This is a genomic window from Ralstonia flaminis, assembly GCF_958415495.1.
In the GTDB taxonomy this organism is placed as follows: domain Bacteria; phylum Pseudomonadota; class Gammaproteobacteria; order Burkholderiales; family Burkholderiaceae; genus Ralstonia; species Ralstonia flaminis.
The window spans coordinates 113,074-197,371 of the sequence record NZ_CATZLL010000013.1 but is presented as its reverse complement, the minus strand read 5'-3'; the positions used below and the strand labels follow the sequence as shown (position 1 = coordinate 197,371).

Here is an 84,298-nt window from a genome sequence, read left to right as displayed (position 1 = left end):
TTACCGATCACCCCCAAGAAGAACCGAACCCCGCACAAAGTGCACGCCCGTGCCGACATTTGAATGTGGCTGGGAGGGCGACACTTCAACCTCGGCTGGACAAAATTAGCGGGAACCAAGCACCAAAGTCTGGTTCCCACCACAAGGTCACGTCACACGCATTGAACGATGGAAAACCTTCACGCTTACCTTGACCCCATCCTCTGGGGAACCTTCAGTCATTTCGCGATCAGCCTGTGTACCGCGCTGCTGATTCTCTTCGGTGGCTGGTGGCTGTCAAAACTCATCGGCCGTTGGTTGAGCCGGATGATGAGCCGCCAAGCCAAGCTTGACGCCACGCTCACGCCAATCCTCTGTGACATCAGCGTCTGGGGTATCCGCATCCTTGCTGTCGTCGGGGCGCTGTCCCGGCTAGGTATTGAAACGGCAAGCATCATTGCTGTGCTGGGCGCAGCGGGTCTGGCCATTGGTTTGGCTTTGCAAGGCACGCTCCAGAACATTGCCGCGGGCATCATGCTGCTTGCGCTGCGTCCGTTTCGGGTGGATGACTACATCGAAGGCGGTGGTGGCCAGGTGGCCGGTACTGTGGAGGAAGTCGGCCTGTTCATGACGCGACTGGCCAAACCAGACGGCATTTGCGAGTACGTGCCAAACAGCGCGCTCTGGAGCAACTCGGTGCGCAATTACACGCGCAACCCGACTCGCCGGCTGGACCTGGAAACCGAGGTGTCGCTGCACGATGACATTACCGGCGCGATCGAGGCGCTCAAGGCGCTGGCCAGCAGCGAGCCGCTGGTGTTGCCGGATCCCGCCCCGATGGCAATGGTCATGCGCTTTGACGACAGCGTGGCGGTGCTGAACCTGCGGGTCTGGGCCAAGACCGAGCATTTCTGGGAAATGCGCTGGAAGCTGGCACAGCAAGTTCGTACGACGCTCAAGGACGCGCGCTGCACCCTGCCCGTCCGCATGCGCGAGCTACATATCGTGCATGACGCAACACAAGACGCCGGGAATACGCCCACCCGGCACGGCGGCGAGGCATTGGCGCAGCGATAAACCGCTGCGTTGCGGGAGTGCCCAGGGTGTGCGAGCGCGCAACACTTTTTCTGTGCATTCCCGACCGCATTGCCTAGACTCACTTTCCAAATACCCACCCTACGGTAACGCATCATGTGTCGCTGGCTGGCCTACTCTGGCAACCCTATTCAGATGGAGACGGTGCTGTTTCGACCGACCCATTCGCTGATCGACCAGAGCCTGCGGTCGCGTCTGGGGCATACCACTACCAATGGGGATGGCTTCGGCATTGGGTGGTATGGAAACCACTCCGAGGTGCCGTTTCGGTATCGGTGCCTGCACCCAGCCTGGAACGACACAAACCTGCGCGAAGCTGCTCGTGCTATCCGGTCGCCGTTGTTCGTGGCGCATGTTCGCGCCGCCACGGACACTCCCACGCAGGAAACCAACTGCCACCCGTTCCGATATGGTCGCTGGCTGTTTGCCCACAACGGGCTGATTCGCGAATACCCGACGCTGCGGCGTGACCTGATGATGGAGGTCGCGCCCGAGCTGTTTCGCTGGATCGAGGGGTCGACGGACTCCGAAGTCATGTTCTTCCTCGCGCTCACGTTTGGTCTGCAGCGAGAGCCACGCGGCGCGCTGGAACAGATGGTGGGACTGATTGAGCACGTTGGGCACCGGCATGGCGTGGAGCACCCAGTGAACATGACTGTCTGCGTGACCGACGGTGAGCAGATCATCGCGGCGCGCTACTCCAGCGAGCGGGATTCGCGATCCCTCTTCCACAGCACGTCGTTCCGGCATCTGCACGAGCTTTACCCGGACAACTCCCGGATTACAGATGCGGGCGATGATGCGGTACTTGTGCTGTCCGAACCTTTGATCGACTTGGCCGACGCCTGGGAGGAAATCCAGGAAGAGACGCTTGTCTTCGTCAAGGGTGGCGTTGTGGAGCACCACCGGTTCACCCCCCGACTGCCCGTATCGGAAGTGTCGGGCAAGCAACAATCCTCCTACGGGCTTGCCGCCGGCTGATCAGACGCCGCCGGCCTGCAATCTCTCCCTCCCCACTGAAACCTCCTGACAAAACGTTGTCAGGAGCCTTGCGTTACCCTCGCGCTCGCGACTCGTAACGTAAGTGAACCGATTCTTAAGAATCCGCTACAGTTTACGGCCCGAATTCTGATTGCCGACCGGCGCCAATCTGGCGAGCTGTGCCGGCACTCCTCACGTTTTCCAAGGAACACCCTCATGTCTTCCGGTGTCATTCGCCTGCGCGGAGCCCGTCAGCACAACCTCAAGAACCTCGATCTGGACCTGCGCACGGGCGAGATGACCGTGGTGACCGGCCCGTCCGGGTCAGGCAAGTCGAGTCTGGTGTTCGACACCCTCTATGCCGAGGGCCAGCGCCGCTACGTCGAGACGTTCAGCGCCTACGCCCGCCAGTTCCTGGACCGCATGGACCGCCCGCAGGTCGACCATGTGGAAGGCGTGCCGCCGGCCATCGCCATCGACCAGACCAATCCGGTGCGCAGCTCGCGCTCCACGGTCGGCACGATGACGGAGCTGAACGATCACCTCAAGCTGCTGTTTGCGCGCGCGGCCCAGTTGTTCGATCGCGATACCGCCCTGCCGGTGCGCCATGACACGCCAGAGACCATCTACAACGAACTGCTGGCACGCACGCGCGAGGCAGATCCGCGCCTGGTGGTGACCTTTCCGGTGGAACTGCCGGCCAATACGAGCGCGGAAGAAGTCGCGCAGTGGCTGTCTGTCAGCGGCTATACGCGTGTGCAGGCTGAACGCGTAAGCGGCGAGCGCAAGTTGCTCGACGTGGTGGCAGACCGTTTCCGCCTGCAGGGCACCGAACGTGCCCGCGCGCTGGAGGCCATTGAGTCGTCGCTCAAGCGCGGTGGCGGGCGCGTCAGCGTGTATGTGCTGCCCGCCGATGAGGCTGCGGAGCCCGAAATCTGGCGCTTTTCCACCGGCCTGCACTGCCCCGAGAGCGACCTGCGCTACGCTGACCCGCAACCCGCGCTGTTCTCGTTCAACTCGGCTTATGGCGCGTGCGATACGTGCCGTGGCTTTGGCCGCGTGATCGGCGTCGATCTGGGTCTGGTGATTCCGGACGAGCGCAAGACACTGCGTGAAGGCGCCATCAAGCCGATGCAGACTCCGGCCTGGAAGGAGTGCCAGGACGATCTGATGCGTTACTCGGCCGCCGCCGATATCCCGCGCGACACGCCGTGGGCGGAACTGACCGAAGCGCAACGCAACTGGGTTATCAACGGCGATCCGACGTTCAAGCGCGGTGGCTGGAACAAGCAGTGGTACGGCGTGCGCCGCTTCTTCGACTATCTGGAGTCGAAGGCGTACAAGATGCACATTCGCGTGCTGCTCTCCAAGTACCGTAGCTATACAACGTGCGAGACCTGCGGCGGCGCGCGCCTGAAAACCGAATCCATGCAATGGCGCCTCGGCAGCAAGGAAAACGCCGACGCCGTGCTGGCGCCTGAACACCGCTTCATGCCGCACGGCGTCGCGTGGAGCCGCGCCCAGCTTGAAGCCCTGCCCGGCCTGACGGTGCACGATGTGATGTTGCTGCCGATCGCGCGCATCCGCCGTTTCTTCGATGAACTGACGCTGCCCTCCGTGCTGCTCGATGATGCGCTCAAGCTGCTGCTGGATGAGGTGCGCACGCGCCTGGCCTATCTGTGCGACGTGGGGATCGGCTACCTGACGCTGGATCGTCAGAGCCGAACGCTTTCCGGCGGCGAGGTACAGCGGATCAACCTGACCACCGCGCTCGGCACGTCGCTCGTCAACACGCTATTCGTGCTTGACGAGCCGAGTATCGGTCTGCACCCGCGCGATCTGGATCGCATTGTTGAAGCCATGAAACGGCTGCGTGATGCAGGCAACACGCTGGTGGTGGTGGAGCACGATCCGTCCGTGATGCTGGCCGCCGATCGCCTGATCGACATGGGCCCCGGCCCTGGCGAGCGCGGCGGCACCATCGTCTTCGACGGCACACCGGCGGCGATCCGCAAGGCGGACACGCTTACCGGCGCTTACCTGTCCGGCCAGCGCCGCGTGGCCAATGCTACCGATTGGCAGGCACGACCCATCAATGGTGCGCCGCGTCTCGTGCTGGAAGGCGCGAGCCAGCACAACCTGCAAGACGTGACGATCGAAGTGCCGTTGCAACGCTTGGTGTGCGTGACGGGCGTATCCGGCTCCGGCAAGTCGACGCTGATTCAGGACGTGCTCCACCCTGCCCTGGCGCGGCATTTCGGCAAGGCAACGGAATCGCCTGGCGCGTTTCGCGCACTGCGCGGCGCCGATCAGATCAGCGATGTGGTCTTTGTTGACCAATCGCCCATCGGCAAGACCGCGCGCTCGAATCCGGCCAGCTACGTGGGTGCGTTTGATGAGATCCGCAAGCTGTTTGCCAAGGTGCCAATGGCACTGCAGCGCGGCTACACGGCCGGCACATTCAGCTTCAACTCCGGCGACGGACGTTGCCCGACCTGCGGTGGCTCAGGCTTCGAGCACGTCGAGATGCAGTTCCTCAGCGACATCTACCTGCGCTGCCCGGATTGCGACGGCACGCGCTATCGCGCGGAAATCCTCGAGGTGAAGCTTGAGCGCGGCGCGCACAAGCTGTCAGTGGCCGATGTGCTGGAGCTGACGGTGAGTGAAGCTGCCAGCGTATTTGCCAACGACGCCGATGTGCTGCGCGTGCTGCAGCCCATTGTCGACGTGGGGCTGGAATACGTAAAACTGGGCCAGCCGGTGCCGACGCTGTCCGGCGGTGAAGCCCAGCGCCTGAAACTGGCCGGTTTCCTGGCCGAAGCGGCTCAGGCTGCCCAGGCGGCAGCCCGCAAGCGCGTCAAGCAGGATGTGCCTGCCAACGCCGGCCGCCTGTTCATGTTCGACGAGCCGACCACTGGCCTGCACTTTGACGACATCGCCAAGTTGATGCGCGCGTTCGGCAAGCTGCTCGATGCCGGGCATTCGCTGATCGTGATCGAGCACAACCTGGACGTGATCCGCGCCGCCGATTGGATCATTGACCTCGGCCCCGAGGGCGGTGACGCGGGCGGCTTGCTGGTATGTGCGGGCACGACCGAGCAGGTGAAGGCCTGCGCCGCATCGCATACGGGTGCCGCGCTCAAGCTGTACGAGGCAAACATCGGACAGCCCCAAGCGGCGGACGATGGCTTGCCGCTGCAGAGCGCACTGGCTGCACGCCGCGCACAGCGCGCCGCCGTGGTGGAAGTCCAGGGTGAGAACGTGGTCCGCATCGTCAATGCACACGAGCACAACCTGAAGGCGATGAACGTCGACATCCCGCACGGCAAGTTCAACGTCGTCACGGGGGTGTCCGGTTCGGGCAAATCGACGCTGGCGTTCGACATCCTGTTCCACGAAGGGCAGCGTCGCTATCTCGAATCGCTCAACGCCTATGCGCGTTCGATCGTGCAACCGGCGGGCCGGCCGGAGGTGGATGCGGTGTATGGCATTCCGCCCACGGTGGCGATCGAGCAGCGCCTGTCGCGCGGCGGCCGCAAGAGCACGGTGGCCACGACCTCCGAGGTCTGGCACTTCCTGCGCTTGCTGTATGTGAAGCTGGGGGTACAGCACTGTATCCACGACGGCACGCCCGTGTCGGCGCAGAGCCCCGAGGCCATCTTTGCCCAGCTCATGCGCGACCACCGTGGCGAGCATATTGGGCTGCTCGCCCCGCTGGTGGTGAACCGCAAGGGTGTGTACACCGATCTCGCTAAATGGGCCAAGGCGCGCGGCTATACGCACCTGCGTGTTGATGGCGAATTCCTGACCGTTGATCCGTGGCCCCGCCTGGACCGCTTCCGCGAACACACGCTGGAGCTGCCGGTGGGCGACATCGTTGTCTCCCCGGAAAACGAAGCCGCGCTGCGCACGTTGATGGAGCAGGCGCTGGAGTACGGCAAGGGCATCATGCACGTGCTTGCGCCGCTCGATGGCTTGCAGAACGCCATGAGCAATGGCGGCACGGCACACGTGGGCAACGTAAAGGTGTTTTCCACCAAGCGTGCGTGCTCGACCTGCGGCACCAGCTACCCTGAGCTGGACCCGCGCATGTTCTCTTACAACAGCAAGCACGGATGGTGCCCGAGCTGCGTTGGCACCGGCCTGGCGCTCACGCGTGAGCAGCGTGCCGCATTTGACGACACGATACTCGGCGGCGATGACCGTGGCCGCGAGCAGACGCTGCCTTCGGAAGAAGTGGACCCGGATGGCATGACCGACCTGCCCTGCCCCGACTGCCACGGCACGCGCCTGAACCCGACGGCACGCGCGGTGACGTTCTCCGACAAGCCCATCGTTGACATTGCGCAATGGACCGTGAGCCAGACGCGCCGCTGGATCGAAGGGCTGGACCTCGCGGGCCGCGAAGCTGACATCGCGCGTGACGTGGTGGCCGAGATCCACAGCCGTCTGTCGTTCCTGGAAGAAGTCGGCCTGGGTTATCTGAGCCTGGACCGCGCCGCGCCCAGCCTGTCCGGCGGCGAGGCGCAGCGCATCCGGCTGGCAGCGCAGCTCGGCAGCAATCTGCAGGGCGTGTGCTACGTGCTGGACGAGCCGACCATCGGTCTGCATCCGCGTGACAACCAGATCCTGCTGGATGCCCTGCGCAAGCTGGGCGACAAGGGCAACACGCTGGTCGTGGTGGAACACGATGAAGACACCATCCGCCGCGCCGACCACATCATCGACATCGGCCCCGGTGCCGGTAAGCGTGGCGGCACGCTGGTGGCGCAAGGCGGGGTGCAGGATCTGGCGTCGCAGCCGGATTCGTTGACCGGCCGCTTCCTGGCCCAGCCGATTGAGCACCCGCTGCAGCCGCGCCGTGAAGTGACGGCGCCGCGCGCAGGCACGCAGGCCGTGCCCGAGCAATGGCTGACGGTGCACGGTGCCAAGCTGCACAACCTGCGCAATGTCACAGCCACGATGCCGCTGTCACGCCTGGTGGCGATTACGGGCGTATCCGGTTCGGGCAAATCGACACTGGCGCGCGACGTGCTCATGACCAACCTGCTGGATGCGGTGGGCCGTTCCGTGCTGTCTTCGCCTGCCACTCGGCGTGCGCGCAAGGCGGCGCAGGCTGAGGTGCCAGATGCCAAGGCACCGCGCAAGCTTGACGTCAAACACGACTGGCATGGCTGCGACGGCGTGACTGGCTGGGAAGCCATCGACCGCGTGCTGGAAGTCGACCAGACCCCGATCGGCAAGACCCCGCGCTCGTGCCCGGCCACCTACATCGGTGTGTGGGACACCATCCGCAAGCTCTTTGCCGACACGCTGGAAGCCCGTGCACGCGGCTATACCGCCTCACGCTTCTCGTTCAACACCGGCGATGGCCGCTGCCCTGCCTGCGAGGGCCAGGGCGTGCGCACCATCGCCATGAGCTTCCTGCCCGATGTGAAGGTGGCGTGCGACGTGTGCCACGGCCAGCGCTTCAACGCAGAAACGCTGGCCGTCACCTGGCGCGGCAAGAACATCGGCGATGTGCTGACCATGGAGATCGACGAGGCGGTGGAATTTTTCAGTGCGATGAACAGCATCGCCCACCCACTGCAGTTGATGAAGGACGTCGGCCTGGGTTACCTGACGCTCGGCCAGCCGTCGCCCACGCTGTCGGGCGGCGAGGCGCAGCGCATCAAGCTGGTCACCGAGCTGTCCAAGGTGCGCGACGACGTTACCCGTCGTGGCCAGAAGGCGCCGCACACACTGTACGTGCTGGACGAGCCCACCGTGGGCCTGCACATGGCCGACGTAGCCAAGCTGATCCGCGTGCTGCATCGCCTGGCGGATGGCGGCCATAGCGTGATCGTGATCGAGCACGACCTCGACGTGATTGCCGAGGCTGACTGGATTCTGGATCTTGGTCCCGAGGGCGGCGATGAAGGTGGCACCATCGTTGCCGCATGCGGGCCGGAGGCACTGGCGCAGGTCAAGGCCAGCCATACCGGGGCCGCGCTTGTGCCGGTGTTGGCGCGCGGGAAGCGGGTCGATCAGCGCAAGACGGGCGAGACGGTGTAACGCATGCGCATGACGGTCTCCGTGCAATGGAGGCCGTCAGCGCGGCGCCGTGTCCTGCGTTGCGCCGATCGCGCCGGTGGCGAGTGCCAGTGTAGCCGCGGCGGTACGCGCACCGCTGTAGCTGTCGACGTAGGTGTTCTTGGCCAGCAGCAACTGGTTCTGCGCCAGCAGTACGTCCGTGATCGCCCCAACGCCGTGGCGATACGCAGCCAGTGCGGCGTCGTACGTCGTCTGGGCCGCCGCCACCAGTGCCTGTGCGGCTTCATGCGAGGCGAGGCTGGTCTGCAGCGTGTTTTGTCCGGCAACGATCTGGCGCACGGCCTCCTGCGTCGTGCGCACGCGCTTGGCCGAGGTGCTTTCGGCATCGTTGCGCGCCTGTGCCAGCACGGCTGAACGCAAACCGCCGTCATACAGCGGAATGGTCACGCCCACGAACGCACCAACGCCATAGCGACTGCCATTGAGGTTGACCGTCGGTGCCTGCTGGCCAACCGGCGGGATGGCCGTGACAGCTGCGCGTCCAGCGTTGTACGACGTGGAAGCCGAGACAAACACCTTGGGCATGAACTCCGATTCCGCCGCCCGAATGCGCGACTGGCTCGCCTTTTCCGCCGCGTAGGCGCTCAGCACATCGGGGCGCCGGGCGATGGCATCCGCGACGATCTGGTCGACCGGCGTGCGCAACGCCGGGTTGAGCGTGCGGATTGGCAAGTCAGCAATCTTCGGCTTGGACAGTGGCGAGATGCCCACCGCAGAAAGCAACGCCAGATACCGGTCGCTCTCTGCCCCCTGCGCCTGCACTTGTGCCAGGTTGGCCTGCGCACGGTTCTGCGTGGCCTGCGCGACTTCGACCACCGTGCCGATTCCCTGCTTGTAGCGTGCCTTGGCGGCCACCAGAATCGCCTCGGCGTTGTTCAGCCCTTGCGCGGCCGTTGCGGCACGGGCGCGCGCCGCTTCATAGGCGTAGAACGCGACAGTCACGTCATAGATGACCTGCTGGTGCACCGCCGTGAAACCGATGTTGGCGGCAACTGAGAGTTGCTCGGCCGCATCCAGGCGCGCTGCGCGGCCACCAAAGTCGAACAATAGCCATTGCAGTGACAGCACCGACACCGTTCCATGCACCGTGGTATCGGTGCCAGCCGTGCCAAGCAGCGTCGACGATGAACCATGCCCTGTCTGATACCCGGCCATGGCCGTGGCGGAGAGATACGGCAGATAGGCGCTCTTTGCCATGCCTGCCACCAGCGCTGCATTGCGGGCATCGTTCCACGCAACGCGTGTCAACGGATTGTTCGATTCGGCAACGTCGATCAGCTCGGGCAGCGCATAGGCGTGCGTGGCGTCGAACGTGGCCGCCGGCGGGATCACAGCCGCCGCAGTATTGGCCGGCAATGTGTAGCCGCCCTTGACCTCGTTTGAGGGCGTGGGCAGTGCTGGCGCACCGGGGACGATCTCGCCGGTGTCTGTCGTACGCGGCTGCCATGGGCGGTCGGGGCGCTCGGGCGCCATGTCCAGTGCAGACGTCGCACACCCGGCTGTCACGGTAATGGCCAGGCTGAGGAAAACGGCCAACAGATCAGGCTGGCGCATGCGTCAGCAACTCCTTCGATACGGCATCAGGGGTCTCCCGCGCGATACTCGCCAGGCGCTCGTCAGCCAGCGCCAACAGCGCATCGCGCGTGGTATCGGGTGTGGTGATGGCTCCAGTGTCGATCGCAAACTCGCTGATACCGGCACGCTCAGCCACGCTGCGCAATCGTGCTTGCGAGGGCGCATCACCGGGGATGCGCTCGGCGATCAGGAACAACGGACCTTCGAGTGCGTCAAGCTCGACCAGCGCACGGCGGCGCTGTGCAATCCATTCCGGTGCGGGGCGCACCCAGGCGGGTTCGTAGCGGAGCAGCGCAACATTCGCTTCCAGCGCTCCGTGCTGTGACATGGCCTGCGCCGCCAGCGTCCGCCTTTGCCCGGCGCGTGCTGTACGCAGGACGGTCTCCCACTGGCGCAGCAGTGCCGCCAACGCTGCATCTGCCTGGCCGGCAATGCTCACCGGCCAGACCCGCGTGAACATGAGGTACACCACCACATTGCCCAGCAGGATGCCGATGATGCGGTCCCGCGCGATGGTCAGGTCGAACGCGGGCGCCGCACCCTGCAGTACACACAGCAGAAACGCGAAGGCAATTTGGAAACCCGCATACGCAATCCGCGGCGATCCCTGTGCCACCCATGCCGCCAGCCACATGCCCACAAACATCAGCACCATCAGTTCGTTAATGGACGTCATGGCCGGCAGCACCCAGACGATGGTCGCGATGCCCAGCGCCGCCCCGACCAGACAGCCGGTGATGCGCAGCGTCAGCTTCTCAACCGTCTCCGCAGCGCTGCTCAGCGATACCACGTAGCACGTGATGAAGCAGGTGTGGATGCCCGACCAGTCCAACTGCATGTACAGCAGGTAGCAGAACATCGCCGCGGCGGTGGTCTTCAGGGCATAGCGCAGGTGGGCTGGGTTGGTGCGTGCGTCTGGCAGTAAGAAGCCTCCACGTGCTTTTGGTGTTGCCGGTTCTGCGGCGGGCTCGCTGTCCACAACGGCAAAGCGGACGATGGCGGATTGCAGCTCCGTTACCACGGCGTTCGCCAGCGGCGGCAGCGTAACGCCAGCAGGCAGGGCCAGTTCGATGTCGACCGGATAGCCGCCCTGCTCAAGCATGTCCGCCATGGCCAGCAGTGTTTCGGCGACCGGTGCGGCAACCGATACAGGCAGGCGTGCCTGCGGTTCGCGCGCCGCCATATCCACCGCCATCAGGATGGCCGTGGTAGACGCCACCGCCTGATGCAGCGCCGCCAGGTCGGCCGCCGAGGTCGATCCCTCCACCTTCGACAGGCGCAACCACGTGGCAATCTGCTGGCTGCCTTCTCGCAGGCACGCAGTCAGCGCAGTACGGTCAGCGCCCGGTGCGCCCAGATGTTCGGCGGCCAGGCGCAAGCGCCGGGCCAGCGCCTGGCAAGCCAGCTTGCGTGGCGAGGGCCCCATCAGCAGGTTCACAACGATGACCACCCCAACCGGAATCGCCACCATCAGCCACGCATAGAGCAACGCCCGTGTCGCCAGTTCACCCACCGGCACGATCCCGAGTTCGTCCAGCGCATACCCGACAATCATTGCCAGGATGGCCCCGACCGGGCGGAGCTTGCTGGCCGAGGTCAAAAACAGCAAGCCCACCGACAGCACGACCATCCACACCACGCGCCACATCGGGTCATCGATACAAAACATGGCGATGACGATGATCAGCCCGAGCACCACCGTCACCAGCAGCAACATGGCGATCGAAAGCACGATGCTCGTCACTCGGTCGGGGCGGATCATGAAGAACACCACGTAGGCCGAGATGGCGGCAAAGGGCGTGCCGTACATGCTCGTAACCAGCGTCGTCAGCGCGCAGATCAGGGCGATGCGGGTGGTGGCCTCCAGCCTGCCGGGCGTGGACGCCAACAGCCGCAGCACCTCGCCGGGGCGAGGCCACGGCCCGCGTGCGATGTCACCGGCAGGCAGCGCCATGCTTGATCTCGACGATCGCGCTGGCGCCGACCCGCACCAGACTGTCAGCCGGCGCCTCCAGGCGGATGCGCACCGGGAAGCGCTGCGCCACCCGCACCCAGTTCACCGACGGCTGAACGATGGGCAACGTGCGCGGCAGGTTCACCCGATCCGCACCGGAGATGCCGGCGCCAATGCCGTCCACCTTGCCGTGGATGGCCTGGCCACGGTCGATCATGGAATACACCGTGGCGCAGTCGCCCACCTGGATGGCGGAAAGCGTTGTCTCACGGAAGTTGGCAACGGCAAACCACTCGCCCGAGTGGATGAGCGTGAAGATTGACTGGTTGGGGGCAACGGTCTCGCCTGCCAGCACGGACAGGCCGGTGACCCAGCCATCGTGCGGTGCGCGCACCACGGTATCTTCCAGCGCGTGCTGGGCACGGGCCAGCGCAGCCTCGCGGGCATGCAGCATGGCGATGGCATCCGCCTCGTCACCAATGGTTTGCGCGCTGGCGCGCTTCTGCTCGTTGGCCTGCTGCAGCGAAATGGCGGCGTCACGCTGTGCCACCTGCGCCTGGTCCAGTTGCTGGGTGGGCACGTATCCCTGGGCGGCCAGTGGGGCCAGCCGGTTGACGGTGCGTGAGGCCAGCTCGTAGTTGTAGGCGGCGCGGCTGCTCTGGTCAGACGCGATACTGGCTTTGGAGCGCTCGCCAATCAGCGATCGGCGCCGCGTGTCGAGCGAGGCCTGGGCCAGTTCCACGTCGGCCTGCGCCTGCGCGACGGTCAAGCGATACGGCACGGGATCGATTTCGAACAGCACGTCGCCCTTCTTGACGTGCTGGTTCTCGGTAACAGCCAGCTTGACGATACGACCACCCACCGGCGTGGCAACGTGCACAACATCGGCGTCGATGGTGGCGTCGTCGGTGGAGGGATAGCGCGAGGTGTGGATGTAGGCGTAAACCGCCACTGCCACGCCGATCAGGATGATGACCAGCGCGATCAGGTAGCCGCGCAGCGCGGGTTTGTGCAGGCCGGCCATTTTCATAGGAGGTGCCCCGAGCCGGACAGCCAGACGATGACGGCAATCATGACCCCGATCGCCACGCAGACTGAGAGCTGGAATGGTATCCAGCTTGCCCACCCGGTCATGACGAGCACCCGATGCGCAATCAGCGCACCCGCAGCGCCAATTACCCCGCTCAGCAGCCAGAGAGGAAAGTACGCACCAAAGATTGGATACGAAGGCGCACCATGCGCGGTGCAACCTTGAAGCGCCAACCCCAAGCCCGCCAGGGCAGGAGCCAGCAGGACGCGCGTCGTAATGGGCAGGTTTCGGCGTGGCATCGATGTCTCGGCGCCGCCCGCCAGCAAGGTGCTGACTGGCTCGACGAAGGATCAGGGCCAAGTCACTTTATCAGCACACCTTGCTCTTGACCAGTTGTAACAAACCGGCCGCTGCCTTCGGGCACGGGGCGATTCGCCCTATGTATTCAGTTGCGCGGCAGTTGGTGCGGCAATGGCGTTGGTGACGGGGGTGTCGTCCTTCAGATCGATGCCGCTTCGGCCAAGCGCCAGCGCGCCTTTGAGCAGAAAGACGAGTTTGTCCGCCGCTTGGTCATAGCCAAGCCCTGCCGGACGAACGTTCGAGATGCAGTTGCGCTCGGCATCCGTGCGGCCAAGACGCGGCGCATGCGTGAGGTAGATGCCCAGGCTGTCGGGCGAACTCAAGCCCGGCCGCTCGCCGATGAGCATGACCACCTGGCGCGCGCCCAGCAGTTCGCCAATTTCATCGCCCAACGCCACGCGGGATTGCTCCGCGATGACGACGGGGCCAATCGACCAGTCCGCCGGCAAGCGCTCGCGCACACTGCGCAGGAGCTGCACGCCGTGGCTCTGCGCTGCGAGTGCGGACAGACCGTCGGCAATCACGAAGACGGTATCGAACGGGTTGGCTGGTCGTGCCGCAGCAAGGCTTGCGCGGCTGGCGTCGCTCAGCCGTCGGCCAAGATCCGGCCGGCACAGATACTGGGCCCGGTCTGCGGCTGCGCTATGCACAGCCAGGCTGGCGAAGCCCGCTTGCGCAAGCAAGGCTGCCACGGCTGAACCGTCGAGCGGCTGGTGCACGGCATCGCGCGCTTGTGCGTGCGCCAGGCCGAAGGCGAGCACCGCGTCCGTGGTCTGGCTGTTGCCGACCCGGCCCAGTGCGATGCGCGCGTCGGTAAACGCCCGCAAGTGCGCCCAGGGATTGGATTGAACGAGATTGTGCGTCGGCATATCCGGGGGCTCGTGTGGCATTTACAGCGTGTGTGCCAACTGCAGCAACGGCTGGCGTGCAGTGGCGTCTTGCAGGCGGCCGGCCATATCGACAATGCCCATGCTTTGCAGCCAGGCCTCAAACTCCGGCGCCGGCCGCAAACCCAGCGTATCGCGCAGGTAAAGCGCGTCATGAAACGACGTGCTCTGGTAGTTCAGCATGATGTCGTCGGCGCCCGGCACCCCCATGATGAAATGAATGCCAGCCACGCCAAACAGCGTCAGCAGTGTGTCCATGTCGTCCTGGTCGGCTTCTGCATGGTTGGTATAGCAGACATCGCAGCCCATCGGCAGGCCCATCAGCTTGCCGCAAAAGTGGTCTTCCAGCCCGGCACGGATGATTTGCTTGCCGTCGTACAGGTACTCGGGCCCGATGAAGCCAACCACCGTATTGACCAACAGCGGCGAGAACGGCCGCGCAACCGCGTACGCACGTGCCTCCATGGTCTGCTGGTCGACGCCGTGGTGTGCGTTGGCCGACAGTGCGCTGCCCTGCCCGGTTTCGAAGTACATCACGTTGTTGCCGACGGTTCCACGCGCCAGGCTCTGCGCGGCGTCGTGCGCCTCCGCCAGCAGCGCCAGGCTGATGCCAAACCCCGCGTTGGCCTGTTCACTGCCCGCGATGGATTGGAACACCAGATCCACCGGTGCACTCTGCGCGATGGCTCGCACCGTATTGGTAACGTGGGTCAGCACGCAGGATTGCGTGGGGATGGCGTAACGCCCACGCAGCTCATCGATCAGTTGCAGCAACGAGACAATGGCACCCAGGTTATCGGTGGCCGGGTTGATACCGATGGTCGCATCGCCGCAGCCATAGAGCAGGCCATCGATGATGGACGCGGCAATGCCCTTTGGATCGTCCGTGGGGTGATTGGGTTGCAGCCGGACCGACAACCGGCCGGGCAAGCCGATGGTATTGCGAAAGCGCGTGACCACACGGCACTTGCGGGCGACGGCAATCAGATCCTGATTGCGCATCAGCTTGCTGACCGCCGCGGCCATCTCCGGCGTGACACCGGGCGCTACGTTTGCCAGGGCCGCACTGTCGGTCTCGTGCAGGAGCAGCCAGTTGCGGAATTCCCCAACCGTGAGTGACGCGATGGGTTTGAAGGCCTGTGCGTCGTGGCTGTCCAGAATCAAACGCGTGACCTCGTCGTCCTCATAAGGCACGAGCGCTTCATTGAGGAAAACCGACAGCGGCACGTCGGCTAGCGCCATGCGCGCGGCCATGCGTTCGGCCTCGCTGGTGGCGGCCAGGCCGGCAAGGTAATCACCCGAGCGCGCCGGGCTGGCCTTGGCCAGCAGCGTCTTCAGATCGTTGAACACATGGCGCTGTGTGCCGACTGCATGGGCAAAGTGCATGATGGGATACGTTAGCTACCGTTGGCGCCGATGGTCTTCACGCTGATCCAGCGGCTTTGCTTCACCTCGAATAGCGTGTAAGGCGGCTTGATCAGATCGCCATACGGATCGAAGACGATCTTGCCCGTCACACCGTTGATGTTGACCTTGGCCAGGCTCGCGGTAATGCGTTGACGATCCAGCGAATTGGCATCATGAACTGCCTTGAGCATCGCCAGCGCCGCGTCGTAGGCGAATGGTGCATACAACTCGACGTCTTGATTAAAGCGCGCCTTGTAACGCTTGGCAAAGTCCTGTGCCGCCGGCAACTGGTCAAGTGCCGGGCCGGGCTCCAGATCTTGCGTACCCTCCCCGTCGGGGCCGGCAATCTGCAGGAACGTATTGCTCTTGAGCGCGCCGGCGCCAAAGAGCAGCGTCTTCAGGCCAAGTTGGCGCATCTGTTTGACCAGCATCGCCCCCTGTGCGTCCAGACCACCGAAGAACAGCACATCGACATCCTTGCTCTTCATGCGTGTGAGGATGGCGCGAAAATCCACCGCCTTGTCGTTGGTGTACTCGCGCGCAACGATGTTGCCCTTGGCCTCTTTCACGCCCTTTTCAAAGGCATCGGACAAGCCCTGCCCAAAAGCGGTGCGGTCGTCGATGATGCCAATGCGGCGAGCCTTGAGCTGCTCGACTGCGTAATGTCCACCCACCACACCGCCGATACCGTCATGCCCCATGGTGCGGAACACGTTCTTGAAGCCCTGCCTGGTGAGTTCTGGGTTGGTTGACCCCGGGGTGATCATCGCCAGGCCGGCTTTCTGGTAGACCCCGGAAGCCGGGATGCTGCAACCGGAGTTGTAGTGCCCGATCACGCCCACCACGCCTTCGTCGTCCAGCTTCTGTGCGACTTGAACAGCGATACGTGGGTCGGACTGGTCGTCTTCGGCCACCAGCACGAACTTGACCGGTTTGCCGCCAATGGTTGGATGCCTGGCGTTCTCTTCATCAAGCGCGAGTTGCGCACCGTACTGCAGATCCTTGCCGACCCGCGCGGCGGGCCCGGTGAGCGGCCCCGCAAAGCCAATCTTGACAACATCAGGGTCGGCCGCCCGGACAGCCGGTACAAGACACATCTGGGCGGTCAGGGCACAAGCCAGCATGGTCAACCGGACTAACATCAAATTGCGGTGATTCATGGTGAGCACCTCTTCGTGGTTGCCGCTCTTGCCTGGAAAACCAACCTGATGCGCGGCGGATCATGGTCGTTCATGTTCAATGTCAAAAGCGCGTCGGCCGATATGGCGTCAGCTCAAGCGCTGACGGTCTTCCCGCAATCAGATCGGCGACGATACGCCCGCTGATGCCAGCCAGCGTCAGGCCCAAATGCTGGTGACCGAACGCATAGACCACATGCTTGCTGGCACGGGCATGGCCGAGCACAGGCAGGCCGTCGGGCAGCGTGGGGCGGAAACCCAGCCAACTGCTGTCTGGCTGCTGGAGATTGGGCAGCGCGCACCGGGAAGCCACGGTCAGCAGATTCAGCAGTGCGCGGTTGTGCTCTGGGCTGAAGCCACCAAGCTCAACCGTACCTGCCACACGGATGCCGTCCTGCATTGGCGTCATATAGAAGCCCCGCTCTGCCCAGCCCACCGGTCGGGAAATCAAATCCGCCGCACCGGAATAACGGATGTGATAGCCGCGCTCGGTATCGAGCGGCACCGCGTTGCCGCATTGCTTTGCAAACGTCGCGGATCGCGCACCCGCGGCCACTACGACGTGATCGAACTCGCGTACACCCTCGCCTTCCAGGTGCAGCGTGGCGCCGGCGGAGTTCGGGCTGATGGCCCTGACCGTCTGGCGCTCCAGCGTCAGCCCTTGTGGGGCAAGGTGCTCAAACAGTGCTTGCAGAAAGCCGCTTGGATTGGAGAAGTGCCAGCTTCCCGAGAACAGCACACCGCGCTCGAAGATTGGCGCGAGATTGGGCTCCAATTGGCGGATACCTGCGGTATCGAGCACGTCGAACGGCACACCCAGCGCGCGTCGCAGCGCCAGCGATGGCTCGGCTGCCTGGAACGAAGCCGCGCTCGAGTACAGATACAAGCACTCACGCGGCCGCACGAACTGCGCCAGCGCGGGCGCCGCGAGCAGCGGTTCATAACCGGCCTGTGCCTGCCCGAGCAGCGCCGCCAGGGCACGAACACTGTGCTCATAGCGCTGTGGCAGCGAGTTGCGCAGAAAGCGCGCCAGCCACGGTGCCAGCATTGGCAGATACCCCCAGCGCAGCCGCAACGGGCTATCGCTTGACAGCAGAAAGCGCGGCAGCGAACCAAACACCGAGGGGTTGTTGACCGGAATACAAGCGTATGGCGCAAACGTGCCGGCATTTCCGTATGAGGCGCCTTGCGCAACGCCGGTCGGGTCGAACAACGTCACGCGATGTCCGTCACGCATCAACCAGGCCGCGCTTGCCATGCCGATGAAGCCGGCGCCGATCACTGCCACGCGCTTCATTGCTGTACGCCTCCGAGCGCTGGCGAGGGGCGTGCCAAACGGTAGCCGGTGGCACAGTCCACCGCGGATGCACGCCGCCGCGCCAGCAACTGATAGGCAATCAGTGCGACCGCTAAGCTGGCAAGGCTCGCCATCAGCTGGGGCCGCAGCACCGGGTCTGCCCCCATCGCCACGAGTACGCCGACAATGGCCGCCACGACGGCATACGACAACCACGGGAACAGCCACATGCGCAGCGTCAAGCGGCCGGGGTCGGTGGCTTCCACTCGGCGCCGCAACACGATCTGCGACACGGCAATCGCCAGGTAGACAAACAGCATGATGGCGCCGGAAGCGTTCACCAGCGTCAGGAATACGCCCTGCGGCGAGGCGATGGCCGCAATGACGGCGGCATACCCCACCACACTGCTCAACAGGACGCCCAGGCGCGGCACCTTGTTTGCCGACAGTTTCATCAGTGCGCGAGGTGCGTCACCGCGTTCAGCCAGCCGGAACAGAATCCGCGACGATACATAGAGCCCCGAATTGAGTGCGGACAGCACGGCCACCAGCACTACCGCATTCATGATGTCCGCGGCGCCCGGCACATGCATGGTCTGCAGTGCCAGCACGAATGGAGACTCGCCCACCTTGATGCTGGCCCACGGCAGAACGCACGCAATGACGACCAGCGAGCCGACATAGAACGTGATCACTCGCAGGATCACCGTTCGTGTCATGGCGGCCACGCTCTTGCCAGGGTCATCGGATTCGGCTGCGGCTATGGTGGCGATTTCCGCGCCGCCCACGGCAAAGATTACGGTGGGAACGCCCGCGATGATCGCCATCGCGCCAAATGGCAGGAAACCCCGATCACCGGTCAGGTGTGCGGCGATTTGGTGCCCGGACGAATCGCCGAACAAATAGCCAACACCCACGCCAATGAACACGATGATGGCCGCCACCTTGATCGAGGCAAACCAATATTCAAACTCACCGTACGACTTGACCGACATCAGGTTCACGGCTGTCAGCGCGGTCAGCAAGGCCAGCCCGATCACCCACACCGGCAACGGAATCCATCGTTGCAGGATGGCGCCACCGGCCACTGCCTCCACGGCCACGACGATCACCCAGAAGTACCAATAGAGCCAACCGTTGGTGAACCCGGCCCAGTTGCCGAGGCCAAGCCGCGTGTATTCGGTAAACGAGCCAATGCCCGGATGGGCCAACGCCATTTCGCCAAGCATGCGCATGACGAATAGCACCACAATGCCGGCCAGCAGGTAGCTGAGAAAAGCGCCCGGCCCCATGGCGCTGATAGTGGCACTGCTGCCGACAAACAGGCCGGCGCCAATGATGCCGCCCAACGAAATCATGGTCACGTGACGTTGGCGCAGGGCTTTGCCGAGGTTCTGGTGCGAGGGGGTGGCGCGGCCCTGAGGCAGGGGGGATGCAAGGGGTGGTCTGGGCACAACTGTCTCCTTCTTGATCGACTTGCCGGTGGGCCGGCGTGCGAATAATGTTCACACAAAAAATATTTGTCATCAATCATATTGAGTTTGTGTGGACGTAGGTATTTTCACTGAGGAGACGATTGTGCGGCCCCTGCCACTGCACAACATGTGGCTGGGCAGACCGCGATGGCTTATCATCGCTTCCACGCCCGCGCTTATGGGCGCAGCATGGACTGCCGCGGCAGGTTTGTACGGAGATTTGAGACGCATGGAAACCGGCATTAGCCACACAAACGATCCACTAGACATCCAGACAAAAGGACCGTCGGGACGAAGTGCGCCCTATCTCGAAGTGTCACGAGGCTTGGAAGAGAAAATCCGTAGCGGTTTCTACCCGACTGGCAGCCGTCTGCCGCCGCAGCGTGATCTGGCCAATGAGCTTGGTATCAACGTGTCGACGGTGTCGCGCGCATATAAGGAGTTGCAGGCGCGCGGGCTGATCGTGGCCAGCAAGCGCCGCGGCTCGATTGTGACCGGCGGCGCCATGCCTAAGGTGGCCGCAGGTCTCGCGCCTCTTCTTCCTGGCGCGGCGCAGGACACCTCTGTCGGGCCCATCGACCTGACTGTCAATCGCCCCGCCACGGGTGAATTCGTTGCCCGACTGGCGCAGGCCATGGGCACCATCACGCGTGACTCACGCTTTGCGCAGACGCAGGAGTATCAGCCACCGCAAGGCCCGGACTGGGCACGCGCAGCCGGTGCGCAATGGATGGCGACCACTGGTTTTACGCCCTCGGTTGACAATATCGTGGTGACCAGTGGTGCGCAGCATGGCCTTTACGCTGTGCTCAGCAGTCTGATGGGCCACGACGGCGTGATCCTGTCGGATCAGCTCACCTACTACGGGCTCAAGGCGCTGGCGCCCGTGTTCCAGTTTGAAATCATCGGCATTCCCAGCGATGAGGAAGGACTGCTGCCCGGGCCGCTCGAAGAGGCTTGCCAGCGCTCGCGCGTCAAGGCGATCTTCACGGTCCCGAACCTGCAGAACCCCACCGTCGTCACGATGAGTCTGGCGCGACGCCTCGCGTTGGTTGAAATCGCACGGCGCCATCACGTGCCGATCATCGAAGACGATGTTTACGGCCCGTTGTTGCGCTCGCGCCTGCCGACCATCGCCAGCCTGTGCCCTGAACTCACGTTCCATGTCACCTCCACTTCGAAGGTGCTGGCGCCGGGTCTGCGAGTGGGTTACGTGCTGACGCCGCCAAACGGCGCCGCGTTGGCCGCCGAGGCCGTGCGCACCACGGCCTGGATGCCGGCACCGCTTTCCATGCTGATCGCCACGCGCTGGATTGAGGACGGTACTGCGCAGGCGATTCTGGACGCACAGCGCACCGAGTTGGCGGTGCGGCAGCAACTGGCGCAGGAACTGCTGCCCAAAGACCTGCTCAATAGCGATCCCGCCTGCATGTTTGTGTGGTTGCGGGTGCCTGAGCCTTGGCGCTCCGACGATTTTGCTGCCAATGCGCAGGCGCGCGGGGTCAACACCATGCCCGCGTCGGCTTTTGCCGTGGATCGAGCCACGACGGAGCACGGCGTGCGTATCAATCTGGCGTGCGCGGCCTCCCGTGAGCAACTGGTCAGGGCACTGAAAGTTCTTGCGCAAACGCTGCGAGATCGGCCCCGGGCCTTGTTTGGAACAATCTGACCTCGCTCCGGCCGGCGCTCCTTCTGATTTCTTTCGGTTTCCTGATGAAACCCGCCCAAAAAACCCTGCCTAGACAGGGTCTGCTCTAAAGAAGTGCGCTTTTCGGCCGTCACATTGTGAAGAAACAACCGTTTGCGCGCGCGCGTTCTCACTCATGGCGACGACCAGCACCTATATCCCACCGATCTCCATCCCGGGCATCGGCACGAACATCGACGTCAACAACCTGGTCACCAAGCTGATGCAGGCTGAAGGCAAGGGGATGACGGTTCACCAGAACCAGCAGAAGGTCTTCCAGACACAGCTTTCTGCGGTAGGTTCGCTCAAAAGCGCGCTGTCGACCTTCCAGACAGCGATGGCCAACCTGACCACTGCCGATACCTTCAGCGGCATGAAGGCCAGCGGGCACGACACGTCGATTCTGAGCGTCAACGTGGGTAGCACAGCACCGTCGGGCACCTACAACATCAAGGTGACGCAGCTTGCGCAAGCGCAGGTGCTGAGCGCGCAGGGCCAGGCGTCCAATAAGACACCCATCGGCAGCGGGACGCCCACCACGATCTCGTTCTCGTTCGGCACGGTGTCGGGCGGCACCTTCGCCAACGGCAAGTACACCGGCGCCACGTTTGCGCAAAACGGCAACCTGGCCGGCGGCTCCATCAAGATCGACGCCTCCAACAACACGCTATCGGGCATCCGAGACGCCATCAACTCGGCCAACCTGGGCGTGTCGGCAAGCATCATCAATGACGGCAGCGGCAACCCGTACCGTCTGGTGCTGACCTCCACTGCCGGAGGCGCCAATTCGGAGATGAAGATCTCGGTGTCGGGGGATTCGACACTGCAGTCGCTGCTGGCCCACGACCCGGCCGGCACGCAAAACATGACCGAAGTGGCCACGGGCCAGAACGCCTTGGCCAACGTCAACGGCATTGACGTGCAAAGCCCCACCAACACGCTCACGGATGTGGTGGATGGCACGTCGTTTACGCTATCCAAGACTGGCAACACGACCGTGACGGTCGGCAACGATGCAGGACAGGCCAGCCAGTCGGTGCTCAATTTCGTCAAGGCTTACAACGCACTGCGCATCCAGCTCAATTCGCTGACCAAGTTCGATACCGCCAACGCTGCCAACAATGGTCCGCTGGCCGGAGACGTCAGCACCAAGGCGCTCATCAATCAGGTGACGGACGTGCTGGGCCAAGGGATTGGCAATGGCGCGTTTCAATCGCTGGGCAGCATTGGCGTGACGATGGACAAGGAGGGCACGCTGTCGATCGACGACAGCAAACTCACGGCCGCCCTCAAGAAATCGCCCGCCCAGGTGGCAGCCCTGTTTGCCGGCACCGGTACGGCCACGGATTCAATGCTCAAGGTCTCGGCCTTTTCCAAGACCACGCAGGCCGGCAACTACGCCATCAACGTTACGCAACTGGCCACACAGGGCTCGCTTCAGGGCTCGGCACCGGCCAACACGACGATCCAGAGCGGGGTGAACGACAGCCTGTCTGTCACGCTCAGTGGTATCACCACCAACATCAAGGTGCCGGCCGGCAGCTACACGCCGCAGAGTCTGGCCGCCCAGGTGCAGAGCCAGATCAATGCATCCCCCGATCTGCAAAAGGCCAAGGTGGATGTCGCGATCACGGCCGATGCCAACGGCGTGCTGACCTTCACTGACCGGCAATACGGTTCGATGTCGACGGTGTCGGTGTCTGGCAATGGCGCGGCGTCGTTGCTGGGTGGCAGCCCCGCCGCCACGGCCGGGCGCGACGTGCAGGGCACCATCAATGGCGTGGCAGCCACCGGCTCCGGGCAGAACCTGTACGGCGCCAACGGCTCCGCAGCCGATGGCCTGGTCGTGCAGGTGATGGGCGGCGCGCTGGGGGATCGCGGCAGCGTGACAGTTCAGCGTGGATACGCCGCGCAGTTGCACACCGTATCGACCAATCTGCTGGCCGACAAAGGCATGGTGCAGAACGCCACCGATGCCATCAACAGCTCGCTCACTTCGCTGTCCAAGCAGATGACGCAGATGCAGCGCCAGTTGGACGCCAAGCAGGCGCTCTACTACGCGCAGTTCAACGCGCTATCGAAAGTCGTTGCCGGCATGACGAACACCAGCACTTACCTGACGCAGCAATTGGCGATGCTGCAGAAGCAGCGTACGGGCGGCTGACGCACCGACTAAGTAGTCCGTTGCGTGGTGCCCGCATGACCGATGCGGGCCAGCACCACTTTCAGCTCCGGCGGCGGCGTGAGCTGGGCGAGCAGCCATTGCACAGCGTCGGCCAGTTCGTCCCGGTTGTAGTCGGCGGCAAAGCTGTGCAGCGTTGCGCCGTGCAGGAACAGGCGCAGCGCCAGCAACTCAGGTTGCGGCGGGCCATTCGGGTCTTGCCCAAACAGTCGCTCAGGCACGGTCGCCAGCAGGGGCCCGACTGCCTGGGCCAACCGTTCGTCACCGCGCGACGCCATCCACACTTCCAGAATGGCCAGCGACGTATGCCGTTGGCGCCGCTGCACCAGCATGTGCAACATCAGGTGCATCCGCACACTGGCCGATAGCGGCCCCAGCGCCGCCAGTTGCGCCACTTCCCGCTCCAGCAGCGATGCCACCATCGCCGGCAGCAAGTCGTACCTCCCCTCTGGAAACTGATGTCGCAATGAGCCCCGGCTGATGCCGGCGAGCTCACACACCCGTGCCTCGCCGAAGGCTGCGTAGCCCTGCTCGATCAGCAATTGGGTGGCGGCGTCGATGAGTGCCTGCCGTGTGGCGGTGGTGCGTTCTGCTTGGGTGGCCATGGACGCAATTGTAAATAAGTCCGCCCGTGATACCGCTTATTGCGGGCAGCACACGGCATTTTTGTCACAAAACAAACATACAAGTTTGTTTATATCTTGCGCGCACCGGTGGACCGAGCCAAAGCGCCGGCGCGCCATACCCACAAGATAAGGACAATGTCGATGTTCAAGCTTCCCCGAGCGGGCTGGCTGGCGGCCTCATGCGCGGCCGTTGCCACCGCACTCCTCGTCGCGGCCTGCGGTACCGGCGATGGTGGCAACACCAGCACCACTGCCGCCGCTCCCGCGCCTACCCCGGCGGCGCCTGCCCCCAAGACCATCCAGTCGATCAAGCACGTGTTTGTGATCACGCTGGAAAACCAGAACTACGCGACCACGTTTGCCGCCAACTCCAAGGCGCCTTACCTCTCGCAAACGCTGGTGAGCCAGGGCGCGCACCTGCAGCAGTACTACGGCACCACGCACGTGAGCCTGGGAAACTACGTCGCCATGTTGAGCGGCCAGGCCGTCACGCCCGATACGCAGATGGACTGCCAGGTCTACAAAGACTTTGCCCTCTCCGGCATGGCTGACCACGGCCAGGCTATCGGCACGGGCTGCGTGTACCCTGCTTCCATCAAGACGCTGCCGGACCAGCTCAAGGCCGTGGGCCTGACCTGGAAGGGCTACATGGAAGACATGGGCAACGACCCCACGCGTGAGTCTGCCACCTGCGGTCACCCGACGCTGAACACGCAGGACAAGACCCAGTCTGCACAGGCCGCGACAGCTGGCGGCACGCCGGCTGACCAGTACGCCACGCGCCACAACCCGTTTGCGTACTTCCACTCGATCATCGACTCGCCGGACTGCGCAACCAACGTGGTCAACCTGAACGGCCTGGCGGCGGATCTGCAGTCGATCAACACCACCGCCAACTTCACTTTCATCACGCCCAACCTGTGCAACGACGGCCACGATTCGCCGTGCGTGACGGGTGCGCCGGGCGGGCTGGTGTCGGCCGATGCGTTCCTGCAGAAGTGGGTGCCGCTGATCATGGCGTCGCCGGCGTATCAGCAAGACGGCCTGCTCATCATCAACTTTGATGAGAGCGCCTATGCCTCGCAGGCGATGGATACGACCACCACGCCGCCAACGCTCACCATGACCTTCACCGGCCAGACCTGCTGCAACCAGCAACCGGGCCCGAACGTGACGTTCCCGATCACGCAGAGCTTCCCGGCATCGGTGTCGCACTACCCGTACAACATCAACCTGGTGACGCAGAGCCACGGTGGTGACCGCACGGGCGCGGTGCTGCTCTCGCCGTTCATCAAGCCGGGCACGGTATCGACCACGCAATACAACCACTACGCATTGCTCAAGACGCTGGAAGACATCTTTCAGGTGGGCGGCTACCTTGGCTATGCAAGCCAGGAAGGCCTGCAGTCGATGGGCAGCGATGTGTTCACCAACCTTAACTAACCTTTGATCTGCTGCGGCTTTGCCGCTAGGCAGATGTGGCCGCCCGGGTTCGCGCCCTGGCGGTTTGTCGTTTCCATGACTGCTTTCACTGCACCTTTAAGGCGCCTCGGCATGGTGGCTGGCGCCCTGCTCCTGGCCTTGCTGGCTGGTTGCCAACAGAAAGACGCCCCCTCCGCCAATATCGCGCAGACCGTCCGCATGCCGGATGCCGCCACGCTGGCGCAACTGGGCAAAGCGATGTTCTTCGATCCATCGCTGTCGGCCTCGGGCCGGCAATCTTGCGCAAGCTGCCACGACCCCGCCCACGGATACGGGCCGCCCAATGCATTGGCGGTGCAGCTTGGCGGGCCGAATCTGGACCGCCAGGGCAAGCGTGCCACGCCCAATCTGACCTACACGCTCAATCAGACGCCGATCTGGCACAAGGTGCAGGCGGCCAGCCTGACCGAGCGATTGACCGAAACCGATAGCCCGCCCACCGGCGGCCTAATGTGGGATGGCCGTTTCAACTCGCTGCGCGATCAGGCTGCTGGGCCGATGCTCGATCCGGACGAAATGGCCAACGAGAGCCGCGCAGCCGTGGTGGAAAAACTCAAACGCGCGCCCTATGCCGAGGCTTTCCGCGCGGCGTTCGGCACAAGCGCGTTCGACAACCCGGATCAAGCGTTTGACCACGCCATGCGCGCGCTGGAACGCTTTGAGCTGGACGACTCAAGCTTCCACCGCTACGACAGCAAGTTCGATGCGTACCTGGACGGCAAGGCAGCACTGAGCCCCGCCGAGCAGCGCGGTCTCCAACTCTTCGCCAGCCCCGACAAGGGCAACTGCGCGTCGTGCCACCTGATCGCCAAGGGCGCCGACGGCTCGCATCCCCTGCTGACCGACTATCAGTCCGCCGTGCTCGCCGTGCCGCGCAACCCGGAGATTGGCGTCAATGCTGATCCGCTCTACTACGACCTTGGCCTGTGCGGCCCGAAGCGGCAGGATCAGGCACACCAGACGGCGTACTGCGGCATGTTCAAGACACCAAGCCTGCGCAATACCGCCAAGCGCGGCGCGTGGTTCCACAACGGTCGGATGCACAGCCTGGAAGATGCGGTGCGCTTCTATGTGGAGCGCGACCTGAAGCCCGCGAAGTGGTACAGCCGCGATGCCGGCGGCAAGACCATCGCCTATGACGATCTGCCGCCCGCCCTGCGCGGCAACATCGACGATGTGAACCCGCCGTTCAACCGCCGTGCCGGAGACCAACCTGCGCTGAACGACCAAGAGATCCGCGACGTGGTGGCATTCCTGAAAACGCTGAACGATGGGTATCAGCCATGACTGCGACAGACTGAGGCCGGTCTAGCGGGGTATCGCCGTGCACATCAGGTCGGTTGATGTCACATTCGCCACGGCCAATCCGTCATCAGGGTGTCGTGTCGCCGTGGCGCGGCAAGCGAAGATGCGGCTGGCCTCAGGCATGTGGTTGGTCGCATTACATCAACCAACCTGATCCGCCTGTCCCGATGACCCTCTCCCTTGACGCCTCCTCCACGCCCGCGCGCCGGTGGTCAACCAGCCTGCGCATCGCCGCTGCCACGCTCGGCAGCCTGATCGCGCTTGCCGCAGGCGGCTGCGCCTGGCAGTACCAGCAGGAGGCCGCCGCCGCGCACACGGCCCCAGGCCAACGCGTGCAGATCGGTGACCGGCATCTGCATCTGTACTGCACCGGCCAGGGGGCACCAACGCTGGTGCTCGAAGCCGGCATGGCAGGCTGGTCACAGGATTGGGCCTGGGTTCAGGACGGCCTGGCAGCCGGCGGGCGTGTCTGCAGTTATGACCGTGCCGGCTATGGCTGGTCGGATGCGGCACCTGCACCGCGCCTCGGCATGCTGGCGGTTGACGATTTGCGGCGTGCCCTGCTTGCTGCGGGCGAAGCGCCTCCCTGGCTGCTGGCAGGTCACTCGATGGGCGGCCTGTTGGTCGGCATGCACGCGCGCGCCTACCCGGCAGATGTAGCCGGCCTGGCGTTTATCGACGCGGTTGGGCGCGACTATGCTGCGCAGTTCCCTCCCGATCGTTATGCCCGATTCCGGGCAGACCTCGGCCGCCTGCTTGCACTGAGCGATACGCTGGCGCCGCTGGGGGTGCTGCGATTGACCAACCAGCCGGCCTCGCTCATTGCCCAGCGCCTGCCGGACGCGCAGCGTGCCAGTGCGGTTGACTGGTCATTTTCGGCGCGCCACTACCGGACCCTGCGAGATGAGAATGCCGGCTTCGATGCCGTGTTGGAGCAGGCGCGTGCGCTGCCGCCCTTGCCCGCGGTACCGACCGTGGTGCTCAGCAGCGCGGTGATGCGCGACTTCCCGGCTGGCCTCGAGGACGAAACCATGCACGCCGCCTGGCAAGGCAATCAGCAGAGTATTGCGCGCGAGGCCGGTGTCTCGCCCGAGGTGCTGGCTGGCAGCGGCCACTACCTGCACGTCGATCAGCCTGACCGTGTGATAGCGTTGCTCTCGACCTGGCGCGAAACGGCGCGCCACCGATTGGAGACCACCCGATGAGCGGCTCCCAAGTCGATACCGAGCGTGCCGTGGCCGAACATCTGCGCATCTTCGAAGACCAGCGCCCACGCCTGCTGGCGTTGGCGTGGCGCATGCTTGGCGCGCGTAGCGAGGCGCAGGACCTGGTGCAAGCGCTCTGGTTGCAATGGCAAGACACACCCTTGGCCGGCCTGCATGAACCCGCAGCCTACCTGACCCGCATGGCTACCCATGCCTGTATCGATCAGCTACGAAGCGCGCAGCGCCAGCGCGAGCACTATGTCGGTGTATGGCTGCCCGAGCCCGTGCTCGAACAGACCGGCTTGGGGGCGGCGATTGAACATTGCGGTGCCGATCCGCTGGCCCACCTGTCCTATGCCGAGGATGTCTCCACGGCGTTCCTGCTTGCGCTTGAACGCCTGACACCGCTCGAGCGCGCCGCCTTCCTGCTACACGATGTGTTTGAGTTGCCTTTCGATGAGGTGGCCGCGCGCCTCGGGCGCGATACCGCGGCCTGCCGGCAGCTGGCTGCGCGGGCACGGGGGCATGTGCGGCGCGAATATGTACGTTGCGAGCTTGACCAGGCACAGGTCGATGCGCTGCTGCAGGCCTTTGAAACGTCGCTGCAGGCGGGCGACCCGGACGCGCTGGCGGCGCTGCTGTGCGACGAGGCCACCTTGATGAGCGATGGCGGAGGGCGTGTGGCCGCCATCCCACGTCCGGTGCGCGGCAATGGCGCAGTCGCCCGCGTACTGTGCGGACTGGTCGAGAGTTGGCGCCGCCGCGAGCCAGGGGGCCACTTGCGACGCGCGCGGATCAACGGCCAGCCCGGCTACTTGCTGCACGACACCAGCGGCCGGCTGGAGCTTGTCGCCACACTGCACTGGCAGGCGGATGGCCGCTTGGCCAGCATCCATCTGGTGCGCAATCCCGACAAGCTGGGCGCCAACCTGCACGCTTGAAAAAGGCGGGCTGGTGTGGTGTGGGGGGGGTAGCCCCCCGCTCAACCAGCGCTGTAATGCACGGCCAGCCAGACGGTCGGCCGGCCGGTATCGGTCCAGGCCACCCGGTGCCGGCAATGCGCAGGGAGATGTAGCCAGGTACCCGGCTGCAACAGACGCGGCGCCGTTTCACCCTCGATCTGCACCGCCGCGCCGCCCTCCATGAGCAGTACCCATTCTTCCTGGGCACTGTCGTACCAGAAGCCGGGCGGGCTGGCCTGCCCATTGGAGACGATGCGCTCGATCTTCAGCCCGGGACGCTCCAGCAATGCGGTGAAGACCTCTTCCGCAACACCGGTCGGGACATCGTCGAAGAGATTGCCCTGGACCATTTCCATCGCTCGCCCCCATGCGCGCCTGAAACGCGGTCGTTGCTCAATCGCTGCCGCCCGGTGCCAGTACCTCCCGTTGGCCGTTGCGGCCCATTGGCGAAACCAGCCCCGCGGCTTCCATCTGCTCGATGAGCCGCGCGGCGCGGTTGTAGCCGATGCGCAGCTGCCGCTGCACGGAAGAAATCGACGCACGGCGCGTGTTCAGCACAAAGGCCGCAGCTTCGTCGTAGAGCGGATCGGCTTCTGCATCTCCGCTCTCGCCGCCGAACAGGTCGCCACCGGCGGCGGCCTCGCCGGGGTCGCCGGCCAGGATGGCTTCGTCGTACTCGGGCTCGCCGAACTGCTTCCAGTGCTCGACCACGCGGTGCACCTCTTCGTCGGCAACAAACGCACCATGCACGCGCTGCGGGTACCCGGTGCCCGGAGGCAGGAACAGCATGTCGCCCTGACCAAGCAGGGATTCTGCGCCCATCTGGTCGAGAATCGTGCGCGAGTCGATCTTGGACGACACCTGAAACGCCACGCGCGTCGGGATGTTGGCCTTGATCAGGCCGGTGATGACGTCCACCGACGGTCGCTGCGTCGCCAGAATCAAATGGATGCCGGCCGCGCGTGCCTTTTGCGCCAGGCGGGCAATCAGCTCTTCGATCTTCTTGCCGGCCACCATCATCAGGTCGGCCAGCTCGTCGATCACCACCACGATCATCGGCAGCGTGGAAAGCGGTTCCGGCGCTTCGGGCGTCAGTGAGAAGGGGTTTGGCACCTTGCGGCCGGCCTGCTCTGCTGCGCGGATCTTCTGGTTGTAGCCGGCCAGATTGCGCACGCCCAGGGCGGACATCAGGCGGTAGCGCTTCTCCATTTCGCCCACGCACCAGTTGAGCGCGTGCGCGGCCTGCTTCATGTCGGTCACGACCGGCGCGAGCAGATGCGGAATGCCCTCGTAGACGGAGAGCTCCAGCATCTTCGGGTCGATCATGATCATGCGCACGTCGTCGGGCGTGGCCTTGTATAGCATCGACAGGATCATCGCGTTGACAGCCACCGACTTGCCCGAGCCCGTCGTGCCGGCCACCAGCAGGTGCGGCGCGCGTGCGAGGTCCGTCACCACCGGATTGCCGGTGATGTCCTTGCCCATGGCCAGCACGAGGTGCGAGGCGTGCGACTGGAAATCCGCCGCGTTCACGACTTCCGACAGGCGGATCATTTCGCGCTTGGCGTTTGGCAGCTCCAGGCCCATGCAGGTCTTGCCGGGGATGGTCTCGACCACACGGATGGAGGTCACGCCCAGGGCACGCGCCAGATCCTTCATCAACCCCACGACCTGGGCGCCGCGCACACCGATGGCGGGATCGACCTCGAAGCGGGTGATGACTGGGCCAGCCGAGGCGCCCACCACCGTCACGGGCACCTTGAACTCAGCCAGACGCTGGGTGATCAGATTGCTGGTCTCTTCAAGGTGCTCGGCCGGAACGGATTCAATGTTGACTGAAGCGGCCGTCAGCAGTGCGGCGCTCGGCAGACGGTAATCCACATGGCGCGGCACTGCGGGGGCCGGTGTCGGTGCGGGCACAGGAGCGGGCGTAGCCACCACAGCAGCCTGCGGCGCCGCGTGCGAGACCACGTTGCCCACCACAGCCGGCAGTACGATGCGCGGCTTAGTGGCCTGTGCTGTAACGGGCGACGGCTCCACCTCTTCCTCCACCTCTTCCAACAATGGCTCGGACACAGGGGCCTCAGGCATTGGCAACGCTTCGGCAACGGGCTCCGGTTGGGTGACTTCCGCTTCCGTTTCGGCTTCGGCCTCAGTTTCGACTGCGATTTGCGCCGGCTCTGGCACCGCGGCTGCGGGTGTGAGCAGGCCGCGCAACTCCGCCAACAATGCTTCTGCCTCCTGGCGCACCGCTTCCAGATCCACCGTCTGCACCTCGGGTGCCGCTTCCTGTGTCTCAACGGTCTCCGCTTCCGGATGTTCTGTCATGACCGTTTCGACAACAGGTTCATCGGTGGCCTTGGGAGGCTCGGGAAGTGTTTCCACCTGTGTGGAGACAGGCGCCGGTTGCACCGGCGGACGCAGCCCGAGTTGCGGCTGATGGAACGGGCTGCTGACGATCGTGGCGCGAGGCTTGGGACGTGCCGGTGCGGATGCGGGTGCCGACGCTGGAGAAGGCGTCGCTGCAGGTGCGGGTGTTGGGGCCGTTTTTGTGTCGGCAGCAGGATTGGCCGCCGCAGCCTTCTGTGCATCGAGCAGGGGCCAGATCTCTCCAGGCTGCGGCGGCGACGGGCGCGTGCGCGGTGGCGGTTGCCACGTCGGTTGGCGGCGGGCAGAAACGGCTTCGATGCCACGATGGCGCACCGTCGGCTGTGCAGGGCCTGCGGAGCCGGTCCAATGGGCTTGCGCGGCGCCGCCCAGGCCAAGTGCAGTCGGCTTCAGGCTCTCGTCACGCGGTTCATCGTGATCCGGGGCGGGCTCGTCGAGTGCGTCTTCCTGCACGGCACGGCTACGGTTGAACAGCTGCCGCCACGATCGTCCAAACACCATGGGTGCCACCCAGACCAGCACGCCGAGCATCAGCAGGAAGGCGCCAGTCCAGCCCAGCATGTGGGAGAACAGCGCCGCCAGCGCGCGCCCTGCCGCTCCACCGGCCTTGTCCTGCGGATCGGCGCCCGAGGTGAGCGCTTCGAGCGTTGCGCTGGTGCACAGCGCAACGAGCGTGACCAGCCAGAGCCGCACGGTGCCCCGGCCCTTGAGGAAGCCGCGCTCCCCCGCCAGTGCCCGCGTCGCATACCGCCACACCATCGGCAGCAGCCACACGGTGGAAATGCCAAACCAGCCAAGCCCCATTTCGAAATGCCATCTACGAATCCAAGCCCGCGATTGTAGCGGGCGGGCGCAGACAAAATGAAAACGCCCAGCCAAAAAATACATGGCTGGGCGCTTCGTGCGGCAGTGTTGACGTCTGCGCGTACCGCCGGTCACGGCTGTACGCGCGCTAACTGCCCAGGGCTCCTGCTGCAGAACGTTGGCCTTCGCGCTGCATGGGCATCGGTTGCGCCTGCCCATCGTTCAACATCGTCCACACCACGATGGCTGCAATGATGTCGAATACCGCCAGCGCCACGAACAACGGGTTGTAGCCGATGGTGACAGCCAGCGTGCCCACCGCCAGCGAGAACAGCATGCCGCCCAGCCAACCCGACATGCCCGCCAGGCCAACGGCTGTGCCAACCTCGTGCCGGCCGAACATGTCGGAGGTGAGCGTGTACAAGGCGCCCGAGAGCGTCTGGTGCGCAAAGCCACCGATGCAGAACAGCGCGATGGGGATGGCAATCCCCCAGAAGCGTTGGCTGCTGACGATGCTGCCCCACGAGGGCTTGGGTGCATTCGCGCTGTCATCCGGCGCTTCCTGGCCCGCTCGGATGTAGTCGTGCTCCTCCGCCGATAGCCGTGGATGCTTGGTCGGCACGCGATACAACGCGAACCAGAGCACACTCCACACGAGCCCCAGCCCACCGATCACGGCAAAGGCGAAGCGCCAGTTGCCCTGCAGAATGCACCAGACCACCAGCGGCGGCGCAACCACGGCCCCCACGGAGGACCCGATGTTGAACCAGCCGGTCGCAATCGAGCGCTCCTTGGCCGGAAACCATTCCGACGTGGCCCGCAGTGCTGACGGAAAGCCTGCGGCCTCCGTCGCCCCGAGCATCGCGCGAAAGGCCGCCAGTGACAGCCAGCCGCCCGCCGTGCTGTGCAGCAGGCACACCACCGACCAAGCCGCCGCAAACAACGCAAAACCTAGTTTGGTGCCCAGTACGTCAAGCGCGTAGCCCGCAATGGGCTGCATCACCATGTAAGCCGCCTGGAATGCGGCCACGATGTAGCCATACTGCTGCGTGGTGATGTTCAGCACCTTGTTGACTTCGGGCGCGGCTACCGCAAGCGCGTTGCGTGCCAGGTAGTTCATGACCAGGCCGCTCAGAACGAGCCCGATCATCCACCAGCGCAAGCCTTTGATGGGTTTCATGGTGTGTCTGTCTCCTAGGGCGCCCACGTGTTGTTTTGGTGTGGGGCTCGTACTGCGGTTAGCAATGCATGGCAGGTTCCGGTAGTCCGGTCACGCCCGGGCGCACGGCAAACGTGGCGCCCGAGAGCGGGTCGTCGTCGATGCGGATCGACGTGACGAACAGGGTGTCCAGCCCCGGCCCGCCGAAGGCACACATGGCGGGCTTGGTGGCAGGAATGGCGATGCTGCGATCGAGTCGGCCGTCGGGCGTAAATCGGTGGACGAGTCCCGCATCGTTGCCGCAGATCCAGTAGCAGCCATCGGCATCCACGGCGGCGCCATCGGGGCGACCTGGATGGGCGTGCATGTCGATGAAGACGCGGCGGTTGTGCGGCGTGCCGGTGTCGATGTCGTAGTCAAATGCCCAGACGGTCTGGCGGCTGGCATGTGAATCCGACAGGTACATCGTACGGTCATCGGGGCTGAAGGCCAGGCCGTTCGGGACGATCAGGTCGTCGATGATGGCGTCAACGCGGCGTGCGGCTGCATCGAAGCGATAGAGCTTGCCGGCAGGCACACCCAGCGCGGTGTCGAGCACCATCGTGCCCGCCCAGAGGCGGCCCTGACGGTCGCATCGGCCGTCGTTGAACCGCATGTCGGGGCGCGCATGCTTTACCGTGGCGAGGCGCTCCAGCGGCGCAAGCGCAATGTCTGCTTTCGCCTGCTGCGCGCGAAAGATGCCGGTCTCCATTGCCAACGCCCAGCCGTCGGATGTCATGGCGATGCAGCCAGCCATTTCGGGCAACGTCCATGCGTCGCAATGGCCTGTGGACGCGTTCCAGCGCCACAGCGTGCGCCCAGGAATGTCCGTCCAGTACAACGCCTGTTCGCCGACATGCCACACCGGACTCTCGCCGACGCCGCAGTGCATCGTGCCGATGCGTTCCACATTCGCGTGCATCGGGTCAGTCTCCGAACGGGCCGGCTTTGACGAAGGCACCGCCTTGATACAGCGCGGCCGGATCGTCTGCAGGCAGCGGCGGCTGCGCCTCGACCTGCGAGCGGAAGATCTCGCTGGTCTCGGTGGCCACATAGCCTAGGTGGGCGGCGTGGCGGTTATCCCACCAGCGGTCTCGGTTGGCCGACATGCCGTAGACCACCGTAAAGCCGACGTTCGGTACGAACACTGCGCGGCGGATCAGCTGTTCCAGATCGTCGTAGCCCAACCACGTGACCAGCATGCGGCGGTCTTTGGCTTCGGGGAACGACGAGCCAATGCGGATGGCCACGGTCTCAATGCCGTACCGGTCGAAATAGAAACTGGCGAGCTGTTCACCGAAGACCTTGCTCAAGCCGTAGTAGCCATCAGGTTTGGTCGGCACGGTGTTGTCGATGACTTCGCCCTGCTTGTAGAAACCGATGGTGTGGTTGGAACTGGCGAACACGATGCGGCGCACACCGTGGCGGCGCGCGGCCTCGTACAGGTTGTAGACGCCCTGGATATTGGCCGGCAGGATTTCTTCAAAAGGTCGCTCCACCGAGACGCCACCCAGGTGCACGATGGCATCCGTACCTGCCACGAGTGCGTCAACCGCATGTGGATCGGCCAGGTTGCACGGCACGATCTCCTCGCCCTTGCGCACGGCGCCAAGGTCCGAGATGTCAGAAATGCGCAGCACGTCGGCGTACTGCGGCAGGCGGTCGCGCAGCACCTTGCCCAGGTTGCCACCCGCCCCCGTCAGCAGCAGGCGGTGGCAGCGGGTGGTGATGCCTGCCAGCGGATCGGCGTGTACAGGCGTGTCGGTATTGGTCACAGTCATAGATCAGGTTACGGGAGCGGGGTTGAACAGCGCGAGCGCATTATGCAAGCCGAGCTTGTCTGCGCAGACCTGCTTGCGGCCGCTGGCCACATCGAGAATCAGGTGGAACAGCTCCCAGCCGATGTCGGCAATGCTGGCCTCGCCCGTGGCGATGCGGCCGGCGTCGAGGTCGATCAGGTCATGCCAGCGCTCAGAGAGCGCCTTGCGTGTCGACACCTTGATGACGGGCGCCATGGCCAGGCCGTACGGCGTGCCGCGCCCGGTGGTGAACACCTGCAGGTTCATGCCGGAAGCAAGCTGCAGCGTGCCGCACACAAAATCGCTGGCCGGCGTGGCGGCGAAGATCAGGCCCTTGCGGCGCACTTTCTCGCCGGGGCCAAGTACATCGACGATGGGCGTACTGCCCGACTTGACGATCGAGCCCAGCGCCTTTTCCACCACGTTGGATAGGCCGCCCTTCTTGTTGCCCGGCGACGGGTTGGCGCTGCGATCGGTCTGGCCGCCGCTCAGGTAATCGTCGTACCACGCCATTTCGCGCAGCAATGCGCGGCCGACGCCTTCGTCGATGGCGCGCGGCGTGAGCAGGTGGATGGCGTCGCGCACCTCGGTCACTTCCGAGAACATCACGGTGCCGCCAGCACGCACGATCAGGTCGGCTGCAAAGCCAACCGCAGGGTTGGCGGTCACGCCCGAGAACGCATCGCTGCCACCACATTGCACGCCAACCACCAGATCGGACGCGGGACAGGTTTCGCGCTGGCGCTTGTTGAGGTGCTCAAGTCGGCGCTCGGCCATCTCCATGATGGCATCGGTCATGCCGATGAAACCGTCGAATGCTTCGTCCTGCAAACGCAGCACCGGGGAATCCGCCGTACCGGCGACTTCGATGGGAATGCGACCGCCCGGGGCAAGCTTTTCCGGCACAAGGCGCTCGGGCACGAGCTTCTCGCAGCCCAGACCGATCACCATGATCTCGCCGCCAAAGTTCGGGTTGAGCGCCAGGTTCTGCAGCGTGCGGATCGGCACGATGGCCGCCGGTGCGTTGATGGCAACGCCACAGCCGTATACATGGTTGAGTGCGACCACGTCATCGACGTTCGGGTAGCGTGGCAACAGTTCTCGCTTGATGCGGCTGACCACGTAGTCCGTCACGCCGGCCACGCACTGCACGCTGGTCATGATGCCGAGCACGTTCTTCGTGCCGACCGTGCCGTCTGCGTTGCGATAGCCCTCGAAGGTGTAGCCCTCAAGCTTCGCCAGTTTGGGATCGGGGCGCGTGGCGAGCGGCAGCTCGTCGAGTGCCGGCGCGGACGGCAACTTCACTGCATGCTCGTTGATCCAGCTGCCGCGTGCCAGCGGCTTGACGGCATAACCGATGACCTCGCCGTAGCGGATGACGGCATCGCCTTCTGCAAGGTCGGCCAGTGCCACCTTGTGCCCTTGCGGTACCCCCTCGACCAGCACAGTGCCATCGGCCAGCGCTGTGCCCGCAGGCAGACCACGCGCATTGACGACAATGGCGACGTTGTCGCCGTCATGTACGCGGATCGTCAACGCCTTCTCAGTTTCAGTGCCGGCCTCTGCGGCCAGCGTGGATTCGGACATCACAGACTCCGGAATGGGGTAATGCAAATCAAGCTGTTCAGCGCACCAGGCTTGGCCGCTTGGGGTCGTACGCCCAGCCCGGCACGAGGTACTGCATGGCCATGGCATCGTCGCGTGCGCCGGGGCCGAGGGTCTTGTACAGCGCGTGCGCGGCCATGACGCGGTCCATGTCGATCTCGATGCCCAGGCCCGGGCGATCCGGCACGGCTACATGACCGCCCTGAATGCGCAGCGGCTCGCGCGTCAGGCGCTCTTCGGCTTCCTGCCAGATCCAGTGGGTATCGATGGCGGTGATGTTGCCCGGCGCGGCGGCGGCCACATGCGTGAACATCGCCAGCGAGACATCGAAGTGGTTATTGGAATGCGAGCCCCATGTGAGACCCCATTCATCGCACAGTTGCGCAACGCGCACAGACCCCTGCATGGTCCAGAAGTGCGGATCCGCCAGAGGAATATCCACGGCGTGCAGCGGGATCGCGTGGCCCATCTGGCGCCAGTCGGTAGCGATCATGTTGGTGGCGGTCGGGATGCCGGTGGCACGCTTGAACTCAGCCATGATCTCTCGCCCTGAGTAACCGGCTTCGGGGCCGCAGGGGTCTTCGGCATAGGCCAGCAGGTGACCCTGCCCTTTGCACAGCGCAACGGCCTCATTCAGCGACCAGGCACCGTTCGGGTCAAGCGTGACACGTGCATGCGGGAAGCGCGCCTTGATGGCGGCAATCGCCTCCATCTCTTCCGCGCCGCGCATCACGCCGCCTTTGAGCTTGAAGTCGGCAAAGCCGTAGCGTTCGGTGGCGGCTTCAGCCAGGCGGGCGATGGCCTCGGGTGTCATTGCGGCTTCGTGGCGCAAGCGCAGCCAATCATCCGCACCGCTATTTCCGTCTAAATACGGCAGATCCGTCTTGCGGCGGTCGCCCACGTAGAACAGATAGGCAAGCATCGGGGCTGAGTCGCGCTGCTGTCCGGCGCCCAGCAGTTCCGCGACCGGCACTTCCAGAAATTGCCCAAGCAGATCCAGCAGCGCGGCTTCCACCGCTGTGATGACGTTGTCCATGCGCAGGTTGATCTCGTGCGGCTGGCGCAGCACAGCGGCTTCCGAGGCGGACGTCACCTGATGCACCGTTGCCTGATGTGCGGCGTTGCCACCGCCAGCCAGCGCACGACGGATGCTGTTCAACACGCCGTTGGTGCGGCCGATGGATTGCCCGACAACCAGCGGAATCACGCGCTCCAGCGCCTGGCGGATGCCCTCTCCGCCCGGCACCTCGCCCACGCCTGTGCGCCCAGCGTTGTCCTTCAGGGTGACGAGGTTACGGGTGAAGAACGGGGCATGCGCGCCACACAGGTTCAGCAGCATGCTGTCCCCCCCGGCAACGGGGATCACCTGCATCTCCGTCACACGCGGTGTACTGGTGCGAGCGCCGAATTCGATCGATTGCAACGTCACAACGATGTCTCCTGTTGGCTTACAGCGGCTTGAGTTCCACGCGTTTGATCTCGCCCACCATGACCAGGTAGCAGATGATGGCCACCGCAGCATGGATACCCACGTACACCAATGCCCCGTTGAACGAGCCCGTGGTATTGACGATGTAGCCGATGGCGATGGGCGTAGTGATGCTCGACAGATTGCCGAACGTGTTCATCAGCGCGCCCGACAGGCCCGCGATCTGCTTGGGTGCCGTGTCGGAGTTGACTGCCCAGCCCAGCGCGCCCAGCCCCTTGCCGAAGAACGACAGCGCCATCACCGCCACCACGATGGCCTGTGCATCCACGTAGTTGCAGATCACCATGCTCATGGAGAGCAGCATGCCCAGCACGATCGGCACCTTGCGCGCCACCGACAGCGATGCCCCCTTGCGCAACAGCGCATCGGAAATGACCCCGCCCAGAATGCCGCCAAGGAAGCCGCACACCGCCGGAATCGACGCCACGAAGCCGGCCTTCAGGATCGACATGCCACGGGCCTGCACCAGGTACACCGGAAACCACGTGATGAAGAAGTACGTGAGCGCATTGATGCAGTACTGCGCGATATACACGCCCATCAGCATGCGATTGCCGAGCAGTTGCTTGACGTAGCCGAGGTTCGGCCCTTCGGTCTTGGCCACGCCGGCGCGGTCCATGTTGACCAGACCGCCGCCGGCTTCGATGTACTCGATCTCGGCGCGGTTGATGCCAGGGTGATCTTTCGGATCGTGCACGAAGGTCTTCCACACGACCGCCATGGCAATGCCGATCACGCCCATCACGATAAAGACGTGATGCCAGCCGAATTCGTGCACCAGCCATGCCATCAACGGGGCAAACACCACCGTGGCTGCGTACTGCGCCGAGTTGAAGATGGCGGATGCGGTGCCGCGCTCATTGGCCGGGAACCACGCTGCGACGATTCGGCTGTTGGCCGGAAAGGACGGCGCCTCTGCAGCCCCCACCAGAAAGCGCAGGCAGAACACCAAGGTAATGGCGGCCGCACCGGTAAAGAAGCCGACCGCACCCTGCGCCAGCGTGAACAGCGACCACAGCAGAATGCTGAACGTGTACACGCGCTTGGAGCCAAAGCGGTCGAGCAGCCAACCGCCCGGAATCTGCGCAATCACATAGGCCCAGCCAAACGCCGAGAAGATGTAGCCAAGCGACACGGCATCAATGCCAAGCTCCTTCTGCATGGCTGAGCCAGCAATGGAGATGGTCGCGCGATCGGCGTAGTTGATAGTCGTCACGACAAACAGCATCGTGAGAATCATGAAGCGCACACGGGTCATGCGCTCGGTGCGCGGCACGCTTTGCGCTCCCACGGCTGGGGCTTTGATATCCATTGTCTCCTCCGTACTCCGGCGCCAGATGCGCCGGGTTTCAAGCTGCCGGGTCCTGTACGGCCCGGCTTTTTATTCGCTTGTTGACTACTTGGTTACTGCCACTGCCCATCAACCAGACGGCGCAGCTTGAGCGGGTTCGCGTCTTGCAGCGCCTGCGGCAGCAGGTCAGCCGGCAGATCCTGGTAGCACACCGGGCGCAGGAAGCGCTCGATGGCCGCCGTGCCGACCGAAGTCGTGCGCGAATCCGTCGTGGCAGGCCACGGGCCGCCGTGCACCATGGCCTGGCACACCTCAACGCCGGTTGGCCAGCCGTTGGCCAGGATGCGGCCGGCCTTGCGTTCCAGGATCGGTAGCAGCGAACGGGCGATCGCCGTATCGCCTGCATCCAGGTGCAACGTGGCCGTCAGTTGACCTTCGAGCGATTCAGCCAGCGCGCGCAACTCCTCTGCGTCGCGGCAGCGAACGACGAGTCCGGTGGCGCCGAAGATCTCGTCGTGCAGCGTCGGTTGTGCCTGGAAGCTCTGGGCATCCGTGGTGTAGAAGCCGGCCTGCCCACGGTTGGGCTGATCACTGCCCTGCCCGCGTGCAACACAACGCACGTTGGCCTCACCAGCCAGCTTGTCGACACCACGGGCGTAGGCCGCATGAATGCCGGCGGTCAGCATTGGCTGGGCCGGTGCCTGCCCCATGGCAACGGCGGCGGCGGCCTCAAACGTTTCGAGATCCGGGCCATCGATTGCGAGCAGCAAGCCTGGGTTCGTGCAGAACTGGCCGGCGCCCATCGTGAGCGATGCCACGTACTGCTGCCCCAGCGCAGCAGCACGCTTGGCCAGCGCATCCGGCAGCAGGAAAACGGGGTTGATGGCGCTCAGTTCGCCATACACGGGAATCGGCTGCGGACGCGCCTGCGCAATGCGCAGCAGTGCCTGGCCGCCAGCACGCGAACCGGTAAAGCCCACCGCCTGGATGCGCGGATCGGCCACCAGGGCACCTGCCACATCGTTGTCCGCCAGGATGAGCGAGAACACGCCTTCCGGCAGGCCGCACTGGGCAACCGCCGCCTGGATGGCGCGGCCCACTAGTTCGGACGTACCCGGATGTGCCGGATGCGCCTTCACGACGACCGGGCAACCGGCAGCCAGCGCGGATGCGGTATCACCGCCCGCCACCGAGAACGCCAGCGGAAAGTTGCTCGCGCCAAACACGGCGACCGGGCCCAGCGCGATGCGGCGCAGGCGCAGGTCGGAGCGCGGCAGCGGCTTACGCTCAGGCAGTGCCGAATCGAGGCGCGCGCCCACGGCATCGCCGGCACGCACCACGTTCGCAAACAGGCGGAGTTGGCCGCACGTGCGGCCACGCTCGCCTTCCAGACGGGCACGCGGCAGCGCGGATTCCGCCATCGCGCGTTCGATCAGCGCATCGCCCAGGGCCTCGATCTGGCTGGCGATGGCTTCGAGGAATGCGGCACGCGCTTCCGGCGCGGTCTCGCGGTAAACGTCAAAAGCCGCAGCGGCCAGTTCAGCGGCACGTGCGGCATCGGCCTTGGAGGCCAGGGTGAATTCGGGTTCGAGCCATTCCCCGGTGGCGGGGTTCATGGCGCGAACCGTGCCGGCACCGCCCGCAACGCGGGCAGCACCCAGCAGCAGTTCGCCGCTCAGAGTCATGTTGGGTTCCTTGTTCAGGTTGCGCTCAAGCAGCCAGCTTTTCGACTTCGGCCACGCGCGACACCAGTGCTGACAGCTCGGCCAGTTCTGCGTCGGTCAGGTCCGTCAGCGGCGCGCGCACGGGGCCCGCGCTGCGGCCAATCACCTTCATGCCGGCCTTGACGATCGACACTGCATAGCCGCGCTTGCGGTTGCGCAGCTGGATGTACGGCAGCACGAACTCATTGAGCATCTTGTAGACCTTGGCGTTGTCGTACGCCCGCACGGCAGCGTAGAACTCCAAGGCGAACTTCGGCACGAAGTTGAAGATGGCCGATGAGTACGTCGTCACGCCCATCGTCAGGTACGGCAGCGCGAAGGTTTCGGCGGTGGGCAGGCCACCGATGTATGTAAAACGATCGCCCAGGCGGGCGTAGATGCGCGTCATCAGTTCCAGATCGCCCACGCCGTCCTTGAAGCCGACGAGGTTCGGGCAGCGATCAGCCAGGCGTTCTAGGTGGTCAGCGTCGAGAATCTGGTTGGCGCGGTTGTAGATGATCACGCCCAGCTTGGTCGATTTGCAGACTTGCTCAACGTGAGCGGCCACGCCATCGGCGGAGGCTTCGGTCAGGTACGGGGGCAGCAGCAGGATGCCATCTGCGCCAGCGGCTTCTGCGGCCTTGCAGTACTCGGTCGATTCAGCGGTGCCGCGGCCCGCCGGGGCGATCACCGGAATCTTGCCGCCCGTCTCGGCCACAGCGGCGCGTACAACGCGGTCGGTTTCTGCGGCAGTCAGCGAGAAGAACTCACCCGTACCACCTGCGGCAAACAGGCCGGCTGCATCGTGGCTGAACAGCCAAGCCAGGTTCTTGCGGTATGCCTCTTCGTCAAACGAAAGATCGGACGCCTTGAAGTGCGTGATGGGGAAAGACAGCAGGCCGGAACCGATCTGCTGGGCAAATTCTTTGGGGGTATATCGGGACATGTCTCGCTCTGCCTGAAGACCACCAGGGCAGTGGTCAGGTGTTGTTGGTGAGCGAATTTTTGCATCGGGAACGATTCAAGTCCAAAACAACTAATGACTAGATTGATACATATTTTGTATTGATACAGGGTGTTCCCCTAGCGGGCGGATCAGATGCTGCAATTGCACATGAAGTGACCGCCGCCTGGCACCCAGACACGTTATTGCGCGATGCGAGCAGGTTTCGATGCCTGCCGGCTGCCATGGCCCAGGGGCCTGTCATGCGGGCCGATTCTTGCACTCCGCATCATTCCAATTCAAGATAAGCAAGAACACCAATCCATACCTGTTTTGAATCGATGTTTGAGCTGAGCCAACTCCGTTGTTTTGTCGCCGTGGCAGAAGAACTGCACTTCGGGCGCGCTGCTGAGCGCCTGCATATGACGCAGCCGCCGTTGTCGCGCCAGGTGCGTCTGCTGGAGCACCAAGTCGGCACCGAACTGCTTGAGCGCAACAGCCGGTCCGTCAGATTGACTGCTGCCGGGCGCAGCTTTTTGCCTGATGCCTCGCGCATTCTTCGGTTGGCTGATGAGGCAGCAGCCACGGCACGACGCGTCGCCACGGGTGCCGCCGGTTCACTGGCGATCGGCTTTACGGCGACGGTCGGTTATGGGCAATTGCCCGCGCTGGTGAGCGCCGTGCGAGCGGTATCACCGGGGGTGCGATTGACGCTGAAGGAGATGGTGAGCGGTGCGCAGCTTGCGGCGCTCGATGCACGTGAGATTGATGTCGGCCTGTTGCGCCCGCCTGTGGAGCACGGTGAGTTGATGGCGGTACCGTGCTCGCAGGAAGCATTGGTGCTGGCATTGCCCGAGGCCGTTGCCGATACCTGGCCGCTGCGCCCCAGCCTGCGCGACTGCGAAGGCAAGCCGCTGCTGATGTATTCACCTTACGAGGCGCGCTACTTCCACCAGTTGGTGAGTGGCCTGCTCGAACGTGCCGAGGTATTGCCCGACATCGTCGAATACGTCAGCCAGATCCACTCGATGCTGGCGCTGGTGCGCGCAGGGATTGGCGTGGCGCTGATTCCCGCTGCGGCATCGATGCTGCATTTTGAAGGCGTGGTTTATCGCCCTGTGCGCACCACCCCCGCGAAACCGGTCGAGCTATGGCTGGCCCATCGCAAGGACAACGACAACCCGGCGTTCCAGGTGTTGAAAGACACGCTGCGTCAGTCGCTCACCAGTGGCCGCTGATCGTGTCAGAGGACAGCGCGGGCACCCAGCAGCGCGCCCGCTACGTTCAACACCACACCCATCCCATTGGTGAGAATGGCGGCCATCCAGGCAACCACTGATCGATAAGCTTGCGTTGGCCCGCGACGCAGGTGGGCGAGCACGCCACCGGCGCCGAGCACCAGCACGAAGCACAGCATCGCCGCGCGGTACGCCGTATCGAACCCGGCATGGCCCGACCACAGCGCCAGCGCATACAGCGCGAACACGCCGGTGGCGGCAACGAGGTTGGTGGGTGCCAGTGGCTTGCGACCCGCCAGCGCCAGACTGGCGCTCAACGCGTTGAAGGCCAGCGCGATACACAGGTAAGCAATCTGCAGCAGCACGATCTGCATGGCCGCTCACAGGTTCAGTGCGTTGCGCACCAGGCTGCGCTGCAAGCGGTGGCGCAACCTGGGGCGCCCGAGCACAAGTTCACTCAGCCGTATCGGTGCCTTGGTCAAACAGCGGTAGCCATTGGCGGTGACGAGCACGGTGTCGGAGTGTCGATACCCGCCCTCGCCCGCCAGGTAGATGCCGGGCTCGATGGAGATCACCATGTTTTCCTGCAGCACGTGTTCACTGCCTTCGGCAATCCAGGGCGGCTCGTGATTGCCCAGGCCGAAGCCGTGCCCGCAGCGGTGCAGCCGCACGCTGTCGCCCGCATAGCCGCAACCGGCCAGGAAGCGGTTGACCTGCCAGTCCAGCTCCGCGCAGTGCATGCCTGGCCGCACGAGTGAGAACGCCCGCTCGCGCGCTGCTTCCAGCAGGTGAAACAGTTCGCGCTCACGCGGGTCGGGGCGTGTGGTGAAGAAGGTACGCTCGCTCTCCGCTGCGTAGCCGTTGACGCGGGTCAGCACCATCGCGACATGCGGGCCTTCGTTCAGCGTCATATCCAGGCGCGGAATGGCGTGTGGTTCCGCGCTCAGCGGTGCCGGCCATGCCCCACAGATGATGCGCGTGGCGACCGGGTCCCAATCTGGGGTCTCGCGAATGATCTTGCGGGAAAGCGCCTGCCCCGGCGTAAACGTTTCGGCCACCAGTGCGCCTTCCGAGGCATTGCGCAGGATCTGCCGGACGCCCCAGTCCGCATAGTGCGCAGCGCGCTCGATGGCGGCAATCTCCCAGGCGGATTTGATGATGCGGATGCCTTCCATCAGCTCGTGCGGCTCGCCACCGGCATCCAGCAACATCCGCGCCATCGACATCGGCAAGCTGGGTTCGAACGCGAAACCCGGTTGCAACAGCCCTTTGCCAAGCAACGCGTCATGCCAGGTCTCTCCGGCAGGTGCCGGGTACTCGCGATAGGTCGAGACACTGTCTTGTGCGCCCCACGCCTTGCCCAGATGGTCGAGCTCAAGCGCTGGCACCACCAGTTGCCGCCCACCGTCTGCACCGACGATCAAGAAAAACGGCCGCTCCAACGCATCAAAGGTAGCACCCGTCAGGTAGAACAAGTTGTCGGTGTCGGTCAGCACCAGTTGCCGCAGACCCGCCGCGCGCATTGCCGCGCACACCGCATCGGCGCGCCGCTGGAATTCCTGATTCTGCTCCGGGGTGAAGACTGCTTTCATGGCGATCCTGTGTTGTCTCGCAAATTAAACGTACCGCATGGTACACACGAGAGTTCATCGCGGCAACTAGGGAATATCGCAGATAAAAATTCAAAGTTTTGAGAGGATGATGCCCATCTCGCAGAGTCATTCATTGACTGCTCACGCCAATGACGTACCAATTGGTACGCATCGAAGAAGAATCTGAGAACAGAATCAGGAGGAAGACAGCTATGGGAATTGCAGGCGGCATCCGCACGGCCAGCGTGATCGGCCTTTCCGTGATGGGCTCGGCGTACGCCCAGTCCAACGTCACGCTGTACGGCACGGTTGAAAATGCTCTGTCCTACACCACGCATGTCAATGCAGCGGGCGACAGCCTGTCGGGCATGTCGGCGGGCATTCTCACAACCAGCCGCTTCGGCATGCGTGGGAGGGAAGACCTTGGCCAAGGTTGGGGCGCGACCTTCAACCTGGAGCAAGGGTTTTCTCCGGCTAACGGCGCCACGCAGCAACAGGCCTGGTCGCGCGAATCGTGGGTCGGGCTGGAAGGGCCATATGGCCGGGTCACGCTGGGCCGGACCTACGCCCCCATTCTGGAGGCCGCCTATATGGCCGACCCGCTGCGCGAAGGCACCGGCACGGCATCGGTGGTAGCACTGGGGCAGTTGAGCGTGCTGGCGCCCGGCAACGGCTACCGGCTTGACAAGACGATCCGGTACACCACGCCGGCATCGTGGGGGCCGATCTCGGGCAGCATGCTTTACGCGTTTGGTTCCCCAGGGAGCAACGTGCAGAAGAGCGACTTCGGTGCACACCTGATGTATGGCACGCCTTCGCTCACGCTGGTGGCCGGTTACAACCGCGAAGACAACCCGTGGGATGCCTCAGGCTCGATGATCAACGCCGTGGCGGCCGGTACACCACGCCCGCCCATCGCCAGCCCCGCCTACCTGAACGACTGGAAGCGCGAGACCTGGATGCTCGGCGCCAACTACACAATCGATAAGCTCAATCTGTACGCCGGCTACTCGCATGATAGCGATCGCCCCTCTTCCGGCACCGCGCGACGCGCCTACACCACGCACCTGTACTGGGCCGGCGCGGCCTACTGGCTGACCAGCAATGCGGATGTTCGCGTCGGCTTCTACAAGCTGCGCGTGGAAGACACCAACATCCACCCGTATCTGGTGGGCGCGCAGCTCGACTATTACCTGTCTAAGAACGTGGATGTGTACCTGCTTGGCGCGTTTGTCCATAACCAGGGCGGCGCGGGCACGAGTTATCCGGTGGTGGCGTTTGGTACGTCGGCGGCGGCCTCGGCGTATGGCGCCAATACGCTGGCGCAGTCGCTCGGCACCACCAGCAGCGTCACGCCTGGCACCAATCAGTTTCAGGCGGCGGTGGGCGTGCGTTACCGCTTTTAACCCCCGGAGGCACGCGACATGACAACCCTTCGCCACAACCTGGTCGGCGCAGCCGTCGGCAACTTCTTCGAATGGCTCGACTTCACCCTGTACGGCTACTTTGCGCTGGCCATTGCACGCAACTTCTTTCCAGCAGGCAACGAGGTGCTTTCTACGTTGGCCGCCGTCACCGCGTTCGCCGCCGGCTTTGTCGTGCGTCCGTTCGGCGCCTGGTGCATCGGTCGCTACGCTGACCGGCGCGGTCGCAAAGCCGCCATGGTGGCCACCGTCCTGCTGATGGGCGCGGGCACGTTGCTGATTGCCATCGCACCACCCTACAAGACCGCCGGGTTTCTGGGGACCGCCATGGTGGTCATCGGCAGGTTGTTGTCCGGCTTTGCCGCTTCGGGCGAAAGCGGGGCCGCCGGCGCGCTGGTAATCGAGTCCTGCCCGCCGCACCAGCGCGGCTGGTATGGCGCCGTGTTCAGCGCCTCCACCTACCTGGCGCTGGCAGCGGGGTCTGGGGTGGCCCTGCTGGTGTTCGGCACACTGGGTGTGGAGCGCACGCTGGACTGGGGCTGGCTCATCGGCTTTGTGGTGGGATTGTGCGTGATTCCGGTGGGGGCCTACCTGCGCCGGCATATGAACGAAAGCCTGCACGCGGGCGCCATGCACACCGGCGGCACGGAAGCTCGCACGCTGCCCGCCCGTGTGCTGGCAGCGCAGATCGTCATGGTGTCGGCATTGACGGGCTTCGGCTCGGCGGTGGTCTACCTGGCCATCGTCTTCATGCCGGCATTTGCCACGCAGGCGCTCAAGATCGGGCAGACCACCGGGGCCATCGGGTCAACGCTGGCGGCGCTCGCTATCATTGCAGGTTCGCTCATCGGCGGGCCCTGGTCTGACCGGCGTGGCCGCAGCGGCATCATGTTGTTCGGCATCGTGCTGGCGCTGGGGATCGGCACACCGCTGTATGAACATCTGCTCGTCAGCCCCACGCCCGGGGCGCTTTTTGCCTTCCAGGGGGCGTGCGCGTTTGGGTTCGGCCTGTTCCTGGGCGGCAGCTTTCCATTCTTTGCCGAGCGTTTTCCCCCGGGGCAGCGCGCGCTGGGCATTGGCCTGGGCTACAACATCGGCGTGATGCTGTTTGGCGCAGCGTCTCCCGTGGTGTCCACCTATGCGCTGTCGCAAGGCATTGTCCGGGCGCCGCTCTATTACCTGCTGGCTGCAGCCGTGGTGTCTGTGGTGGCCATCCTTTGCATGCGCAAGCCGCCGGTGTGGCAGCGCCAGTTGATCGCGTAGACTGGCGGGCAGTCCAAGTATTGAGCTGTATCCCATGGCCACCACCGCAGCACCGCGCAAGAAGCGCACCGAAACACCGTTCACGCCCAGCGAATCCGCCGTCAAATCACTGGATGCGGCGGTGCGCTATGTACTCGACAACGGTATCGGCGACATGTCGTTGCGGCGCGTGGCCGAGGCCATCGGCACCAGCCACCGCATGCTGATCTACCACTTTGGCTCCGCCGATGAATTCTGGGAGATCGTGCTGCGCGAGATCCGCCACCGCGAGCAGCTTGCCCGCGTGCGCATTCAGAATGACGCCGACAACCCCGTGATCGCCATTGAAGCTGCATGGGACCGCTACGCATCGGACGCCTACCTGCCTATCATCCGGCTGCTGTTTGAGCTTTACGCACGCGCCATTCGCGAGCCCGAGCGCTTTCATGCCTTTCTCGGCGACGTGGTGGACAGCTGGCTTGCCCCCGTTACCGCGCTGTTCGAAGCGCAGCTTGGCCTGCCCCCTGCAGAAGCCCGCGCCCGCGCCCGCATTCAGGTGGCGACGATGCGCGGCCTGCTACTCGATCTTGTCACCACGGGCGACCGCAAAGGCACCACTGCCGCACTGAAGCGCTTTGCGCGGATGATTACCGCGCCCTAAGCACTCAGGCCGTCAGCGGAAAGTGGGCATCGAAGGTCGATGCCACATCCAACTTCTGCCGCAGCAGACCCGCCTTCAGATAGAAATCCGCCGTACGTTGCTGCTCGGCAATGAGTGGTGCATCAATCGGGCGCCACACCGTCTGGCGCCGCGCGAACTGCAGCCTTGCCGCCTCCGGTGCAATGCCGATGATGCGCGCCAGCGTGGCAGAAAAGCTGTCGACATGCTGGTACGACCACACCTGGGCACGCACCGCGCGCTGCAGGAAGTCCCGCAATACCTCGCGCTTTGCGGCCAACGCGACATCCGTGGCCGCCAGATAGCTCAGGCCTGACCACAGCCCGCGCCCGCTTACCAGCACGCGCGCGTGTCCAGCGGTTTCCGCCATCGCCGTATAGGGCTCCCAGGTAGACCACGCATCAATGGAACCGTTAACCAGGGCCAGCTTGGCATCGGCCGGTGGCAGAAAACGGAAGTTGGCATCCTGGGCCCCAAGCCCAGCAGATTCCAGCGCCTTGAGCGCCACCAGATGCCCGATCGAGCCCCGGTTGGTACCGATGGATTTGCCCTTGAGGTCTGCCGCCGCCTTCAACGGTGAATCCGGACGTACCAGCACCGCCGTGCCATAGGGGTCGGATCGGTTGGCGCCAATCAGCTTGATGCGTGTGCCTGCTGCCAGCGCGAAGATGGCTGGCGCATCGCCAATCGGCCCCAGATCCACCGCGCCCGCGTTGAGCGCTTCGGCCAGTGGCGCCGCAGCGGGAAACTCCGTCCACTGAATGTCATAGGGAACGCCTTTGAGTGCGTCTGCCGCCTCCAGCAGTGCGCGCAGCCCGCCCTTCTGGTCGCCGGCCTTGAGTACGGGGCGTACCTGTGCAAGGGACAAGGCCGGCGCGGCAGCCAGCATCAGCGCAGATTGTGCAAAACGTCGTCGAGAGATCGGCATGTTAGTCAATGGATGAAGCCGCCCTTCACATAACGCACCGGCTCGGCGTCCATGCGGGCGATGAGTGTGTCGAGCCCCGCAGCGCGCGGCGGTTCAGCTGTGCGTGGGGCGGAGGTGCAAAGAAAATCGGCGTCGGACCAAGTGGTGCCCGGCTCGCCGCGCGCACGCAGCCAGCCATTGCGATCCGCCAGCAGTTGCGTGCCCGAGAAGGTTTGTGGCGTGGTGCCGGCAAGCGCAGCAAAGATGGGCCAGGCATCGCGGCCCGACACCACACAGCGCGCTCGCATGGGCAATGCAGGAGACGGCAGCGTGCCATCCGGCGTGATAAGCAAGGTCTGGAAGCGCGGATCTTCAAAAGGCACCTGCCCTGCCGATGCGGCATCGATGGCGACGACGCGCACGCGCTGCCTATCGCGCCAGGCATTCAGCGGCTCGGGGGCGGCATCTGCGCAACGTACGGACAAAGCGGGCAACGCCAGCGGCAACGGCCAACCGCCTGCGCGCACGCCACCGCTGGCGGCCAGCACTTTCATGTAATCAAGCACCGCCCAGATGTCGTTGTCGCTCAGCCGGTTGGCGAAGGCGGGCATGGTGGCCACGCCTTGCGCGTCCCGCATGCCGTGGGCGATGTGCCAGAACAGTTCGCCATCCGCATGGCGGCCAAGCAGTGGGCCGACAACGGTGGGCGGCCAGCGCGTGAGCGTGGCCGCCAGCGGGCCCTCGCCACGGCCATCCGCGCCGTGGCAGCTTGCGCAGGCCGCGTTGTAGACACGGGCACCGTTGGCAATGGAGCCCAGGGAGAACGCAGTCGGGCTGGCATGAAAGCTGGTGGGCACGGCGGAGGACAGCACCACCGCCGACGGCCACGGCGCCACCACCAGAAAGCCCGCCGCCACACCCAGCGCTACTGCACGCCAGCGACGCACCAGCATCGCCACAAGCACCGCCAGCATTGCCAACGCCACCGCGATGAGCGTGATGCCCAGTTGCCGCGCCTGCCCGAGATCGATCAGCAGCGTTTCACCGGCAATGCGTGTTCCCCAGGGCCACGCAGGTTGACCGTGCATCTCGCCTGTCAGCCCCAGTGTGTGCCAGAGCGTCAGCAAACTCTGCTGCGCCCATTGCAGGAGGCCGAGCAATGTATTGAGCCAGGCCGTCGGCGGGGGCCCGCTCATGACTGCACCTTCATCGTGGAATGTCCTGCGTGCCCTACCAGGTCTGGCCCAGGCCAAGGTGGCCAAGCGCCTCGTGCCGCAGGGCGTTCAGGCGTGGATCGCCACGATGGCGTGGATAGGGCAAGTCGACCGTCAACTCCGCTGCAATGCGTGCCGGGCGCGGGCTGAAGATGATGACGCGCTGGGCCAGGAACAGCGCCTCTTCCACATCGTGCGTGACCAGCACCGTAGAGAAACGTGCACGCTGCCATAACGCCACCAGCTCGCTCTGCATGGCCAGCCGCGTGAGTGAATCTAGCTTGCCCAGCGGCTCATCCAGCACCAGCAACTGCGGATCGTTGACCAGTGCGCGCGCCAGTGCCACACGCTGGGCCATGCCGCCCGACAACTCATGCGGAAACGCGCGATGAAAGCCCCTGAGGCCGACACGTTCCAGCGCATCGTCCACGCGGTCGCGCTCCGTCTTGAGCACACCGCGCGCCTGTAAGCCGAGGGCGACGTTGTCCCACACACGGCGCCATGGATACAGCGTCGGGTCTTGAAACACCACCACGCGCGACGGATCAGGCTCGGTGATGGGTGCATCGTCCTGCAGGATGCGGCCGCGCGTGGGCGCTTCCAGCCCGGCAATCAGGCGCAGCAAGGTGGATTTACCGCAGCCGCTGGGGCCCAGCAGCGCGACGAACTCGCCGGGCTGCACGGTCAGGTCAACGCTATCGAGCACCTGCAGCGGATTGGCGCGGCTGCCAAACCAGTGGCTCACGCCCTGCACGTCAATGCGTGCGCCGGTGGCTGTGGGTGCTGCCACCGCAACGGATGCAGCCGCGTCGCGTTCAAGTACGGCTACCATTTCAGCGTCCCCTTCTGCCAGACCAGCGCGCGGTCGCGCACCTTGAACAGCAGCGTGATGATGCTGGAGAACAGCAGCGCCATCACGATCAGGGCTGCATACATGTTCACGTACGAAGCCCAACCCTGCGCCCAAGTCAGGTACCAGCCGAGGCCGGATTTCACGCCCATCATCTCGGCCGTCACCAGCACCGTAAACGACGCGCCCAGCCCCATGAACAGGCCGACGAATACCTGCGGCAATGCCGCCGGAATCGCCACGCGCAGCACCAGGAAGGCGTTGGAGGCACCCAGCGTGCGCGCCACGTCGTAGTAGCTCTTGTTCACGCCGGCCACACCGGACCACGTGAGCACCGCCACCGGAAAACCCGATGCCAGCGCAATCAGAAAGGCCGCCGCCGAATAACTCGACGGGAAGAAGTAGAACGTGATCGGCAGCAACGCCGTGGCCGGCAACGGCCCCAGAATACGCAGCACCGGATGCACCCAGTACCCCACGGCACGCGACCAGCCGATCGACACGCCCACCAGGAAGCCGGTCAGCGCGCCAAAGAAGTAGCCCAGCCCCAGCAGTTTGAGCGTGTTGACGACGCTGCCGCCCAGGCGGGCCCAGTCTTCGGTGTAGACCTCGATCAACGCCTGAGGCGGCGCAAAGAATGGTGTGGGCAGAAAGCCCGATTTGGCCGTCAGTGCTTCCCATGCGCCCAGCACGACCGGCACGGCGATCAGCCATGGGCCGAACGGCTGCAACGTCTCTTGCAGCCGGCGCAGCGGAGCAACGTATGCGCCAACCGACGCCAGCACGAACAGCACGACGCCTACCAGCAATGCGGTGATGCCCAATTCGGCCGTGAATGCCCAATCGCTGAAGCCAACCACATGGTTGGGCCAGCGCCAGGTAAGCAGGCCCAACGTGGCCCATGTGATGGCCGCCGCCAGGCCGGTTCGCCATACGCGAACGTTGGCCGCGGTATAGGCAAACGGGTTGGCCAGCGCGCCCGGCACGTCAAGTGTCTGCGGGATGGTGCTCATGTTGATGCTCTCCTCAAGTCGGGCCCGTCAGGCGAGCACGTTGACGTAGACATGCTGCGCCAGGCGCTGCGGGTCGGTGGTCTTCTTGATGACGCCGATGCGGCGGAAGTCTTCTGCGTAGAAGGCGATCTCGTCGCGCAGGTCAATGCCAGTCGGGTGATGCGTGTAGGTGAGCGTGGCGTAGAGCTTGCGCAGATCGTCCACTGCCACCTTGGGCGAGTACTTGGCAAACACCTTGGCGGCCTCGTTCGGGTTCTCGTTGACGAAGTCCGTCGCCTGCACGATGGCGCGCGCCAGGCCGGAGGCCGTCTGGCGGTCATTGCGCACCAGCTCGCCCCGTGCGCCGATCACACAGCAGACCTTGCGTGCGTACTCGCCGGTGAGGTTGGTCGCCAGTTCCACATAGGCGCCGTTGGTGCGTTTCTCCAGCAGGTACAGGTTCGGATCGCCGTCGGCAATCGCCTGGATCTCGCCCTTGTCCACAGCCACGCCCAGCAGGTCAGCCGGGTACTGGCGCCAGGTGATATCGCGGTCCGGGTCGATGCCGTGCTTGGCCAGCAGGATGGTGAAGAAGTGCTTGCCCGGCGCGGCCAGATCACTCACGCCCACCGTCTTGCCCTTGAGCGCAGCCAGGTTGGTCACGCCCGCCGCCTTGGAGCCAACCAGCCGCACGCAGCCGCCGTGCGAGCTGCCGATGATCTTCACGTCAAAGCCGGCCTCCAGCGGCTTGAGCCAGCGGTGAATCATCCCCACCGCTGCGTCTGCCTTGCCGGTGGCAATGGATTCGAGCAGTTGGTCAGTCGATCCGCTGTAGTTGATCAGATCGACCTGCAGACCGTTCTTCTCGAAAAAGCCGCGTTCCTGTGCCACGACGATGGGCGTCAGGCAGAACGAGTTCTGGTTCCACGCAAACGTCAGCTTGCGCTGCTGCGAATAGGCCTTGCGCCCAAGGATCAGGGCCGGTGCGGCCAGCGCTGTGGCGGCGGCCGCATGCAGTACCTTGCGGCGCGAGATCCCCGCATTGTCTTGGCTCATTGAATGCTCCCCGTATGGTGATGCGTTGGATGTGTTCTACGTTCTGCTCGGCTTCAGTCCAGTACGTCCGGCTCAGCGGCCACGAGGCCCGAATAGAGGCTCTCGAACGCGTGCAACGAGCCTTCGGGCCCGCCGACCTGGCTGTGCGTGTAGCGCGCAGTGGCGGCGTCGATCGGCTGCGGCGTGCCGGCGGCTTCGGCCAGCAGTTGCGTATGCGCGGCGTTGTCCAGCGCGATGTACCACCACGCGGCGGCTTCCACGGTGGGGCCAGCGGTGAGGATGCCGTGGTTCTTCAGGATCACGCCCTTGTGTGTGTCGCCGCCCGGTTTGGTCAGTGCGCGCGCAATGCGTTCGCCCTCGCCGGCGTCGACCACCATGCCGGTGAAATCGTCAAACAGCGCGTGGTCTTCGTAGAACGAGCAGGCATCCTGCGTGAGCGGATCGAGCGGCCGGCCCAGCGTCGACCACGCTTTGCCATACGTCGAGTGCGTATGGGCTGCCGCCACGATGTGCGGGTGCGCCTCGTGAATCGCCGCATGAATGGCAAACGCCGCCTTGTTGAGCGGCCGGTTACCGATGACCGTCTCGCCACGCGCGTTGACGAGCAGCAAGTCCGACACCTTGATGCGCGAGAAATGCACGCCCAGCGGGTTCACCCAGAAGTGGTCGGGCAGTTCCGGATCGCGTGCGGTGATATGCCCGGCCAGCCCAAGATCAAAGCCATGCCGCGCAAAGATGCGAAAGGCTGCTGCCAGGCGCTCTTGCCGATGGCGTCGTTCTGCCTCAACCGACGTGCGCGCCGCTGGCGGATCGAACCAGAACTTCTGCTCTGGCTGTGGGTTGAGCCGAAGCGAGGTGGACGCCGGGCGCTCGATGGAAAGGACTGCACTCATGCCCGCCCCCTCACGCCGCCTTGCGCTGTGCGTCGCGCTGGGCCACCAGCTCGCGCACACGCGGGATGAGCGTGCGACCGTAGTCGGCCACATCTTCCAGCGGATCGAAGCCGCGGATCAGGAAGGTCGTGACGCCCAGGTCGTAGTAGTCGAGCAGCGCATCGGCCACCTGCTCCGGCGTGCCGACCAGTGCGGTGGAATTGGAGCGCGCTCCGGTTTCCTTGGCGATGGCCGTCCACAAACGTTTGTCCACGCGCTCGCCCTGCTCGGCCGCAGCCAGCAGGCGGCGCGCGCCTTCGCTCTGTTGCGGGCCGCCACGGCTGTAGCCCTGCTGCAGGCGCAACGCGCGGGTGCGTTCGAGAATGCGCTCGGCGCGGGCCCAGGCGGCCTCTTCTGTGTCCGCCAGAATCGGCCGGAACGATACCGAGAAGCGGATGCTGCGGCCGTGCTTGGCGGCCTCCGCACGCACACGCGTGGTCAGTTCACGCACCTGGTCGAGCGATTCGCCCCACAGCGCGTACACATCGGCGTGCTTGCCTGCCACCTCCACCGCCACGTCCGACGCGCCACCAAAGTAGATCGGCACATGCGGCTTCTGCGCGGGCTTCACCTCCGAGAAACCCTGCTCGAAACGGTAGAACGCGCCCTCGTGGTCGAACGGTTTGGCCTCGGTCCAGATGCGGCGCAGGATGCCGAGGTATTCGTCGGTGCGGGCGTAGCGTTGGTCGTGATCGAGATAGTCGCCATCGCGGCGCTGCTCGCTGTCGGAGCCACCCGAGATGAAGTGCACCCCCAGGCGTCCGCCGGTGAACTGGTCCAGCGTGGCAATCTGGCGTGCGGCCAGCGTCGGGTTGGTGAAGCCCGGCCGATGTGCCAGCATGAAGTGGATGCGCTCGGTCAGCGCGGCTGCGTACGAGATCGTCAACGTTGCCGATGGGCCGGTCGAGTGATGTGGCACCAGAATGCGATCGAACCCGGCCTGCTCGTGCGCCTGCGCAAACGCACGTACGTAGTCGCGGTCGATCACCGGCCCATTGGGGTCAGGCGGATGGATTTCCGACTGCTTCTGGCTCTGGATCATGCCGATGAAATCGACGCTCATGGTGGCTCGCTCCGCATATCGTTAGAAGACTGGCGAGGCTGCGCTTGTTGCATTTTTTGCGCTGCGGCTCGCCACGAATGCGAATGAAGTTACGTCACCACCAGCGTTGCACTAACGAATAAATTCAACGCTGCATATTCGGCATGGATCGTTCGCCGCGCGCGGCAACGCGGCTACGCTGTGCGGCAACATCACTTGCTCCGTGCGCCGATTCGCCATGTCGTCCATCCCACTGCATCGCCTGCCCACGGCCCCCGAACGGCTTGCCGAGGTGCTGGCCGCCATCACGCCCCAGTTGGCCGCCACGGCTGCGGAGCACGATGCGCACGGCACGTTCGCGCACGACAACTTTGCCCTGCTGCATGCCTCCGGGTTGATCGCGCAAGTCATTCCGCAAGCACACGGCGGCGGTGGCGCAGACCTGGCCACGGCACGCCGCATCATCGCGGCGGTTGCGTATGGCGATGCAGCGACCGCGCTGGTGCTGACGATGACGTATCTGCAACATCGTGCGCTGGGCCGCGCCGATACACGTTGGCCTGCGCATCTCCGCCAGCAGGTGTTCTCCACTGCGCTGAATGAAGGCGCCCTCATCAATGCATTGCGTGTGGAGCCGGACCTGGGCACACCCGCACGTGGCGGCCTGCCCGGCACCGTCGCCACGCGCGTTGGCGACCACTGGCGCATCCACGGCCGCAAGCTCTACAGCACCGGCAGTCCGGCGCTGCGCTGGCTGGCGGTCTGGGCGCGTACCGATGAAGCGCAGCCGCGTGTCGGCGTCTTCCTCGTCCCGCGCCCGCTGCCAGACACACCCGGCATCCGTATCGAACACACCTGGAACCATCTCGGGCTGCGCGCCTCGGGCAGCCACGATGTCGTACTGGAAGACGTGGCCATTCCACTCGACCTCGCCGTCGACATCCGCCCCGCTGGCGAGTGGGCAGACAACGGGGCGCATGTCGACCAGCAGGCCTGGATGGCCGTCCTGCTCGGCAGCCTGTACGACGCCGTGGCGCAGGCCGCACGCGACTGGCTCGTGCAGTTCCTGAATGCACGTGCGCCCGCCAACCTCGGTGCACCGCTGGCAACGCTGCCGCGCATGCAGGAAGCCGCAGGCGAGATTGCTGGCGCGCTGCGGACCAACCACGTGCTGCTCGACCACGCTGCCGAGGCAGCCGATGCCGGCGCGCCGCTCTCTACGACCGATAGCGGGTTGCTCAAATACACCGTCACCAGCAATGCCATCCGCGCGGTGGAACTGGCGTTGCAGGTCTCTGGCAACCACGGCCTGTCGCGCCACAACCCGCTTGAGCGCCACTACCGCGACGTGCTCTGCAGCCGCATCCACACCCCGCAGAACGATTCGATCCTGCTGGCCGCCGGCCGCACTGCGCTTGGGGTTTAACTAGACGCCAGAACCCGAGTCCAGCAAGATGACCCCACACCCCACCTCAGGACCCTGCCGATGAGCACGCCGGCCCTTGCCACCGCCCCCGCGCAAGCGCAATCCCCGCAATCCATCTTGCCGCTGCGTGATTTCGTGATCGCGCTGTCGCGCCTGCTCGATCAGCAGCCGACGGAAGCTGAAATCCTCTCGCGTGCCGGTGCCCTGCTGGGCGCGCTCGTCGCGCACGACGACTGGCTGCCCGCCGAGTACGCCCAGCCGCACCCCGAGCACTTCCAGCAGTACCTGCTGCATGTCGATTCCGGCGAGCGCTTCTCCATCGTCAGCTTCGTCTGGGGCCCGGGCCAGCGCACGCCCATCCACGATCACACCACGTGGGGCCTGATCGGCATGCTGCGCGGCGCCGAGTACTCGCAGCCGTTCAAGCTCGAAGCCGATGGGCGCCCGCTGCCCGATGGTCCCGCCATCCGCCTGGAGCCCGGCCAGGTCGAGCGCGTCTCACCGCGCGTGGGCGATATCCATCGTGTACACAACGCGTTTGACGACCGCACGTCGATCAGCATCCACGTGTACGGCGGCAACATCGGCGGCATCCACCGCGCCGTCTATACGGAAGACGGCGAGCGCAAGCCGTTCATCTCCGGTTATTCGAATACCCACCTGCCCAATCTCTGGGACCGTTCCAAGGACACGTCTGCCTCATGAGTACCGCCATCGACTCCCTCGAAGCCACCGACTCGCCGGTAGCCGCACCGCTGGCCGAGACCCACGTCCCCACGCTCAGCTACGCAGACGTGCGCGCTGCCTTGCTGGCCCGCAAGGAAATCGCCCTGGTAGACGTGCGCGAAGAAGACCCGTATGCGCAGGCGCACCCGCTGTGGGCAGCCAACCTGCCGCTGTCTCGACTGGAGCTGGAGGCGTGGTCGCGCATCCCACGGCGGGATACGCTAATCGTGCTGTATGGCGTGCACGACGGTATCGACCTCGCCCCGCGCGCTGCCGCCAGACTGACTGAACTCGGCTACACGCGTGTCTATCTGCTCGAAGGCGGTCTGGATGGCTGGCGCGCGGCAGGCGGCGAGGTCTTCCAGGACGTGAACGTACCCAGCAAATCCTTTGGTGAATACGTGGAGGCACAGCGCCACACGCCCTCGTTCAGCGCACAGGAAGTCAAGGCACTGCTCGATGCCAAGCAGGATGTGGTGATCGTCGATGCGCGCCGCTATGACGAATTCCGGACCATGAGCATCCCCACTGCGACCAGCGTACCGGGCGCCGAGCTTGTGCTGCGCATCCGCGAGCTGGCACCTGACCCGGCCACCCAGGTCATCGTCAATTGCGCGGGGCGCACGCGCAGCATCATCGGCACGCAATCGCTCGTGAACGCCGGCATTCCCAACCCGGTGGCGGCGCTGCGTAACGGCACCATCGGTTGGCTGTTGGCCGATCAGGTGCTGGACCACGGTATCAACCGCCGGCACCCGGAAACCGTATCCGCACAGACCCGCGCCCAGGCCCAAGCCGATGCGCGCGCTGTGGCCGAACGCGCCAACGTGCAGCGCATTGCCCTGGCCGACGTTGCCACGCTGGAAACCCCCGACCGCACGCTCTACAAGCTGGACGTGCGCACACCCGAGGAATATGCCGCCGGCCACCTGCCCGGCTTTGCCAGCGCACCCGGCGGACAACTCGTGCAGGAGACCGACCACACTGCCGCCGTACGCGGTGCCCGACTTGTCCTGACCGACGACGACGGCGTACGTGCGGATATGACCGCCTCATGGCTCGCGCAGATGGGCTGGGAGGTGTACGTGACCGACCCGGTTGACGCCAGCGAGCGCAGCGCGACCGGCCCGTGGCACGCCCCCACCCCCGACACGCCAGCCGTGCGCACGGTGGATGCGCGCGCCCTGGCCGGTTGGCTGCAAACAGGCTACACCGCCGTCATCGACGTCACCCGCAGCGCCAACTATGTGGCGCGGCATATTCCGGGCGCCTGGTTTGCCGTGCGTTCCGACCTGGCCGGTGCGCTCAAGCGCATCCCGCCTGCCCGCCGCTACGTGCTGACCTGCGGCTCCAGTCTGCTCGCCCGCTTTGCCGCCGTGGATCTGGCCAAGCTTACGCAAGCCGAGGTCTGGGTACTCGATGGCGGTACGGCAGCCTGGGTGGCAGCCGGCCTGCCGGTTGAATCGGGCGAAACCCATCTGGCTTCCGAGCGAATCGACCGCTATCGCCGCCCCTACGAAGGCACCAACGCGCCGCGCGCGGCCATGCAGGGCTATCTGGACTGGGAGTTTGGCCTGGTGGAACAGCTCGGCCGGGACGGCACGCACGGCTTCCGGGTCATCTGATCGACCAGCTGAGGGGCTGATCTCCGCCCTTGACGTTCTGAACGCCGCAGCCTGGGTTGCTCAACTCGGGGCCTGCCGTTCGGAACCCCACGGTTGAACCTCCGAACCCCGCTGTTGGGGTTCGGAACGCCGCAGTTGACGTTCCGAACCTCATGGCTCCGGGTTCGGAACCCGACCATCCAGGTTCTGCACACCGTTGTTGAAGTTCTGAACGCCAACGATGCGCTTCGGAACGCGGAAGGCGGCGTTCCGCACGCGTCACCCCCTCCAATTCACTTGCTTGCTAACACCGCTAACAACGAGCGATAACAAAACTCGTTTTGCGCATCAGCCCGCCTTGAGTAGCATCGGGACTTCCTCGCCGAGGTCCCGACATGTCTCCGTTCATTGCACTCTGCCTGCTCATCACCTACGTGGTGTGGGGCACGACCTATCTCGCCATCCGCTTTGCGCTGACCGATCTGCCGCCCTTCCTGATGATGGGCTCGCGGTTTCTGGTGGCGGCGTTGCTGCTCGCCCCGCTGGTCATCCTGCGCCAGCGCAAGCGGCCAGAAGATCGTCCAAGCGGGCGCCAGGTGCGCAACTGCGCGCTGATCGGCGCCTTCATGCTGGTGGGCGGCATGGGCATGACGGCGGTGGCCGAGCAGACCATCTCGTCGGGGGCCACCACGGTGATGATCGCGTCGATGCCGCTGTTCTCCACGCTGTGGACGCTGCTGGCGGGCGGGCGCCTGCGCGGGTATGAGATTGGTGCGATTGCGCTGGGCAGCATCGGCATTGCCGTGCTGTTTCGCGGTGCGGAGTTCCAGGCCAGCACCGCCGGCGTGCTGGCGCTGACCACGGCCATTGCATCGTGGTCGTTCGGCTCGCAACTCTCCAAGCGCATCGACATGCCCAAGGGCACGACAGCCTTTGTGCTGGAGATGGCCTTTGGCGGCGTGGCGCTCGTGCTGCTCAGCCTGATCGTGGGTGAAAAGTGGCCGCACAGCATCGGGCTGCATTCCGCGCTGGCGTGGGGCTATCTGGTGGTGTTCGGTTCCGCCATTGCGTTCACGGCTTACATGGCACTGGTGGAGCGCGTGTCCACCGTCATGGCGACAAGCTATGTCTACGTCAACCCGCCCATCGCCCTGCTCATGGGCGCATGGCTGGCCGATGAGCAGGTCGCACCGCAAACGCTGGGGGCCACGGGCATCATCCTGGCGGCCGTGGTGGTGCTCACAGCCGGCGCCACGCGTGCCGCGCGGCGCGCCGCCGCTTGAGCCCTATCCTACGAACGATGTGGGCAGCGCGGCGGTGGGCGCGGCCCCATCGTCCGATGCGGTGTTCGAGACAGCGTTTTCAACACCATCCTGGCGCTTGAGCCACGCCCTCAAGTTTTCGGCCTGGAGGGGGCGCGAGAACAGGTAGCCCTGCCCCAGGTCGCAACCCGCCTTGCGCAGCAGCGCGAGTTGTTCTGGGTCTTCCACCCCTTCTGCCACCACTTCCATCTTCAGGCTGTGCGCCATGGCGATGACCGCGCCAGCTATCGCCTCACCATCACCCGGCATGCGCTGCACAAAACTGCGGTCGATCTTGAGCTTCTGGATCGGGAAGCGCTGCAGATACGCCAACGATGAATACCCCGTGCCGAAATCATCAATCGACAGGCTGATACCGGCCACGTGCAGCGCTTCGAGCAACGCGATGTTGGCCTCGATGTCTTCCATCAGCACGCTTTCGGTAATCTCCAGCTCCAGCATGTGCGGCGGCAGGCCCGTCTCTGCCAACACGCTGAGTACGTTCTGCACGAGCGCCGGATCGCGCGCCTGCCGCGCAGACAGGTTGACCGACACGCGCAGCGTGACACCGTCTTCACGCATCCAGCGCGCGGCCTGCTGACACGCGGTGCGCAGCACCCATTGGCCCAGCGGCACGATCAGGCCGGTTTCTTCCGCCACGGCGATGAACTCGCCAGGGCCGATCACGCCAATCTCCGGGTGGCGCCAGCGCACCAGGGCCTCCACGCCGTGCACGTGCGCGGTGGGTACCGTTGCGCTGTCCGTGTCGAGGCCCTGTAGGCGAACCTGTGGCTGATACGCTAGCAGCAGTTCTTCACGGTCGAGTGCACGGCGCAGGTCGGCCTCCACGCGCAAGCGGCGGCGGGCCTGCTGGTCCATCTCGGAGGTAAAGCTGGCGGCGGCGTTCTTGCCGCGGTTCTTGGCGTAGTACATCGCCGTATCGGCATTGCGCGTGAGGGCCTGCACGTCGCGGGCGTCATGCGGATACAGGCTCACCCCCACGCTGGCCGTTACGTAGATCTGGTGCAGGTCCAGCGCAAACGGTGCCGCCAGCGCCGCAAGAATGCGCTTGGCCAGACCATCGGCAAGCTCGGCAGCGTCCGAAGGGGTAATCGATGCGCGCCCCGACAGTTCGGCAATGATGGCGAACTCGTCTCCCCCAATGCGGCACAGCACGGCGCGCAGGTTGGCTTGTTCAATCACCTCGTTCAGGCGGCGCGCCACCTGGCGCAGCAGGCGGTCGCCATTGTTGTGGCCCAGCGTGTCGTTGACCACCTTGAAGTTGTCCAGATCCAGCAGCAACAGGCCAACGGCCCCCGCCTGCCCCGCGCGCTTGAGCGATACCTGCAGCCGCTCGTTGAAGGCGTGCCGGTTGGGCAGCTCCGTCACCGAGTCGATGTGGGCGAGGTAGTCCAGATGCGCCTCGGCCTGCAGCACCGCGCGGCGCATGCGCGCGCACACCAGATAGGCCACCCCCATGGCTCCAATGCCCACCGACACCGTCAGCACGGCATAGCCCAGCAATTGCATGTACAGATCGAACAGGCTGGAGCGGATCACCACATAGCCGATCACCCGGCGCTCGGACTCCACGGGTTCCACCACCTCCAGTGTGGTCAGCGTAGAGACATCTTCCTCGCGCAGCATGGCAGCATCGGGCGCCCGGACAGGGGCGGCCTCGCCATGCTGGTACAGCGCCAGCGGCTTGCGCAGCGCCGTAAAGACACCAGCCGCACGCAACGGCGGGGATGCGCCCAGCGCGCCGAGCGTTTCTTCTGCAGCGTGGCGATCGTTGAACAGCAGCGCCGCCACACTGTTGGCGCCGATGATGCGCGCCTGCACGTGCACGTCGCGCACCAGCGCCGCATGCAAGGCAATGAACTGGAACACGATCAACAGAAAGCCGGCGATGGTCAGCGCTGCACCGGCGCCGACCATGTTTGCCCGCACCACGGTATGCCCCAGGCGGGGCCGTTGTGTCATCAGGGCCAGGTTCATTGCACGCTCCTTGCCAGACGCAGCAACTGCGAGCTGAGCTGCAGGCCGGCTTGCCGTGCCGCGCCCGCGTCGATGTCGAATACGACCCGGTTGTCCTGCAACGCCAGCACAATCATCGGCGCCAGCGCGCCCTTGCGGCCGTCGCTGATTGTCAGCACGGGGCTGGCCGGATCCACGCGGACCCCACCGGATGCACGCGCATCGAGCACCAGCACATGACAGCCGCCAACGGCACCATCGTTGATCTTTCGGATTTCCAGCCGGTGTCCGCGCACGGGTTTTCCTGTCAGTTTTTCCAAGGCCGCCTGCAGCGGATGCTCGGCGTCCACGCACAGCACCATGGGGGCGTCTGCCTGCATCGCGTCAGTCGGCCAGGTGGTGAACAGTGCAAAGTTGTAGATGAAGGCCGCCTTGATCTGGACTTCGCTGGCCTGCATCTGCGCATAGGTGGTCCGCATCCAAGCCGCCATTGCCAACACCACGGCCAACACCGTGCACAGCCGGCGCAGGCGCTGGCTTGTAGCACGACGGAGGTGGGCGCGCAGTGCGTTCATCGGAAGGTGTAGGTGAACTTCAGGCGAAACGTGCGGCCGTCCTGCGCGATGGCGGGCATCGCCACCTCAGGCCCGGCCGGGTCGGCATAGCGCCGGTCGAACAGGTTGTAGAGGCTGGCCGACATCTCCAGATTGGGTGCCAGCCGCGTCGCCAGCAAGGTCAGGTTGGCGATCCAGTAGCCGCCCACGCTGCCCGACGTCGTCAATCGGTTGCTGATGTACTGCGCCTCCAGCCCCGCCCGCCAGTCGCTGCGCCACAGCGGTGTGCTGGCGTTGAGCTTGAGCATGTGGCGCGGGGAATCGCTCAGCGTCTGGCCGGTGATGCCGTCTTCTGAATGTTGGAAGCTGTAGCTCGCACGCAGGCGGGTGCCGCCGGGCCAGTTTTGCTCGTAGCCGAGTTCTGCGCCGCGCGTGCGTACACGCGCCACGTTGCTGAAGACCAGCAGCCCCGTGTTGGGGTCTTCGCTCTGGCTGATCAGGTTGGAGACATTGTTCTGAAACACCGACAGCGTGGCCTTGCCACCAGCACTCACCCGCTGCTCCAGCACGGCTTCATACGTCCGGATGCGCTCGGCGACCAGGCCCGTGTTGACCTGCTGGCCACCCGGCGCGACGGTCTGGTAGTTCAACTCGTAGTCGTTGGGGGCGCGGTAGGCCATCCCGTAGATCGCCTTGACGGTCGTGGTGGGGGTGGCGTGCCAGATCAGGCCCATGCGCGGACTGAAGATGCCCGGCGAAAAGGTGGTGTGGTCGTAACGCAGGCCGGTGTCGAGCACCCAGTTCTGGTTGATGGAGAACTGGTCTTGCACGTAGAGGCCCACGCGGGTGTTGTTGCGATGGTCGTCCAGGTAGCTGACGAAGGGCGTGACATCAAAATTGCGCATCGCGTCGCGGTAGTCGCGCTGCAGTTCGGTACCGATCGCGAGTGTGTGCTGCTCAAAGCGGCGCGTGACGAGCTTGAACTCCACGCCATACCAGGCGGAGTCGTACAAATCGCGGTTCTCGGTCACCGGCGGATAGTTGTAGACGTAGTGGCCCTGCGATACGTAGCGGCCCCAGTACACCCGTGCCGACACATCGGTGGCGTCGTCCAGCGCGTGCTGCCACGTGCCATTGAGCATCTGGCGGGTATCAATGGTGCGCGACCGCGGGTCATCGAACAGCTGGTCGTACGGCGCGGTTGGCGTGCCCTTGGTGCGGTCCGCATAGCCAAAGGTCAGGCCGAACTCACCAAAGCTACCCTTGGCGAACAGGCGCTTGCCGCGGTCGAAATCCATGCCGCGCGCAATGCCGTCGCTGATGCCGGGCTGGTTGAATTGTGGGAAGTACAGATCACGGCCCGGCGCGTCGCTCACACTGGCCGACAGCAGCCATTCGGCACCGTTCTCTGCCCGGTTGCCCCAGGTGACGCGGCCATTGCGTGCGTTGGCACTGGCGGTGGCGCCGCTGACCTGCACACCGCCAATATCCCGGCCGCGCTTGGTGATGATGTTGATCACACCAAACAGCGCATTCGAGCCATACACGGCGGAGCCTGCACCAGGCACGTATTCGATGCGCTCGATCAAGTCCACATCGAGCATCGCATCGGTGCCGACCGCCGCCTCGTCAAAGACGGAATCGTTGGTGCGGTAGCCGTCGATCAGCAGCAGGAAGCGCGTGTCGTAGTCGCCCGGGCGCAAGAAACCACGCGCACCAAGCGAGGCGTAGTTCCTGTCGTAGTTGGTGTAGAGGCCCGGCAGGCTGGCCAGAATGTCGGCCAGCGTGCGCCAGCCGTAGGTCTTGATGTCATCGGCAGTGATGACCTGCACGTTGGCGGGTGCTTCATTGGCCGCTTCAGCGTACTTCGACACGCTGGTCACCACCCGCACCTGCATCAACTGCTCGATGGGCAGCTCGGTCAGATCGCTGACGTCGGCTCCTGCATTGGCGAACGCCGGTGCCAGCAGAAATACCACCGCAAACATTTGCGCATTGCCGATCCACCCGAGTTCCCGCAAAGACAGGCGTAACAACAGCGCAAGCGGAACCATGGCACGCACGCGCTTTCGGCAGTCGTGGGGGACACGGCAAACGAGCGCACGGGCAATCACAACGAGGGGCGGCATCGGCAGACCAGCAGAACCGATCACGTCTCTGGAGGACGTTCAACGGGGGTTTTTGATAGCTCTGGTCTAAAACGGAGCGCCGACGCCGTTCTTTACCCCACCGTGGGTGGGACGACACAATGCCGCGCTTGTGGTGCGCGGCAGATGCAGGGGCAGGGAGAACTCAGCGGCGGCGCTTGCGCAGGCGCTCGATGGCGGCCAGTTGGGCCACGGCTTCGGCCAGTTCAGCCTGGGCGCGGGCATAGTCGATCTTGCTGTGGCTGTTCTGCATGAGCTCTTCGGCAGCCTTGCGGGCCTCCTGGGCTTTGGCCTCGTCCAGATCACGCGCGCGCACGGCCGTGTCGGCCAGCACAATCACCTGCTCGGGCTGCACGTCGACAAAGCCGCCGGCCACGAACAGGATCACTTCTTCGTCGTTCTCCAGCGTGACGCGCACCGTGCCAGGGCGCAGGCGCGTGAGCAGGCGCTCATGGCCGGGCAGGATGCCCAGCTCGCCCTCGGTGCCGGGAATGACCACGAATTTGGCTGTGCCCTCGTACAACCGTTCTTCTGCCGTCACGACATCGACCTTCAGCACCGGCATGGTGTCTCCTCTTCCTGTATTGCGCGCACTGGCTCACAAGGTAGCACGATGTGCGCCCAGCGCCCTACTCCCAGCCATAGGATGCTTGTGCTGCAAGGCTCGCCGCCCCGCGCTGCCACAACGCTTCGTAAGGTTTCACAGTGTGAAGCGTCACAAAGGCTCTCTACACTCTGTTGCCAAATACCAAATGAAATGCAGAGGAAACATAAGCATGTTGGGTGATCTATTGATGTCGTTCTTTGAGGTGGCTCGCCAGGGCAGCGTGACAGGCGCGGCCAAGCGCCTGCGTCTGTCGCAGCCCACCGTGACCGGACGCATCCGCCAACTGGAAGAGATGTACGGCGTGGAGCTGTTCCACCGCCGCGGCAGTCGTCTGGACCTGTCTGACCTGGGCGTTAGTCTTATGCCCATTGTCGAGCGCCTGGCACAGCAAGAGGGTGACGTCGATTTTCTCCTGCGCAATGCGGGCGACCTGCGCACCGGCAACCTGCGCGTGGGCGCCACCGGCCCCTACTACATTCTGCCCAGCGTGGCCGCCTTCCGCACCCGCTACCCGACCATCGAGATCACCATCGAGTTCGGCAACTCGCAGCAGATGCTCGAAGCGCTGTCGGAGGTCCGCATCGATCTGGCTGTTTCGTCGCACGCGGTGGATGACGAACGCCTGCATCGCATTACCCTGGCCGACGACACGATGGTGCTGGTGGTGCCGCTCGACAGCCCACTGGCACGCCGCCCGCACGTGACGCTTGACGATGTTGCCGGCTGCCAGCTGCTGATGCGCGAGCCAGGCTCCGTCACCCGCCGCGTGACCGAAGACGCCCTGGCCACCGCCGGCATCGAGCCCGCCAGCATGAGCATCATCGGTAGCCGCGAAGCCATCTACGAAGCCATCAGCCTGGGGCTCGGCTGCAGCATCGTGCCCGAGCGGGAGGCTCCGCGCCGGCCCGACGTGCGTGTGCTGCCGTTTGCCGCCAATGCGCCGGTTATCCACGAATACCTGTACTTCCTGAAAGAGCGCAAGGATTCTCGGCTGGTGCGCAGCTTTCTTGATTGCCTGGACAAACATCATCCGAAGAAAAACGCCGATGCGTTCATCGCCAAAGTTCTGGCGATGGACACAGCCACGACGCGTTGAGGCAGTAACCTCGCGGTTTTTCCAACCGCCACTGCCAACTGTTGTATGCAATCGCTTGCCCTGTTCGACCTGGACCACACCCTGCTGCCAATCGACAGCGAATATGAATGGGGCCGCTTCCTGGTTGCCCAGGGAGCAGTCGATCGTGAGGCCTTTGAGCAAGCCAACGAACGCTGGATGCGCGAGTACCGCGAGGGCACGCTGGACTTTGCGCGCCACGCACGCTTCTCACTCGGGCTGCTAGCGCAGCATCCGCGCACACGGCTTGACGCATGGCGCGCCACCTTCATGCGCGACGTCATCCAACCGGTCATGCTGCCGCGCGCTAGGAAACTGGTGGACACGCACCTGCATGCAGGCGATCTCTGCTGCATCGTCACCGCCACGCACCGATACCTGACCGAACCGATTGCCGCCGCCTTCAACGTGCCGCACCTGCTGGCGGTGGAAGGCGAGACGGTCGGCAACCAGGCTGACAGCAACTTCACGGGCAACCTGGTCGGCACGCCGAGCTTTGGCCCCGGCAAGATCGTGCGCGTGACCGAATGGCTTGCGCAGCGCGGCCAGCGCATGGCGGACTTCTCCCGCACGGTGTTCTACAGCGATTCACGCAACGATCTGCCGCTGCTGGAAAAGGTCTCTCACCCGATAGCCATCAGCCCCGACGCTACCTTGCGCAGCGTGGCCGAAGCGCGTGGCTGGCCCGTCGTTGAACTGTTCGCGGCCTGAAGCCTGAAAGGAAAAAGCCCGCACGGCGCAAACCGTACGGGCTTCTTTCTTCAGGCGATGAGGCGTCAGGCCGTGGCTGCGGCAGGCAATGCAGCCGGCGGTGTCCACTGCGGCAACGCGGTGCCGTCCACCAGGGCGTCGACATGGCGGTGCGCAAGCGCAGGCCCCACGCTCATGCCGATACCGCTGTGTATCAGCGCGACGGTGGTGCGGTCATCGACGCGGGTGATCGAGAACGCGCCGCTGCCGGGCACATGGCACTTGGCGCCGTACACACCCTGCCAGCGTTCCACCACACGCAGCTTGCTGCCAAAGGTGTCGCGGGCCAGGTCCAGCATGATGTTGTCGACCGACTCAGCATTGAACGGGCGAGCGTCCTGGCTGTAGTCGTGTGAATCGCCAACAATCCAGTCGCCATACGGCGTCGGGCTCACCAGCAGGTGAATGCCGTGGCGCTGCAGTTCAGGGCGTTGTTGTTCGATCTGCATGGCGAGCGCCTGGGCGGTCGGCAGATCGGCAAACGCGCCGTAGTGCGTGCATGACAGGCCCGTCAGCACGGCGTGTTCCAGTTGGAAGCCGTCTTCGGGAGTCACGCGCAGCATCTGCAGGCGGCAGACCTGCGGTTGAAGCGCACGCAGTTGGTCGGCGCACAGCGTCTGGTAGTCGTGCCCGCTGCAGACGATCACGCGCTGCGCGTTGCACACACCAGCCGTGGTCTCCAACCGGCCGCCTTCCACATGGCGCACGAGCGTGCCGAAGTGGAAACGCACGCCCTGCGTGGCAAGCCATGTCGCCAACGCTGGAATCGCTTCGCGAGAGTACAGCTGCACGTCATCAAAGCCCTGCAGTGCAGACCGGTGACGCGTGAAGCGGCCGTTGTACAGATTGGCCAGATCGGCGCCGCGCAGCAGCTTGACGTTGTAACCAAACGCTTGTGCACGGGTGGCCATGAACTCGTCCAGCACGGCATCTTCCGCGGCATTGCGGGCAAACAGCAGCGCACCCTTGGCACGCGCGAAGATGCCGGCCTTGTCAGCCCAACCGAGATACAGCTCACGGCTTTCACGCGCGAGGTCCAGCATGATGCCGGGCGGCTGGCCAGTCACCAGCATCTGACCGAAGTTGCGGATGGAGGCACCAACGGCGACCTCACTGCGCTCGAACACCGTCACGCGCAGGCCGCGTTTGACGGCAGCAGCGGCGTGCGCCAAGCCCAAAATGCCAGCCCCGACGATTGCGACGTCGGTGCTGGCATCCAGGCTCCCTTGAGCAACAGAAATCAGGGGAGCTTCACTCACTTACTTCTTCTCCGACTTGCCGTCGTAGCGCTTGGTCCACTCGGCGAGGATGCGGTCACGGTTGGCGCTGGCCCACGTGAAATCGTTCTTGATCAGGCGCTTCTCGTAGTCGGCCGGCAGCAGCGGGTCCGGCTTGGAGAAGCCCGGCGTGGCAACCACGGCAAAGTTCTTCTCGTACAGCGCCATTGCAGCCGGGCTTGCCGAGAAGTCAGCCAGCTTCTTGGCGGCATCCAGGTTCTTGGTGCCCTTCATGATGCCGGTGGCTTCTACGTCCCAGCCCAGGCCTTCCGACGGCAGCACGATATCGATCGGTGCGCCTTCCTTCTTCGTCTTCACGGCACGGTATTCAAACGCGATACCGATCGGGAATTCGCCCGTTGCGGCCATCTTGCAAGGCTTCGAGCCCGAGTGCGTGTACTGGCCGATATTCTTGTGCAGGGCATCCATGTAGTCCCAGCCCTTCTGCTCGCCCAGCATTTGCAGCCAGGCGCTCACGTCCAGGTAGCCCGTGCCCGACGAGGCCGGGTTCGGCATGACGATCTTGCCGGCGTAGACCGGCTTGGTCAGGTCAGCCCACGACGTCGGCTTCGGCAGGTGCTGCTTCTCGGCTTCGACCGTGTTGAAGCAGATGGCGGCACCCCAGGCGTCCATGCCCACCCATGCCGGTGGGTTGGCCTTGTCGCGGTACGTGGCACCGATCTTCGACAGATCTGCCGGTGCATACGGCGTCAGCATGCCTTCCTTGTCCAGGATCGCCAGGCTCGAAGCTGCCAGGCCCCACACCACGTCAGCGCGCGGGTTGTTCTTCTCGGCCAGCAGCTTGGCGGTGACGACACCCGTGGAGTCGCGCACCCACTTGATTTCGATGTCCGGATTGGCCTTCTCGAAGGCTTCCTGGTACGCCTTCACTTGGTCAGCTTCCAGCGCCGTGTACACGGTCAGCGTGGTCTTGGCGTAAGCCGAGGTGGCAAGCGCCATGGCGGCGGCAGCGGCCAGGAGGGAAAGACGTTTCGTCATGGTTTCCTCAGTGTGGTGTGAAGCAAGTGGTTTGATGCAACAGGTTTGATGCGACGGAAAGAACAGCGGAAATCACAGGCACTGCGGCCGTTCACCGCGCGCCAGGCGGCGGTTGATGTCGGCAATGACTTCAGGCAGATCGGCAATCGTGTCGATCTCGTAATGCGGTTGGCAGGCGGCGAAGCCCGCCGAAATGGCTACACGATGGTGCGCACGCTCTTCGGCAGACAGCGCGGCATATTGCTCATATGGCAGGCCCAGCGCGTTGCCCGACATCAGCAGCGCCACCGTCCACATGCCGGCGCGGCGGCCCTCTTCGATACCGGGCACGGTGTCGTCCACCTTCACGCAGGCGGCCACGTCGCCAATGGCAAGGTCCACCACGCAGCGCAGCGCCTGTGCGGGCCACGGGCGCGCGCGCGGTACCTCGTCGCACGCGATCACGCAGTCGGGCGTATAGCCAGCCTTGGCCGCCAGATCCACCACGCGATCCATCACCACACGTGGGTAGCCCGAGCAGGTACCAATCTTCAGACCGGCCTCGCGCAACGCGGCAATGGTTTCCAGCGCGCCAGGGATCATTGCCGAATGCGCGCCGACCTTCTCGATCTGCAGCGGCATGAAGCGGTTGTAGATGGCGGTGACGTCGTCATCGGTCGGCATGCGGCCGTGGGCGAGCGAGAAACGCGCGGCAATCGCGCCGTCATTGCACAATGTGCGGATGTGGTCCCACTTGCCCAGGCCCATGGGGCCGCGTGCTTCGTCCAGCGTGATGGCCACGCCAAACTCGCCAAACGCTTCCACGAAGATTTGCGTGGGGGCAAACGAGCCGAAATCGACTACGGTGCCGGCCCAGTCGAGCACAGCGGCTTCCAGGCGCAACGGCGTGGCACGGGCGGTGCCAGCCTGGCGGGTCGTGATTGGGGAGGAGTCACCCATGTTGGTTTCCCTTACTTTCGAAATGCGTTGCTACAAATTCAGTGTGAGGTGGTGCGCCAGGCCTGCGTGCGGCGCGTGATGCCGCGCGTGGCGAGTTCCAGCAGCAGCGAGACGACAATCGACGTGACCAGGATCAGCGTGGACATGGCCGCCGCGGGGCCGATGTCGCCGGCGTCGTCCATGTTCAGCACGGCCACGGAGGCCAGCACGGTGTCGGGGCTGTACAGGAAGATCACCGCTGACACGGTGGTCATGGCCGAGACAAACAGGTAACGCGCGCAAGACAGCACGGCAGGCAGGCACATCGGCAGCGTCACGCGCCAGTACGTGCGCAGTGCCGATACCTTGAGCGAAGCCGATACCGCTTCGAACACCGGGTCCAGCTGCCCGAGCGACGCCACCGACGTGAGGTGCGCGGCCGTGGCGCAGTGCATGATCGTGCAGAGCACCATCAGCGCCATGCTGCCGTATAGGCCATTGAGCGGATTGGCCGGGTGGTTGAAGAAGAACACGTAGCCCAGACCCAGCACGAGCCCCGGCACCGCCATTGGCAGCAGCACGGCAAAGCGGATAGCCGGATGCAGCCAGGCGGTAGCACGGGTGGTGCGGGTTTTCTCGACCAGCCACGCGCCGGTAAAGATGAGCGCGGTACCAAACACGGTGGTGAGCGCAGCCAGCTTCAAGCTGTTGCGATAGGCCAACCAGCCGCCGCCATCCATGTTGTCGAAGTCGTAATTGCGCAGCGAAAGGTCAAGGTTGTACGGCCACAGCTTGACCAGCGACGCGCCCACGGCGGTTGCCAGCATCAGTAGAATCCAACCGACCACCAATGCCGTCAGCAGCAGATAGAGGCCATCACGCATGCGGTCCCGCTGCGGGTGGTATGGCTGTGCACGGCTGGCCAGCGCGGCATGCTGGCGGCGCTGCACGAGGCGCTCCACTGCAAAGGTGAGCAGCGCGGGCAACAGCAGCATCAGGCCGATGACGGCGCCGCGAGCAAAATTCTGCTGCCCCACCACCGACTTGTAGGCCTCCACGGCCAATACTTGGTAGCTGCCGCCCACCACGGTCGGCACGCCAAAATCCGTGGCAACCAGCGTAAAGACCAGCGCAAAGGCGCCAAACAGGCCATAACGTGCGCCCGGCAGCGTGACTGTGCGGAACGTGCGCCACGGGCCGGCACCCATCGCACGGGCAGCGTCATACAGTCGGCCGTCCGCCAGCGTGAGTGTGGCAAGCAGCAGCATCAGCGCGTACGGAAAGGTGTAAAACGCCTCACCCAGCACGATGCCCCAGAAGCCATAGATGTTGTTGCCGCCAAGCCAAGCCTTGAACAGCCCCTGGTTGCCGAACAGGTAGACCAGTGCAATACCCGGCAGCAACGATGGCGCAAACAGCGGCAGCATTGCCAGCGTACGCATCGTGCCGCGCAACGGCATACGCGTGCGCTGCACGGCGTAGGCAAAAGCAAAGGCCAGCGGCACCACGATGGCGGCTACGGTGCCCGACACGGCCAGGGTACGTCCCACCATGTCCAGAAAATTGGGCCCCTGCACGACATGGGCAACCAGTGCCAGGCCGTGCTCGTCGGAGCTGCGCGCACTGGCGACCAGCCCCGTGGCCTGCAACAGCATCATCGCCGTGGGCAGCAGCAAGCCGAGCGTCAGCAAGAGGAACCACCCCAGCTTCATGCCCGCCAGCACGGGCGCATCGGTACGCCAGAATGACATCCGTGCGGCTTGTTCTTGCGGGGCGGCCTTGGCGACATTGATCACGTTGGCCTCGGGAGGGAGCGTCGACATCACCACCTCAAGCATAGACACGCAGGCCAGCGCGCTCGAGCGCGATCCACAGCTTGCTCTCACCGAGGGCACCGCGCCCACCGCGCAGCGCGTTCGAAGCCACTTCGGCAACCAGCGGCGCATTGGCCAGGCCGTCGATGGCCAGCGTCACACGCGTGCGGCTGCCCAGGTAGATCTGGTCGACCACGCGGGCGAGATGACGATTGGGGGCATCGTCATCCGGATGCAGCGTCACGGCCTCTGGGCGGCAGAACAGGCGGCCGGAGCCCAGCAAGGTATCCGCAAACGCCGGATCGAGCAGCAGCGGCTGGCCGGCCAGCGTGGGCGTGCCATCTTCGTTGTGTTCCAGCGGCAGCCAGTTGGCCTGACCAACGAACCCGGCAACGAAGCTCGTAGCGGGATGCGTATAGATTTCCGAAGGCGAGCCCGTCTGCTCGATGCGGCCGTTGGACATGACCGCAATGCGGTCGGCCATGGCCATGGCTTCGTCCTGATCGTGCGTCACCATCAGCGTGGTCACGTTCAGCTTGCGCTGCAGGCGGCGCAGTTCGATGCGCAGGTGTTCGCGCACCTGGGCGTCCAGCGCCGACATCGGCTCATCCAGCAGCAGCAGCGATGGCGCTGGCGCCAGCGCGCGGGCCAGCGCCACACGCTGTTGCTGCCCACCCGAGAGCTGCGACGGGTACTTGGCTTCACTGCCAGCCAGACCCACCAGCGCGAGCATCTCCGACACCCGCTCCTGCATGCGGGCGCGGTTGCCGTTGGTGGTGTCCAGACCGTAGGCAACGTTCTGGGCAACGGTCAGGTTGGGAAACAGCGCGTACGACTGGAAGACGATGCCGTAGTCGCGCTCGCGCGGCGGCAGGTTCGAAATATCGCGGCCACCGGCGACGATCTGGCCGGCGTCCTGCGCCTCCAACCCGGCAATGATGCGCAGCAGGGTCGTCTTGCCACAGCCCGACGGACCGAGCAGGCAAACGAATTCGCCCTGAGCCACGTCCAGCGAAACACCGTCAAGCGCAGTGAATGCGCCAAAACGGCGGGCAACTTGCCGCACAGAGAGGAACGGCGTGGCGTTACCCGAAGTCGGGTGGGAGGCAGGCTGGGGCATTGACGGGGCGGCTGAGGCAGTAGCAAAAACGGTCGCTACTGTAGCTAGCCGACATGTACCCCTTGTGGCAGTTACCCCAAAAACGCCAATGCGCGCATTTCCGGATTTTTGTTCAGGTGGATGACGAAGTTATGGCGCCGGCGAGCGCACCTGCGCCAGGAAGGCGGCAATCAGCCGCGCTTCGCGCCGATCCTGCAGGCAGTAGAGGTACTCGCTCAACTCCGGCGTGCCACCCTCGAAGGCCAGCATGCGCAGGTCCGGATGGCTTGGCACCTCCTGGCGGGCGATCACGCTCACGCCCAGGTTGCGCATGATGGCTTCGCGAATGGATTCCCGGCTGCCGATTTCCACCGTGGATGCCGCTGTCACGCCGGCCTGGGCCATCATCGTTTCCGTTATGGCTCGTGTGGTGGAGCCCACTTCGCGCACCAGCAGCCGGCACTGTGACAGCGCTGCCAACGGCACGCTTGTCTGTGTGGCCAGTCGATGACTGCGGTGCACCACCAGTACCAGTGGGTCACGCGCCAGCTCAATGCGCAGGAAGCGTGCATCGTCCACCCGCTGCGATGACGAAGCGACGTCCACGCGGTACTCCTGCAGCGCGTCGAGCATCTGCAACGAATTGCCGGCTTCGATGCTCACGTCGATGCCGGGGTGGCTCTGGCAAAAACGGTCAACGATGTCGAGGATGTAGTACGGCGCCGTGGCGCCGATGCGCAGATGGCCCGAGCCCATGTCGCCCGAATTGCGCAGGAAGAAGTCGATCTCGGTTTCCTGCCGCACGAGCTGGTCGACCAGCGGCATCAGGCGGACGCCGGCGTCCGACAGTGCCAGCCGGCGTCCGCCGCGGTAGAACAGCTCCACCCCGTAGGCCTCTTCCAGCGCGCGGATCTGCGATGTCACGGTCGGCTGAGAAAGCCCCAGCTGCTTGGCAGCCAGCGTGATGCTGCCCAGGCGGGCGACCATGAAAAACGATTTGAGCTGCGCGACGAGCATGAATGGGTGACGTATCCAGCGCCTGAAATGGCGCAATCCGCAGGAAAGCGGCCCATTCTAGCGGACCGCCCTGGCACAAAAGTGTCGGCCACCGCTCTCCCCCGTTTTCCGCTTCTACATCCTGGGGCTACGACTTTTTCAACCTTTCCGACAGGGTGCCGGTGGCGACACCCCCACATCAGGGGGAATTGGGCCCTGCCGACCCGTCATTTCCACGGATCGAATCCGTCACCTCCCCTTGAGAATCCGTCCGCGCGCCGCAGTCACAAGCCGACAGCGCGCCGGAATTCGGATTTGGAGAGATGAGGATGGAAGGCAGCAAGGGCGGTAGCAGTACGAAGCAATGGGCCATCGCGATGATGGTGGCAGCAGCAGGCACGCTGGCGGCCTGCGGTGGCGGTGGTGGCGGTGGTGGCAGTTCGGGGGCCACCCCGGCCGCCACGCCGGCGACCCCCGCCAGCATCAATCTGGCTGCCGCGTGCAGCGGCTCCAACTGCGGTGCATTGGGCAATACCTACGCCGGCTCCGGTGTGGGCGTGTGGCAAGCCACCAATACGGGCGGTTCGGCTGGCACCGTGAATGTGTCGATTGCCGGGTTGACTGGCCAGAACGTCACGCTCGTCTATACCAACCAGGGCGCAGCTGCGCAGCCGATGCCGTCCGTGTCGCTCTCCAGCGGCAGCCTGCTTGGTCTTGGCAGTGGCACGACCACCAGCACCACGCCCACCAACGGCGCCTCCGGCAACCTGACCACGGCGTCCGTCAAGAACGACGCGATGAACGCGGCCTTTGACCGCCAGATCTCCGACTTCAACGCGCACGCACTGGACGGCTATGCCTCTGGCGCGGGCCCGCTCAAGACACAAGGCGCTTCCAATGACACGGTTTTGCGCCCGCAGTCTGTTGCCAGTGTCGGTACCCAGCGCACCTGGAACCATCAGCAGCCGGACGGCACCGCCACGGTACGCACCGCCACGCTCAAGCAGCAAGCAGCCGCCACCGATGGCCGCATCATCAACTTGTGGGTCGAAAACTCGGAATACGGCAGCAGCAAGATCTCCGACAGCATCATCAGCACGCTGATCACCAAGTTTGCATCGGGCACGCAGTCGGTCTACACGCTGGCCACATCGATCGTCGGCCAGCCGTGGGGCAGCTACTCCAGCTCCGCCAGCCTGATCGATCCGAACCAGGCGCTCGACATCGTGGTTCTGAACATCCAGCCCGACGGCCAGCCCTATGGCCGCGTGGGCTACTTCTGGGCGCGCAACAATTTCACGACCAGCTCGCAACCGCTGTCGAACCAGTCGCTGTCGCTCTATGTGGACTCGGAAACCATCTACCTGGGCGGCACAGACGGGCTGAACACGGTCATCTCCACGCTGGGCCACGAGTTCACGCATATGGCCAACTTCTACCAGCGTGGCGTGCTGAACGGCTCGCAGTACATGTATGGCACGTGGCTGGAAGAAATGACGGCGATGACGATGGAAGACGTGCTTTCCAGCCAGATCGACCCGAGTTTCAACAACGTGCGCGACAGCCGTTTCCCGGCCTGGTTGCAAAGCGCATACAACTGCTCTCTGACGGCGTTCGACCCGTCACTCACGTCGTCGTGCCCGGGGTATCCGATCTCGGGCAGCCTGGGCGGCTTCCTGCTGCGCCAGTACGGCGTGGCGTACTACAAGAACCTGCTGCAGAACTTCTCGTCAACGGACTCGGCTACGGTGCTCAACAACGCCATCCAGGCCGGCGGCGGTACAGGCCTGGGCGATGCATTGGGCCGTTGGGGGACGGCGGTGGCACTGCTGCCAGTGCCGGGCAGCCCGGGGGGCTTTGCCTATCCGGCGCGTTCGGACAGCGGCTTCTCGATCCCCTCCGTCAATGGCCAGAACTACAGCAGCCAGCGCTCGATGCCGAGCGCCGTGCCGGCCACGCTGCAGGGCTTCGGTCAATTCCCGGTGGCGCGCGGCTTCAAGACCGGTACCTATAGCGAGACGATCACGGTGCCGGCCAATTCGACGGTGTCGATCATCGCGAACTAAGCACGCACAGCGGCGCCAACCGGCGCCGCCTGTACCGCTGCGATGCAGGTGTTCAGCCGACGCATCGCAGCGGAAATCGGCGCAATGATCGGCACGTCAAATCGTTGTGCCAGGCCCACTGCGGCCTGCCCCAGCGGCCCGCCGCCGATGATCACCGCCTGCGCACCAGCGTCAAGGCAGGCGCGCACGGCATCACTCAATGCCGCTTCCAGCGCGCCTGCGTCTGCAGCCAACCGACGTGGCTCGCCGGGCGTGAGCTGCACGCCGGTATAGAGCGCGCCAAGCCCAAGCGCCTGCGCCTTGGCATCAATCGCGGCCACCAGATCGGGCGTGACCGTGGCCACGCCAAATCGGCGCCCACCTTCTGACGCTTCCAGCATCGACGCCTCACAAATGCCGACCACCGGTATGGGCCGGCTTGCCTCACGAACCTGCATCACGCCGGGGTCGCCAAACGCGCTAATGATTACGCCCACGTGCGGCACCCGTGCACTACGCCAGGCGGTTTCCACCTCGGCGGCCGCAGCGGCAAGCTCCACTTCGTTAATGATCATCGACGGCCCATTCGCTACCGTAGCCCCCACGACCGCATAGCCGGCGGGCACGTGGTCTTGCGCGATGCGCACCATCATGTCCGTGGTGGCCTGGGACGAATTCGGGTTGATCAGAAGAATGTTGGGCATGCGGATACGGCGTCAGAACGCGTCTGCGCACAGCGTACCCCACGCGGGCACGCCATCCGTAATGCGCTACTTGTTGATCGCAGCAGAAAGAATCCGGCCGCTGCGTGCATCAAGCCGCACATCGAAAATCCGGCCGGCCTTGAGCACCGTCACGTCGTAAATCAAGCCCGATGCCGACCGCTCAAGCCCAGCCCGGATCGCCTTGCCGTGCAGGTAGTTTTCTGCCTTGTCCACGGCCGACGCAAGCGGCCCGTTGGCCAGCGTTGGGCGGATAGCCTGCCCACCTGGGCGCCGGGCGATAAGGACAGCCGCAACGGCCATCAGAACCGCCAGCGTGAGGAAGGTGAGCGTGTGACGTCGGCGCATGCCATGTCTTGGAAAACCGGAGAGGTCACAAGACTAGACGGCCGGACTTAGCGAGCGCTGAGAGCGGCTGGTCTACAAGGGGGTGATTCGAGCGCATCAAATTGATTCCACTGCGCACACGATGATTGGTCCTGGCATCTCCGGAGTTGCTGTGCGTGGGTCAGCCACGGCCCAATCCAGGGGCTGAGATAATGGGCGCCTTCTGATCTGTTGCCGATTCCCATGCCTTCCGCTGCGCCCCTGCCGTCGCGTATCAGCCCCCTCTTCGCGCTCATGCCCTTCCTGCGCCCGTATGCGCGGCGCTGGGCGATTGCGTTCCTGGCACTGGTGACAGCGGCCGTTGCAACGCTGGCACTGCCGGTGGCGTTCAAGTTTCTGATTGACCGCGGATTTGCCAGTGGCGAGCGATCGCACATTGACCGCTATTTCATCGCCCTGTTCGCCCTCTCTCTGGTGCTTGCCGGCGCCACAGCGCTGCGTTTCTATTGCGTCTCGTGGCTGGGGGAGCGGGTGACAGCAGACCTGCGGCGGGCTGTCTACCGGCACATCGTCAGCTTGAGCCCGGAGTTTTTCGAGACGACACAAACAGGCGAGGTGCTGTCGCGGCTCACAACCGACACGACGTTGATCCAGACCGTGGTGGGGACCAGCCTGTCACTCGGGTTGCGCAACACACTGCTGACGGTCGGCGGGGTGGTGATGCTGGTCGTGACGAGCCCAGTGCTCTCCGGCTACATCATCGCCACGCTGATCGTGGTGGTCGCGCCCATCGTCATCTTTGGGCGTCGCGTGCGGCGGCTCTCGCGTGACAGCCAGGACAAGGTGGCAAGCGCGAGCGCGCTGGCCGGCGAAGTGCTCAATGCCATGCCGACCGTGCAGTCATACACGCAGGAAGCGCAAGAGGCGAGGCGTTTCGGTACGGCCGTGGAAACGGCGTTTGACACCGCGCTCACACGCATTCGTGCCCGCGCGCAATTGACCGCCGTGGTCATCATCTTTGTGTTTGCCGCGATCGTGTTTGTGCTCTGGCTTGGTGCCAAGGCCGTGCTGGCCGGAGAGATGACGGCGGGCCAACTGTCCCAGTTCATCCTCTACGCGGTGTTCACAGCGGGCGCCGTCGGCGCAATTGCAGAAGTGTGGGGAGACCTGCAGAGAGCCGCTGGTGCCACAGAGCGTCTTCTGCAACTGCTGGCAACCCGCTCCCCCATTGCGGAGCCAGATACGCCCGTGGCGCTGCCCGCGCATGCCGAGGGCATCCGCTTCGACAATGTCACCTTCTCCTATCCGTCACGTCCGGGTACCGCTGCACTCTCCCACTTCACGCTCGATGTTGCCCCCGGGGAGCACGTTGCACTGGTAGGGCCTTCCGGTGCGGGCAAGACAACGCTGTTTCAGCTTCTGCTGCGCTTCTACGAGCCGCAGTCCGGAAGCATCCTGATCAGCGGCGTCCCAACACGGCAAGTCTCACTCGCGGCGCTGCGGCAGGCCATTGGTGTCGTGCTGCAAGAATCGGTGATCTTCTCAGGGAGTGTGCTCGACAACATCCGCTATGGCGCGCCCGAAGCAACGCTCGCGCAAGTACAACGTGCGGCCGAAATGGCCGCCGCTGCAGGCTTCATCAACGAGCTGCCACAAGGCTACGACACGTTGCTGGGCGAGCGTGGCGTCAGGCTGTCGGGAGGGCAGCGCCAGCGAATCGCCATTGCGCGGGCCATTCTCAAAGACCCGCCCATCCTGCTCCTGGATGAGGCCACCAGCGCGCTCGATGCCGCAAGCGAGCGGCTGGTGCAGACCGCCCTGAACAATGCCGCGCGAAACCGCACCACGCTGGTGATCGCGCACCGCCTTGCCACCGTGCAGCAAGCTGACCGGATCGTTGTGCTTGAGCAAGGCCGCATCGTTGCGCAAGGCCGCCATGCTGAGCTTTTGCAGAGTTCTCCGCTTTATGCACGTCTTGCGGCGCTGCAGTTTGGTGGGCCGTCAATGGACACCGAAGAGACCGAAGGGCTCAGCGCGCCATCCGAGTTGACAACAGGCAGTACCGACAGGTCACATTGAGTCCGACGCCCGCCACGGTTCGGGTTGATGCTGCATAATTTCGAACGTTTTTTGAACAGGTGTTGAACACCTCGCTTTGCTATGCCGTACGTCGTCACCGAATCTTGCATCCAGTGCAAATACACGGACTGTGTTGCCGTCTGCCCGATGGACTGCTTCCACGCCGGCCCGAACTTTCTGGTAATTGATCCGGATGAATGCATCGACTGCTCGATCTGCGTACCGGAGTGCCCGGTGGGGGCGATCTACCCCGCCGCCGAGGTGCCGGCCGATCAGCAGGACTTCATTGCACTGAATGCGCAGCTCTCGCGCCGCGCAGATTGGCCGCGTCTGACCGCGGTCGAGCCGCCACTGCCCGACCATGCGCGCTGGGCGCAGGTTAAGGACAAGCGCGACGCATTGCGCATCGCGCCCGAGTCGCCACCGTCAACCTGACGACGTGGCCGCCACAGCGCTGGGTTTCAATCAGCGCCCTGCGGCACGTGGCGTCAAGTCGATCAGGCCTAGATGGACATCACCGCGTTCACGAACCAGCCGCGATACCGGTATCCAGGCTTGGCCATGTCATCACTGAACCTAGTGAAGTTGTAGCCCACGCCCAGGCGGACATGCTTGGCAACGTCGTAGTCGAGGCTGGCCAGCCAGCCTTGCCGCGTACCGCCGTCAGTGGCGCGCAGCACACGGTACTCGCCCATCGCGCTCAGGCCGCCGTAGACGTACCGGCGCACCTGCGCAGCCATCAACGTCGCGCGGTTGCTGTACCAATCACCGCTGCCGCGATCCAGGCGGGCTTCACCGGTTCGGGTGGCGAGCTTGGCAGCAAACTCCCAGTTGGCATCCAATCGATAGATACCTTCCAGCGACCAGATGGAGGAGCGCTGATCAGGCAACAGGCCTGCCCCCGTGCTGCCGTCCACCTGTCCGGCCGAGGCAAGGTTGTACAGATAGGTGTACTTGCCGATGACTGTCCATCGCACGCTGTTCCAGGGCCGCCAGGCGAAGCCGAGGCTGGCCTCGGTGTATCGCGCATCGTTGACTGGCTGATTGGCATCGCTGGTATTGGCCCAGTTGAAGCGTCCGCCCAGGCGCAATGACTCGTTGATCTCGTAGCCAACGCGGTTGGCCGAAACCCACTGCCGGCGCTGTTCGGCACCCTCGTCGTTGCGGTATTCCAGCTTGCTGGCCCAGGTGGTGCCAGGCTGGGTCAGGCCCACGTTCACGCTGGCGGCCTGCCGATGCACCTTGCCCGCGCCGCTCACGGCATCGAGTTCTGCCTGCTGCAGGCTGAAACCCGTCGTCCAGCCGCGTGCGGGATAGAAGTCCATACCAAAGGTATGCCCCACGCCCGTAGTGGGCCCGCTCTTCAGGCTTTGCGTTTCGTTGTAGAAATTGGTCGTGTTGGAGATGCGCCAGCGCTGGCCCAGCGTAATGCTGCTGGGCGCCTGCGCAAGCAGTGGCGACTGGTCGTACACGCCGGTGGAGTCGATCAGGCGGGTGTAGTTGCCGTACAGCGAGTGATCGGGGCTCATCCGGTATTCACCCATGAGCTTGGCCGCATTGCCCCGATTGCCCGCCGTGTATTCGGCGCCGGCGGAAGACTGATTGGCAAACTGGTACTTCGCACCCACGGTGGCGGCATTGTTGCGCGGGTAAGCGCCGCCATCATCATCGAGCGTGATCTGCCCGGTGCCATACACGTCGAGTGTGCCGATCAGGCGCCGTGTATAGCCCAGTGCTGCCAGCGTTCCGGTGCCGCTGTTCCCCTGGTAGGTCTCGGTAACGCGGCGGATTTCGGCAATCAGGTCGGAGTGCTCTGCCAGGCGCCAGTCGATCTGCGCCTGTGCCTGCTCCAGGGCATCCGTGCCACGCTCGGATTTGCTGTAGCGGCCAGCGATCCGGATGTCTTCCCGCACCTGGCCGGCATACTCAAAGCCGTATTCACGGATGGGGTAGCCCAGGTCGGCACGTGCCACGGAATACCCCGAGCTCACGTCCCGCCACCAGGCGCCGACGGTCCAGTCGCGTGACGTCCACCCCAGCTCACGCAGGTTGGCGCGACCTTCCACGGCAGTGGCGTTGCCGCTGCGATTGGTCTGCGTTTGCGGGTTGATCTGCATGAAGCTCAGACCACCGTTGTCGGAGTAGAAGATGGGCGCCATCGCAGCCTGCGTCTGCGAGTGCTCCATCTTGAGGTAAGTCCCGCGTCCGGCCTGCAGCGTCGCGTCCACCCCCTTCATGGTGTACGCCTGGTCCGAGCGCCCTTCGCTCACGTAGGTGCCGCCCACGGCAACGTGCTCGCCAAACCAGTGCTTGGCACGCACGCCACCCGTCACATTGTTGCTGTCGAACCCGCTCGGCACATATTCGTAATCCGCCAACAGGTGGTTTTCGTAGCCGCCGGTGGGGCGATCACGGAACAGCGTGCTGGTGTTCTGGTCGGCAATCTGGGCAAGCGGCTTCGTCATCATGATCCGCCCTTGCATCTCGTTGATGTCGTAGTCGATGCCACGCACCAGCGAGATGCGATTGACCACGCTCCCCGTGGAAGGGTCGCGCACCTCCAGCACGAGTTGATCGGAACCTGGCAGCAGATCGGTATGCCGCAGGTAATACAAGCTACCGCCCGTGCCGAGAAATTCCGAGTGCCCCGCCACCGTTTGCGCCTGCGAGGCAAACACCTTCACTTGCGTGCTCGGATCGCCCAGCGGCGTGCTGGAGCGGCTGCGCCAGTCGACCGCGGCGCCATACAGGCTGCGCACGTACTGCGCATACTGCGTACCCGTGAAGCCCGTCTGGTAGTTGCCCCACAGGGCCTGGCTCTTGTCCCAATCGACCCGCAGGTACAGCTTGCCCTGCGTATCGATGTCGCGGTACGTGGTGGAGTCATCGCCGTACACCGGGTAGTACATGTTTGGGTCCAGGCGTCGGAACACGTCGCGCGGGTCCGCCTTGAACAACCCGTCAAACAGATTGCCGACGTTGCGTTCGGTCGTATCAGCCTGTGCGGTGAACAGGTAGCGCCCGTCCACCTTGCCCTTGGTGTAGAAAGCCAACCGCCCCTCGTCGAGGAAACCGTTGCGATAGCGGTCGTCCACGGTCAGGCCCGATGCACCGTCACCGCTGATCGAACTCTTGGACATCGTCAGATCCGCAATGGCGACGACGAACAGGTAGTTCTCGCGCACGTTGATGTCCAGCGGGTAGCTGCTGCCCTCTCCGTTCGGGCCCTTCACGTCGACGGCAAACCGGTGCATGCCGGTCGGCAACAGATACTCGGCCACGAACTTGCCGCGCTGGTCCACGGGTACGGTCTGGCCGTCGATGGTCAGCCCATAGCCTTCGGGCACGTTCTGCCCGAACACGCGCACCCGCGACCCGCGAATGATGATGTTCTGCTGGCGCAGCGCGTTGTTGCCGAACGTGCTGTCGAGCAGCGCGCGCGACTCCAGCTCGCTGGCGCTCAGCGCGCGCAGCGGGCCGCTGGCGTTCTGGTGCATCTGGTCAAGAATGCGCTGCCGGTCTGCCGGAGACACCAGCAGCAGGCTGCGCGGATAGGTCTCGTCGACGCTGCCATCGGCCGCCGCGGCGCGCAGGATGTAGGTGAGCCGATCCCCAGGGCGCACACGCGTGCCGTCTGGCAGGCTGCCGTCCCACGTTGCCTGGACCACGCCGCCGGGCGGAATATCCACCGTCGCCAGTGGCGTCACCAAGTCCGTGTCTTCGGCGCGGTAGATGCTGATCTGCATCCGCTTGATGAAGGCGGCGTAGTTGCTATAGACCTGCAGCTTCACCGGCTCGACGATGCGGCCACCCTCGACCGCCGCTTCGGACCCGGCTTGCACGCTCAGTACAGGCGTCGTTTGCGCTGGGTCTTCGGTTGCCCAGACCATCCCGCCGTTGGGCAGGTCGATGCTGAAATGGGTGGCCACGGCTTCCTGTCCGATGGCCGCGGGTTGTTTGTCGGCAGACAGTGTCTGTGCCGAGGCGGGCATCCCATAGCCCACGAAAAGGATGCCAGCAATCGCTGCATCCAGCGTTTTGAGTCGCATGGTCTTGGTGGTCTTCGAGCGGGGCCGGGACAAGGTTTGGGAGGCGAGACGCGTGTTCATTGCTGTCCCTCCTTGCCACCGTTGCCCTGCACCGCAGCGCCCGCTTGGGCTGGTACCGCCGTCGGCAGCCTGACGCCGAAGTCGAAGCGTGCCGGCACACCCTGCGTGATCCGCTTGACCAGCGGATTGGCCGTGGTGAACTCGCTGCGTGGCGGCAGCGTTGCCGGGTCCACCTTCATGATGAAGTTGCGCCCGCGTGCGATGTTCGCCACGTCGATGCCCTCCAGGTGATACCGCCCGTAGGCATCCGTCTCGATGATGTTGCCCTCGACCGTCGCGATGCGGACCCCCGGAATACCGCGCTCTTCCAGGCCGCTGTTGACGATGATGTAGTCGACACGCAGCGTGCCGCCGTCTTCCTTCGTGACCTGACGCTCAACGCTCAAGGCCTGGGACGAGAGCTGCTTCGCCACATCACCGCTGGGCGTGCTTTCCGTGCGGCCGTCTGCGTAAAGGCGAACCTTGCTGCCTTCTGCCGTCGTCAACGTGAAGTCATCGGTAAAGGCGGCTTCGCGCAGGCGCTGCGAAATGACGATGCGATGCTTGTTCACGGGCTGTG

At 64.5% G+C, this 84,298-nt stretch carries 65 protein-coding genes (1 of these 65 cut by a window edge); 22 read left to right on the top strand and 43 right to left on the bottom strand.

From position 1 onward, the window contains the following. The first annotated feature begins 168 nt into the window (after positions 1-168). The 3 genes from R2N11_RS19580 (at position 169) to uvrA (ending at position 8,109) form a co-directional block, all read left to right on the top strand. The gene (locus R2N11_RS19580) at positions 169-1,056 is read left to right on the top strand and encodes a mechanosensitive ion channel family protein (protein ID WP_316682080.1); all 888 of its coding nucleotides are present in this window, start codon (positions 169-171) and stop codon (positions 1,054-1,056) included. A gap of 114 nt (positions 1,057-1,170) precedes the next feature. Further along, the gene (locus R2N11_RS19575; RefSeq protein ID WP_199030580.1) at positions 1,171-2,055 is read left to right on the top strand and encodes a class II glutamine amidotransferase; all 885 of its coding nucleotides are present in this window, start codon (positions 1,171-1,173) and stop codon (positions 2,053-2,055) included. 216 nt (positions 2,056-2,271) lie between these two features. Further along, positions 2,272-8,109 carry an excinuclease ABC subunit UvrA gene (uvrA, locus tag R2N11_RS19570; protein ID WP_316682079.1) on the top strand — a complete coding sequence of 1,946 codons (5,838 nt, stop codon included), beginning with the start codon at positions 2,272-2,274 and terminating at the stop codon, positions 8,107-8,109. A gap of 36 nt (positions 8,110-8,145) precedes the next feature. Here uvrA and R2N11_RS19565 read toward each other — a convergent pair whose 3' ends face one another. From R2N11_RS19565 to R2N11_RS19525, 9 genes are all read right to left on the bottom strand, one after another. Next, complete coding sequence (locus R2N11_RS19565) at positions 8,146-9,702, bottom strand: TolC family protein (protein WP_316682078.1); 1,557 nt, start codon at positions 9,700-9,702, stop codon at positions 8,146-8,148. Next, positions 9,689-11,677 carry an FUSC family protein gene (locus R2N11_RS19560; RefSeq protein WP_316682076.1) on the bottom strand — a complete coding sequence of 663 codons (1,989 nt, stop codon included), beginning with the start codon at positions 11,675-11,677 and terminating at the stop codon, positions 9,689-9,691. The genes R2N11_RS19565 and R2N11_RS19560 overlap by 14 nt, the downstream gene beginning before the upstream one ends. Further along, positions 11,658-12,707 (bottom strand): multidrug transporter subunit MdtN, encoded by a 1,050-nt coding sequence (gene mdtN, locus R2N11_RS19555; protein ID WP_316682075.1) that lies wholly within the window; start codon positions 12,705-12,707, stop codon positions 11,658-11,660. The genes R2N11_RS19560 and mdtN overlap by 20 nt, the downstream gene beginning before the upstream one ends. Further along, positions 12,704-13,006 (bottom strand): YtcA family lipoprotein, encoded by a 303-nt coding sequence (locus R2N11_RS19550; RefSeq protein ID WP_316682074.1) that lies wholly within the window; start codon positions 13,004-13,006, stop codon positions 12,704-12,706. The genes mdtN and R2N11_RS19550 overlap by 4 nt, the downstream gene beginning before the upstream one ends. 138 nt (positions 13,007-13,144) lie before the next feature. Continuing rightward, on the bottom strand, positions 13,145-13,936 hold the full coding sequence (gene eutC, locus R2N11_RS19545) for an ethanolamine ammonia-lyase subunit EutC (protein WP_316682073.1): 792 nt from the start codon (positions 13,934-13,936) through the stop codon (positions 13,145-13,147). Positions 13,937-13,957: 21 nt separating this feature from the next. Further along, on the bottom strand, positions 13,958-15,340 hold the full coding sequence (locus tag R2N11_RS19540) for an ethanolamine ammonia-lyase subunit EutB (protein ID WP_316682072.1): 1,383 nt from the start codon (positions 15,338-15,340) through the stop codon (positions 13,958-13,960). Between the two features lie 11 nt (positions 15,341-15,351). Beyond that, on the bottom strand, positions 15,352-16,485 hold the full coding sequence (locus R2N11_RS19535) for a branched-chain amino acid ABC transporter substrate-binding protein (RefSeq protein WP_233176925.1): 1,134 nt from the start codon (positions 16,483-16,485) through the stop codon (positions 15,352-15,354). Between the two features lie 118 nt (positions 16,486-16,603). After that, positions 16,604-17,836, bottom strand: coding sequence for an NAD(P)/FAD-dependent oxidoreductase (locus tag R2N11_RS19530; RefSeq protein ID WP_316682071.1), 1,233 nt, complete (start codon positions 17,834-17,836; stop codon positions 16,604-16,606). Then, positions 17,833-19,194 (bottom strand): amino acid permease, encoded by a 1,362-nt coding sequence (locus tag R2N11_RS19525; RefSeq protein WP_430715459.1) that lies wholly within the window; start codon positions 19,192-19,194, stop codon positions 17,833-17,835. The genes R2N11_RS19530 and R2N11_RS19525 overlap by 4 nt, the downstream gene beginning before the upstream one ends. A gap of 346 nt (positions 19,195-19,540) precedes the next feature. Here R2N11_RS19525 and R2N11_RS19520 point away from each other — a divergent pair, with 346 nt between their 5' ends. Both R2N11_RS19520 and fliD read left to right on the top strand, forming a co-directional pair. Then, positions 19,541-20,980, top strand: coding sequence for an aminotransferase-like domain-containing protein (locus R2N11_RS19520; RefSeq protein WP_199030571.1), 1,440 nt, complete (start codon positions 19,541-19,543; stop codon positions 20,978-20,980). Positions 20,981-21,134: 154 nt separating this feature from the next. Further along, the gene (gene fliD / locus R2N11_RS19515; RefSeq protein ID WP_316682070.1) at positions 21,135-23,162 is read left to right on the top strand and encodes a flagellar filament capping protein FliD; all 2,028 of its coding nucleotides are present in this window, start codon (positions 21,135-21,137) and stop codon (positions 23,160-23,162) included. Between the two features lie 8 nt (positions 23,163-23,170). On the opposite strand, the gene R2N11_RS19510 is transcribed toward fliD, so the two are convergent. Further along, entirely contained in the window at positions 23,171-23,785 is a 615-nt protein-coding gene (locus R2N11_RS19510) for a TetR/AcrR family transcriptional regulator (protein WP_316682069.1), read from the bottom strand. Positions 23,786-23,941: 156 nt separating this feature from the next. Between R2N11_RS19510 and R2N11_RS19505 the strand changes: the two genes are divergently transcribed. The 4 genes from R2N11_RS19505 (at position 23,942) to sigJ (ending at position 28,739) form a co-directional block, all read left to right on the top strand. Then, complete coding sequence (locus R2N11_RS19505) at positions 23,942-25,249, top strand: alkaline phosphatase family protein (protein WP_430715458.1); 1,308 nt, start codon at positions 23,942-23,944, stop codon at positions 25,247-25,249. Between the two features lie 75 nt (positions 25,250-25,324). Next, positions 25,325-26,575: a cytochrome-c peroxidase gene (locus R2N11_RS19500; protein ID WP_316682067.1), complete on the top strand. Its 1,251-nt coding sequence runs from the start codon at positions 25,325-25,327 to the stop codon at positions 26,573-26,575. A gap of 185 nt (positions 26,576-26,760) precedes the next feature. Then, the gene (locus R2N11_RS19495; protein ID WP_316682066.1) at positions 26,761-27,798 is read left to right on the top strand and encodes an alpha/beta fold hydrolase; all 1,038 of its coding nucleotides are present in this window, start codon (positions 26,761-26,763) and stop codon (positions 27,796-27,798) included. Continuing rightward, the gene (gene sigJ / locus R2N11_RS19490) at positions 27,795-28,739 is read left to right on the top strand and encodes an RNA polymerase sigma factor SigJ (protein WP_316682065.1); all 945 of its coding nucleotides are present in this window, start codon (positions 27,795-27,797) and stop codon (positions 28,737-28,739) included. The genes R2N11_RS19495 and sigJ overlap by 4 nt, the downstream gene beginning before the upstream one ends. A 41-nt stretch (positions 28,740-28,780) precedes the next feature. Here sigJ and R2N11_RS19485 read toward each other — a convergent pair whose 3' ends face one another. From R2N11_RS19485 to kdgD, 10 genes are all read right to left on the bottom strand, one after another. Beyond that, on the bottom strand, positions 28,781-29,116 hold the full coding sequence (locus tag R2N11_RS19485) for a cupin domain-containing protein (protein ID WP_316682064.1): 336 nt from the start codon (positions 29,114-29,116) through the stop codon (positions 28,781-28,783). 37 nt (positions 29,117-29,153) lie between these two features. Continuing rightward, the gene (locus R2N11_RS19480; protein WP_316682062.1) at positions 29,154-31,952 is read right to left on the bottom strand and encodes a DNA translocase FtsK; all 2,799 of its coding nucleotides are present in this window, start codon (positions 31,950-31,952) and stop codon (positions 29,154-29,156) included. Positions 31,953-32,100: 148 nt separating this feature from the next. Next, positions 32,101-33,132: an MFS transporter gene (locus R2N11_RS19475; RefSeq protein WP_316682061.1), complete on the bottom strand. Its 1,032-nt coding sequence runs from the start codon at positions 33,130-33,132 to the stop codon at positions 32,101-32,103. Between the two features lie 58 nt (positions 33,133-33,190). After that, positions 33,191-34,072 (bottom strand): SMP-30/gluconolactonase/LRE family protein, encoded by an 882-nt coding sequence (locus R2N11_RS19470; protein ID WP_316682060.1) that lies wholly within the window; start codon positions 34,070-34,072, stop codon positions 33,191-33,193. Between the two features lie 4 nt (positions 34,073-34,076). Then, positions 34,077-34,931 (bottom strand): NAD-dependent epimerase/dehydratase family protein, encoded by an 855-nt coding sequence (locus R2N11_RS19465; RefSeq protein ID WP_316682058.1) that lies wholly within the window; start codon positions 34,929-34,931, stop codon positions 34,077-34,079. 3 nt (positions 34,932-34,934) lie between these two features. Further along, positions 34,935-36,536 carry a galactarate dehydratase gene (gene garD, locus R2N11_RS19460; protein ID WP_199032692.1) on the bottom strand — a complete coding sequence of 534 codons (1,602 nt, stop codon included), beginning with the start codon at positions 36,534-36,536 and terminating at the stop codon, positions 34,935-34,937. 37 nt (positions 36,537-36,573) lie between these two features. Next, positions 36,574-37,983 carry an enolase C-terminal domain-like protein gene (locus R2N11_RS19455; RefSeq protein ID WP_316682056.1) on the bottom strand — a complete coding sequence of 470 codons (1,410 nt, stop codon included), beginning with the start codon at positions 37,981-37,983 and terminating at the stop codon, positions 36,574-36,576. A gap of 19 nt (positions 37,984-38,002) precedes the next feature. Next, positions 38,003-39,355, bottom strand: a complete 1,353-nt coding sequence (locus tag R2N11_RS19450) for an MFS transporter (RefSeq protein ID WP_269848302.1) — start codon at positions 39,353-39,355, stop codon at positions 38,003-38,005. Between the two features lie 92 nt (positions 39,356-39,447). Continuing rightward, complete coding sequence (locus R2N11_RS19445; protein WP_316682054.1) at positions 39,448-41,019, bottom strand: aldehyde dehydrogenase (NADP(+)); 1,572 nt, start codon at positions 41,017-41,019, stop codon at positions 39,448-39,450. A gap of 25 nt (positions 41,020-41,044) precedes the next feature. Next, positions 41,045-41,983 (bottom strand): 5-dehydro-4-deoxyglucarate dehydratase, encoded by a 939-nt coding sequence (gene kdgD / locus R2N11_RS19440; protein WP_316682053.1) that lies wholly within the window; start codon positions 41,981-41,983, stop codon positions 41,045-41,047. A gap of 338 nt (positions 41,984-42,321) precedes the next feature. Here kdgD and R2N11_RS19435 point away from each other — a divergent pair, with 338 nt between their 5' ends. Continuing rightward, entirely contained in the window at positions 42,322-43,218 is an 897-nt protein-coding gene (locus R2N11_RS19435) for a LysR family transcriptional regulator (protein WP_316682052.1), read from the top strand. Positions 43,219-43,223: 5 nt separating this feature from the next. Here R2N11_RS19435 and R2N11_RS19430 read toward each other — a convergent pair whose 3' ends face one another. Both R2N11_RS19430 and R2N11_RS19425 read right to left on the bottom strand, forming a co-directional pair. Then, a complete protein-coding gene (locus R2N11_RS19430) occupies positions 43,224-43,592 on the bottom strand; it encodes a hypothetical protein (RefSeq protein WP_316682051.1) in 369 nt (122 codons plus the stop codon). 6 nt (positions 43,593-43,598) lie between these two features. Further along, entirely contained in the window at positions 43,599-44,810 is a 1,212-nt protein-coding gene (locus tag R2N11_RS19425; RefSeq protein ID WP_316682050.1) for a M24 family metallopeptidase, read from the bottom strand. A 212-nt stretch (positions 44,811-45,022) separates the two neighbouring features. Between R2N11_RS19425 and R2N11_RS19420 the strand changes: the two genes are divergently transcribed. Genes R2N11_RS19420 through R2N11_RS19410 form a run of 3 tightly spaced genes read left to right on the top strand, consistent with a single transcriptional unit; the run spans position 45,023 to position 48,137 of the window. Next, positions 45,023-46,216 (top strand): porin, encoded by a 1,194-nt coding sequence (locus tag R2N11_RS19420; RefSeq protein ID WP_316682049.1) that lies wholly within the window; start codon positions 45,023-45,025, stop codon positions 46,214-46,216. 18 nt (positions 46,217-46,234) lie between these two features. Beyond that, entirely contained in the window at positions 46,235-47,497 is a 1,263-nt protein-coding gene (locus R2N11_RS19415; RefSeq protein ID WP_316682048.1) for an MFS transporter, read from the top strand. A gap of 34 nt (positions 47,498-47,531) precedes the next feature. Further along, positions 47,532-48,137, top strand: a complete 606-nt coding sequence (locus R2N11_RS19410; RefSeq protein WP_316682047.1) for a TetR/AcrR family transcriptional regulator — start codon at positions 47,532-47,534, stop codon at positions 48,135-48,137. Between the two features lie 4 nt (positions 48,138-48,141). On the opposite strand, the gene R2N11_RS19405 is transcribed toward R2N11_RS19410, so the two are convergent. From R2N11_RS19405 to R2N11_RS19375, 7 genes are read right to left on the bottom strand one after another with little or no spacing between them, the layout of a single operon-like run. After that, on the bottom strand, positions 48,142-49,083 hold the full coding sequence (locus R2N11_RS19405; RefSeq protein WP_316682046.1) for an ABC transporter substrate-binding protein: 942 nt from the start codon (positions 49,081-49,083) through the stop codon (positions 48,142-48,144). A 5-nt stretch (positions 49,084-49,088) separates the two neighbouring features. After that, positions 49,089-50,258: a c-type cytochrome gene (locus R2N11_RS19400; protein WP_316682045.1), complete on the bottom strand. Its 1,170-nt coding sequence runs from the start codon at positions 50,256-50,258 to the stop codon at positions 49,089-49,091. A 34-nt stretch (positions 50,259-50,292) separates the two neighbouring features. Continuing rightward, positions 50,293-51,108: an ABC transporter ATP-binding protein gene (locus tag R2N11_RS19395; RefSeq protein WP_199032176.1), complete on the bottom strand. Its 816-nt coding sequence runs from the start codon at positions 51,106-51,108 to the stop codon at positions 50,293-50,295. Beyond that, positions 51,102-52,139 (bottom strand): ABC transporter permease, encoded by a 1,038-nt coding sequence (locus tag R2N11_RS19390; RefSeq protein WP_316682044.1) that lies wholly within the window; start codon positions 52,137-52,139, stop codon positions 51,102-51,104. The genes R2N11_RS19395 and R2N11_RS19390 overlap by 7 nt, the downstream gene beginning before the upstream one ends. 27 nt (positions 52,140-52,166) lie before the next feature. Further along, on the bottom strand, positions 52,167-53,174 hold the full coding sequence (locus R2N11_RS19385) for an ABC transporter substrate-binding protein (protein ID WP_199032174.1): 1,008 nt from the start codon (positions 53,172-53,174) through the stop codon (positions 52,167-52,169). Positions 53,175-53,227: 53 nt separating this feature from the next. Next, entirely contained in the window at positions 53,228-54,067 is an 840-nt protein-coding gene (locus R2N11_RS19380; RefSeq protein WP_316682043.1) for a class II aldolase/adducin family protein, read from the bottom strand. Positions 54,068-54,077: 10 nt separating this feature from the next. Continuing rightward, positions 54,078-55,169 (bottom strand): LLM class flavin-dependent oxidoreductase, encoded by a 1,092-nt coding sequence (locus R2N11_RS19375; protein ID WP_316682042.1) that lies wholly within the window; start codon positions 55,167-55,169, stop codon positions 54,078-54,080. A gap of 217 nt (positions 55,170-55,386) precedes the next feature. Between R2N11_RS19375 and R2N11_RS19370 the strand changes: the two genes are divergently transcribed. From R2N11_RS19370 to R2N11_RS19355, 4 genes are all read left to right on the top strand, one after another. Continuing rightward, complete coding sequence (locus tag R2N11_RS19370) at positions 55,387-56,574, top strand: acyl-CoA dehydrogenase family protein (RefSeq protein ID WP_316682041.1); 1,188 nt, start codon at positions 55,387-55,389, stop codon at positions 56,572-56,574. Positions 56,575-56,634: 60 nt separating this feature from the next. Next, positions 56,635-57,279, top strand: coding sequence for a cysteine dioxygenase family protein (locus R2N11_RS19365; RefSeq protein ID WP_316682040.1), 645 nt, complete (start codon positions 56,635-56,637; stop codon positions 57,277-57,279). Beyond that, positions 57,276-58,925 (top strand): rhodanese-related sulfurtransferase, encoded by a 1,650-nt coding sequence (locus R2N11_RS19360; RefSeq protein WP_316682039.1) that lies wholly within the window; start codon positions 57,276-57,278, stop codon positions 58,923-58,925. The genes R2N11_RS19365 and R2N11_RS19360 overlap by 4 nt, the downstream gene beginning before the upstream one ends. Before the next feature lie 374 nt (positions 58,926-59,299). Then, positions 59,300-60,187 (top strand): EamA family transporter, encoded by an 888-nt coding sequence (locus R2N11_RS19355; protein ID WP_316682038.1) that lies wholly within the window; start codon positions 59,300-59,302, stop codon positions 60,185-60,187. Positions 60,188-60,190: 3 nt separating this feature from the next. Here the strand turns inward: R2N11_RS19355 and R2N11_RS19350 are convergent, their stop codons facing one another. The 4 genes from R2N11_RS19350 to R2N11_RS19335 all read right to left on the bottom strand — a co-directional run bounded on the left by R2N11_RS19350 (position 60,191) and on the right by R2N11_RS19335 (position 65,448). Then, the gene (locus R2N11_RS19350; RefSeq protein WP_316682037.1) at positions 60,191-62,203 is read right to left on the bottom strand and encodes a putative bifunctional diguanylate cyclase/phosphodiesterase; all 2,013 of its coding nucleotides are present in this window, start codon (positions 62,201-62,203) and stop codon (positions 60,191-60,193) included. After that, positions 62,200-62,757, bottom strand: a complete 558-nt coding sequence (locus R2N11_RS19345; RefSeq protein WP_199032166.1) for a YfiR family protein — start codon at positions 62,755-62,757, stop codon at positions 62,200-62,202. Before R2N11_RS19345 ends, R2N11_RS19350 begins: the two co-directional genes overlap by 4 nt. Continuing rightward, on the bottom strand, positions 62,754-64,724 hold the full coding sequence (locus tag R2N11_RS19340; protein WP_316682086.1) for a TonB-dependent receptor plug domain-containing protein: 1,971 nt from the start codon (positions 64,722-64,724) through the stop codon (positions 62,754-62,756). Before R2N11_RS19340 ends, R2N11_RS19345 begins: the two co-directional genes overlap by 4 nt. A 304-nt stretch (positions 64,725-65,028) precedes the next feature. Then, positions 65,029-65,448: a F0F1 ATP synthase subunit epsilon gene (locus R2N11_RS19335; RefSeq protein ID WP_316682036.1), complete on the bottom strand. Its 420-nt coding sequence runs from the start codon at positions 65,446-65,448 to the stop codon at positions 65,029-65,031. A gap of 211 nt (positions 65,449-65,659) precedes the next feature. Between R2N11_RS19335 and R2N11_RS19330 the strand changes: the two genes are divergently transcribed. Further along, complete coding sequence (locus tag R2N11_RS19330) at positions 65,660-66,586, top strand: LysR substrate-binding domain-containing protein (protein WP_316682035.1); 927 nt, start codon at positions 65,660-65,662, stop codon at positions 66,584-66,586. A gap of 45 nt (positions 66,587-66,631) precedes the next feature. Next, positions 66,632-67,315 carry a histidinol-phosphatase gene (locus tag R2N11_RS19325; RefSeq protein WP_316682034.1) on the top strand — a complete coding sequence of 228 codons (684 nt, stop codon included), beginning with the start codon at positions 66,632-66,634 and terminating at the stop codon, positions 67,313-67,315. A 65-nt stretch (positions 67,316-67,380) separates the two neighbouring features. Here the strand turns inward: R2N11_RS19325 and R2N11_RS19320 are convergent, their stop codons facing one another. From R2N11_RS19320 to R2N11_RS19295, 6 genes are all read right to left on the bottom strand, one after another. After that, complete coding sequence (locus R2N11_RS19320) at positions 67,381-68,613, bottom strand: TIGR03364 family FAD-dependent oxidoreductase (RefSeq protein ID WP_316682033.1); 1,233 nt, start codon at positions 68,611-68,613, stop codon at positions 67,381-67,383. Beyond that, positions 68,614-69,630, bottom strand: coding sequence for a putative 2-aminoethylphosphonate ABC transporter substrate-binding protein (locus R2N11_RS19315; protein WP_199032360.1), 1,017 nt, complete (start codon positions 69,628-69,630; stop codon positions 68,614-68,616). A 72-nt stretch (positions 69,631-69,702) separates the two neighbouring features. Then, complete coding sequence (phnX, locus tag R2N11_RS19310) at positions 69,703-70,569, bottom strand: phosphonoacetaldehyde hydrolase (protein WP_199032361.1); 867 nt, start codon at positions 70,567-70,569, stop codon at positions 69,703-69,705. Between the two features lie 38 nt (positions 70,570-70,607). Next, positions 70,608-72,371, bottom strand: coding sequence for a putative 2-aminoethylphosphonate ABC transporter permease subunit (locus R2N11_RS19305; protein ID WP_316682032.1), 1,764 nt, complete (start codon positions 72,369-72,371; stop codon positions 70,608-70,610). Positions 72,372-72,378: 7 nt separating this feature from the next. Next, on the bottom strand, positions 72,379-73,482 hold the full coding sequence (locus R2N11_RS19300) for a putative 2-aminoethylphosphonate ABC transporter ATP-binding protein (protein WP_316682031.1): 1,104 nt from the start codon (positions 73,480-73,482) through the stop codon (positions 72,379-72,381). Between the two features lie 129 nt (positions 73,483-73,611). Continuing rightward, positions 73,612-74,478 (bottom strand): LysR family transcriptional regulator, encoded by an 867-nt coding sequence (locus tag R2N11_RS19295; protein ID WP_199032364.1) that lies wholly within the window; start codon positions 74,476-74,478, stop codon positions 73,612-73,614. Positions 74,479-74,786: 308 nt separating this feature from the next. Here R2N11_RS19295 and R2N11_RS19290 point away from each other — a divergent pair, with 308 nt between their 5' ends. After that, a complete protein-coding gene (locus tag R2N11_RS19290; RefSeq protein ID WP_316682030.1) occupies positions 74,787-76,523 on the top strand; it encodes a M30 family zinc metallopeptidase in 1,737 nt (578 codons plus the stop codon). Here the strand turns inward: R2N11_RS19290 and R2N11_RS19285 are convergent. Further along, entirely contained in the window at positions 76,520-77,206 is a 687-nt protein-coding gene (locus tag R2N11_RS19285; RefSeq protein WP_316682029.1) for an aspartate/glutamate racemase family protein, read from the bottom strand. The two genes, R2N11_RS19290 and R2N11_RS19285, sit on opposite strands and share 4 nt — an antisense overlap. A 66-nt stretch (positions 77,207-77,272) precedes the next feature. Then, a complete protein-coding gene (locus tag R2N11_RS19280; protein ID WP_316682028.1) occupies positions 77,273-77,572 on the bottom strand; it encodes a PepSY domain-containing protein in 300 nt (99 codons plus the stop codon). 222 nt (positions 77,573-77,794) lie between these two features. Between R2N11_RS19280 and R2N11_RS19275 the strand changes: the two genes are divergently transcribed. Beyond that, the gene (locus R2N11_RS19275) at positions 77,795-79,630 is read left to right on the top strand and encodes an ABC transporter transmembrane domain-containing protein (RefSeq protein ID WP_316682027.1); all 1,836 of its coding nucleotides are present in this window, start codon (positions 77,795-77,797) and stop codon (positions 79,628-79,630) included. Between the two features lie 81 nt (positions 79,631-79,711). Beyond that, complete coding sequence (gene fdxA / locus R2N11_RS19270; RefSeq protein ID WP_316682026.1) at positions 79,712-80,065, top strand: ferredoxin FdxA; 354 nt, start codon at positions 79,712-79,714, stop codon at positions 80,063-80,065. A gap of 68 nt (positions 80,066-80,133) precedes the next feature. Here fdxA and R2N11_RS19265 read toward each other — a convergent pair whose 3' ends face one another. Both R2N11_RS19265 and R2N11_RS19260 read right to left on the bottom strand, forming a co-directional pair. After that, the gene (locus R2N11_RS19265; RefSeq protein ID WP_316682025.1) at positions 80,134-83,739 is read right to left on the bottom strand and encodes a hypothetical protein; all 3,606 of its coding nucleotides are present in this window, start codon (positions 83,737-83,739) and stop codon (positions 80,134-80,136) included. Continuing rightward, a protein-coding gene (locus R2N11_RS19260; protein WP_316682024.1) for a DUF7507 domain-containing protein crosses the window boundary here: on the bottom strand, positions 83,736-84,298 show its 3' portion. It continues 4,897 nt past the right edge of the window; 563 of the gene's 5,460 nt are visible here — the last part of the coding sequence; the start codon falls outside the window, past its right edge; the stop codon is at positions 83,736-83,738. The genes R2N11_RS19265 and R2N11_RS19260 overlap by 4 nt, the downstream gene beginning before the upstream one ends.

Excerpts from the sequence above, each read along its gene's own strand:
- uvrA (WP_316682079.1), top strand. The coding sequence starts at position 2,272 with ATGTCTTCCGGTGTCATTCGCCTGCGCGGAGCCCGTCAGCACAACCTC.
- R2N11_RS19550 (WP_316682074.1), bottom strand. The coding sequence starts at position 13,006 with ATGCCACGCCGAAACCTGCCCATTACGACGCGCGTCCTGCTGGCTCCT.
- kdgD (WP_316682053.1), bottom strand. The coding sequence starts at position 41,983 with ATGTCCCGATATACCCCCAAAGAATTTGCCCAGCAGATCGGTTCCGGC.
- R2N11_RS19360 (WP_316682039.1), top strand. The coding sequence starts at position 57,276 with ATGAGTACCGCCATCGACTCCCTCGAAGCCACCGACTCGCCGGTAGCC.
- R2N11_RS19325 (WP_316682034.1), top strand. The coding sequence starts at position 66,632 with ATGCAATCGCTTGCCCTGTTCGACCTGGACCACACCCTGCTGCCAATC.
- R2N11_RS19500 (WP_316682067.1), top strand. The coding sequence starts at position 25,325 with ATGACTGCTTTCACTGCACCTTTAAGGCGCCTCGGCATGGTGGCTGGC.
- R2N11_RS19540 (WP_316682072.1), bottom strand. The coding sequence starts at position 15,340 with ATGCACTTTGCCCATGCAGTCGGCACACAGCGCCATGTGTTCAACGAT.
- R2N11_RS19405 (WP_316682046.1), bottom strand. The coding sequence starts at position 49,083 with ATGCCGATCTCTCGACGACGTTTTGCACAATCTGCGCTGATGCTGGCT.
- R2N11_RS19400 (WP_316682045.1), bottom strand. The coding sequence starts at position 50,258 with ATGAGCGGGCCCCCGCCGACGGCCTGGCTCAATACATTGCTCGGCCTC.
- R2N11_RS19510 (WP_316682069.1), bottom strand. The coding sequence starts at position 23,785 with ATGGCCACCCAAGCAGAACGCACCACCGCCACACGGCAGGCACTCATC.
- R2N11_RS19295 (WP_199032364.1), bottom strand. The coding sequence starts at position 74,478 with ATGCTCGTCGCGCAGCTCAAATCGTTTTTCATGGTCGCCCGCCTGGGC.
- R2N11_RS19290 (WP_316682030.1), top strand. The coding sequence starts at position 74,787 with ATGGAAGGCAGCAAGGGCGGTAGCAGTACGAAGCAATGGGCCATCGCG.
- R2N11_RS19445 (WP_316682054.1), bottom strand. The coding sequence starts at position 41,019 with ATGACTCTGAGCGGCGAACTGCTGCTGGGTGCTGCCCGCGTTGCGGGC.
- R2N11_RS19465 (WP_316682058.1), bottom strand. The coding sequence starts at position 34,931 with ATGACTGTGACCAATACCGACACGCCTGTACACGCCGATCCGCTGGCA.
- R2N11_RS19395 (WP_199032176.1), bottom strand. The coding sequence starts at position 51,108 with ATGGTAGCCGTACTTGAACGCGACGCGGCTGCATCCGTTGCGGTGGCA.
- R2N11_RS19530 (WP_316682071.1), bottom strand. The coding sequence starts at position 17,836 with ATGAAGCGCGTGGCAGTGATCGGCGCCGGCTTCATCGGCATGGCAAGC.
- R2N11_RS19355 (WP_316682038.1), top strand. The coding sequence starts at position 59,300 with ATGTCTCCGTTCATTGCACTCTGCCTGCTCATCACCTACGTGGTGTGG.
- R2N11_RS19375 (WP_316682042.1), bottom strand. The coding sequence starts at position 55,169 with ATGAGCGTCGATTTCATCGGCATGATCCAGAGCCAGAAGCAGTCGGAA.
- R2N11_RS19485 (WP_316682064.1), bottom strand. The coding sequence starts at position 29,116 with ATGGAAATGGTCCAGGGCAATCTCTTCGACGATGTCCCGACCGGTGTT.
- fdxA (WP_316682026.1), top strand. The coding sequence starts at position 79,712 with ATGCCGTACGTCGTCACCGAATCTTGCATCCAGTGCAAATACACGGAC.
- R2N11_RS19330 (WP_316682035.1), top strand. The coding sequence starts at position 65,660 with ATGTTGGGTGATCTATTGATGTCGTTCTTTGAGGTGGCTCGCCAGGGC.
- R2N11_RS19380 (WP_316682043.1), bottom strand. The coding sequence starts at position 54,067 with ATGAGTGCAGTCCTTTCCATCGAGCGCCCGGCGTCCACCTCGCTTCGG.
- R2N11_RS19435 (WP_316682052.1), top strand. The coding sequence starts at position 42,322 with ATGTTTGAGCTGAGCCAACTCCGTTGTTTTGTCGCCGTGGCAGAAGAA.
- R2N11_RS19470 (WP_316682060.1), bottom strand. The coding sequence starts at position 34,072 with ATGCACGCGAATGTGGAACGCATCGGCACGATGCACTGCGGCGTCGGC.
- R2N11_RS19385 (WP_199032174.1), bottom strand. The coding sequence starts at position 53,174 with ATGAGCCAAGACAATGCGGGGATCTCGCGCCGCAAGGTACTGCATGCG.
- R2N11_RS19565 (WP_316682078.1), bottom strand. The coding sequence starts at position 9,702 with ATGCGCCAGCCTGATCTGTTGGCCGTTTTCCTCAGCCTGGCCATTACC.
- mdtN (WP_316682075.1), bottom strand. The coding sequence starts at position 12,707 with ATGAAAATGGCCGGCCTGCACAAACCCGCGCTGCGCGGCTACCTGATC.
- R2N11_RS19505 (WP_430715458.1), top strand. The coding sequence starts at position 23,942 with ATGTCGATGTTCAAGCTTCCCCGAGCGGGCTGGCTGGCGGCCTCATGC.
- R2N11_RS19520 (WP_199030571.1), top strand. The coding sequence starts at position 19,541 with ATGGAAACCGGCATTAGCCACACAAACGATCCACTAGACATCCAGACA.
- R2N11_RS19425 (WP_316682050.1), bottom strand. The coding sequence starts at position 44,810 with ATGAAAGCAGTCTTCACCCCGGAGCAGAATCAGGAATTCCAGCGGCGC.
- R2N11_RS19300 (WP_316682031.1), bottom strand. The coding sequence starts at position 73,482 with ATGCCCCAGCCTGCCTCCCACCCGACTTCGGGTAACGCCACGCCGTTC.
- R2N11_RS19370 (WP_316682041.1), top strand. The coding sequence starts at position 55,387 with ATGTCGTCCATCCCACTGCATCGCCTGCCCACGGCCCCCGAACGGCTT.
- R2N11_RS19275 (WP_316682027.1), top strand. The coding sequence starts at position 77,795 with ATGCCTTCCGCTGCGCCCCTGCCGTCGCGTATCAGCCCCCTCTTCGCG.
- R2N11_RS19535 (WP_233176925.1), bottom strand. The coding sequence starts at position 16,485 with ATGCTGGCTTGTGCCCTGACCGCCCAGATGTGTCTTGTACCGGCTGTC.
- fliD (WP_316682070.1), top strand. The coding sequence starts at position 21,135 with ATGGCGACGACCAGCACCTATATCCCACCGATCTCCATCCCGGGCATC.
- R2N11_RS19345 (WP_199032166.1), bottom strand. The coding sequence starts at position 62,757 with ATGAACGCACTGCGCGCCCACCTCCGTCGTGCTACAAGCCAGCGCCTG.
- R2N11_RS19285 (WP_316682029.1), bottom strand. The coding sequence starts at position 77,206 with ATGCCCAACATTCTTCTGATCAACCCGAATTCGTCCCAGGCCACCACG.
- R2N11_RS19410 (WP_316682047.1), top strand. The coding sequence starts at position 47,532 with ATGGCCACCACCGCAGCACCGCGCAAGAAGCGCACCGAAACACCGTTC.
- eutC (WP_316682073.1), bottom strand. The coding sequence starts at position 13,936 with ATGCCGACGCACAATCTCGTTCAATCCAATCCCTGGGCGCACTTGCGG.
- R2N11_RS19315 (WP_199032360.1), bottom strand. The coding sequence starts at position 69,630 with ATGACGAAACGTCTTTCCCTCCTGGCCGCTGCCGCCGCCATGGCGCTT.
- R2N11_RS19335 (WP_316682036.1), bottom strand. The coding sequence starts at position 65,448 with ATGCCGGTGCTGAAGGTCGATGTCGTGACGGCAGAAGAACGGTTGTAC.
- R2N11_RS19415 (WP_316682048.1), top strand. The coding sequence starts at position 46,235 with ATGACAACCCTTCGCCACAACCTGGTCGGCGCAGCCGTCGGCAACTTC.
- R2N11_RS19450 (WP_269848302.1), bottom strand. The coding sequence starts at position 39,355 with ATGGATATCAAAGCCCCAGCCGTGGGAGCGCAAAGCGTGCCGCGCACC.
- garD (WP_199032692.1), bottom strand. The coding sequence starts at position 36,536 with ATGTCCGAATCCACGCTGGCCGCAGAGGCCGGCACTGAAACTGAGAAG.
- R2N11_RS19525 (WP_430715459.1), bottom strand. The coding sequence starts at position 19,194 with ATGATTTCGTTGGGCGGCATCATTGGCGCCGGCCTGTTTGTCGGCAGC.
- R2N11_RS19265 (WP_316682025.1), bottom strand. The coding sequence starts at position 83,739 with ATGAACACGCGTCTCGCCTCCCAAACCTTGTCCCGGCCCCGCTCGAAG.
- R2N11_RS19430 (WP_316682051.1), bottom strand. The coding sequence starts at position 43,592 with ATGCAGATCGTGCTGCTGCAGATTGCTTACCTGTGTATCGCGCTGGCC.
- R2N11_RS19365 (WP_316682040.1), top strand. The coding sequence starts at position 56,635 with ATGAGCACGCCGGCCCTTGCCACCGCCCCCGCGCAAGCGCAATCCCCG.
- R2N11_RS19280 (WP_316682028.1), bottom strand. The coding sequence starts at position 77,572 with ATGCGCCGACGTCACACGCTCACCTTCCTCACGCTGGCGGTTCTGATG.
- R2N11_RS19560 (WP_316682076.1), bottom strand. The coding sequence starts at position 11,677 with ATGGCGCTGCCTGCCGGTGACATCGCACGCGGGCCGTGGCCTCGCCCC.
- R2N11_RS19305 (WP_316682032.1), bottom strand. The coding sequence starts at position 72,371 with ATGTCGACGCTCCCTCCCGAGGCCAACGTGATCAATGTCGCCAAGGCC.
- R2N11_RS19420 (WP_316682049.1), top strand. The coding sequence starts at position 45,023 with ATGGGAATTGCAGGCGGCATCCGCACGGCCAGCGTGATCGGCCTTTCC.
- R2N11_RS19390 (WP_316682044.1), bottom strand. The coding sequence starts at position 52,139 with ATGAGCACCATCCCGCAGACACTTGACGTGCCGGGCGCGCTGGCCAAC.
- R2N11_RS19480 (WP_316682062.1), bottom strand. The coding sequence starts at position 31,952 with ATGGGGCTTGGCTGGTTTGGCATTTCCACCGTGTGGCTGCTGCCGATG.
- R2N11_RS19340 (WP_316682086.1), bottom strand. The coding sequence starts at position 64,724 with ATGTTTGCGGTGGTATTTCTGCTGGCACCGGCGTTCGCCAATGCAGGA.
- R2N11_RS19580 (WP_316682080.1), top strand. The coding sequence starts at position 169 with ATGGAAAACCTTCACGCTTACCTTGACCCCATCCTCTGGGGAACCTTC.
- R2N11_RS19575 (WP_199030580.1), top strand. The coding sequence starts at position 1,171 with ATGTGTCGCTGGCTGGCCTACTCTGGCAACCCTATTCAGATGGAGACG.
- phnX (WP_199032361.1), bottom strand. The coding sequence starts at position 70,569 with ATGGGTGACTCCTCCCCAATCACGACCCGCCAGGCTGGCACCGCCCGT.
- sigJ (WP_316682065.1), top strand. The coding sequence starts at position 27,795 with ATGAGCGGCTCCCAAGTCGATACCGAGCGTGCCGTGGCCGAACATCTG.
- R2N11_RS19495 (WP_316682066.1), top strand. The coding sequence starts at position 26,761 with ATGACCCTCTCCCTTGACGCCTCCTCCACGCCCGCGCGCCGGTGGTCA.
- R2N11_RS19350 (WP_316682037.1), bottom strand. The coding sequence starts at position 62,203 with ATGAACCTGGCCCTGATGACACAACGGCCCCGCCTGGGGCATACCGTG.
- R2N11_RS19475 (WP_316682061.1), bottom strand. The coding sequence starts at position 33,132 with ATGAAACCCATCAAAGGCTTGCGCTGGTGGATGATCGGGCTCGTTCTG.